Here is a 113,866-nt window from a genome sequence, read left to right as displayed (position 1 = left end):
CGAGCTGACCGCCAGGGCGTTGACCGCCATGGCCGCGGTGCAGACGCCCATCCACAGCGCGGTGACGGCGACGGCGGTCGCGCCCAGCAGCTGCTTGTTGGTGGAAAAGACGTAGCCGCGCATCTCGCCGCCAGAGCGGATATAGATGTGCCGTTCAGGGAAAAGGGCTTCGAGAGATTGTCGCAGTCGCTTAAAGCGCTTGATCGCCATCGCCCAAGAAACCCCCCGTTTCAGGTAGGGGCGATATGCAACGATAAAGCGGGAACGTGCAAGACTCTTCGCGCCCCAAGTGAGCGCGAGTCGCAAAATATAACATTGCGCCTCGATCCTTAACGTTTCCTGACCGCGAACGTCACCCGTTAAGGCTGCGCTTTCGCGGAAAGGTCACAGGTTGAGGCGCGGATACAACACCTCCGCGACGAGGTGGTTCCCCTCAGAGACGAAAAAAGCGAGGCGAATTTTATTTGATGGCCTTGGCGGCGTTCATCACGGCCTTGATGTGGCCGGGGACCTTGACCTTGCGCCAGACCTCGCGGACGACGCCTTCGCGGTCGATCAGGAAGGTCGAGCGGTCGATGCCCATGTACTTGCGCCCGTACATGCTCTTCTCGACCCAGGCGCCATAGGCCTCGACGATGTCGCCCAGCGGGTCGGCGGCAAGCTCGATGGTCAGGTCGTGCTTCTTGCGGAACTTGGCGTGCGAGGCGGCGCTGTCCTTGGACACGCCGACGATCACCGCGCCCAGCTTCTGGAATTCCTCGACTTCCGACGAGAACTGCAGGGCCTCGGACGTGCAGCCAGCGGTGTCGTCCTTAGGATAGAAGTACAGGACGACGTTCTTGCCCTTCAGGCCGGCCAGGCTGACGCGGCCGGTGTCGGTCGGCAGGTCGAAATCGGGGGCCTTGTCGCCGGGCTGCAGCATCGAACGCGTCTCCAGGTAGAAGGGGTTACCCCGGCCCTTGGCTACGCCAGGGCCGGGAGCACAATCAACCCATAACTAAACAGGCTTCACCAAGACGATCTTCTTCTTGCCGGCCGCCAGCTTGACCACGCCTTCGACCAGGTCCGCCGAGGTGATGACGCGGTTGGCGTCGGCCTCGGCCTTGTCGTTGACCTTGACGCCGCCGCCCTGGGCGAGGCGACGGGCCTCGCCGCGCGAGGCGGCCAAGCCGGCGTCGGTGAACAGGGCCGCCAGCACGACGCCGGCTTCCAGTTCGGCGGCCGGGACCTCGTAGGTCGGCAGGTCGGCCGACAGCGCGCCTTGCTCGAAGGCCTTCTCGGCGGCGTCGCGCGCCTTGCGGGCCTCGTCCTCGCCGTGGGCCATGCGGGTGGCTTCGTCCGCCAGCACCTTCTTGGCGTCGTTGATCTGGGCGCCTTCCAGGGCTTCCAGTTCGGCGATCTTGTCCAGCGGCAGGTCGGTGAAGAGTTTCAGGAAGCGGCCAACGTCGGCGTCCTCGGTGTTGCGCCAGAACTGCCAGTAGTCGTACGGCGACAGTTGTTCGGCGTTCAGCCACACCGCGCCGGCCATGGTCTTGCCCATCTTGGCGCCAGAGGCGGTGGCCAGCAGCGGCGTCGTCAGGCCGAAGGCGGCCTTATGGTCGACGCGGCGCGTCAGCTCCACCCCGTTCAGGATGTTGCCCCACTGGTCCGAGCCGCCCATCTGCAGAACGCAATTGTACTTGCGGTTCAGCTCCAGGAAGTCGGTGGCCTGCATCAGCATGTAGTTGAATTCGAGGAAGGTCATCGGCTGCTCGCGCTCGAGCCGCAGCTTGACCGAGTCGAAGGCCAGCATCCGGTTGACCGTGAAGTGCACGCCGTAGTCGCGCAGGAACTGGACGTAGCCGAACTTCGAGAGCCACTCGTCATTGTCGACCATGATCGCGTCGGTGGGCCCATCGCCGAAGGTCAGGAAGCGGGCGAAGACCTGCTTGATGCCGGCGATATTGGCGGCGATGTCGGCGTCCGACAGCAGTTTGCGGCTCTCGTCCTTGCCGGTCGGGTCGCCGACCTTGGTCGTGCCGCCCCCCATCAGGACGATCGGCTTGTGACCGGCCTGCTGCAGGCGGCGCAGCATCATGATCTGGATCAGGCTGCCGACGTGCAGGGACGGCGCGGTGGCGTCGAAGCCGATGTAGGCCGTGACGATTCCGTTGGCCGCGGCGTTGTCCAGCTCCTCGGGGTGAGTGATCTGATGGATGTAGCCGCGCGCCTCCAGGGTTCGCAGGAACTCCGACTTGAAGGCAGACGCGGCGGACATGGTTCGACTCTCTGAATGGCTTGGCGGGCCGTCTAGCACGGCGAGGTCCGCCAAATCGAGGGAATGTGAGGGTTTCATTTCAAGCTCCAGGGCAAGCGGCCGGAGCGCATGATCGACTTGGAATGGAGCGACCCCGGCGAGGCGGGGTGGCGACGTGGCTGATCGTCCTCCCGCTATGGCAGCGGGCGGTAGTAGGGACGGGCCAGGACGAAAGCGTCGATCATGGGTCTAGCTACCCGTTCGCGACCGTGGCAGTCAACGTGCCATGCGTATCCTTGGATTCATGACCGGCACCTCGCTCGACGCGGTCGACATGGCGGTGCTGGAAACGGACGGCGAAGAGATCCAGAGCTTCGGGCCCGCCGGCGAAAGAAAACTCCGCGAGGAGACCCGCGACCTCTTGCTGGTCGCCACCGAGGTCGCGCGCGGCTGGCCGCGCGACAAGCCGGCGCCGGACATCTTCGGCGAGGCCGCCCGCGCCGTCGCCGACGAGCATTTTCATGCCGCCGAGAGTTTCCTGGCAGAGCATGGCCTGGCCTGGACCGACTTCGACCTGCTGGGCGTGCATGGCCAGACGGTGCTGCACGAGCGTCCGACGCCAGAGAGGATCGGCCGCACGGTGCAGCTGCTGGACGCGGGGCGTCTGGCCAAGGCGACGGGCCGCCCGGTGGCCTTCGACTTCCGCACCGCCGACGTGGCGGCCGGCGGGCAGGGGGCGCCGCTGGCCCCGATCTATCACGCGGCCCGCGCCCGCGCCTCGGGCCTGGCCGCGCCGGTGGCGGCGCTGAACATCGGCGGGGTGGCCAACATCACCCTGATCGGTGAGGACAATCTGCTGGCCTTCGACACTGGGCCCGGCAACGGCATGATCGACCTGATGCTGCAGGAGCGGGGCCTCGGTCGTTTCGACGAGAATGGTCGTCTGGCCGCGTCGGGCCGGGTGGACCAGGCGATCCTCGACACCTTCCTGGCCAGCGCCTACTTCGCCGGTCCCGCGCCCAAGTCGCTGGACCGGTACGACTTCCCGCTGGACCTGGTCGAGCCGCTGTCGGCCGAGGACGCCGCCGCCACGCTGGTCGCCTTCACGGCCGAGGCGGTGATCAAGGCCTTTGACCATGGCGCGCGGCCCAGCGCCCTGATCGTTTGCGGTGGCGGGCGCCACAATCCGCAGATCATGAAGGTGCTGACCGAACGCGCCCCGGTGCCGGTCAAGACCGCGGAGGACTACGGCTGGCGCGGCGACAGCATCGAGGCCGAAGCCTTCGCCTACCTGGCCGCGCGCACGGCCAAGGGCTTGCCAATCAGCTTCCCCGGAACCACAGGGGTGAAGGCGCCAATGACCGGTGGGCGGATCGTCCAGCCCTAGTCAATGCAGCTTCAGCCGTCCCGACACCCGCTGCTGTAGCAACCGCGCCAGGGCCAGGGTCACCGTTCGTCCCACGCCCAGGATCGCCCGATGGTGATCCAGGTGCAGAGACATGTAGGCCCACTTGGCGATCAGGCCCTCGACGAAGAAGTTCGGGCCGCCCAGTCCGCCCATCAGCGCGCCGACGCCCTTGTCATTGCCCAGCGACACCAGCGAGCCGAAGTCGCGATAGACGAATGGCGCGGCGATCCGGCCCTGGTGCAGCCGGGCGATCAGGGCGCGTTCCAGGTAGCTAGCCTGCTGGTGCGCGGCCTGGGCGCGGGCGGGGATGGTCTTGCCGTCCTTCCACGGCGCGGCGGCGCAGTCGCCCAGGGCCCACACGTCCGGCGCGGAGGTTTCCAGATGGTCGTTGACCACGAATTGGTTGCCGCGATTGGTCTCCAGACCGAAATCCGCATTGGCCTCGGCCGCCTTGACGCCGGCGGCCCAGACGATCAAGTCGGCCGGGATGTCGCCCTGGCTGGTCTCCAGCCGATCGGCGTGGACGGCCAGGACCTTGGCGTCGGTCTTCACGGCCACGCCCTTGCGCTCCAGGGCCAGCGTGGCCTTGTCGGCGATCTTCCGCGGCAGACCGCCCAGGATGCGCGGCGCGGCCTCGACAACGCTGATGTCCAGGCGGAAGCGCTGCTCATCGCCCAGGCTGCCCAGCAGCTCGCGATGGGCCTCGATCAGTTCGGCCGACAACTCGACGCCCGTCGCGCCGCCGCCGACGATGGCCACGCGCATGATCTTCTCGGCCGAGAACGAAGCCTTGGTGAAGGCCGCCAGCAGCCGCGCGTGGAAGGCCTCGGCGTCCTCGGTGCGCTCCAGCAGGTGGGCCCGCTCGGCGCCGGGCGTGCCGAAGAGGTTCGAACCCGAGCCGATCGCCAGTACGCCATGAGTGAAGGTGATGGCGCGCTCGGGCGCCAGGACCTGACCGTCCTCGGCCACGATCGCCTTCAGGGTCAGTCGCTTGGCGACGGGATCAAAGGTCTCCAGCTCGCCGAGCAGAAAGTTGAAGCCGTTCGAGCGCCCCAGGATCGAATAGGAGATGCCTTCCTGGTGGACGTCCAGCGTGCCGGCCGCCACCTCGTGCAGAGTCGGCTTCCAGATGTGGAAGCTGGAGCGGTCGATCAGCAGGACCCGGCGCTTGCCGTGTCGGCCGCCGAGCCTGCGGCCCAGCCGCGACGCCAGCTCCAGTCCGCCGGCGCCCCCGCCGACGATGACGATGTCGTAGTGCATCACCGCTTCCCTTGATATTCATCAAACGATGAAAATATAGGCGCGAGACCCACGTTACGCCAGCGACGCCGCACCGCACAAAACGAAAAAGGCCTCCCCGGAGGGAGGCCTTCTGAAATCGTCTAGATCGGGTTTTCCGCCAGACGCTTGTCGAGATAGTCGCTGACGCTCTTTTCGACGCTGGGCAGGTGCTCGGCCCAGAAGTGGGTGGCCTTGTCGATGACCTCGTAGTCGATCGTGATGCCCTTCTGGGTCCGCAGCTTGGTGACCACGCGCTCCACCTCGACCGGCGGGGTGATGGTGTCGGCCGAGCCCGTCAGGAACAGGCCCGAGGCCGGGCAGGGGGCCAGGAAGCTGAAGTCGTACATGTTGGTCGGCGGCGACACCGAGATGAAGCCGTCCGTCTCGGGGCGACGCATCAACAGCTGCATGCCGATATAGGCGCCGAAGTCGAAGCCGGCGACCCAGGTCTGGCTGGCGGCCGGGTTGCTGGTCTGCAGCCAGTCCAGCGCCGTGGCCGCGTCGGCCAGTTCGCCGATGCCGGCGTCGAACTCGCCCTGGCTGCGGCCCACGCCGCGGAAATTGAAGCGCAGAGTCGCGAAACCGCGCTTCATGAACAGGTGATACAGCTGCACCGACACCGGGTGGTTCATGTGACCGCCGGCCTTCGGGTGCGGATGCAGGATCAGCGCGATCGGCGCTGTCTCGGTCTTGCCCGGAGAATAGCGACCTTCGATCCGCCCGGACGCGCCGGTCAAAATCACATCAGGCATGTCGTTCCCTTGAGCTCGCCAGCGGTCCGTCCTCCAACGATTTGGCTCGTCGGAATACTTGACTACTGCGCTTGGTCTTCCTAGATCGCAACCAGTTCGCGGGCTGGAGGGCCCGCGCGCGAAGTCGCGGCTTGTAGCACACGCAAAAGCCGATGCGCGCGGAATCTGCAAGGGGTAAGGCGATGCGCCTGAGCACCAAAGGTCGATACGCGGTCATGGCGATGACCGACCTGGCCAAGCGCCAGGACGAAAGCGAGGGCCGCGCCGTGGCCCTGGCCGAAATCGCCTCGCGCCAGCAGATCTCGCTGTCGTATCTGGAGCAGCTCTTCGCGCGCCTGCGCCGCAAGGGCCTGGTGATCAGCGCCCGAGGCCCCGGCGGCGGCTATCGCCTGGCCAAGGCGTCGGCCGAGACCTTCATCTCCGACATCGTGCTGGCGGTCGACGAGCCGCTGCGCGCCACGCGCTGCAACTTCACCAAGGGTCAGGCCAAGGGCTGCATGGCCGGCGGCGAGCGCTGCATGACCCACGGCCTGTGGGAAGAAATGGGCCGCCAGATCCATGGCTACCTCGCCAGCGTCTCGGTGGCCGACGTCCTCGCGGGCAAACTCCGTCCGGCGGGGCCCATGGAGATCGCGGCCGAGTGAGCATCCCCCGCACATCGGTCTATCTCGACTACAACGCCACGGCCCCTCTGCGGCCGGAGGCGAGGGAAGCGCTGCTGCGCGCCCTGGAGAGCCCGGCCAATCCCTCGTCGGTCCACGCCGCCGGCCGCGCCGCGCGCGACGTGGTCGAGCGGGCCCGCGCCGAGGTCGGGGCCCTGGTTGACGTACCGGCCGGCTCGGTGACCTTCGTCAGTGGTGGCACCGAGTCCAACGCCCTGGCTATCGAGAGCGCCAAGGTGACGGGCGTTCACCGCATCATCATCAGCGCCATCGAGCACGACGCCGTGGTCGAGACGGCCAGGGCGTCTGGCCTGCCGGTCGAGCTCATGCCTGTCGACGGCAATGGCGTCGCCGACCTGGCCTGGCTGGCGCAAGCGCTTGAAGTTCCGGGCAAGACCCTGGTCTGCCTGATGCTGGCCAACAACGAGACGGGCGTCATTCAGCCGGTGGCCGAGGCCTCCAGGCTGGTCCGCGCCGCCGATGGCTGGCTGCACGTCGACGCCGTCCAGGCCGCCGGCAAGATCCCCGTCGACTTCTCCGCCCTCGGCGCCGACACCATGGCCTTGTCGGCTCACAAGCTGGGCGGCCCGCAGGGCGTCGGCGCCCTGGTCGCGGGAACTCGCGCCACCGTCGCCCGTCGCCAGCACGGCGGCGGCCAGGAGCGTGGCCGGCGGGCCGGCACCGAGAACGTAGCGGGCATCGCCGCCTTCGGCGCGGCCGCCCGCGTGGCGCGGGAAAGCCTTGCGTCGATGGTCGAACTGTCCCATTGGCGCGACGCCTTGGCCGAACGGCTCAAGGCCCAAGGCGCGATCGTGCTCGGGGAGGGCGCTGATCGCCTGCCCCAGACGTTGTGCTTCGCGGGCGAGGGCTTCGGCTCCGAGGTCCAGGTCATGAACATGGACCTGGCCGGGGTCATGGTCAGCGCCGGCAGCGCCTGCTCGTCGGGCAAGGTCAAGGCCAGCCGCGTGGTGGAAGCCATGGGTCGGCCTGACCTGGCTCCGTTCGCCCTGCGTGTCAGTGGCGGCTGGGCCAGCACGGAAGAAGATTGGATCAAGTGCGGCGACGCCTGGCTCGCCGCCTGGAAGCGTATCGGCGCCCGGCGCCGGGAGGTGGCGTAATGGCCGCGGTCAAAGAGACTGTCGAAACCGTCGCCGCGCTCGAGAAATACGAGCACGGCTTCACCACGGACATCGATCAGGAGTTCGCCCCCAAGGGCCTCTCCGAGGACATCGTGCGCTTCATCTCGGCGAAGAAGGATGAGCCCCAGTGGATGCTGGACTGGCGTCTGGAGGCCTATCGCCGTTGGCTCGAGCTGGAAGAACCGACCTGGGCGAAGGTCAACTTCCCCAAGATCGACTACCAAGATTCCTATTATTACGCCGCGCCCAAGACCAAGGAGGGGCCGAAGAGCCTCGACGAGGTCGATCCCGACATCCTGGCCGTCTACACTAAGCTGGGCATCCCGCTGAAGGAGCAGGAGGTCCTGGCCGGCGTCGAGGGCGCGCCGCGCTACGCCGTCGACGCGGTGTTCGATAGCGTCAGCGTCGTCACGACCTTCAAGAAGGAACTGGCGGCTGTCGGCGTCATCTTCTGCTCGATGAGCGAGGCGATCCGCGAACATCCGGAGCTGGTGCGCCAGTACCTCGGCTCGGTCGTGCCGACCTCGGACAACTATTTCGCCTGCCTCAATAGCGCGGTCTTCTCCGACGGCTCGTTCGTCTACATCCCGCCGGGCGTGCGCTGCCCGATGGAGCTGTCGACCTATTTCCGGATCAACGCCAAGGATTCCGGCCAGTTCGAGCGCACCCTGATCATCGCCGACAAGGGCGCCTATTGTTCGTACCTCGAGGGCTGCACGGCCCCGATGCGCGACGAGAACCAGCTACACGCGGCCGTGGTCGAGCTCGTCCTGCTGGACGACGCGGAGATCAAATATTCGACGGTCCAGAACTGGTACCCGGGCGATCCCGAGACCGGCAAGGGCGGCATCTACAACTTCGTCACCAAGCGCGCCGACTGCCGAGGCGACCGCTCCAAGGTGTCGTGGACCCAAGTCGAGACCGGCTCGGCCATCACCTGGAAGTATCCGTCCTGCGTTTTGCGTGGGGAAGGGTCCTCCGGCGAGTTCTACTCGATCGCCGTGACCAACGGTCATCAACAGGCCGACACCGGCACCAAGATGATCCACCTGGGCGCCAACACCCGCTCGCGGATCGTCGCCAAGGGCATCAGCGCCGGCAAGTCGACCAGCACCTATCGCGGTCTGGTTTCGGCTCACCCCAAGGCCAAGGGCGCGCGCAACTTCACACAGTGCGACTCCTTGCTCATCGGCAAGGAGTGCGCGGCCCACACCGTGCCCTATATCGAAGCCCGCAACGGCCAGTCGGTGTTCGAGCACGAGGCCACGACCACGCGCCTGTCGGACGACCAGCTGTTCTACTGCCAGCAGCGCGGCCTTTCCCAGGAGGAGGCCGTGGCCCTGCTGGTCAACGGCTTCGTCAAGGACGTGCTGCAGCAACTGCCCATGGAATTCGCCGTCGAGGCCCAGAAGCTGGTGGCGATTAGCCTGGAGGGCAGCGTCGGATGACCGCCGTCACGCTCTACCAGCCGGTCGGCATGGAGGAGCTGCAGGATATCAAGGCGTCGGGCTGGAAGGCCTTTCCGCCGCACGACATCGAGCAGCCGATCTTCCGTCCCGTCACCAGCGAGGCCTTCGCGGCCCAGCTGGCGCAGAACTGGAACGCCGCCCACACGACCTATCGACGCGGCTATGTCGTCCGGTTCGCGGTCTCCAAGGTCTTCCTGGACGCCTACGAGAACAAGGTCTCGGGCACGCCTGGGCACGAGGAATACTGGATCCCGCCCGAGGATCTTTCGCTGTTAAACGCCGCCATCCAAGGCCAGATCGCCGTCGCCGGAACCTTCGCGGGCCACGACGCGGAATACAGAAAACTCAACGAGACCCATGCTTAAGATCCAGAACCTTCACGCCCGTGTCGAGGACAAGCCGATCCTGAAGGGTGTCACGCTGGACGTGCCGGCCGGCGAGGTCCACGCGATCATGGGGCCCAATGGCGCCGGCAAGTCGACCCTGTCCTACGTGCTGAGCGGCCGTGGCGGCTACGAGGTGACCGAGGGCTCGGCCAGCCTGAACGGCGACGACCTGCTGGCGCTGGAGCCCAATGAGCGGGCGGCCAAGGGTTTGTTCCTGTCGTTCCAGTATCCACTTGAAATCCCTGGCGTTCCAGCCCTGACCTTCATCCGCACCGCGCTGAACGCCCAGCGTCGCGCGCGCGGCGAGGACGAGATCGCCGCCCCGGCCTTCCTGAAGCTGGCCAAGGAAAAGGCCGCCTCGCTGAAGATCGACTTCGAGATGCTCAAGCGCGGCCTGAACGTCGGCTTCTCGGGCGGCGAGAAGAAGCGGATGGAAATCCTTCAAATGGCGATGCTTTCGCCGAAGTTCCTGATCCTGGACGAGACCGACAGCGGCCTGGACATCGACGCCCTGAAGATCGTCTCCGAAGGCGTCAACGCCCTGCGCGGTCCCGATCGCGGCATGCTGGTGATCACCCACTACCAGCGCCTGCTGGACTACATCAAACCCGACAAGGTCCACGTGCTGGCCGCCGGCCGCATCGTGGCCTCGGGCGGTCCGGAACTGGCCCTGCAGCTGGAAGCCGAGGGCTACGACCGCTACGTCGGAGCGGCGGCTTGACCCTTTCGACCGCCCTTGAGACTGGCGACCTGACCGCGCTGCCCTCGCGGCGCGACGAGGATTGGCGCTGGACCGACCTGCGGGGCCTGCTGCGGGCCCTGCCGCCGGCCGCGCCGGCGCATGACGGCGAGGTTCCGGCTGGGCCGTTCGCCGACCTGACGTCGACCGAGACTGTGTTCGTCAACGGCCGCCGCGCCGCGGGCGCCGAGACCGTCTCGGGCGTCTCGGCCCTGCGCTTCATCGCCCTGGCCGACAAGGCCTCGCAAACCGCCAGCCACAGCTTGGTCGTGAAGGCCGGCGAGACCCTGGTCCTGCTGGAAAGCCACGAAGGCCGAGCCTCGGCTTACGTCTCCGACGTCACGCTCGACATCGCCGTGGGCGAGGGCGCTTCGATTGAGCGCATCGTGCTGGTCGAGGACGACGCCGAGGCGATCAATGTCGTCACCGCCGAGGTCGCCCTGGCCCCCGGCGCGACCTACGCCCAGACCGTCCTGACCTCGGGCGCGCGCCGCCAGCGGATCGAGACCCGTGTCAGCCATCCCGGCGCGCACGCCCAGGCCCGCCTGGACGGCGTCTATCTATTGGACGGCCAACGCCACGCCGACCAGACCACCGTCGTCACCCACGCCGGCGTCGACGGCGTCACCAGCCAGCTCACCAAGGGCATGGTCAACGATCAGGCGCGCGGGGTCTTCCAGGGCCGCATCGTGGTTTCGCCCGGCGCCGACCAGACCGACGCGCGGATGGGCCACCACGCCCTGATCCTGTCGGACAAAGCCGAGATCGACGCCAAGCCGGAACTGCTGATCTTCGCCGATGACGTCTCGTGCGCTCACGGCAACACGATCGGCGCGCTGGACGAGCAGGCCATCTTCTACGCCCGCCAGCGCGGCATCCCGGAAGCCGAGGCCAAGGCCATGCTGACCGTCGCCTTCGTCGGCGAGGTGGTCGAGCGCATCGAGCACGACGGCGCCCGCGCCATCGCCGCCGCCTGGGTCGCCAAGAAGCTGGGGAGCCCGGAGTAATGGCTCTCGACGCTCCCTTCGACATTGGGGCGATCCGCGCCCAGTTCCCGATCCTGCGGCGCACCGTGCATGGCAAGCCGCTGATCTATCTGGACAGCGCCGCCAGCGCCCAGAAGCCCGACGCGGTGCTGGACGCCATGACCGGCCTGGCCCGCACCTCGTACGCCAACGTCCATCGCGGCCTGCACACCCTCGCGAACGAAACGACGGAAGCCTATGAAAAGGCCCGCGAAACGGTCGCCAAGTTCATCAACGCCGAGCGCGACGAAGTCGTCTGGACCAAGAGCGCCACCGAAGCGGTGAACCTGGTCGCGGCCTCGTTCGGCCTGAGCCTGAACGCCGGCGACGAGATCGTGATCTCCGAGATGGAGCACCACGCCAACATCGTGCCGTGGCACTTCCTGCGCGAGCGCAAGGGCGTCGTGCTGAAGTTCATCCCGGTGCTGGACGACGGCCGCTTGGACATGGAGGCCTTCAAGGGTCTGCTGTCGGAAAAGACCAAGATGGTCGCCGTCACCCACATGTCGAACGTGCTGGGCACGGTCAACGACGTCGCCGAGATTGTCCGCCTGGCCCACGCCTCCGGCGCGCCAGTGCTGCTGGACGGCTGCCAGGCCATCGTCCACGCCAAGGTCGACGTCAAAGCCCTGGATGTCGATTTCTACGTCTTCTCCGGCCACAAGCTGTACGGCCCGACGGGCATCGGCGTGCTCTACGGCAAGGCCGAGAGCCTGGCGGCCCTGCCGCCGTACCAGGGCGGCGGCGAGATGATCGGCTCGGTCTCGATGGACCGCATCACCTACGCCGACCCGCCGCACCGCTTCGAGGCCGGCACCCCGGCCATCCTGGAGGCCGTCGGCCTGGGCGCGGCGATCGAATGGCTGAACGGCCTGGATCGCGACGCGATCTTCGCCCACGAGCATGCCCTGTACGAACGCGTCGCCGAGCAGCTGCGCGGCGTCAACGGCGTGCGGATCCTGGGCGAGGCGCCCGGCAAGGGCGCGGTGCTGTCGTTCACGGTCGAGGGCGCCCACGCCCACGACATCGCCCAGGTGCTGGACCGGTACGGCGTCGCCGTCCGCGCCGGCACCCATTGCGCCGAGCCCTTGATGCGCCGTTTTGGCGTCACCTCGAGCGCGCGCGCTTCGTTCGCCCTATATAACACCGAGGCCGAAGCCGACGCGTTCGTGGACGCGCTGGCCAAGGCCCGCAGTTTCTTCAGTTGAGCCGCCCATGACCGACGCCGCCGCCACGCCCGAGCCCATTTCCGCTGAAGCGCCCACGGCGCTTTCGAAGGACGAGCTGAACAAGCTCACGGACCTGCTGATCGAGAAGCTGAAGTCCGTCTACGACCCGGAAATTCCGGTCGACATCTATGAGCTGGGCCTGATCTACAAGGTCGATGTCAGCGACTCCAAGGACGTCGCCATCGACATGACCCTGACCGCTCCAGGCTGCCCGGTGGCTGGCGAGATGCCGGGCTGGGTGCGTGACGCGGTCATGGAGATCCCGGGCCTGAAGTCGTGCAATGTCGAGCTGGTCTTCGAGCCGCCGTGGGACGCCTCGCGGATGAGTGACGAGGCCAAGCTGCAACTGAACATGTTCTGATCGGTTCGAAACTCATGGAAACCGCGATCACCGCACGTCCCCGCCGCCCGCGCCCCAAGGTCGTCACCCTGACCGACGCCGCGGCCGCGCGCGTGAAGGAGATCATGGCTCGCGCCGACAAACCTTACGCCGGCCTGCGCGTGGGCGTGAAGAACGGCGGCTGCGCGGGTTCGGAATACGTCTTCGAATATGCCGCCGAGCGCGGCCCGATGGACGAAGTGGTCGAGGACAAGGACGTCACGATCCTGATCGAACCCAAGGCGGTGCTATTCCTGATCGGGACCGAGATCGACTACGAGATCACCAAGCTGTCGTCGAAGTTCGTGTTCCACAATCCGAACGAAACCGACGCCTGTGGCTGCGGCGAAAGCGTCACGATCCAGCCGGCGCCCGAGGTCCTGGACTGATGCTGGCCAAGACCCCGTCCTGCGTCGAATGCGGCCTGGCCTGGGGCGCGCCGGGCTTCAAGCATGAGGACGAGGCGCCGCTGTACTGGTCGGACACCGGCCTGCTCTGCTCCAGCGGCTGCGCCCAGACTCATTTCGCCAGGCGCCGGGCCGAGGGCACGTTCGCTGGCGTGCCCGCCGAGTGCCCGGTCGAGGTCTAGGCGGACGCCCGCGCCGCCTTAGGCGCTGACGGCGCCGTCGCTTCCACCAACGCCGACGGCTTCACCGGCTCGCCGCGCGCTTCCGCGATCAGCTCATTTGTGCGGCCTTCGATGGTCGTTTCCAGGCGCTGCATGAACTCGGCCTTCTCCAGGCCTTGGGGCAGGGGCGGCAGGAACTGGACGGTCGCCACGCCGGGGGTCTTCTTCTTGTCCTTCTGCCGCCAGAAACAGCCCAGGTTCGTCGCCACCGGCACGACCGGCAGGCCGAAGTCCTTGCTCATGTAGTAGACGCCCGTCCGGTAGCGGAAATGCTCGCCCGGCTTGGCCAGGTGGCCCTCGGGGAAGATCAGGATGCGACGCCCCTCGGCGGCGACCTGGGCGGCGCTTTCCGACAGGGCCTTGCGCGCTTCCGGACCGCCGCAGCTGTCGACGACGATGGCGCCGAACTTCTTCAGGATCGCCCCGACCAGCGGGAACTTCTCCAGGTGGTCGCCGGTGACGAAGCTGAGGTTGTCGACATTGGCGAACATCACGAAGCCGTCGCCCCAGCTGTGGTGCTTGGCGGCGATGATGAAGGGGCCGGCCGGCAGGTTCTCCTGGCCGTTCAGTCGCACCTGCACGCCGGCGAACACGTCCAGCGCCCACAGCATCCGCTGGCTGTAGAGTCGCAGGGCGAAGGCCACGGGCTCGCGGCCGGGCGCCAGGGCGGCGAAGGCGGCCGACAGGCCGTAGAAGATCGACAGGACCCAGTAATAGGCGTTGAACAGCGCGCTGCGCATATCGGTGTCGTCCTTCAGCGGGCGAAGAGCACGGCCTGGACGGCCGCGGTCATGAGGGGGGCGTGGGCCGACAGGGCGTCGGCGCCCAGGCGGCCATAGGCCTTGTTCTGGGCGGTCTGGGTGATGACGCCGATGGCCATGGCCGCCAGCACGCGCGGGTCGCCCGGCGGCAGCTCGGCGTTGATCATCGCCCGCTTGATCAGGCTCTCGACCAGGGTGACCGGGTCGCGGCCATCCTCCTGATAGTAGGGCAGGAAGTGGTGCAGCTGCAGCAGGTGGAACGAGAACAGCAGCCAGTCCTCGTCGGCCACGGCGCAATAGGCGTGCACGAGGGCGGCGGCCTTGGCCTTGATGCCGTCGGCGGCGGTGGCTTCGTCCTCGATCAGGGTCGAGAGGCGGCGGTGGCAGTCCATGAACAGGCCGACCGCCAGTGCGTCCTTGCTCTTCCAGTGGCGATAGATCGCGCCTTCGGAGACGCCGGCGCGGGCGGCTATGGTCTTGGTGGTGGTCGCGTCGACGCCTTCGACGACGAAGGCCTCGAGGGCGGCGCGTTCGATGCGGGGCTTGGCGCTCATCAGGAGAGCATCGCACGGCGACATTGAAATGCAAGTGAGTGTTCACTTACATTGTCGTGATCGTGATTGACCCGGCGTCGCGACGCGGCGACACACGCCCATGGTCCAGACGGTTCTGATCTATTCGATGGGCGAGGTGATCGGCGACGGCCTGATCAAGCTGCCCTTCATTGCCGGCCTGCGGGCGGCGTTCCCGGACGCGCGCGTCAGCTGGTGCGCGGCCAAGGTCGAGACGGTCTATGCCGGCCCGCTGAAGGGCGTGGTGGCCGGCTATATCGATGAGCTGATCCTAGAGGGCTCGAACGGTGGGCGTCCGCTGGACGCCATGCCGTGGTGCAAGCCGTTCGGCGGCCGCAAGTTCGACCTGGTCATCGACACCCAGGAGCATATCGGCCGCAGCGGCGTCGCCCGGCGTGGCGCTTCAGGCCGGTTCGTGTCTGCCGCCCGACATGCGAGGGACAAGGACTGGCCGGTGGCGGTCACCGATCGTCTGGCGCGGCTGCTGAGCTTGGCCACGGACGGGCAGGGCGCGCCGCGTCCTCTGGCCCTGGCCAACCCCGACGCCCTGAAGGCCGCCGAGGCCCTGCTGCCGGCCGGTCCAACCTATGTCGGCCTGGCGCCCGGCGCGGGCGGTCAGGACAAGCGCTGGCCGCTGGAGAACTATCTGGAGCTGGCCCGCCGCGTCGCCGCCAAGGGCTGGACCCCGGTGTTCTTCTTCGGCCCCGACGAGGCCGAGGACGCCGCAATGGCCGCGCTGAAGGTCCCGCGGGCCCTGCAGCCCGAGCGCAACCGCACGGACGGCTTCACGACCGTGAAGGGACCGCTGCTGGTCATCGCGCTGGCTGGACGCCTGGCGGCGGGTGTCGCCAACGACGCCGGTCCCGGCCACATGCTGGCCGCCGGCGGCGCGCCGCTGCTGTCGCTGCAGCAGGACCGCCGCAAGTCGGTGAAGTTCCGCCCCGCCGCCCAGCGACTTGAGATGCTGGTCGCGGAGGACTACGGAAGCGGCATGGGCGCCCTGCCGGTCAATGCGGCCTGGGACGCCCTCCAGAAGCTGGTCTCCGGAGCCTCCTGAATGTCCATCCTCGCGCCGATCTCGGCGGGCGAACTGGTCGACAAGATCACCATCCTGCGGGTCAAGGCCCAGCGCATCGGCGACCCGGCCAAGGAAGCCAATGTCCGCAAGGAGCTGGCCCTGCTGGAGGCCACGGCGGCCGAGCACCTGCCCGACAGCGCCGAGATCGCCCGCCTGACCGAGGCTCTGACCACGGTCAACGCCGCCCTGTGGGACATCGAGGACGGCAAGCGCGACTGCGAGCGCCGCCAGGACTTCGGCCCGGACTTCGTCGCCCTGGCCCGCCGCGTCTATATCGACAACGACCAGCGCGCCGCCATCAAGCGCGCCATCAACGAAGCCGCCGGTTCGGAGATCGTCGAAGAGAAGAGCTACAAGCCCTATCTCACGACCTCGAAAGAATGACGCAAGTCGTTCGCGATGCTCAGGAAATGGTCTCTGGCATGACGCCCATGCTGAAGAGCGGCCAGTACGTCTTCTGCGCCGCCGGCGACCGCGATTGGGCCGCGCTGGACCCGCTGGCCATGTTCCGCGAGGCCGAAGGCGTCAGCCTGATCCTCGAGCTGGGCGCGGCCCAGGCGGCGGGCTTTGCGGTCGAGGCGCCGATGGCCCTGATCACCCTCAACGTCTACTCGGCCCTCGACGGCGTCGGCCTGACCGCCGCCGTGGCCACGGCGCTTGCTCAGGCTGGGATCGCCTGCAACATGGTCGCTGCCCTGAACCACGACCATGTCTTCGTGCCCGCCGACCGCGCCGACGAGGCCGTGGCCGTTCTGCTGGCGCTACAGGCGGATGCTACCGCCCCTTGAACGCGGCCGCGCGTTTCTGGAGGAAGGCGCTGACGCCTTCGAGGAAGTCCTCCGTCTTGCCGGCGAGCTTCTGGGCCTTGCGCTCGGCGTGCAACTGGCCGGTCCAGTCGCTGTCGAGGCTGTCCCAGACCAGCTTGCGGATCGCGCCCAGCGCCGCCGGGCCCTTGGCCAGTTCGAGGGCCAGCGCGTGGGCGGTCGGGACCAGCTGGTCGTCCGGGACGCAGCGGTTGACCAGGCCCCACTGGAGCGCGGTGGCGGCCGGGATCTTGTCGCCCAGCAGCATCATCTCCATGGCCCGCGCCTTGCCGATCAGGCGCGGCAGCAGGTAGGTCGAGCCGCCGTCTGGCACCAGGCCGATGCGACGGAAGGCCTGAAGGAAATAGGCGCTTTCGCCCGCCACGATGATGTCGCCCATCAGCGCGATCGAGCAGCCGACCCCGGCCGCCGGACCGTTCACCGCCGTGACGATCGGCAGCGGGAAGTCGCGCAGCAGGGTCATCAGCGGATTGTAGGTATTCTCCAGCGCCGAGCCAGCGTCGGGCTTGCCATCGACGTCCAGCTCACGCCCCGCCGCGCCGCCGCCTGACAGGTTGGCCCCCGAGCAGAAGCCGCGGCCTTCGCCGGTCAGGATCACCGCGCGGGCCTCGACCTTGCCGGCCGCTATGGACGAGAAGGCGTGGATCAGCTCGCGCGCGATCTCCAGGCTGGCCGCGTTCAAGGTCGCGGGATCGGCCAGGGTGACGGTGGCGACGCCGTCCTGCGTCGAGACACGGATCTTCTGATAGTCCACGGCGAAACCTCCCTTGGTCTTTGGGAGAGTCTAGGCGCCTTTGCCCCTTGGGAAGGCCAGTGGAATCTTCCAAGGAAAGCGGAATCTTCACAAGGAAACGCCGCCGATCCTCACGGAACGGCGGCGCCAGGTAGGTCTTCTGCTGAAGCTGATTAGGCCGCGTTGGCCGAGGCCGGCATCGATTCCGCCGCCGTGACGCGATTGCGGCCGCCGCGCTTGGAGGCGTAGAGCGCCGCGTCGGCGCGTTCCATGATCGAGTGGCCGGTCTCGCCCGGCGCACGCTCGGCGAAACCCGACGAAATGGTGATGGCGCCCAGGTCCTCATTGGTCGAGCGGCGCTTGAGCATGCGCGAGGAGACCTCGACGCGGATCTCTTCCAGGGTCATGGCGACGACCGAGGCGGCTTCGCGCGGGAAGATCATGGCGAATTCCTCGCCGCCGTAGCGGGCGGCGAAGCGCGGCGGGGCGGCGACGCGGCCGATCACCGAGGCGACATAGCGGATGACCTGGTCGCCGGTCTGGTGGCCCCAGGTGTCGTTGAAGCCCTTGAAATGGTCGATGTCGAGCACGGCCAGGCAGATCGTCGTGCCGCTGTCGTCGGCGTCCTGGCAGGCGCGGTCCAGCTCTTCGTCGAAGGCCTTGCGGTTGGCCAGGTTGGTCAGGCCGTCGGTGGTGGCGTCGCGGCGGACCTGTTCCAGGTGCTCGCGCAGGCGCTCGACCTCGGCGGTGGAGTCGGCCAGACGCGTTTCCAGCGACTGGTTTTCCTTGTGCACGCGGCGGGTGGCCTCGGCCAGGTTGCCGACCACGGCCTTGATGGCCTCGACGTCGGTCGACTTGTCGAGGTTCTTGGTCGCGCCGGCCAGTTCCTTGCCGAAGGCGGCGTTCGACTTCTGGGCGTTCTGGATGGCCTTGGAGACGGCTTCCAGTTCCTTGGACAGGATGTCGCCCGCGTCGCGGATCTGTTCGTTCAGGCGGGCCTTGGGCAGATAGGTCGCGGCCAGCTCTTCGCTGACCAGCTCGGTCATCGGCTCGCCAAGGGAAATCAGACGGGTCAGCTCACGGGCCAGGGCGCCGTCCGGGTCGGCGACATAGTGGGTCCACAGCTCGAAGTTCAGCGCGGTCGGCCACACCTGGTGGCGTTCCATGAGCTCCAAGGCGCGCGAGGCGATCTTGTAAGCCTCGGGACCGCGCAGCGTGGTTTCGACGTCCGACATCTTTTCTTCCCCCATCGGTGGTTTCCCTTGCGGAAACCCCGATCGCTTGGAGCCTGACCTTAGACTGAAGAGTTCTTACGAGGCGTTAAGAACGAACAACGTTCACTTGCGCGCGCTCGTCCACACGCTCATGGTGATCGCTGATAATCTAGACTTCGCCTGCGAGGCGGGGCCGTGGGGAGGAGCGACAAGATCATGAATGCACCGGTGAATCTGTCTTTCGACGCCCACAAGGCGGCGATGAACGACGTGTTGCAGCGCCAAAAAGCCGCGCATCTGAAAGAGGGTCCGCCCAGCATCGAAAGGCGGATCGACTGGCTGAACCGCTCCATTGATCTGCTGGTCGGCCACCAGGCCGAGATCGCCAGGGCGGTGAACGCCGACTTCGGCTCGCGCTCGCCCGAGGCGACGGCCCTGACCGACGTCGCCGGCTCGATCGGCCCGCTGAAGTTCGCTCGCGAGAACGTCGCCAAGTGGGCGCGTCCCGAGAAGCGCAAGACCACCCCGGCGATCCTGGGTCTGTTCGGCGCCAAGGCCACCGTGCAGCACCAGCCCAAGGGAGTCGTGGGGGTGATCAGCCCCTGGAACTTTCCGGTGAACCTGACCTTCGCGCCGCTGGCCGGGATCTTCGCGGCCGGCAACCGGGCGATGATCAAGCCGTCGGAATATACGCCAGCCACCTCCGACCTGTTGAAGGCGATGTTCGCCAAGGCGTTCTCGCAGGAAGAGGTCGCGGTCTTTGTCGGCGGACCCGAAGTGGGTCAGGCGTTCGCGGGACTGGCCTTCGACCACCTGGTCTTCACCGGCGCGACCTCGGTGGCCAAGCACGTGATGCGGGCCGCGGCCGAGAACCTGGTGCCGGTGACCCTGGAGCTGGGCGGCAAGAGCCCGGTGATCCTGTCGCGCGGGGCCGACATGGCCACGGCCGCGGCGCGGATCATGAACGGCAAGACCCTGAACGCCGGTCAGATCTGCCTGGCGCCGGACTATGTCTTCGCGCCGCAGGACCAGGTCGAGACCTTCGTCGAGGAGGCCAAGGCCGCCGTCGGCCGCTACTTCCCGACCCTGAAGGATAATCCCGATTACACGGCCGTCGTCGCCCAGCGCCACTACGACCGGGTGAAGGGTTATGTCGACGACGCCCGGGCCAAGGGCGCGCGGATCGTCGAGATTAATCCGGCTGGCGAGGACCTGTCCCAGCAGGAGCACCGCAAGATCGCCCCGACCCTGATCCTGGATCCCACCGACGACATGAAGGTCATGCAGGAGGAGATCTTCGGTCCGGTGCTGCCGGTGAAGACCTACAAGAGCGTCGACGAGGCGGTGGACTATGTGAACGCCCACGACCGGCCGCTGGCCCTGTACTGGTTCGGGACCGACGAGGCCGAAAAGGAGCGGGTGCTGGAGCGAACGACCAGCGGCGGCGTCACGGTCAATGACGTGATCTTCCACGTCGCCCAGGAAGACCTGCCGTTCGGCGGGGTCGGCCCGGCCGGCATGGGCGCCTATCACGGCCACGACGGCTTCCGCGAGTTCAGCCACCGCAAGGCGGTGTTCCAGCAGTTGAAGAAGGACATCGCCCCGATGCTGGGCCTGCGCCCGCCGTACGGGGAGGGGATCCGCAAGTACCTGGCGGGACAGATCAAACGGTAGGCCTACCCCTTTGATCTCCGGAGCGCGGCATGCTTCAAGCGCGCATGCCGCTGACTCTGCGACTCGTCGAAGCTCAGGACCTGCCGCAAATGCTCGCGCCGGAACTGCGCGAGCGCTTCGGGCGCGGCGAGACGGGCGTGGTCTGGTCGCCGCCGCACGACCTCTCGGCCGGCGCGCTGGAGGGGCTGCTGGGCGGCCCGGAAGCCGCCGCCTGGCCCTATGACATCGCCACGCCGCCCCATGTGGACGTGCCGGTCTTCGCCGCGATCGGCGAGAGCTGGTGGTTTCCGAGCTTCGGCGCGCTGATCGGCGTCGACGGCGCTCTCTACAGCCCCACCATCGGCGGCGTGCGGCCAAGTTCGCCCGACCTATCGGTGATCCCAGGCGTGGAGGAGAACGCGACCCGCTTCACGCCGCCGGCCGTCGCGCCCGATCTGGAGCACGGCGCGGTGTTCATGCCGTGGGGCGGGACCTTCAACTATGGCCACTTCGTCATCGACGCCTTGCCTTCGCTGCTGCTGCTGGAACAGGCGGGCCTGCTGGACGACGCGCCGGTGCTGGCCCCGGAGCTGTCGGCCTGGCAGCGCGACCTGATCGCCATGGCCTTTCCTGGCCGCCAGGTTCGCGAGGTCGAGGCGCCCGTCGTCCGGCTGAAGCGGGCGGCCTTCGCCAGCAGCATGGATCACTTTCTGCATCGCCCGAACGGTCTGGTGGCCGATGTCGCCGCACGGATCCTGGAGCGGGCGCCGGCGGGGAAGGGCGTCAAGCGCGTCTATCTTTCGCGTCGGGGCCAGTCGATGCGGGTGATGGTCGGCGAGGCGGCGTTCGAGAAGGCCCTGGCCGCGCGCGGCTTCACCATCGTCCGGCCCGAGACCCTCAGCGCCGGTGAGCAGGTGGCCTTGATGCGCGAGGCCGAGGTGCTGGTCGGCGCCAGCGGCGCGGCCCTGGCCAACGCCCTGTTCCTGCCGCGCGGCGCGCGGGTCGTGGAGATCCAACCCTTGAACTTCACCAGCCAGTGGGTGCGCGCTGCTTGTCGGCAAGTCGGGGTCGACTGGCGTGGCTATGTCTGCGCGTCGCCGTGCCCGCCGCGCATGGCCCCGCTGCTGGCCCGGCTGCGCCGAGGCTTCAAGTTCGCCTACAGGCCGCCGTTGGACGACCTGTTGGCCTTCGTGGATGCGGCGCTCTAAAGCATTTTCAGACGAAGTGGATACCCGTCCGTCGTCCGAAAATGCGTCAAGAATAGACTAGAGGATGCCCTTGCGGCCGGGGACCCACGGGTCCAGCGGTTGCTGCTCCTCGCGCTTGACCATGCCGTAGTAGCCGGCGGCCCAGACCAGGGCGAAGGTGATCAGGCCGCCCCAGAAGCCGCCCGGCGTGGCGAACCACACCGTCAGGCCACTGATCGAGGCCGCCAAGCCCAGCATGGACCAGCGCAGCAGCACCGAGAAGGCGTGATATGTCTTCTCGTGCGCGATCAGGATCGCTTCCTTGTCGAGTTCGGGTTCGATAGCGGCCACGTTGCAGTCCTCCCATTCTTGTTGGGCGAGACCGGCCGGGCTCCGGCGCGATCAAGCCGAAAACGTGTGCAACGATAACAGCGTTCCGCGAGCCTGGCCATTGGGCGAGAGACGCTGGTCCGGCTAGGCTCGGATTCCACTCGCCGATTCTGGAGGGACCCGTGCGCAGCCCCCTGAAGCTGCTTCTGCCCGCGCTGATCCCATCCTGGAATTTCTTCGACGTGATCGCGCCCGCGCCGCGCGTCGAATACGCTCGGTTGCGCTCGATCGGCGATGCGCAAGGCCAGTGGCGAGAGTTCCGGCCCAGGCCCCAGCGCCTGTCGCCGCTGGCCATGCTGACGCGCCTGTTCTGGAACCCGCGCTGGAACGAGACCCTGTTCCTGGCCGGCTGCGCCGATCGCCTGACCGACGACGACCCGGGCCACGGCGAGGCTCAGATCTTCAAGCGTATCGCCGCCGACCTGGCGCGCGAGCCGCGGGACGCCGAGCGACCCTGGTTGTGCTTCCGCCTGGTCTTCGTCAGCCGCGTGGGCGAGGCGCTGGTCGAAGAGGTGCTGTTCCAGCCCGCGCCGCGCCTTCTCGCGGAGATCGCGGTCCGATGAGCCTGTCCTTCGCTGCCCGCCTGACCGAGATCCTGCTGGTCCTGGCCCTGATCCAGCAGAGCCTGGAGCACTTGACGCGGTTCCGGAACGAGCAGCTGCTGTTCGGCGTCCGGATCGTCCTGTGCCTGCTGGTGCTGGCCGGCATCGCCGCGCCCTGGCCGCTGGTCGGGCTGGCGGGGCTGTCGGTGCTGATCCTCTACCGGTTCGAGGGGCCGTATAACGGCGGCAGCGACCGGATGGGCTTGCTGGCCCTATGGTGCCTGACCGCCGCGCGCCTGCTGCCGACGCCCGCCTTGCAGGAGCTGGCCTTCGGCTATCTGGGCGCGCAGCTGACCCTGTCCTATTTCATCTCCGGCGGGGTGAAGATCATCAACCCCGACTGGCGCTCGGGCCGGGCCCTGGCCGATGTCTTCCGGTTCTCGGCCTATCCGGTCAGCCAGGCCCTGCGCGCCTGGGCCGACCGGCCGCGCGTGCTTTTGGCCATGTCGTGGGCGGTGATGGGGTTCGAGCTGCTCTTCCCGCTGACCCTGTTGTGGAAGCCGGCCCTGATCGCGGGGCTGGTCGTGGCGGCGACCTTCCACCTGGCCAATGCCTGCCTGTTTGGCCTGAACCGGTTCTTCTGGACCTGGCTGGCGGTCTATCCGGCCATCCTGTGGCTGCAGGGGCGACTGTTCCACTAGGCAAACGAAAGGCGCCGAACTTTCGTCCGGCGCCTTCGTCATTCGATAGAGGTCTTGAGCCTTACTTGCCGCGCGGCGGGCGGGCCAGGAAGGCCGGAACGTCGTTGCCGAAGCCGACCACGCGACGATCGTCGTCGTCACGGTCGCGGACGGGCTGGACGCCACGGACCGGACGCTCAGGGCGTTCCGGACGTTCGCTACGCTCAGGACGTTCGCTACGCTCAGGCCGTTCGCTGCGGTCCGGACGCTCGGCGCGTTCAGCACGCTCCGGACGTTCGGCGCGGGCCGGGCGCTCAGTGCGTTCAGGACGCTCCGCACGCTCAGGACGTTCCGTGCGTTCGGGACGCTCGGCTTCGACCGCCGGGGCGGCTTCGGCGCGAGGGGCGCGATCACGTTCGCGGCGCGGGCGGCGCTCGCGGGCGGGACGTTCTTCGGCGACGGCGGCTTCAGGAGCCTCGGCAGCGGCGACGACGGCTTCGGCCGGCGCGTCGGCTGCGGCTTCCTCGGTGCGACGGCCACGGCTGCGCGGCGAGGGACGTTCGCCGCGTTCGGGGCGATCACCACCGCGATCACGACCACCGCGCTTGCGGTCACGGTCGCCGTCGCGCTTGACGGTCACGGCGTTGGAGTAGTCGAGCTCGAGCTTCTCCTCGTCCGGGGTCGAGCCGATCAGCTTGATGACCTTGTCGAAGCCCTTGTCGTCGGCCGGGGTGACCAGCATGTAGGTCACGCCCGTGCGGCCGGCGCGGCCGGTGCGGCCGATGCGGTGGACGTAGTCGTCGGCGTGGTGCGGGACGTCGTAGTTGAAGACGTGGCTGACGGCCGGGATGTCCAGGCCGCGCGCGGCGACGTCCGAGGCCACCAGGATCTTCAGCGCGCCCGAGCGGAAGTCCGCCAGGGTCTTCATGCGCTGGCTCTGGTCGAGGTCACCGTGGATCGCGGCGGCGTCGAAGCCGTGCACGCGCAGCGACTTGGCGACGATGTCGACTTCGGTCTTGCGGTTGCAGAATACTATGCCGGTCTCGATCTGGGCCTTCTCGACCAGCGCGCGCAGCGCCAGGCGCTTGGCCTTGGGATCGGAGGAGGGGACCTTGACCATCAGCTGGGTGATGTTGGCGTTGGTCGTGGCGGGCTTGGCCACCTCGATCCGCACCGGGTCCTTCAGGAACTGCTTGGTCAGGCGCGTGATTTCCGGCGGCATGGTCGCCGAGAAGAACAGCGTCTGCTTCTTGGGTGGCGTCATCTTGAAGATGCGCTCGATGTCGGGGATGAAGCCCATGTCCAGCATGCGGTCGGCTTCGTCGACGACGAGGAACTGCACGCCGGTCATCAGCAGCTTGCCGCGCTCGAAGTGGTCGAGCAGGCGGCCGGGCGTGGCGATCAGCACGTCGACGCCGCGGTCCAGCTTCTTTTCCTGGTCGCCGAACGAGACGCCGCCGATCAGCAGGGCCCACGAGAGCTTGGTGCCCTTGGCGTACTTCTCGAAGCTGGCGGCCACCTGGTCGGCCAGTTCGCGGGTCGGGGCGATGACCAGGGCGCGCGGCATGCGGGCCTTGGCGCGGCCCGACTGCAAGCGGTCGATCAGCGGAAGGGTGAAGGCGGCGGTCTTGCCGGTGCCCGTCTGGGCGATGCCAAGCACGTCCTGGCCCGCGAGGGCGACAGGAATGGCCTGGGCTTGAATGGGGGTCGCGGTGGTATAGCCGGTGTCGGCGACCGCCTGCAGGGTCGTGGGCGAGAGCCCGAGATCGGAAAATTCTGTCATTACACGCTGGTCTGCTCGGAGCCGCCCGTGCTTGGGCGAGCGGGCGGCGCGGATTCGCCAGACCTGCTCCGAAGCTGGGGATAAATAGGCGTAAAGTCGGCAAAGTCAATGCTGACAAGGCGATAGGAAGTGTTCGGAAGATGAGCGACGGCGGCTGGAACAGTTCCGCGAAAGCCTGGATCGCCGACATGGGCGAGCGGGGCGACTATGGCCGCCAGTATGTGCTCGACGCGCCCATGATCGCGCGCCTGCGCCTGCTGAATGGCGGCCGGGCGCTCGATGTCGGCTGTGGGGAAGGGCGGTTCTGCCGGGTCCTGGGCGCCGAGGGCTTCGATCCGGTGGGCCTGGATCCGACCGCTGAACTGCTGACGGCGGCGCGGGCCAAGGATCCGCGAGGGTCCTATGTCGAGGGCCGCGCCGAAGCGCTCGATTTCGCCGACGACAGCTTCGACCTCGTGGTCAGCTGTCTGTCGCTGATCGACATCGAACCCGCCGGCCAGGCGATCGCCGAGATGTTTCGGGTGCTGAAGCCGGGCGGGACGCTGCTGGTCGCCAACCTCACCAGTTTCTCGACGGCCCGGGCCCACGGCGGCTGGCGCAAGAAGCTGCTGGGGCGCGGGGCCGGCTTCGCCATCGACCGCTATCTGGAGCCTCGCGCCGAGTGGCAGCGTTGGCGCGGCATCGAGATCCTCAACTGGCACCGTCCGCTCAAGGATTACATGCAGTGGTTCCTGGGCCAGGGCCTGGTCCTCACCCACTTCGACGAGCCCGAACCGGTTGGCGGCCCCAGCGACCGCGCTGACAGATACCGACGCGTGCCCTGGTATCTCATCATGGAGTGGCGCAAGCCGTAGTCTAGCGTCCGGTCCGGGGCCGCTCTATATCCGCGAGCACATGACCATCGACCACGACTCCCGCCTAAGGCGCCTTCGTTTTCGCGCCTGGCATCGCGGCTTCCGGGAAGCGGACCTCATTCTGGGCCCGTTCGCGGACGTCCATGGCCCGAACCTGACCCCAGAGCAGATCGACACGCTGGAAACCCTGCTCGAAGAGTCGGACCGCGAGATCTATGCCTGGATCGTCGGACAGGAGCCGACGCCGGAAAAGTTCGAGACGGACGTCCTGGCGATGATCCGTGCGTTCAGGTTCGAGGCGCACGCATCGCGCCCGACTGGGGACGGCGCTTAAGAGCATGAGCTACGACGCCAAACAGATCGCCAAGGCCGCCGGAGGCTTGACCCTGGCCGGCGCGCCGGAGGGCTTCGACGCGCTGGTGATGGCCGACATCGCCCGCGCGCGCGGCGGCCTGACCGCCTTCGTGGCCCGCGACACCGCCCGGGCCGGCGCCTTCATCGACGCCCTGAAGTTCTTCTCGCCCGAGATCGAGGCGGTGCTGTTCCCGTCGTGGGACTGCCTGCCTTATGACCGCATCGGTCCGTCCTCGGGCGTCTCGGCCACACGGATGTCGACCCTGTCGCGCCTGGCCCGAGGCCTGGGGGAAAAGAAGCCGGCCATCCTGGTCATCGCCGCGCCGGCCCTGCTGCAGCGCGTGCCGACCAAGGACGTCCTGCTGCGGGCCAGCTACAGCGCCAAGGTCGGGAACAGCGTCGATCTCAAGGACCTGGAGCGCTATTTCGCGGTCAACGGCTACACCCGCGCCTCGACGGTGTCGGAGCGTGGCGAGTTCGCGATCCGGGGCGGCGTCATCGACGTCTATCCGCCGGCCGCCGAGGAGCCGGTGCGCCTCGATCTGTTCGGCGACACGCTGGAAAGCATCCGCGCCTTCGATCCCGAGACCCAGCGCTCCACCAAGCAGCTCAAGGAAATCGACCTGCTGCCGGTTAGCGAAGCGCTGCTGGACGCCGACGGCATCTCGCGGTTCCGCAAGGGTTATGTCGCGCAGTTCGGCGCGCCGGGGGACGACGCGCTGTACGCCGCCGTCAGCGAGGGCGGGCGCCGCGCCGGCCTCGAGCACTGGCTGCCGCTGTTCTATGAGCGGATGGCGACGCTGTTCGACTACCTCCCGGCCGGATCGCTGATCGGCGTCGACCACCAGGCCGCCGAGGCTCGCGACGAGCGCCTGGCCATGATCCAGGACGCCTACGAGGCCCGCGCCAGCGCCGACCGCAAGTCTGCCTATCGCCCGTTGGCGCCGCAGGCCCTGTACCTGACCGCCGCGGAGTGGGACCGCGAGCTCACCGACCGCGCGCACCGCCAGTTCACGCCGTTCCAGCCCCAGGGCCTGGACGTCGTCGACATGGGCGCCAAGCTGGGCCGCGTTTTCGCCGCCGAGCGCGCCCAGGACAGCGTCAACCTGTTCGAGGCCACCGCCGACCACGCCAAGAAATTGGCCGCCGACGGCAAGCGCGTGCTGTTCGCCTCGTGGTCCGAGGGCTCGTCCGAGCGCCTGGGGACCATGCTGGCCGACCATGGCCTTAAGAAGATCCCCTATGCCGGCTACTGGCAGGCGGCCAAGGCTAATGACCCGAAGACCCCGCAGCGGGTCGTGCTGCCGCTGGACCATGGTTTCGAGACCGACAGCCTGGCGGTCATTTCCGAGACCGACATCCTGGGCGACCGCCTGGCGCGCCCGCGCAAGAAGCGCCGCGCCGCCAACTTCCTGGCCGAGGCCAGCGCCCTGACCCCGGGCGATCTGGTCGTCCACATCGACCACGGCATCGGCCGTTACGAGGGCCTGAAGACCCTGGACGTCCAGGGGGCGCCGCACGACTGCCTGGACCTGCTATATGGCGGCGAGGCCAAGCTCTACCTGCCGGTCGAGAACATCGACCTCTTGACCCGCTACGGCGCCTCGGATCCCGAGACCGTGCAGCTGGACAAGCTGGGCGGCGCCGCCTGGCAGGGCCGCAAGGCCAAGGCCAAGGAACGCCTGCGGGTCATGGCCGAGGGCCTGATCCAGATCGCCGCCGCCCGCCAGCTGAAGTCCGTGGAAGAGACCGACGCGCCCCAGGGCGTGTTCGACGAGTTCTGCGCCCGCTTCCCTTACGAGGAGACGGACGACCAGCTCAGCGCCATCCACGACGTGCTGGAAGACCTGGCGTCCGGCAAGCCGATGGACCGCCTGATCTGCGGCGACGTCGGCTTCGGCAAGACGGAAGTCGCCCTACGCGCGGCGTTCGTGGTGGCGATGAGCGGCAAGCAGGTGGCCATCGTCTGCCCGACCACGCTGCTGGCCCGCCAGCACTACAAGACCTTCAAGGACCGCTTCCAGGGCTGGCCGATCAAGGTCACGCGCCTGTCGCGCCTGGTCACCGGCAAGGAGGCCGCCGAGGCCCGCGAAGGACTGGCCGACGGGACGATCGAAATCGTCGTGGGCACCCACGCGGTGCTGTCCAAGCAGGTCTCGTTCAAGGACCTGGGCATGGTCATCGTCGACGAGGAGCAGCACTTCGGGGTCAAGCACAAGGAGAAGCTCAAGGAGCTTCGCGCCGACGTGCACATGCTGACCCTGACCGCGACGCCGATCCCGCGCACGCTGCAGATGGCGCTGTCGGGCATCCGCGAGATGTCGATCATCGCCACCCCGCCGGTCGATCGCCTGGCGGTACGCACCTATATCAGCCCGTTCGACCCCGTGACTCTGCGCGAGGCCCTGCTGCGCGAGAAGTACCGTGGCGGCCAGTCCTACTACGTCGTGCCGCGCATCAAGGACCTGGAGGATATCGAGAAGTTCCTCCGCGCCCAGGTCCCCGAGATCAAGTACGTCGTCGGCCACGGCCAGATGGCGGCCACCCAGCTGGAAGACGTGATGACGGCCTTCTACGAGGGCCAGTACGACGTACTGCTTGCCACGACGATCGTCGAGAGCGGCCTGGATATCCCGTCCGCCAACACCCTGATCGTCCACCGCGCCGACATGTTCGGCCTGGCCCAACTCTACCAGATCCGGGGCCGCGTCGGCCGCTCCAAGGCTCGCGCCTACGCCTATCTGACGACGCCGGTCGAGAAGTCGTTGACCCTGTCGGCCGAGAAGCGTCTGCAGGTGCTGCAGTCGCTGGACAGCTTGGGGGCCGGCTTCCAGCTGGCCAGCCACGACCTGGACCAGCGCGGCGGCGGCAACCTGCTGGGCGACGAGCAGAGCGGCCACATCAAGGAGATCGGCGTCGAGCTCTACCAGCAGATGCTGGAGGACGCCGTCGCCGAGCTACGCCAGCGCCAGGGCCAGGAAGCCCTGCTGGAGGATCGTGGCTGGTCGCCGCAGATCAACACCGGCGCGGCCGTGATGATCCCGGACGAATACGTACCGGACCTGAACGTGCGCCTGTCGCTCTATCGCCGCCTGTCCGACGCCGAACAGGCCGCCGACCGCGAAGCCCTGGCCGCCGAGATGATCGACCGCTTCGGCCCGCTGCCGCCCGAGACCGGCAGCTTGCTCAAGGTCGTCGCCATCAAGGGTCTGTGCCGCGAGGCCAATGTCGCCAAGATCGACGTGGGGCCTAAGGGCGCCGTGGCCAGCTTCCGCAACGATACCTACGCCAACCCGCTGGGGCTGATGCAGTATGTCGGCAAGAACAGCGTGATTTGGAAGGTCCGTCCGGACCAGAAGGTCGTGGTCAAGGGCGAGTGGGACACGCCGGCCCAACGTCTCGACGCCGCCGAGAAGATCCTGACGGTCCTGGCCAAGCTGGCCAAGGAGTAGGGGCCTCAAGCCGCCGGCGGCTTCGCCCCGGCGGCGCGGATCTTCTGCAGCACGGTCTTCAGTTCCTCGTCCGACAGCGCGCCGCGAATGAGGTAGCCGTTGATCACCAGGCCCGGCGTACCCCGCAGAGACAGGAGCCCGGCCTCGCGTGCGTTGCGCGCCAGAATGGCGTCGATGTCGCCGCTATGGGCCTTCAGGTCGCGGGTCAGACGGGGCCAATCCACGCCGGCTTGCTTGGCGACGGCGTCGACCATCGGCTTGTCGCTAAGGCGCGTGGGCGAGAGCATGAAGACTCGGTGGACGGCTTCGTACCGGCCCTGATAGGTCGCCGCCAGCGCCACCCGCGCGGCGTGCTCGGACACGTCGCCGAAGATCGGCCAGTCCTTGTGGATGACGGCCAGCTTGCGATCGGTCTTCACCGCCTCCGCCAGGACCGGCTCCATGCGCTTGCAGAAGCCGCAATTATAGTCGCCGTACATGACGATGGTGACGTCGGGGTCAGCGGCGCCGAGGCGCGGGACGCCCGGGTCTTTGAGCAGATCCTTGAAGCCGTACTCGGCGGCGAAGGCGGCCCCGCAGACGGCCAGCGCGAACACGGACAGGGCGAGCGCCACGAACTGACGGAAAGGCATGGCGTTACTCCGGGAACGAGAGGCGCAGGCATAGCGGATTCGGGCAGCGCACGGGCGAACGCCGCCTTGCTCGCTCGCATCTAACCCTCATCGTCATCCCGCGCTTTATGCGCGGGACCCATTTATCCGCCGCAAGTGAGGAGCGGGTTTTCGTTCTTACGCGGAAGCTGAACCATGGGTCCCGCGCATAAAGCGCGGGATGACGGGAGTTTTTGACTAAGGCGGAGCGTGACGCTCATGGGGCTTGGACGAGCGTTCACGCCAACTTATCCCCGGCCTTAAAACCCGCCGTACAGTCTACTCACCTCGTCGCGAGGAAAGGGCGCATGGCCAGCGACCGTTGCGGCGACGGGGGGCGATCGAGCGGGCGCGCTCGTCGGCGCGGAACTCAAGGCGATTTGGGTCCGCGACCGCACCATCCCCGAGGTAGTCGACCCTGGAACACAGAAACGACGGTGGATGCGGGCCGAGGAGAGCGACAGGGGAGTCGAAAGGCTCCTGACCGGGACCAGGCTTCGCGGCCAGGCCCGCCCGTCGGAGGCTTCAAGGGCGGCAAGGCGCGAACAGCGTCGGGACGTCACGCTTCCGGATAACGATCGCGCGGAGCGTCTGGCTTCGTCGAAACGGTACCAAACTACTTAAACTCCGGGCGTGGCCCGGCGCTCCGCGTCCCTTTCCGTCCCCATCCCTTCAGCGACAATGGCGCGTGAAGCGGCGAGCCTGTGAGCGTCACTCAGCCCAGTAGGCCACGTGGACGTGCATGTGACCGATGTCCTTGCCTTGGAAGACCAGGCCGTTGGGGCCGATGTGGACGTGCTTGTCCAGGTCGTCCTTGTGCAGCTCGACCGTCTCGCCGTGGCGGGTGTCGGTCAGGCGGATGACGTCGGGAACGGTGGTGGCCGAAGCGTCCAGCGAGGTGAAGCCATTGGTGGTCAGGATGCCGAACTGGCGCCATTTCTTGGGCTTGGCCTGCTTGCCGTTCCAGTTCTCGCCCAGGCGGGCGCTGGCGATGTGCTTGACCGGGATGTCGCTGATGCCGAACAGGTTGTCGCGGCGCCATTGCTGATAGAACCAGCTGTCGACACTGCCGGCCGAGCAGAAGTTCTCGCTGACGATGTTGGGCCAGCTGTCGCGGATGGCCGTGGCCTTGGCGTTGAACAGCTGGAAGTAGCCGTTTGGCTCGAAGTTTGTCTGCTCGCCCTTGCCCTCGACCTTCTGGCTGTCGACGCGGCTGGTGAAATAGAGACAGCCGGGATTCCACGAGTGCGACATGAAAAGCTCGTAGAAGCCTTCGTGCATGACGATATCGGCGTCGGTGAAGACGATCCAGTCGGCGTCCTTCAACGCCTTCAGACCGTCGTTCAGCATCTTGCCCTTGTTGAAGGCGTGGTCTTCCTCGAAGCAGCGGTCGGAGATCACCAGGGTCGCGCCGTTTTCCTTGACGACCTCCTGGGTGCGGGCGTCGTCGGTCGAGGTGACGACGATGATCTCGTCGAACTCGCGCATGTTGGTGGGCAGGGTCAGGGCCAGGTCGTCGCCGTAGCCGACCGAGGTCAGGACGCAGGCCAGCTTGCGCGGCTTGGTCGAGTTGTGGCCGATGCCAACGCGGCGGCCCGAGCTGGCGTCACCCACATAATTGTCGCGCGTTTCGACTTGGCGCTTCTGCATGTGCAGGGCGGGGTCGAACATCTCGTAGGCGCGCTTGCGGATCGCCGGGCTGCCCAGCTTCTTGAGGATCGCCTTGTGCTCGGCCGAGATGATGTCGCGGTCCAGCAGGTCCAACTGCGACGGACCGGGCTGGGCCAGGCCGCAATAGTTGCAGAGGTCCAGCTGGTCCTTGAAGTCGTCCGGCGTGCGTTGCCACCAGCCTTGCTCGACCGGCCAGGCGCGCTGTCCGTCGAAGTACAGGCGGTCGATGGCGCCGGCCACTTCGCAGAAATAGGCGCCCTTATCGTTGATGGTCGCCGACCACAGCTTCTGCACCCAGCAGTTGTCGCGGTTGTACTCCCACTCGGCGTCCGACATGCCGGTCGCCTGGGTGTAGTCCTTGCGGCTGATCAGCAGCGCCTGGTGCTGGCCCGCGGTCTCGTGGGTGTTGGTGTTGAAGTGGCTGTAGACCTCCATGATGGTCTCGTAGTTCTTGTAGAACCCGTTCCCGAGGCTGGTCCAAAGCCCGCGGCCGTTCGAGCGATCGAACAGGCGCTGCGTGGCGAAGTCGTTGAAATCCTTGATCGGCGCCTTACCGTTCGAGGTGTTGGGGCCGCCCCACAGCTCGGCGAAGCGGCGCGAGATCTGCTCGAAATTGCCATGCAGGGTGGGCTCGCCGGCGATGACGCCGATGACCTTGTTGGGGGCGTTCCAGCCCTCCATGCTTTTCACCGAGCGCTCGAAGGTCTCCAGCTCCATGTCACGACGCTGGGTCTGGTGCGGGATCAGCCGCGTGCAGTTCGAGCAGGCCAGGTGGCACTTGGTGCTGATGTCGATCTGGACGATGTCCATGTCGGCGGGCGAGCGCATCGGGATCTCCGTTCCGGGCGCACCCGATTCGGGGCGCGGCGGTTAACGCAGACCATGCCTGCGTTAACCATCCGGGTCGATAATACTGATCGCCGCACCCGGACTCTACGAATTCTTCTACAAATCCAGGGCGTAGAGACGGCGGTCCCGGCGCTCGCCGTCACGGTGCACGGCGCCCTTCAGATAACCCTCGGCCTTGAAACCCAGCTTCTTCAGCAGGTGCTCGGCCCGATTGTCGCCGACGTGGGTGCTGGCCACCAGGCTCTTGAGGCCGCTGCTGGCGCCATGGGCGAGCAGGGCGCCGACCGCCTCGGCGCCGAAGCCCTGACCCCAGCCCTTGCGGTCGACCACGAAGCGGATCTCGGCCCGATCGTGGCGCTTGTCGATGTCGATGAACTCGCAATAGCCCAGGAACGCGCCGCTCGTCGTATGGCGGATGCACCAATAGGCGGCGTCGCCGGCGCCCATCTGGTCGACCTGGGCGGCCACGCGGCTGGCCACCTCGTCAGGATCCTCGATCGGTTCCTGGTCGAGATTGGACATCACTTCCGCGTCGCTCAGGAACGGATAGATCAGGGGCGCGTCGTCGACCGTCAGGGGGGCGAGGGTCAGGCGTTCGGTCTCGAGGATCATGCGGTCCGGAGATTTGGCTTTGGGGCTTGCGTGGGGGAGCACGCTTCCCAGCTATGGCGCGTAGCCGCCTCTAGTGGTAGAGGGGCCGCTTCGTTTTTCACGCGGCATTTCGCCCGCGCCCGGATCGAGAACAACTTCGTCATGCTCATCGGCGTCCTGCTGGCCATCAATATCGTCGTTTGCCTCGGTTTGATCGGGGTGGTCCTGCTGCAGCGCTCCGAAGGCGGCGCGCTGGGCATGGGCGGCGGCAATACCGGCTTCATGACCGCGCGCGGCGCCGGCGACCTGCTCACCCGCATCACCTGGATCCTGTTCTCGCTGTTCCTCCTGATCAGCCTGACGCTGACGATTCTGACGGGCCGCGCCAACACCGGCGGCTCGGTCACCGACCGTCTGAACATCAAGAGCCTGGACGCCAACAGCCTGAACGCGGCGCCGGCTCCTCAGGCTCCCGCCACGGACATTTCGCCATCGACCGCCCAGCCGGGCGCCATCCAGGCCCCGACTCCGCAGATCAACGCGCCGGCCCCGACCGCGCCGCAGCCTTCGCTGCTGGCTCCGACCCCGACCGAACCGGCCAAGAAGCCGGCCGCTCCGAAGGCGGCCGCAAAGCCGGCCGAAGTGGCTCCGGCTCCGGCTCCGACCGTCGCGGCCCCGGCGGCCGAACAACCGAAACAATAACCGTCTCAAGGACGGCCTTCCACTGACCCCCGAGGGCGACCTCGGGGGTTTAATCTTGTTGATGAACGCAGGTCTTTTTCCGGCGTCGTCGAATCACGGGTAAGCTGATCGCCCATGACGCGGTACATTTTCATCACCGGCGGCGTGGTTTCCTCGCTTGGCAAGGGTTTGGCCTCGGCGGCGCTCGGCGCGCTGCTGCAAGCGCGTGGCTACTCGGTCCGCCTTCGTAAGCTCGACCCCTACCTCAACGTCGATCCGGGCACGATGAGCCCGTACCAGCATGGCGAGGTTTTCGTGACCGACGACGGGGCGGAAACCGACCTCGACCTCGGTCACTACGAGCGCTTCACCGGCGTGTCGGCCAAGAAGGCCGACAACATCACGACGGGCCAGATCTACAAGACGATCATCGAGAAGGAGCGCCGCGGCGACTACCTCGGCGCGACCGTTCAGGTGATTCCGCACGTCACCAACGAGATCAAGGACTTCGTCCTATCGCCCGCCATGGACGAGACGGGCCAGAAGCCGGTCGATTTCGTGCTGGTCGAGATCGGCGGCACCGTGGGCGATATCGAAGGTCTGCCGTTCTTCGAAGCCATCCGCCAACTGCGCCAGGACCTGCCGCGCGGCCAGAGCTGCTACGTGCACTTGACGCTGCTGCCGTTCATCAAGACGGCCGGCGAGATGAAGACCAAGCCGACCCAGCACTCGGTCAAGGAGCTGCGTTCGATCGGCATCCAGCCGGACATCCTGCTCTGCCGCTGCGAGCAGGAGATCCCGCCCGAGGAAAAGCGCAAGATCGCCCAGTTCTGCAACGTGCGGCCCAGCGCGGTCATCCAGGCGATGGATAGCTCGTCCATCTACGCCGTGCCGATCGACTATCACGAGCAGGGCCTGGACGCCGAAGTCCTCGATGTCTTTGGCATGCAGGACGCGCCGGCGCCGGACCTGACGCGCTGGAAGACGATCGACAATACCGTCCAGCACCCCGATGGCGAGGTCACCATCGCGGTCGTCGGCAAGTACACGGTGCTGAAGGACGCCTACAAATCCCTCATCGAGGCCCTGCACCACGGCGGCCTGGCCAACAAGGTCAAGGTCAACCTGGACTGGGTCGAGAGCGAGACCTTCGAGGGCGACGAAGGCGCGGCCGCGGCCCGGCTGGAGAACGCCCACGCCATCATGGTGCCCGGCGGCTTTGGCGAGCGGGGCGCGGAAGGCAAGATCCGAGCGGCTCAGTTCGCCCGCGAACGTAAGGTGCCGTACTTCGGCATCTGCTTCGGCATGCAGATGGCCGTGATCGAGACCCTCCGGAACGTCGCTGGGATCAAGGACGCCAGCTCGTCCGAGTTCGGTCCGACCGAGCGTCCCGTGGTCGGCATCATGACCGAGTGGATCAAGGGCAACGAGACGGTCCAGCGGCGCGCCAACGACGACCTGGGCGGCACCATGCGCCTTGGCGCCTACGAGGCCGTGCTGACGGCCGGCTCCAAGGTCGCGCAGATCTATGGCGCGACCGAGATCAGCGAACGCCACAGGCATCGCTACGAGGTCAATATCGGCTACGCCCACCTGATGGAGGAGGCTGGCCTGAAACTGACCGGCCGCTCGCCGAACGGCGTGCTGCCCGAGATCGTCGAGCGGGACGACCATCCGTGGTTCATCGGCGTCCAGTATCACCCGGAACTGAAGAGCCGTCCGTTCGCCCCGCACCCGCTGTTCGCCAGCTTCATCGCGGCGGCCAAGGAGCACGGTCGACTGGTTTAAAGCTCGGTGTTGCATCCCCGAAGAGATTCGGGCATAAGCGCGCCCTCACGCGGCGACCTGGGCTTTCCCGAGTCGCCGCTCTCGATTTTCACGCTCAGCGAGCAGAGTCACTTCGATGGCCGTTCCCAAAAGAAAAACTTCGCCTTCTCGCCGGAACATGCGCCGGTCGCACCACGCCCTGGGCGCCAACTCGTTCATCGAGGACAAGGACACCGGTGAGCTGCGCCGTCCGCACCATGTCGATCTGAAGACCGGCATGTACAACGGCAAGCAGATCCTGACGCCGAAGGAAGACTAAGGTCTCCTTCCGTCACTGACGGTTTCGAAAACGCCGCCCGGTCCTCCGGGCGGCGTTTTTCGTCGTATTTCTGTCGCGCGCTCAAAGAACGGTGTTACCTTCCGTGACGGGAGGTACGCCCATGCTCACACGCCGCGACATAGCGGCGGGACTGGGTCTTTCGCTGGCCGCGTCACCGGCGCTGGCTGACGCGATCACGCCGGTTTCGCTGTCTCAGACACCGCCCGTACCGGTCCCGCCCGCGGAACAGCCGATGCTGATCCTGGACGCTTCCCTGGACCAGGACGCCCGCATGACCGTGCCGGTCATGATCAACGGCCAGGGGCCTTTTCAATTCGTCGTCGACACCGGCGCGGACCGCAGCGTCCTGACGCCGGCCATTGCGGAACGCCTGGCCCTGCCGCGGGGGCCGGACGTGATGGTGCACGGTGTCTCCGGTTCTGTCCTGAGCTCGACGGCCCGCGTGACGCTGCTGCGCAGCGGTGATTCCCGGTTGACGGACGTGACCTTGCCGGTCCTGCCCTATGAGCGCATCGGCGCGGAGGGGCTGCTGGGAGTCGACATCCTGGAAGACCGCAACATCGTCATCGACTTCCGCAAGAAGCAGTTGGAGATCCGCCGCAGTCAGCCGATCAACGGCTCGTTCCGCCTGCCGCGCGAGGTCTCGGTGATCGCCGACGAGAAGTTCGGACGGCTAACCCTGGCCGACTCGCGGATCGCCGGCGCCAGGGCGCTGGCTTTCATCGACTCCGGTGGCGGGATCAGCATTGGCAACATGGCCCTCGCGCACGCCATCGCCGCCCGTCGCCGCCGCGCGCCCGAAAATGTTCAGCAGGTCCGGCTGCTGACCGCCGGTGGCGAGATGATGCTCGGCGAGTTCCGCGTCGTGCCCTCGATCGTGATGGGCGAGCTGCGGATCACCAACATCCCTATGGCCTTCGCCGATCTGCACATCTTCGACATCTGGGGACTGAATGACCGACCGGCGGCGCTGCTGGGCGTGGATGTGCTGCGCCTGTTCGCCCGGGTCGAGCTGGATTTCGGCCTTGGGCGGGTGCTGTTCCGACTGGGGCAGGGCGGTTTGATCGCCCCGACCCTGAACGCCTAGAGCTTACTGGGAGCGCCCTCGCGCCATGACCTGGCGACGGCGTTCCTCGACCTTCTCCGGCGTGACCTCGCGATTGTGGGTGGTGGAGCGGCTGTTCTCGGTCTTCAGGCTGTCACCGAACGTTTGGGCATAACCCTCGTCGATCAGAGACTTGTAGAACGACAGCGTTTCAACCGGGATCGAAGCCATGTCCTGCGCAAGCCGCATGGCGGTCGGCAACAGTTCCGCGGCTGGGACGACACGGTTGACCATGCCCCAGTCGGCGGCCGTGCGTGCGTCCAGGAAGTTGCCGGTCAGGGACAGCTCCTTGGCGCGGTAGATCCCGATCAGGCGCGAGAGCTTCTGCGACAGCCCCCAGCCCGGCATGATGCCGACGCGAGCGTGGGTGTCGGCGAAGCGGGCGCCTTCCGAGGCGATCAGGACGTCACAGGCCAGGGCCAGCTCGAAGCCGCCGGTGATGGCCACGCCGTTGATCGCGCCGATCACCGGCTTGCGGCAGGTCTCGACCGCCCGGACCGGGTTGGAGCGCGCGTCCTGATCGTTGGCCGCGCTCATCGCGTCCGGATCGCCGCCCAGTTCCTTGAGGTCGAGACCGGCGGTGAAGGCCTTCTCGCCGGCGCCGGTCAGGATCACGACGCTGACCTCCGGATCGGCGTCCAGCCCGACCATGGCGTCGTACAAAGCCCGTCGAAGCGCCTTGGAGAGCGCGTTCATCGCCTCGGGCCGATTGAGGGTGACGATGGCCACCGGGCCGCGCCGTTCGACGTCCAGCATGAGATCCTCCCGTTTGTGACCGATGTTCAGTCGGCCTCCCGAGGGGAAGTCAAGTTGCGCAGCCGGCGCATGGCGGCTAAAGGCTGCCGCGCCTTTTGGCCTCTAGGAGCAGTCCATGACCGAGATCGTCGACATCATCGCCCGCGAAATTCTCGACAGCCGGGGCAACCCGACCGTCGAAGTCGACGTCGTTCTGGAAGACGGCGCGTTCGGTCGCGCCGCGGTGCCGTCGGGCGCCTCGACCGGCGCTCACGAAGCGGTCGAGAAGCGTGACGGCGACAAGGCCCGCTATCTGGGCAAGGGCGTGCAGCAAGCCGTGGACGCGGTCAACGGCGAGATCTTCGACGCCCTGTCGGGCGTGGACGCCGAGGACCAGCGCCGCCTGGACAATCTGCTGATCGAGCTGGACGGCACGCCGAACAAGGCCCGCCTGGGCGCCAACGCTATCCTGGGCGTCTCTCTGGCCGCCGCCAAGGCCGCCGCCGAGTCGGCCGGCCTGCCGCTCTACAAGTACGTCGGCGGCGTGAACGCCCGCGTGCTGCCGACCCCGATGATGAACATCATCAACGGCGGCGCCCACGCCGATAATCCGATCGACATCCAGGAGTTCATGATCCTGCCGACCGGCGCGAAGGAATTCCGCGAAGGCCTGCGCATGGGCGCCGAGATCTTCCACGCCCTGAAGAAGGCGCTGAAGGACGCTGGCCATAACACCAACGTCGGCGACGAGGGCGGTTTCGCCCCGAATCTGGCGTCGGCCGAAGCCGCGCTCGACTTCATCGTCAAGGCTGGCGAGAAGGCCGGCTACAAGGCTGGCGAGGACTTCGTCCTGGGCCTGGACGTGGCCTCGACGGAGTTCTTCAAGAACGGCAAGTACGAGCTGGAAGGTGAGGGCAAGTCGCTCGATCCGGCCCAGATGGTCGACTACCTGGCCGATCTGGCCGGCAAGTTCCCGATCCTGTCGATCGAGGACGGCATGGCCGAGGACGACTTCGACGGCTGGAAGCTGCTGACCGACACCCTGGGCAAGAAGGTCCAGCTGGTCGGCGACGATCTGTTCGTGACCAACCCGGCGCGCCTGCAGATGGGCCTGGACAAGGGCCTGGCCAACTCGATCCTGGTCAAGGTCAACCAGATCGGCACTCTGTCGGAAACCATCGACGCCGTCGAACTGGCCCACCGTCACGGCTACACCAGCGTCATGAGCCACCGCTCGGGCGAGACCGAGGACTCAACGATCGCCGACCTGGCTGTCGCCCTGAACTGCGGTCAGATCAAGACAGGCTCGCTGGCCCGCTCGGACCGTACGGCCAAGTACAACCAGTTGCTGCGCATCGAAGAGATGCTGGACGACCAAGGCGTCTACGCCGCCCGCGCGGCGCTGAAGGGGCGCTAAGCGCCCTCCAGATCGCTGGATCTAACGAGGCGCGGCTCCCGAAAGGGGCCGCGCCTTTTGCTTTGCGCGCTCGAGGCGCCATGATTCTGACGCGCAGCGCGCGGTTCTGTCGATCAACGGAATGGTTGCCGGCGCGGTTAACCCACAAATTTTCTAAAAGCTGAGCAGTGGTTTCAAACGAGACCATTTCCCCACTCTTCGCGGTCGCGAAATGGCTTCGGCGATGCGGCATCTAGATGCTGGTGAAACCATCTCATCTGAAAGCATCATTCGCCTAATTCGCGATTTGGCGATAACCCTTCTCAATGCCTGGATTTAGAAGGCGTTAAGCACGGTCTGCGACTCTATGAGTCCCTCTCTGGGACACCGAGATGTTCGCCCGACTGCAACCCTTCCTGCCGACCGCGGCGATCTTTTTCCTGATTTTCTACTTCGCCTTTCACGCTCTGACGGGTGATCGAGGGCTGCTGTCGATATCGCAGCGCAATGCGGACCTCGCAGCAAAAACAAAGGAACTCAGGAAGATACGCGCGGAGAGGATGGACCTGGAGGCCCGCGCTCGTCTATTACGCAGCGGCAGTCTGTCGGCTGATCTCTTGGAGGAACGTGCGCGTTCCCTTCTAGGATATGCCGACCCGAGGGACTATGTGATCCGGGTCAAGCGTCCGAGCTGACCGATCCCGTAACCTCGGAATCGACTGCGGGCCGGCCTGCGGATCATCCGATCCTGGACCGGTCTTGAAAGTGCACCAGGGCATTTCCTTCGCGGAACCGACGACTTTTCGGCGGGAGATGCTCTCAGGACGAAGGCCGCGATGAAGATTGGCCAGGGAGATTTGAATGGCGCGTACGCGCAAGGCTGAGGCCTCAGAGGGGAAGGCGGTAGACACCGGTGTCAACGCCTTCGTCGGGAAAGACGAACTCCTGAAATTCTATCAGGACATGCTGCTGATCCGCCGCTTCGAGGAGCGCGCCGGCCAGCTGTACGGCATGGGCCTGATCGGCGGTTTCTGCCACCTGTACATCGGTCAGGAAGCCATCGCGGTCGGCATGCAGTCGATCTCGCAGAAGGGCGACCAGATCATCACGGGCTACCGTGACCACGGCCACATGCTGGCCGCCGGCATGGATCCCCGCGAAGTGATGGCCGAGCTGACCGGCCGCGCCGGTGGTTCGTCGCGCGGCAAGGGCGGCTCGATGCACATGTTCGACATCGAGACCGGCTTCTACGGCGGCCACGGCATCGTCGGCGCGCAAGTCGCGCTCGGCACCGGCTTGGCGCTGGCCAACCACTACAAGGGCAATGGCAACGTCTCGTACGCCTATATGGGCGACGGCGCGGCCAACCAGGGCCAGGTCTACGAGAGCTTCAACATGGCCCAGCTTTGGAAGCTGCCGGTCGTGTACGTGATCGAGAACAACCAGTACGCCATGGGCACCAGCGTCGAGCGCGCGGCCTCCGAGACGGCGTTCCACAAGCGCGGCGTCTCGTTCCGGATCCCGGGCGAGGAGGTCGACGGCATGGATATCGTCGCCGTGCGTGAAGCCGGCGCCCGCGCCACCGAGCACGCCCGCAGCGGCGCGGGTCCGTACATCCTCGAGATGAAGACCTATCGCTATCGCGGCCACTCGATGTCGGATCCGGCCAAGTATCGCACCAAGGAAGAGGTCGACGAGGTCAAGACGACCCGCGACCCAATCGACCACATCAAGGAACGCCTGGCCCAGGCCGGCGTGACCGAGGACGACCTGAAGGGCGTCGACGCGGAAGTGAAGCGCATCGTCGCCGAGGCCGCCGAATTCGCTCGCACGAGCCCCGAGCCTGATCCCTCGGAACTGTATACCGACGTCTACCTGGAGGCCGCCGAGTGACGGACATCCTGATGCCCGCGCTTTCCCCCACGATGGAGGAAGGCACCCTGGCCAAGTGGCTCGTCAAGGAAGGCGACACCATCAAGGCCGGCGACGTGATCGCCGAGATCGAAACCGACAAGGCCACGATGGAAGTGGAAGCTGTCGACGAAGGCGTGGTGGAAGCCATCCTGGTCCCGGCCGGCAGCGAGAACGTCAAGGTCAACACCCTGATCGCGCGCCTGAAGGGCGAGGGCGAAACGGCCGCTCCGGCTGCTGCGGCTCCCGTGGCTGCTGCTCCGGCGGCTGCCACTCCTTCTGTCGGCGGCCCGATCTCGGCCGCCTCGACCTTCGCCGACCCGGAAATCCCGGCCGGCACGCCGATGAAGAAGATCACGGTCCGCGACGCCTTGCGCGACGCCATGGCCGAGGAAATGCGCAAGGATAACCGCGTCTTCCTGATGGGCGAGGAAGTCGCCCAGTACCAGGGCGCCTACAAGGTCAGCCGCGAGCTGCTGCAAGAGTTTGGCGACAAGCGCGTCATCGACACCCCGATCACCGAGCACGGCTTCGCTGGCATGGGCGTCGGCGCGGCGATGGCCGGCCTGAAGCCGATCGTCGAGTTCATGACCTGGAACTTCGCCATGCAGGCGATCGACCACATCATCAACTCGGCCGCCAAGACGCTGTACATGTCGGGCGGTCAGATCAAGTCGTCGATCGTGTTCCGTGGCCCGAACGGCGCGGCCTCGCGCGTCGGCGCCCAGCACAGCCAGGACTATGCCGCCTGGTACGGCAACGTTCCGGGTCTGAAGGTCATCGCGCCGTACGACGCGGCCGACGCCAAGGGCCTGTTGAAAGCCGCGATCCGCGATCCGAACCCGGTCGTCTTCCTCGAACACGAGATGATGTACGGCCACGAGTTCGACATTCCGGACGTCGAGGACTGGGTCGTGCCGATCGGCAAGGCCAAGGTCCGCCGCGAAGGTTCGGACGTCACGCTGGTCGCCTACAGCCGCATGGTGGGCTTCGCCCTGAAGGCGGCCGAGGAGCTGGAGAAGGAAGGCATTTCGGCGGAGGTCGTCGACCTGCGCACGATCCGTCCGATGGACCACGCCACCGTCCTGGAAAGCGTCAAGAAGACCAACCGTCTGGTCACGGTCGAGGAAGGCTGGGGCCCGATGGGCATCGGCGCCGAGGTCGTCGCCCGCATCACCGAGTTCGGCTTCGACTACCTGGACGCCCCGCCGCTGCGGGTTCACCAGGAAGACGTGCCGCTCCCGTACGCGGCCAACCTGGAAGCCCTGTCGCTGCCTTCGGTCGACAAGATCGTGAAAGCGGCCAAGGCGGTCAGCTACAAGTGATCCCGATGCCCGCTCACCTAGGTCTGGACCTGCGTGAGCGGGCGAGGGCGCTCTGATGAAGGTCCTAAACGGCTCCTGCCATTGCGGCGCGGTCCACGTGCAGCTCGACCCGGGCAAGCCCCTGGACGAGCTGCCGGTCCGCGCCTGCCAGTGCGGGTTCTGCCGTCGCCAGGGCGCGCGGACCACCAGCTCTCCGGACAGCCGGTTGCATATCACGGCCGCGCCGGGATCGCTGCATCGCTACCGGTTCGGCCGACGCGCCGTCGACTTCCTGATCTGCCGCGAGTGCGCTTGTTACGTCGCGGCGATGATCGAGGATGACGGGCGGGCCTATGCGACGCTCAACGTCGTGGGGACCGACCTGCCGGGCTTCGAGGATCGAATGCCCGAACGGCTGGACAGCCACGACGAAACGGACGAACAACGCCTTGCTCGTCGCAAGGCCAAATGGACGCCGACCACCTTGGTCGAAGCCGTCCCGAACGCTTGAGGAAGAAGCTCAATGTCGATCGACATCCTGATGCCCGCCCTGTCGCCCACCATGGAGGAGGGAACCCTCGCCAAGTGGCACGTCAAGGTCGGCGACACCGTCAAGGCCGGCGACGTGATCGCCGAGATCGAGACCGACAAGGCCACGATGGAAGTCGAAGCCGTCGATGAAGGCGTGATCGAAGCCATCCTGGTCGACGCCGGAACCGAGAACGTCAAGGTCAACGCCCTGATCGCCAAGTTGGCGGGCGAGGGCGATAGCCCCGCGCCGGCCCCGAACGCTGAAGCGCCCAAGGCCGCCGCCGCTGCGCCTGCCGCTGCTCCGGCTCCCGCCGCTGCTGCCCCGGCCGAGCCCGCGCCGGCCGCTCCGGTGGCCGCTGACGGTTCGCGCGTCTTCGCCTCGCCGCTGGCCCGCCGTCTGGCCTCGGCCGCCGGCCTGGACCTGAAGGGTATCAAGGGCACCGGCCCTCACGGCCGCGTGGTCAAGACCGACGTCGAAGCCGCCAAGTTGGGCGCTCCGGCCGCCAAGCCCGCTCCGAGCGCTTCGCCCGCCGCTGGCGCTCAGGCCGCCGCCGAGCCGCGCAAGGTGCAGTCGCTGGAGCAGATGGGCATCCCCGCCGGTTCCTACGACCTGATCCCGCTGGATGGCATGCGGAAGACGATCGCGCGCCGCCTGACGGAAAGCTTCCGCGACGTGCCGCACTTCCCGCTGACGATCGATCTCGAGATCGACGCCCTGCTGGCCGCGCGCGCCAAGATCAACAGCCTGCTGGGCGACCAGGGCGTGAAGGTGTCGGTCAACGACATCATCATCAAGGCCGTGGCCGTGGCCCTCAAGCGCGTGCCGGAGGCCAACGCCTCCTACACGCCGGAAGGCATCGCCATGCACAAGCATGCCGATATCGCCGTGGCCGTGGCCATCGACGGTGGCCTGATCACCCCGATCGTCCGCGCCGCCGAGACCAAGGGCCTGGCCCAGATCTCGGCCGAGGTGAAGGATCTGGCCGCCCGCGCCAAGTCCAAGAAGCTGAAGCCCGAGGAATTCCAGGGCGGCACCTTCTCGGTCTCCAACCTGGGCATGTTCGGCATCAAGGCGTTCGCCTCGATCATCAACGAGCCGCAGGGCGCGATCATGAGCGTCGGGGCCGGCGAGCAGCGTCCGGTGGTCAAGGACGGCCAGCTGGCCGTGGCCACCGTGATGACCGTGACCCTGACCTGCGACCACCGCGTGGTCGACGGGGCCATCGGCGCCAAGTTCCTGGCGGCCTTCAAGCCGCTGATCGAAGAGCCGCTGACCCTGATCGTCTAAGTCAGGACGCGGGGAGAGCACGATGTCGATCTACGACTATTCGGCCAAGACGCTGGACGGCCAGGACGTGAGCCTGGCCGACTATCGCGGCCAGGTGCTGCTGATCGTCAACACCGCCAGCAAGTGCGGGTTCACGCCTCAGTACGAAGGCCTCGAGGCGCTCTACAAGGCTCACAAGGATCGTGGCTTCACGGTCCTGGCCTTCCCCTGCAACCAGTTCGGCGCTCAGGAGCCGGGAAACGCCGAGGAGATCGCGAACTTCTGCTCGCTGACCTACGACGTGACCTTCCCGGTGATGAGCAAGATCGACGTCAATGGCGCCGACGCCCACCCGCTCTACAAGTTCCTCAAGAGGGAACAGAGGGGCCTGCTGGGCACCGAGGCGATCAAGTGGAACTTCACGAAGTTCCTGATCGGCAAGGATGGCGAGGTCGTCGAACGGTTCGCGCCCACGGTTAAGCCCGAGGACCTCAAGGTCGCGGTCGAGGCGCTGCTTTAGTTTCCCTGATCGGCTCGCGGGCCGATCGATCTAGGCCGTCCGGCTCCCTCCGGACGACGTCCAAGCTAGGGTTAGATGAACATGTCCACGGAATTCGATGTCGTCGTCATCGGCGCCGGTCCTGGCGGCTATGTGGCCGCGATCCGCGCCAGCCAGCTGGGTCTGAAGACGGCCATCGTCGAGCGCGAGAACCTGGGCGGCATCTGCCTGAACTGGGGCTGTATCCCCACCAAGGCCCTGCTGAAGTCGGGCGAGATCTTCGAGCAGCTGTCGCACCTGGACAGCTACGGCCTGTCGGTCGAGAAGCCGTCGTACGACTTCACCAAGATCATCGAGCGCTCGCGCGGCGTGGCCAAGCAGATGTCCTCGGGCATCGCGTTCCTGATGAAGAAGCACAAGATCGAGGTCATCGAGGGCGAAGCCAAGCTGGAGAAGGGCAATCCGGCTCCGAAGCTCGTCATCGCCCTGAAGGCCGGCGGCAGCCGCACGGTCCAGGCCAAGAATGTGATCCTGGCCAGCGGCGCGCGGGCCCGCGAGATCCCCGCCATCGGCGCGGTGTCGGACGGCGACAAGATCTGGACCTACCGGGACGCCCTGGCGCCCAAGACCATGCCAAAGTCGCTGGTCGTGATCGGCTCGGGCGCCATCGGCATCGAGTTCGCCAGCTTCTACCGCGCCCTGGGCGCCGAGGTGACCGTCGTCGAGGCCATCGACCGCATCATGCCGGTCGAGGACGCCGAGGTCTCCAAGGCCGCCCAGAAGGCGTTCGAGAAACGCGGCATCAAGTTCCGCATCGGCGCCAAGGTCAGCAAGGTCGAGAAGACCAAGGACGGCGTGTCTGTCACCGTCGACGTCGGCGGCAAGATCGAGCAGCTGACCGCCGAGAAGTGCATCGTCGCCGTCGGCATCGCGCCGAACAGCGAAGGCCTGGACGTCGTTGGCCTGAACCTGGATCGCGGCCACGCTGTGACCGACAAGCACTGCAAGACCAACGTCCCGGGCCTGTACGCCATCGGCGACATCGCCGGCGGCCCCTGGCTCGCCCACAAGGCCAGCCACGAGGGCATCCACGCCGCCGAAGCCATCGCCGGCTACAAGACCCCGAACGTCAATTCGCCGATCCCGGGCTGCACCTACGCCAACCCGCAGGTGGCTTCCGTGGGTCACACCGAAGCTGGCGCCAAGGCGGCGGGCATCGAGGTCAAGGCGGGCCGCTTCCCGTTCAAGGTCAACGGCAAGGCCGTGGCTGCGGGCGAGACCGAAGGCTTCGTCAAGACGGTGTTCGACGCCAAGACCGGCGCCCTGATCGGCGCCCACATGATCGGCCACGAAGTGACCGAGATGATCCAGGGCTTCGTCACGGCCATCACCCTGGAAGCCACCGAGGAAGACCTGCACGGCATCGTCTACGCTCACCCGACCATGTCGGAAGCCATGCACGAAGCCGCGCTGGACGCCTACGGCCGCGTCCTGCACATCTAGGGCGACCTAGGAGACTGGATGGCGCGCAAGGCCGCTGCGACGACGGGGGAGAAGCCGGCCAAGGCTCGGAAGGGATCGAAGACGACCCTTTCCGAGACCAATCTGATTGACCTGGGTCCCGAGCGCCTGGCCGCCATCCTGCTCGACCTCTCCAGCGACAGCCACGTCAAGCGTGTGCTGCGGCTGGAACTGTTCGCCGAGTCGAGCGGCGAGGGGCTGGCGCTGGAGATCTCCAAACGCCTCGCCACCATCGGCAAGTCGTCATCCCGCATCCACTGGCGCAAGCGGGTCGCCTTCGCTCGTGATCTCGACCTCCATCGCAAGATGATCGAGCGGCTGGCCGAGGACGACGCCACCGCCGCGCTCGACCTGATGCTGGACCTGCTGGACTTGGCGACCCCGGTCCTGGATCGCTTGAGCCAGGCCGAAGGACCGATCGGCGACGTCTTTCTGGCGGCCCGCGACAGCGTCGGCGTGATCGCCGTTGGGGCTTTGCCCGATCCGATCGCCTTGGCCGACCGCATCGCCAAGCTGCTGCGTCAAGATGACTACGCCCAGTTCGGACCGCTGGTGAACGCCTTGGTCCCGGCGCTGGGACCAAAGGGGCAGGCGCATCTGAAGAAGACGCTTGAGGCCGCGCTGGCCGCGCGCTCGACCCGCTCGGCGACGATCTATAAGGACGCCCTGCGCCGTTTGGCCGACGCCAGCGGCGACGTCGACGCCTTCGAGGCGACCTTCGCGCCGGAGCTGCGTCGCACCCCTCTGGTCGCGGCCGAGATCGCCCGCCGTCTACTGGAGGCCGGTCGCGCCGAGGACGCCCTCGCCACGCTCCATGCCGGCGCGCCCAGCGACAAGGGCGGCCGCCATCAGAGTTCGCTGGAGGAGCGCTCCGCCTGGGAAGAGGCGATGCTGGACGCCCTGGAGGCCACCGGTCACCATGACGAGGCTCAGAAGCGCCGCTGGGCGGAGTTTGAGCGCACGCTGTCGATCCCGCGCCTGCGCGCCTACTTGAAGGGCCTACCGGACTTCGACGACGTCGAGGCGGAGGATCAGGCCAAGGCCGCCGCCAAGCGCTTTCCGCAGTTCGACAGGGCGCTGGCGTTCCTGGTCTCCTGGCCCGATCTGCCGGCGGCGTCGCGCCTGGTGCTGTCCCGCGCCGGCGAGATCAACGGCGCCGACGACACCCTGATGATGGAAGCGGCCCGCCGGCTGGAAGGGGCCTATCCGCTGGCCGCGACCCTGCTGTTGCGGGCCTCCATCCAGTACGTGCTGACCTATGGCGTCGCCACCCGCTACGCCGAGGCCGCGCGGCAACTGCTGGAGGCGGAGTCGCTGGCGGCCGTGATCACCGACTACGGCGAATATCCCGACCATGCAGCCTTCGCCGCCGATCTGCGCGCCATACACGGTCGCAAGCAGGGCTTCCGCGCTGAGCTGGAAGCCCTTGGCGGCGTCTTCTAGGGTCGCTTGCGGATCTGGGCGTCAATGCTCCACTCACCGCCGCCCTGGAAGGCCAGGTACAGGAAGATGAAGCAGTAGAGGATCGCCGGCTCGCCGCCGTTCAGCGCGGGCCAGAAGCCCTGGCTGGCATGGGCCATGAAGTAGGCCACGGCCATCATGCCCGACAGGATGAAGGCGAAGGGCCGGGTGAACAACCCCAGAAGGATGTGGGCGCCGCCGAAGATCTCCAGCGCGCCGGCCGCCACCAGCAGCGGCGGCAGCGGGCTAGGGACGCCGGGCTGGGCGGCCGGAAAGTGGAAAAGCTTCATGAGGCCATGCTCCATGAAGAGCAGGGCGGTGATGATCCGCAGCAGGCTGAGGACGCGCGGCGACCAGACGACGAGACGTTCCATGCTTCTTCCCCTCTGAAGTATTAGGCCGCTCGGCTGTCGGTCTCGGCCATGCGCTGGATAGCGACATAGTCGGTCTTGCCGCTGCCCAGCACCGGCACTTCCTGCACCTTGAGGATCTTGCGCGGCACGGCCAGTTCGGGCGCGCCGATGCTTTGGGCGTGGGCGACCAGCGAGGTGACGGCGGCGGTCTGACAGTCGGTGATCAGGACGAGCTTCTCGCCCTTCTTCTTGTCGGGCATCGAGATCACGGCGTGGCGGCCATTGGGCCAGACGGCCGAGGCCAGGTCCTCGGCGGCGGTCAGGGAGACCATCTCGCCGCCGATCTTGGCGAAGCGCTTCACCCGGCCTTTGATGGTGATCCACAGGTCATCAGTGACGGTGACCACGTCGCCTGTATCGTGCCAGCCGCCCTCGGGCGCGTCGACGCCGCCGTCCTCGCGCAGGTAGCCCGACATGATGTTGGGACCGCGCACCAGCAGGCGACCGCCCTCGGCGATGCCCTCGACGGGCTCGATCTTCCACTCCTGGCCGGGCAGCAGGCCGCCGACGGTGCCTCGGCGATTGTCGTTGGGCTTGTTCACCGCGATCACCGGCGAGGCTTCGGTCGCGCCATAGCCTTCCAGCACCGGCACGCCGCCGAACTTCTCGTCGATGAGGTTATGCGTCTCATCGCGCACCTTTTCGGCGCCGCACACGATGAACCTCAGGGCCGACAGCTCATCGCTCTCGGCAGAGCGAGCGTACTGGTTGACGAAGGTGTCGGTCGCTAGCAGCACCGAGGCGCCGGCGTCCTTGATCAGCGGCGGGATCTGCTTGGTGTGCAGCGGCGAAGGATACTGGAAGGCCTTCATGCCGCTCAATATGGGCAGGATCACACCGGCGGTCAGGCCAAAGCAGTGGAAGACCGGCAGCGGGTTGAAGAACACCCAGGCCGGATCCAGCGCGATGTGGGCGGCGATCTGCTGGGCGTTCGACACCAGGTTCGATTGGCTCAGCACCACGCCACGCGGCGCGCCGAAGCTGCCGGAGGTGAACAGGACCACGCCCTTGTCCGACGGCTTGGCGGGGGCGCGGAACTGGCGTGGGAACAGGCCGGCGGCGGCCGCGAACAGCTTGTCGGCCAGACCGATCGTGCCGCGCACATCTTCCAAATAGGTGATCTCGGCCTGCTCGCCGATCGCGTCGACGATGTCGTGCAGCTTGCCCAGCTCGATGAACTTGTGGGCGGTCAGCACGCGCTTGACCCTGGCCAGCTTGCAGGCGGCCTTGATGTTCCGCAGGCCCGCCGTGAAGTTCAGCATGGTTGGTACGCGGCCAAAGGCGTGCAGGGCGAAGAAGGTCACGACCGAGCCAGAGCCGGACGGCAGCAGCACGCCGACGTTCTCGCCAGGCTTGGTCATGGCCGCGATCTTGCGGCCGAGGGCGAAGCTGGCGCGGATCAGATCCGTATAGGACAGCGGGTTGCGATCCTGGTCCTCCAGGATCGGCTTCTTGGCGCCGTACTTGTCGCGAGCGTCGATAAGGGCGTCGAAGATGGCCTTTTGGCCAGCTTGCGCATCGTAAGCTACCGGCATCCCGGCGAAACCTCCCCGAAGGGCAAAAGGTTGCCCTCGTTCGTTAAACGACGAGTCTGCCGAGGAAGGTCCAGCTTTGCAAGAAAGAGTCACGAAGCGTGAGGTTCATCCCTTGCGCGGCAGGGCCTTGGCGGCCATCCGGGCGCGGGTGAAGTCCACGATCGCGGCCAACCAAGGTCCGCGAACGGCGTCCGATTCCATGTGCAAGTCGTGGCCCGCGTCGCGATAGCGGGTCTCCTTGCAGTCGATCATCGCCGCGCACAGGCGGCTTTGCGGCGTGGCGGTGACGATCCTGTCGCCGCCGGCGTCCAGCATCAGTGTCGGGACGGCGGTGTCGCGGATGTCGCGCGCGGCGGCCTCCGAAGCGTCGAAGAAGGCGGCGAACCAGCCCAGGCTGCGGCCGCCCATGCGCAGGTCGGGATTGGCCAGCATCCAGGCCGCCTGGACCTTGCCGCGCTCGGCGTCGTGGGTCAGGCCCGTCTGGACGCCGTCCGGCCCCTCGCGTTTCCAGCCGGGCTGGTCGGGCGTGCGGATCCAACCCAGGCGCAAGGTTCGCATGGCCGGCGTGAAGCTTGTGAAGTCGGCGCGAGATCGGGGCAGGGCGCGAAGGCCGAACGCCGGCGAGGAGAGCACCAGGCCATCGATCCCCAGGCCCTGCTCGGCGGCGCGCAGGGCGACCAAGCCCCCCTCGGAGTGACCGATGATCACGAAAGGGATGTCGCCGGCGGGCCGGATGACACCCCGCACCAGGGCGCGGACGACGGCGACGTCGGGATCGAAGCTGTCGACATGGCCGACGTCACGCCAGGGCGTCCCGCGCTCGGAGCCGCCCTGGCCCTGGCGCTCCAGCACCCAGACGGTGAAGCCCAGGGCGTTGAGTTCGGACACCGTCTCGAACCACTTCTCGGCGCTCTCGCCATAGCCGGTCAGGATCAGCAGGGCAGCGCGCGGCGTTACCGCCGGCGCGGAGACGCCGTAGCGCTGGATTTTCCCTTCGCCGCTACGGACGTAACCCCAGCTCCAGCCCCGCGGCGGATAGAAGCGGGATCCAAGCGATGGCGGCGTCCGACTGTCGGCGAAAGGCGCGCGCGATGACCCGTCGCCACAGGCGGAGACGGTCAAGGCCAGGGCGACAGCGAGAAGGCGGCGACGCATACCTGGACAGTCATTTCGTGCATCGTCGCCTTAAGCAAGATCGAGTGCTTGATCCGGAGGCCAAGAAGACCGATTTAGGCGCCATGGCCACGGTGATCGACACGCTGAAGGCTCGCGGCTCGGAAGACCGGGCGGCGCGCCATCCCGAAAAGCAGAACCGCCCCGATACCCCGGTGCTCCGCAAACCTGATTGGCTGCGCGTCCGGGCGCCGGGTTCGGGCCAGTACAACGAGACCAAGGGCATCGTGCGCGAGCACAAGCTGACCACGGTCTGCGAGGAAGCGGCCTGCCCGAACATCGGCGAGTGCTGGAGCCAGAAACACGCGACCATGATGATCATGGGCGAGATCTGCACGCGCGCCTGCGCCTTCTGCAACGTCACCACCGGCCTACCGACTCAGCTGGATCCCGACGAGCCGCGTCGCGTGGCCGAGGCCGTCGCCAAGATGGGCCTCAAGCATGTGGTCATCACCTCGGTTGACCGAGACGACCTGTTGGACGGCGGCGCCCGTCACTTCGCCGAGGTCGTCACCTCGATCCGCGCCGCCGCGCCGGGCACGACCATCGAGATCCTGACGCCCGACTTCCTGCGCAAGGACAATGCCGAAAACGTGGTGATCGACGCCCGTCCCGACGTCTTCAACCACAATCTCGAGACCGTGCCGCGGCTCTATCTGAAGATCCGGCCCGGCGCCCGCTACTATCACTCGCTGCGCCTGCTGGACCGCGTGAAGCAGCGCGATCCCTCCCAGTTCACCAAGTCCGGCCTGATGGTCGGCCTCGGCGAGACCAAGGAGGAGGTCATGCAGGTCATGGACGACATGCGTTCGGCCGGCGTCGACTTCATCACCATCGGCCAGTACCTGCAGCCGACCCGCAAGCACGCCGCCATCGACCGGTTCGTGACGCCGGAAGAGTTCAAGGCCTATGAGGCGATCGCCCGGGCCAAGGGCTTCCTGATGGTCTCGTCCAGCCCGCTGACCCGCTCGTCGCACCACGCGGGCGAGGATTTCGCCAAGCTGCAGGCCGCCCGCCGCGCCCTCGACGCCCGCACGGCGTAAAAAGCCGTGCATCGCCATGTCGTCACGCGCGTGCTTCCGTACGCGCCGGAGCAGCTGTTCGAACTGGTCGGGGACGTCGAGACCTACCCGAAGTTCGTGCCGTGGATCGTCGCCATGCGCACCTGGAACGGTCGCGTCGACGGCGCCGTCAGCACGGTCGACGCCGAGGCCCAGGTCGGCTTCTCGTTCCTCCGCGAGAAGTTCGCCACCCGCGTCCGCCGCGACCGCGAGGCGCTGAGCATCGACGTCAGCTTGCTCTACGGCCCGTTCAAGCGCCTCTCGAACGGCTGGCGTTTCATCCCTGAGGGCGAGGTGACCCGCGTCGAGTTCGTGATCGACTTCGCGTTCAAGGCCAAGCTGCTGGACGCCATGCTGGCCGCCAATATCGACAAGGCCGCCAACAAGCTGATCGCCTGTTTCGAGGACCGGGCCCGGCAGGTCTACGGAGAGATAGGCTAATCTTTCTTTCCAGCCGCTTCCTCGATCCGCTCCTCGAAGTCGCCGAGGTTGCCGAACAGGTTCTCGATAGCGAACACCAAGCCGAACACCCGCGCGGCGTCGTCGAACTCCAGGTCGCGAGTGACGCCCTTCTTGCGTAGGCCTTCGACGCAGGTCTGGAACGCTTGATGCGCCGCGGCGAACGCTAGTCGGTCGGGACGCGCGCCGCCGGACAGAAGATCGGCGGTGGCGCGCAGGAAACGGGCGCTGGCCTCCAGCATGTCGGCGGCGGCCGGGGCCAGATCGGCGGCGGGCAGGGGCTCGTGAAGGGTACGGCCGACCATCACCGTGTCGTTGCGCAGGCGCCAGAGCGTGCGGGGGATCGCCTCCGAGACGGAGCGCTCGCTGAGCTTGCTGGCGTTCTCGCGATCCGCTTCGGTCATGCCGGTCTGCAGCTTGGCCAGCGCCGCGCGCAGATCGTCTTGGGCTTTCAGGTAGTCGGTGGGGCCGGGCGTCCCGCGCAGCGTCAGAACGTGGCTGTCGAGAATGTGGGCCTGCAGGCCGGCGATCTTCTGGACGCTGCTCACCACCGAGGCGTGGGCGCGGGCCGGGAAGATCAGCAGGGTGGCGGCGATGCCGACGACGCTGCCGACCGTGATCTCGGCCACGCGCCAGCCGGCGGCGAGCAGTGGGTCCATGTGCGTGGTCGTGCCGATCAGCATGATCACGGCGGTGACCGGCGCCACCTTCAGAGCCGGCCGCATCGAAGCCAGGAACGCTAGTAAAGCCACGGTCACGCACAGGATGATCCCGCCAAACTCTGGCCAGCGGGCATGGCAATAGGCCGCGCCGGCGCCGGCCAGGGCGCCGACCACCGTGCCCATGAAGCGTTCGAGCGAAGCGGTGATGGTCGCGCCCAGGCTGGACTGCACCACGATCACGGCGGTGAACACGGCCCAATAGCCTTGCGGCAGGCGCAGCAGGGTCGCCAGGGCGAAGGCCGCGCCGACGGCGGCCGAGACGCGGATGGCGTGGCGGATCTCGGTCTTGCGGGCCGCCGCGGCCTTCAGCGCCTTCTGCGAGAGACCCGCGCCGGCGAAGCGTCTCCAGTCGCTGGGCGCGGTCTCGGGCACTAGGCCACCGCCTCGCGGAGCATCTCCAGGGCGGTCCGCACCGCCGCCAGTTGCACGGCCTCGCGGGTCTCGCCGGCGAAATGCTCGTGCCGATGGACGACCGAGCGGTTGGCGCGGGCGACGGCGAAGTGGACGGTGCCGACCGGTTTCATTGGTGTGCCGCCGCCGGGGCCGGCGATACCGGTGATGGAGACGGCGACGTGGCCGTTGCTGGCCTCCAGCGCGCCCTCGGCCATCATCCGCGCCACCGGCTCGGAGACAGCGCCGTGGTCGGCGATCAGGTCGCCCGGCACGCCCAGCATCTCGGACTTGGCGCGGTTGGTGTAGGTGACGAAGCCGCGCTCGAAGACGTCGGACGCGCCGGAAATCGAGCAGATGGCGCCGGCCACCAGGCCGCCCGTGCAGCTCTCGGCGGCGACCAGGCGCAAGGACCTGGACCGCGCCTCGTCGATCAGCAGCCGGGCCAGGGTCTGGATTTCCAACGGGAACATGCGGCTCTCCGGATTCGAACCCTACCTTAGCCTGTTCAGGCCGGTGTCTCGACCGCCACGACCGCCGAGGCCGCCAAGCCTTCGCCGCGGCCGGTGAAGCCCATCTTCTCGGTCGTTGTCGCCTTGACACTGACTCGGTCGAGGGGGAGCGCCAGGATCTCCGCCAGCTTTTCGCGCATGGCCAGGCGGTGCGGTTTGATCTTGGGGCGCTCACAGATCAGGGTCACGTCGACATTGATGATCGATCCCCCCTTCGCGGCGACCAGCTCGGCGGCGTGCTTGAGGAACTGGTCCGAGGCCGCGCCCTTCCACTTCGGGTCCGTGGGCGGGAAGTGATCGCCGATGTCGCCTTCGCCGATCGCGCCCAGGATGGCGTCGGTCAGGGCGTGCAGGCCGGCGTCGGCGTCCGAATGGCCGATCAGGGTCTCGTCGTGCTTGATCGCCACGCCGCACAGCCAGACCTCTTCGCCCGGGCCCCAGCGGTGGGCGTCGAAGCCCTGGCCGACTCGGGTGATGCGCGCGGCGCCGGCGAGCCGTTCGGCCATGGCGAAGTCCTCGGGATAGGTGAGTTTCAATAAAAGCGGATCGCCCGGCGCGATGGCGACGCGGCCGCCGGTGGCTTCCACCACCTGGGCGTCGTCGGTCGGCTCGCCGCCGGACCAGGCGGCATAGGCGGCCAGCAGGGTGTCGCGGCGTGCTGCCTGGGGGGTCTGGGCGCGCCAAAGATGTTCACGGGACGTGGTCGTCGGGTTCTGTCCAGGCTCGGCGCGTTTCAAAGTGTCGGCGACGGGCAGGGCGGGAAGAACGGCGTCGGCGGTCTCGAGCGCCTTCAGCAGGCCGTTTATGGTCGCGCTATTCAGGAAGGGGCGGGCGGCGTCGTGGATCAGCACCGGCTCGTGCTCGGGGCGATGGGCGAGGGCGGCCAGGCCCGACTGAACCGACTCGGCCCGAGTCGCACCGCCGCGTGCGGTGCTCCACCCAGGCAGGCCCGCCAGCACATCGGCCAGCGTCTTTTCGCCGTCTTCGGTCGTTACGATGACGACCTCCGATGCGCCGGCCGCCAGGAAGGCCTCGACCGACCAGCGCAACACCGGCTTTCCCGCTATAAGCCGCCACTGCTTGGCCTGGCCGGGTCCGGCGCGGGTTCCCGAGCCGGCGGCGACGATCACGGCGGAAAAGGTCATGGCGGCTGTTTAGTCCGGTAGCCACCGATGTCCAGTCGATCCGGGCTTTACTGCGCCGCACAATGTGCCTAAAAAGGTGGCTACGGGGATGATCACAAAATGAGCAACAAGCTCGAGGTCGGCGGGATCGAGGTCCCCGGTCGGGTGTGGATTGCGCCCATGACCGGGATCTCGGATCTGCCCTTCAGAGAAACGGCCACGGCGCTCGGCGCGCCTTATGTGGCGACGGAAATGGTGGCTTGCGCCGAATTCGCGCGAGGGCGCCCTGATGTTGTGCGCCGCGCGGCGGTGGGCGAGGGGCTCCCGCTGATGGTGGTCCAGCTGGTCGGGCGCGATCCGGGCCTGATGGCCAAGGGCGCGCGCATGGCTGCAGACGCCGGCGCCCAGATCGTCGACCTGAACTTCGGTTGCCCCGCCAAGGAAGTGTCCGCTGGCCAGCAATCGGGCTCGGCGATCATGCGCGAGCCTGACCTGGCCGAAGCTCTGGTGAGCGCGGCGGTCGAGGCCATCGATATTCCCGTCACCGTCAAGATGCGGCTAGGCTGGGACGACAACCTACGCAATGCCCCCGACATCGCGCGCCGCGCCGAGGCGGTCGGCGCCAAGGCGATCACGGTGCACGGCCGCACGCGCAGCCAATTCTACAAGGGCGTCGCCGACTGGACCGCCGTCGCGGCGGTGAAGAAGGCCGTCTCGATCCCGGTGCTGGTCAATGGCGACATCGTCGACGGCGACAGCGCCCGCCAGGCTTTGGAACAGTCCGGCGCTGACGGCGTGATGATCGGCCGAGGCGTCTACGGCCGTCCCTGGATCGCCGGCGCTATCGAGGCCGCCCTCGAAGGCCGTGGCTTCGCCGAGCCAGAGGCCGAAGAGCGCCTGGCCATCGCGCTCACCCATTTCCGCCGCAGCCTCGAATTCTATGGCGAGCCGCTGGGCCTGAAGATGTTCCGCAAGCACCTGGCCTCGTACATCGAGGCCGCGCCCTGGCCCGAAACGGCCGAAGCGCGACGGGCAGCTCGCGCGACCCTGTGCCGACTTGAGGATCCCGCCGCCGTAGAGGCCGCCCTGCGCGACCTGTGGCTGGTGGGGGGGAGATTAGCCGCATGACCGATCGGGCCCGTGTCCTGGGTGGTGTCACCTCTGAAGCTCTGAAGGCCGCCGCCTTCGATCTGAGCCCCGAGCCGGCCCTGGTGGTCGACCGCGACGGCGGCCTGGTGGCGGTCAACGAGGCCGCCGAGGCCCTGTTCGGCCACGGCCTTTCGTTACTGGCGCGCGGCCGTTTCCGGGCGGCTCTGCCGCACGGTTCAGTGCTGGTCTCGCTGCTTGACCGCGCCATCTTCGAAGGCGCTCTGGTCCGCGAGCACGGCGTCGAGGTCAATCTGTTCGGTCAACCGCCGTTCGAGGCGGACGGCGCCGCCGCGCCGCTGGGCGACGGTTCGGTGCTGCTGACCCTGCACGTCAAGGGCGTGCTGGGCGTCGACAAGGCCGCCGACGCCGCCGGCCTGCGCTCGGTCGTGGGTCTAGGCAAGATGCTGGCTCACGAGATCAAGAACCCGCTGGCGGGTATCCGCGGCGCGGCTCAACTGCTGAAGACCGGCGCCAGCGCCGTCGATCAGCCGCTGGCCCAGCTGATCGTCGACGAGACCGACCGCATCCGTCGACTCGTCGACCGCATGGAGGCTTTCTCTGACGAGGTCCCGACCCCGCGCGAGCCGGTCAATATCCACCAGGTGCTGGACCGCGTGCGAGCCTTGACCGCCAATGGCGTCGCTGACGGTTTGCAGATGAAGGAAAGCTACGATCCTTCGCTGCCGCCAGTCTGGGGCGACGAGGATCACCTGATCCAGATCTTCCTGAACCTGACCAAGAATGCCGCCGAGGCCGCCCACATGCGAGGCGACGATCGGGGGCAGATCTCGATCCAGACCGCTTGGCGCCCCGGCGTGCGGGTGCGCGGCGCCGACGGCAAGACCGCTAGCGGCGCGCCGATCGAGGTCAAGGTGATCGACAACGGTCCGGGCGTACCGGCCAGCCTGCGCGATCATCTGTTCCAGCCCTTCGTGACCACCAAGGCCAACGGCACCGGCCTGGGTCTGGCCCTGGTCACAAAGCTCATCACCGCCCACGGCGGCTTGATCGACTTCGAATCCGAGCCCGGCCGCACCGTCTTCCGCGTGCTGTTGCCGGTTGCCCCCGATACCCTTTCCGGAGACGCCTGAGCATGAACGCCGCGAGCAAGAAGATCCTGATCGCCGACGACGACAGCTCGGTGCGTCTGGTGCTCAGCCAGGCCTTCACCCGCTTGGGCTATCAGGTCCGCGCCACGGGCAACGCCACCACGCTGCTGAAGTGGGTCACGGACGGCGAGGGCGACCTGGTCGTCACCGACGTGATGATGCCCGACGAAAACGTGTTCGACGTGCTGCCACGCATCCGCAAGGAACGGCCCAAGCTGCCGATTATCGTGATGAGCGCCCAGAACACCCTGCTGACGGCGGTCAACGCCGCTGACGCTGGCGCGTTCGAATATGTCTCCAAGCCCTTCGATCTGGACGACGTCACCGCCGCCGCGCGCCGGGCTTTGTCGCGTCCCGCCGACGCCGAGGCCTCGAAGGCCCAGGCCCGCGCCATGCGAGACGAGCGCCTGCCGCTGATCGGCCGCTCGGCGCCGATGCAGGAGGTCTATCGCACCATCGCCCGCTTGGTCGGCGCCGACCTGACCGTCCTGATCCTGGGCGAGAGCGGCACCGGCAAGGAGTTGGTCGCCCGCGCCCTGCACGAGCTCGGTCGCCGTCGCGACGGAAAGTTCGTGGTGCTGAACCTGGCCGCCGTGCCGCGTGAGCGGGTCGAGGTCGAGCTATTCGGCCGCGGCGAGGGCGACAATGGCCGCCTGGTCGAGGCCGACGGCGGCACCCTGTTCCTGGACGAGATCGGCGACATGCCGCTGGACGCCCAGACCCGCCTGCTACGCGTGATCGACGGCACGGAGCCCGTGATCAACCCCAAGACCGGCCGCCGTCCGAACGTGCGGATCATCGCCGCCACTAACCGGGACCTGCGCGGTCTGATCCAGCAGGGCCTGTTCCGCGAGGATCTGTTCTTCCGTCTGAACGTCGCGCCGGTGCGTCTGCCGCCGCTGCGCGATCGCGCCGAGGACATTCCGGATCTGGCCCGCACCTTCCTGCTGCGCGCCGCTCGGGAAGGCCTGCCGGCCAAGACCATCGACCAGAGCGCTCTCGACCGCCTGAAGACCCATCCGTGGCCCGGCAATGTCCGCGAGCTCGAAAATCTGATGCGCCGGATGTGCGCCCTGTATGCCGAGGAGCTGATCACCGCTCGCATCGTCGATCGCGAGCTGCAGGACCACACCCCGGCGATGCGCTCGGAAGAGGGGCCCGTGACCCTTGCGACCCTGGTCGAGCGGCACCTGGCCTCGCACTTCGCCGACCAGCCCGATGGCGTGCCGCCGGCCGGCCTGTACGACCGCGTCCTGCAAGAGGTCGAGCGTCCGCTGATCCAGCTGACCCTGTCGGCGACGCGGGGCAACCAGGTGCGGGCCGCCGAGATCCTGGGCCTGAACCGCAACACCCTGCGGAAGAAGATCCAGGACCTGGGCGTGGAGATGACGCGCGGTCGTCGGTAGAGCCTGCCTTGGCAGGGCTCTGTTGGAAAAAAGCGGAGCGCGCCAGGCGCGCTCCCTGACCGCTGAAGCTTTATCAGCACATAGCTGTTGAATTTAGGACACACGCTCCTAAACTCCCCTGCGATGTCTTCAGTGGCTTACGCGACGGGATCGGAAGACCCGCCGACCCGGTTCAGCCGGGCCTGGTGGCGGGAGCTTCTGCGGTCGCGCTACCTGATCGGCGGCGGTTACGCGCTGGCGGTGATCCTGACCGTGGCGGGTGTCGCCCTGGCCTCGTCGCCGCCGCGCACCGATTCGATCAGCACGGCCAGCACCGTCATCCTGGTGGTGCTGAGCTTCAATCTGGTGCTGATCCTGGGCGTGGCCACCGTGGTGGGCCTGCGCCTCTATGACCTGATCGACGCCCGGGCCAGCGACGCCGGCGCCCGCCTGCACCTTCGCTTCGTCGGCCTGTTCTCGTTGGCGGCCGTGGCCCCGGCGGTGATCGTGGCGCTGTTCTTCGGCGTGCTGGTCAATCGCGGCGTGGACGGCTGGTTCAGCGAGCGAGTGCAGACCGTGGTCGGCAACTCGGCCAAGGTCGCCAACTCGTACGTCGAGCAGCAGACCAAATACATCTCCGAGCACATCGGGCCGATGGCCTCGATTCTCAATCAGGCCGCGCCGACCCTCGCTCAGTCGCCCGTGGCTTTCGGTCACTTTTTGGCCGAGCAGACCAAGGATGCCGGGTTCGCCGCCGCCTACGTCCTGGACCGCGACGGCCGGATCATGGCGCGGGCCGAACTCAGCGAGACGCCGCCGTTCCTAGCGCCCCCGCCCTCCAGCTTCGCGGCCACCGATAGCGGCGAAGTCACGGCCCAGCGTTTCGTATCCGCGGACCTCTTCCGGGCGCTCTACAAGCTGAACGCCTATCCCGACGCCTATCTTTATGTTGTCCGCCCGATCGAGAAGGGCATTCTGAACCACTTGATCGAGACCCAGGACGCCCTGATCTCGTATCGCGACGCCGAGCGCAGCCGGGGACGGATCCAGGCGATCTTCGGCCTCAGCTATCTGGAGACGGCGCTGCTCGTGCTGGTGGCGGCCATCTGGGTCGGCATCGCCGCGGCCAACTCGATCGCCGGTCCGGTGGCTGGTCTCGTCGAGGCCGCCGGACGGGTGTCCGGCGGCGACCTGGACGCCCGCGTGGAGTCCAACACGGGTCCGGAAGAGATCCGGGCGCTGTCCAACGCCTTCAACATGATGACCAGCGAGCTGCAGCTGCAGCAGGCCGCGCTGAAGGCCGCCAGCCTCGACGCGGAGAGTCGCCGCCAGTTCATCGAGACCGTGCTGTCTGGCGTCAGCGCCGGTGTCGTCAGCCTGGACGAGCACGGCAAGGTCTCGGCCGTAAACCGGCGGGCGGTGACACTGCTGGGACTGACCGACGACGCTTTGGGCGTCGACCTGATTGAGCTGGCGCCCGAGTTCGAGACGGTCATGGAGGCGCTGCAGGAAAGTCGCCCCGACACGGATGTCGAGGTCGACATCCAGCGCGAGGGCGAGACCCGTCGTTTGCGGGTGCGCGCCGCCGGCCACGTGGCCGAAGGCCTCGTTCTGACCTTCGATGACATCACCCGCCTGATGGCCGCCCAGCGCAACGCCGCCTGGAAGGATGTCGCGCGACGCATCGCCCACGAGATCAAGAATCCGCTGACCCCGATCCAGTTGTCGGCCGAGCGCCTGCGCCGCAAGTACCGCAAGGAAATCGCCAGCGACCTGGAGACCTTCGACCGCTGCACGGAAACGATCATCCGCCAGGTTGGCGATATCGGCCGGATGGTCGACGAGTTCTCGGCCTTCGCCCGGATGCCCGCGCCGCGCTTCGAGCCCGCGAACCTGACCGAGATGCTGCGCCAGGCCGTGTTCGCCCAGCGCTTCCAGGACGCCGAGATCGAGGTGAAACTGGAGGAGGCGGGCGAGGGCGACGTCTGGATCACCTGCGACCAGCGGATGATCGGCCAGGCCCTGACAAACATTCTGAAGAACGCTGGCGAGGCGGTCGGCGGTCGGCGGGCATCCGAGTCCGAGCTGCCGGGGAGGATCACCGCGATCCTGGTCTCGGACAGCGACGACCTGTGCGTCACGATCGAGGATAATGGCGTCGGCTTGCCGGCGAAGGACCGCGATCGCCTTACCGAACCCTATGTGACCACCCGCGAGAAGGGCACGGGCCTTGGCTTGGCCATCGTCAAGCGGATCATGGAGGACCATGGCGGCAGCCTGGCCCTCACCGACGCGCGCACGCTCCCAGGAGCCCGCGTGATCCTGAAGTTCCCGACGACCGTACGACTGCACGCTACTGCTCAAAGTGGCGTTGAGGAGATGATATGAGCGCCGATGTTCTTGTGGTGGATGACGAGGCCGACATCCGCGAGCTGGTGGCCGGCATCCTGGAGGATGAAGGCTACGCGGTCCGCACGGCCGCCGATTCCGACCAGGCGCTTGCCGCGATCCGAGCGCGCAAGCCCGCCTTGTTGGTCCTGGATATCTGGATGCAGGGCGGCGGCATGGACGGCCTGGAGTTGCTGGACATGGTCAAGGGGCTGGACGCTGACCTACCGGTGATCATGATCTCGGGCCACGGCAACATCGAGACCGCCGTCAGCGCGATCAAGCGCGGCGCCTACGAGTTCCTGGAAAAGCCCTTCAAGTCCGACCGCCTGCTGCTGATCGTCGAACGGGCGCTGGAGGCGGCCGGTCTGCGTCGCGAGAACCGTCGCCTGCGGACCCAGACCCTGGCGCCGGATGGCCTGATCGGCAAATCGGCCCCGGCCCAGGCGCTGCGCCAACTGATTTTGAAGGTCGCGCCGGCGAACAGTCGGGTGCTGGTCTCTGGACCGCCTGGCTCGGGCAAGGAGTTGGTGGCGCGCCTGATCCATGGCTCCAGCACCCGCACCAAGCAGGAATTTGTCGCGGTCAGCGCCGCCGGCATGGCCCCCGAACGCCTGGACGTCGAGCTGTTTGGCGAGGAAGGCGAGGGTGGGCGTCCGCGCAAGATCGGCGTGTTCGAGCGCGCCCATGGCGGCACACTCTATCTGGACGAAGTCGCCGACATGCCGCGCGAGACGCAAGGGCGCATCCTGCGGGTGCTGGTCGAGCAGCGCTTTCGCCGCGTCGGCGGCGACAATGATGTCCAGGTCGACGTGCGAGTGATTTCGTCCAGCTCCCGCGACCTGCGCGAGGAGATCGCTGGCGGGCGGTTCCGTGAAGATCTGTTCCACCGCCTGAACGTCGTGCCAGTGCGTGTGCCGGGCCTGGCCGAACGGCGAGAGGACATTCCGGAACTGATCAACTTCTTCGTCGAGAAGATCAGTGAGGCCACCGGCCTCCAACGCCGCAAGCTGGGCGAGGACGCCCTGGCCACGCTGCAGGTCCAGACTTGGCCGGGCAACGTCCGCCAGCTGCGCAACAATGTCGAGCGGATGCTGATCCTGGCCTCGGGCGAGCCGGGCGACTTGATCACGGCCGAGATGCTGGCCGGGGCCGACCAGCCCAGCGCCGGCAATGCGGGCGCGATCGGCGCCGAGCGGATCATCGCCCTGCCACTGCGCGAAGCTCGTGAGCTGTTCGAGCGTGAGTACCTCAACGCCCAGATCCTGCGCTTTGGAGGCAACATCTCGCGGACGGCCAACTTCATCGGCATGGAGCGCTCGGCGCTGCACCGCAAGCTGAAATCCCTGGGAGTGGCCGGCGCCCGGGCGGAAGAGGAAGAGTAGATGTCGCGTTTCGCCTATGTGAACGGCCGTTTCGTGCGTCACGGCGAGGCCGCCGTCCATATCGAGGATCGCGGCTATCAACTGGCCGATGGCGTCTACGAGGTCTGGGCCGTGTTCGACGGCAAGCTGGCCGACGCCGAGGGGCACTTCGCCCGCCTGTGGCGCAGCCTGGACGAATTGCGGATCGCCCATCCGATGAGCGAGGCGTCGCTGCTGCTGGTGCTGCGCGAGGCCGTGCGCCGCAACAAGGTCAGGAACGGCCTCTGCTATCTGCAAGTGACCCGCGGCGTCGCCAAGCGCGACCACGCCTTTCCGAACCCGGCCGTGCCGCCGGCGGTCGTGATCACCGCCAAGTCGGTCGACCGCGTCGCCGCCGACAAGAAGGCCGCCGCCGGCGCCTCGGTCGTGTCCGTGCCCGAGAACCGCTGGGGGCGTTGCGACATCAAGTCGATCGGCTTGCTGCCGAATGCCCTGGCCAAGCAGGCGGCCCGCGAGCGCGGCGCCATCGAGGCCTGGTTCGTCGACGACATGGGCCTGGTCACCGAAGGCGCCTCGTCCAATGCCTGGATCCTCGACGGCGAGGGCGTTCTCCGCACCCGTGACACCAACGCCAACATCCTGCGCGGCGTGACCCGCTCGACCCTGCTGGATGTCATTCGCGAAAGCGGCATTCCAATCAGCGAGAAGCCCTTCACGATCGCCGAGGCGCAAGGAGCCAAGGAGGCGTTCATCACCGGAGCGGGCTCACTTTTGACGCCGATCGTGCAGATCGACGGCGTGAAGTTGGGCGATGGAAAGCCCGGCGAGGTGGCGACGCGGCTGCGGCGTCTCTATATTGAGCGAGCGCGTCAAAAAGCCGTCTGAGATCGGATCAATATTCGACGGGGACGGCTTACGGTAGCGCGATCTCGCGGAAATTTTCACTGAGGGCTTGTCGCTTTCGGCGAAAAATCATCTAGCATGGACTTGTTTGTGTGGGGGGCGTGTTGCCCTCCGAGAACAATGAGAGGGGAACCCCCGAATGTCCGCCGAAAAGAAGCAGAACCTTCAGGACACCTTCCTGAACAGCGTGCGCAAGTCGAAGACGCCGCTCACCATCTTCCTGGTCAATGGCGTGAAGCTGCAGGGCGTGGTCAGCTGGTTCGACAATTTCTGCGTCCTCCTGCGTCGTGATGGCCAGTCGCAACTGGTCTACAAGCACGCCATCTCCACCATCATGCCGGCTCAGCCTGTCCAGCTCTATGAGCCCAGCGCCGACTCCGACGACTGAATTTAGAGACGCTTGTCCAAATCTACATCCAGGTCGATTGACCACGCCGCGCCGATCCTGAAGGCGCTTGTCATCCATCCGGCGCGGCAGCTGCGCGGCCAGGCGGCCCTCGAAGCCCGGGATCCCAATGCCCGGCTCGAGGAAGCCGTCGGCCTCGCCATCGCGCTTGATCTCGAAGTTGTCGAGACGATGATCGCGCCGCTGCGCGCGGTGACGCCCGCGACCCTGTTCGGCAAGGGCAAGGTCGAGGAGTTCGCGGCGATCTGCGAGGTCGAGCACATCGACGTCGCCGTCTTCGATGACCAGCTCACGCCCATCCAGCAGCGCAACCTCGAGAAGGCGCTGAAGGTGAAGGTCGTGGACCGCACCGGCCTGATCCTCGAGATCTTCGCCCGGCGGGCCCGGACCCGTGAAGGCAAGCTTCAAGTCGAGCTGGCCAGGCTCGACTACGAGCGTTCGCGCCTCGTCCGAACCTGGACCCACCTGGAACGCCAGCGCGGCGGCACGGGCAACACCGGTGGTCCCGGCGAAACCCAGATCGAACTCGACCGCCGCCTGATCCGCGACAACATCCTCAAGCTCAAGAAAGAGCTCGACGAGGTGCGCCGCACGCGGACCCTGCACCGCAGCGCCCGCAAGAAGGTCCCGTACCCGACGGTCGCCCTGGTCGGTTACACGAACGCCGGCAAGTCCACGCTGTTCAACCGCCTGACCGAGGCGGAAGTCCTGGCCAAGGACATGCTGTTCGCGACGTTGGATCCGACCTTGCGCACCGTGAAGCTGCCCGACGGGCGGCCGGCGATCATGTCCGACACCGTCGGCTTCATCTCCGACCTGCCGCACGAACTGGTCGAGGCCTTCCGCGCCACCCTCGAAGAGGTGCAGGAGGCCGACGTGGTCCTGCACGTCCGCGATGTGGCCAATCCCGACAGCGAGGCCCAGGCCCGCGACGTCGAGACGGTGCTGGCCGAGCTGGGCGTGACCTTCGACGAGGGCAAGACCGTCGTCGAGGTCTGGAACAAGATCGACCTGCTGCCAGAGGACGACCGCGAGGTCGTCGAGGGGCATGCGCGCCGCAAGGAGGCCTTGGCGGTCTCGGCCGTGACGGGCGAAGGCTGCGAAGCCCTGCTGCGTCGCGTCGGCGCCCTGATCGACGACTCTCCGCCGGTCGAGGTGCGGCTGGGCGCCCACGACGGTCAGGCCCTGGCCTGGATCTATCGTAATGGTCGGGTGCTGAGCCGTTACGACGGCCCGGATGGCGAGGTCACCATCGTGGCGCGCCTCGACGGCCAGGCCCTGGGCCGCTTCGAACGCCAGTTCCCGGACGCCAAGGTTTCGGCGGCCGTCGACTAAGCGAGCGATTAGGTCTTCTTTTCCGCCGCCTTGGCGTCGTTCCATAGGGCGTCCATTTCCGCGAGATCGGACTGGTCCGGTGTCTTGCCACGCTGGGCCAGCCCCGCCTCGACGAAGGCGAAGCGGCGGGTGAACTTGGCGTTGGTGGCGCGCAGGGCGTCCTCCGGATCGACGTCCAGCTTGCGGGCCAGGTTGGCGCAGACGAACAGGATGTCGCCCAGCTCCTCGCGGGCCTTGGCCATGTCGCCGGCCTCGATCTCGACCGCGATTTCCTCGGTCTCCTCGCGCAGCTTGGCCAGCACCTCGGCGGCCGTCGGCCAGTCGAAACCGACGCGGGCGGCGCGCTTGGTCAGCTTCACGGCGCGGGTCATGGCGGGCAGGCCCGTGGGCACGTCGTCCAGCACCCCGGTCTTGGCCTTGGCCTTGCGCTCTTCGGCCTTCAGCTGCTCCCAGCCGGCCACCTGGGCCGACAGGTCGTCATAGGCGTGGTCGCCGAACACGTGCGGATGGCGGCGGATCATCTTGTCATTGATGGCCGCGGCGACGTCCTTGAGGTCGAACGCGCCCTGTTCCTCGGCCATGCGTGAGTGGAAGACGACCTGCAGCAACAGGTCGCCCAGCTCTTCCTTCAGCTCCGGCAGGTCATTGCGCTCGATGGCGTCGGCGACCTCGTAGGCCTCCTCGACCGTGTAGGGCGCGATCGTCGCGAAGGTCTGCTCCAGATCCCACGGACAGCCGCCGTTGGGATCGCGCAGCTTGGCCATGATCTCCACGAGGCGGGAGATAGGGTGCTGGTCTTCACTCGGCGGGGCCAGGGGCGGGGACTTGCTTTGGGAGGTCATTCGGTTCCGGCTCCGCTGCGGGGGCGTCACCCCGCGCCGCGTCCCGCGCCGTGAGCTGGCGCTGAATCTCGGCGACACGAGTCACATCCAGCGGATAACGCAACATGACGGCGGCGACCACCAGGCCCAGCACTGCCGGCGCGAAAGCGTAAAGTCCGACCAGCGCCGCGTCGCCCGCGGGCGTGGGCGTCTTTGGATCAAAGCCCAGCCAGCCCAGGATGATGAACACACCGACGGCGAGCGCGTAGCCCAGCTTGATGGTGCCCGTCACGATCGCATAGAGCAGGCCGGTCTTGTCGACGCCACTCTCCAGGCGCTCCTCGTCGCCGATGTCGGCCATCATGGCCCTCACCAGCAACGGCGCGGCGGAGTAGGGCAGGCCGGCTAGGACCAGCACGATCATGCCCAGCACCAGCTCGCCGGGCGGGGTGATGACGGCGGTCAGCTGTACGACCGCGTAGACGACCGACGCCACCGCCAGAGCCCGATGCTTGCCGATCCGTTTGGCCAGCATCGGCCACAGTGGCGCGCCGGCCAGGGCGGCGATGAAGTAGATTAGCAGCAGGATGCCCGCCTGCGTCTTGTCGAAGCCCTTCATGCGCTCGAAGAAGAACAGGAACAGGGTGCCAGCGATGCCCGGCGCCAGACCCATCAAAAGGTCGGCGATTAGCAGGCGCTGAACGGAGGGGCGCGTCAGCAGCTTCAGATATTGCTTAAGGCCGGTCTTGCCGTGCTTGGGGGGCGCGACGGGCTCACCGACAGTGGTCACGGCCAGGAGCACGGTGATCGGCGCCAGCAGGACGATAAACCAGCCCATCGCCCTGATGCTGTCGAGGTGGTCGCCCTTGAAGACGCCGGTCACGATCGGCGGCAAGCACAGCACCAGGATCATGCCGACCACATTGGCGCCCTGCCACCAGGCGTAGACTCGCGAACGCTGCTGGTAGTCGCTGGACAGCACCGCGCCCCAGGCGGTCTGGGACAGCACCACCATCGAGTAGCCGACATAAAGCACGGCAAGCCAGAACCACAGATAGATCGGGCCGACGCCGGGCCGCGCCATGAAGAGGGCGAAGGTGCCGATGGCGATGATCGGCGTGCCGGCGACCAGCCAGGGGCGAAAGCGGCCGAAGCGCGAGCGCGTGCCGTCCATGATCCCGCCAAGCACCGGGTCGAGCAGCATATCGACCAGCTTCACGATCAGGAAAGCCGCGCCCACCATGGTCAGGGAAAGGCCAAGCGAATTGATGTAGTATTCCGGCAGGTACACGACGAGCGGCAAGCCCATCGCCGAGATCGGGATAGCCGGCCCGGCGAATCTGGCCAAAGCCCAGGATGATCGTCGGTCGGTCATCATCACACTCCCCGCGCTGTTGGTCGCGCTCGAAACGCCAAGGCCGCTGAACGGCCGTTTGAACGAGTGTGCGAGCATTGTTCGCCAAGCGCCAGCCTCTTCCTGATGACAACGCACGCCGGCGCCGCTTCACGCGCCGTTGTCGCTGAAGGGATGGGGACGGAAAGGGACGCGGAGCGCCGGACAGCGTCCGGAGTTTGACAATTGAATACCGTTTCGACGAAGCCCAACGCTCCGCGCGATCATTTTCCGGAAGCGTGACGTCCCGACGCTGTTCGCGCCTGTTCGCCCTTGAAGCCTCCGACGGGCGGGCCTGGCCGCGAAGCCTGGTCCCGGTCAGGAGCCTTTCGACTCCCCTGTCGCTCTCCTCGGCCCGCATCCACCGTCGTTTCTGTGTTCCAGGGTCGACTACCTCGGGGATGGTGCGGTCGCGGACCCAAGTCGCCTTGGGTTCCGCGCCGACGAGCGCGCCCGCTCGATCGCCCCCCGTCGCCGCAACGGTCGCTGGCCATGCGCCCTTTCCTCGCGACGAGGTAAGTAGACTGTAAGGCGGGTTTTAAGGCCGGGGACGGAGGGCGGTGAATGCTCGTGCCTCACCCTTCTCCCCTCGCGGGAGAAGGCGGTCGGATGAGGGGCCGCGGAAGCCTAACCGCCCACGCCACAACGCTAATCCGACAGGCCTATCGAACCCTCATCCGGCCCCGCGGGCCTCCTTCTCCCGCGAGGGGGAGAAGGAGAAGTCCCCGCGCTCCGACGGGATTTCGCCGCCTACTTCAGACCATCCTCGGCCAGGGTGTGGGCGACGATGGCGTTGGCGTGCCCATGGCCCATCTGGTGCTCGTCCTTGAGCATGGCCACCAGTTCCATGTGCTTGGCCGGATAGCGCGCCCGGACCTTTTCCCGCCACGCCGAGATCGGCTGCCCGTACTTCTTCTCGATCGAGGGGAAATAGGATGCTGGTCCCTTGGTCGGCTGGTCGGTCATCGGCGACTCTCTTTCTGGCTTCAGTTCCGCGGCTTTAATCTCAACGGCAGTCCCGCGGCTATGAAATAGACCTCGTCGACCGTCTGGGCGAGGCGCTGGTGCAGACGGCCGGCTTCGTCGCGGAAGCGGCGGCCCAGAGGCGTTTCCGGGACGAGGCCCAGGCCGACCTCGTTGCTGACCAGCCAGAGCCGGCCTGAGCGGGCAGCGACCGCTTTGATCAGCTCGCCGGCGGCCGCCTCGACGTCATGCCCGTTCAGCATCAGGTTCGAGAGCCATAGCGTCAGGCAGTCGACCACCGCGATGGCGTCGGCGGGCAGGGCGGCGATCGCTTCCGGCAGCGCCAGCGGCGCCTCGATCGTGGTCCACGATTCGCCCCGGTCGGCCTGGTGGCGCGCGATGCGTTCGGCCATCTCGTCGTCGAAGGCCTGGCCGGTGGCGATCAGCACCGGACGCGCCGCAACAGCAGCGCTTTCGGCCGCTTTCTGGGCGAAGGCGCTCTTGCCGGAACGGGCTCCGCCCAGCACGAGGATTGACGTCATAAGAGCTCCACATTGACCGTGTGCGGCGCAGCCTATAGGGCTGGCGGCGCGTCAGGCTCCTCGAAAGAGGATTAAAAGGGAACGAGGTTCAACACCTCGGCTGCCCCCGCAACTGTAAGCGGCGAGTTCTAGCGTCACATGCCACTGGGCCCTCACGGCCTGGGAAGGCGACGCCAAGAGCATTGACCCGTGAGCCAGGAGACCTGCCCGGCGCGGTCGTTCATCGCTTGGCCGGGGTGCGCCAAACGAACGGGATCTCCCGAGAAACGACAGTCAAAGGACCGCGCGACGGTCCAGCGTACGCGTGTTCGCGGGTGCGTTGGCCGGCGCGTGGATCGTTTCAACTGGGGAAGTAGAACATGATCCGAGCGTTTCTAAGCTCAACCGCTCTCGCTACCGTCCTGGTCGCCGGCTCCGCCATGGCCGAAGACCAGAAGGCGCCTGAAGCCGACGTGGCCGGCAAGGCGGGCGCCAGCGGCGTCGCCGAACTGGTCGTCACCGCCACCCGCACGGCCACGCCGATCGAGAAGGTCGGCGCGTCGGTCACCGTCCTGACCCAAGGCGCCATCGAGGCCAGCCAGGCGATCTCGGTCAGCGAACTGCTGGCCCAGCAGCCAGGCGTCAGCTTCACCCGCAACGGCGGGCCGGGCGCGACCACCGGCCTGAACATTCGCGGCGCCGAGACCCAGCACACCGTCGTGCTGATCGACGGCGTCAAGCTAAACGACCCGTCCTCGACGCAGGGCGGGTTCAACAGCGGCAACCTGCTGGTCGGCGACATCTCGCGCGTCGAGGTCCTGCGCGGCGCCCAGTCGACCCTGTGGGGCAGCCAGGCCATCGGCGGCGTGGTCAACATCGTCACCGCCGACCCGACCAAGCCGTTCCAGACCTCGGTCGATGTCGAGGGCGGCGCCCGTCAGACGGGCTACCTGCGGGCCGGCATCGGCGGCGCGGGCGACAAGGTCGTCTGGCGCCTGGCCGGCGGCTACTATTCGACCGACGGTTTCTCATCATGGAAGGCCGGGAAGGAGACGGACGGCTACCTGAACAAGGGTCTGTCGGGCCGCTTGCGCTACAAGCTCAGCGACGCCGTCTCGGCCGAGGTTCGCTCGGTCTATTCTAAGGGCAGGAACGACTTCGACGCCTTCAACGGCGACAGCACCGAGTACGGCCGCACCGAAGAACTGGTCGTCTATACGGGCCTGAACTTCGCCCTGCTGGACGGTCGCTGGAACAACCGCCTGGGCTACGCCTACACCGACACCGATCGCGAGAACATCAACCCGGCCCGTCCGGCGGCGCCGCTAACCTTCGACGCCGCCGGCAAGAACAAGCGCATCGAATACCAGGGCGTGTTCGCCGTCTCGGACGCGGTGACCGCCACCTTCGGCGGCGAGCACGAGACGTCGCGCATGCGCACGCGCTCGCCGACGACCACGGCGGCCAACCCGCCGTTCCGCACCGGCCGTGTCGGCGTCGACAGCGTCTATGGCCAGGTGCAGGCCGAGGTCGCGCAAGGCCTGACCCTGACCGCCGGCGTTCGCTACGAGGACCACGACACCTATGGCTCGCACACCCTGGGCCAGGCCTCGGCCGCCTGGGCGCTGAACCAGGGCAATACGGTCCTGCGCGCCAGCTTCGGCCAGGGCTTCCGCGCCCCGGGCCTCTACGAGCTCTATAGCGAGTACGGCAACCTGACCCTGTCGCCCGAAGCGTTCGATAGCTGGGACGCCGGCGTCGAGCAGCGCTTCTTCGGCGGCAAGGCCCGCGCCTCGGCCACCTGGTTCCAGCGTGAGGCCGACAACGAGATCCGCTTCTTCTCGTGCACCGGCGCGCCTGATCCGCTGTGCTCGGTCAATGGCCAGGCCCGCTTCGGCTATTACAACAACGTCCAGAAGACCAAGGCGCAAGGCGTCGAGCTGACCGGCGAGATCAAGCCGGTGACCGGCCTGACCATCGCGGGCAACTACACCTACACCGACGCCGAATCCAATTCCGGCGCCAGCAAGGGCAGGCAGCTGACCCGTCGTCCGAAGAACATGGCCAACCTGTCGGTCGGCTACCGTTGGCCGGTCGGCCTGACCACCACGGTGGCGGCGCGTTACGTGGGCAAGACCTTCAACAACGACGCCAACACCCAGGTGGTGAAGGGCTACACCCTGGTCGATCTGCGGGCCGCCTACACGATCAACGAGACCTACGAGGTCTTCGGTCGCGTCGAGAATGCCTTCGACAAGGACTACCAGACCATCCTGAACTACGGCACGCCCGGTCGTGGGGCCTTCGTGGGCCTGCGGGCGCGCTTCTAGGCCCACGATGGCGTCGATACCCCCCATCGGCGCCTTCCGGCACGGCGGCCGTCTCCTCGAGGCGACGGCCGCCCATCCGGACGCGCCCCGGCCCTGGCTGGACCTGTCCACCGGCATCAATCCGCTGCCGTGGTCGGGGCCTCGCGCCACGATCGACGACCTGCGACGGTTGCCGGATCCGCGAGGCTTGGCGCGGCTGGAGGCCGTAGCGGCGCGCGCGTTCGGCGTCGCCGACCCCGGACGTGTGGCGGCCGTCTCCGGCGCCGAGGCGGCGCTGCGGCTGCTGCCGGGCCTGATCGGTGGCGGAACCGTCGCGCTGCTGGCGCCGATCTATGGCGGCCATGCCGAAGCCTGGGCGGCGTCGGCGCCGAACCTGCTCGCGTCGCTGGACGATCCGCGCGCCAGGGCGGCGGACATTCTGGTGCTGGCCAATCCGAACAATCCCGACGGCCGCCGGATCGACCGCGAGGCCTTGGCCGCGCTGGCCGCCGAACGGTCCGACGCGGGCCGTTGGACGATCGTCGATGAGTCCTTCGTCGAGGTCGCGCCGCGGCTCAGCGTCGGCGACCTGGAGATCGACCGGCTGATCACCCTGCGCTCGTTCGGCAAGTTCTACGGTCTGCCGGGGGCGCGGCTAGGTTTCCTGATTGAAAACAATATCTTCTCGCGGGAATTTCGTGCGCTGCTCGGCGACTGGCCGATCGGCGCGGACGCGCTGGCGTTGGGGCTCGGCGCCTATGCCGACGAGGCCTGGCGGGCGGCGACGAGGAGCTGGCTGACCATGCAGGCCGCCGAGGTCGACGCGGCCTTGGCCGAGGTCGGCTTTACGACGCTCGGCGGCTGCGACCTGTTCCGCTGGGCTGAGGTTCCCGACGCCCATGCCGTGTTCAAGCGGCTATGCGACCAGGGCGTGCTGACCCGTCCGTTCGCCGATCAGCCGGATCGACTTCGGGTAGGCCTGCCATCTCGCAATGAATTCAGTCGCTTCCAGAAAGCACTTAAAGTGGTGCGCGCATGAACCGACGAGAGGTCGTGGCCGGCGCCTTGGCGATGACGGCGGGCGCGCCCCCACCGCCCAGGCGGGTTGTCTCGCTGAACAGCTGCCTGGACACCATGCTGGTCCACTTGGCCGATCGCGGCCAGATCGCGGCGCTGAGCCACTATGCCCGCGAGGACCACAGCTCCACCGTCGCGGCCCAGGCCAGGACCCTGCCGTTCACCTGGGAGAGCGCCGAGGAGGTTATCGCCCTGCGACCCGACCTCGTCCTGGCCAGCCAGCACTCGGCCCTGGCGACCCGCAATGCGCTCAAGCGCCTCGATGTGCCGGTGCAGCGCTTCAAGGTCCCCAAGTCGATCGACGAGAGCCTGGGACAAGTGCGCAAGCTGGCCCGCCTGATCGGCCATCCCGAGCGCGGTGAAGTCCTGGTCAAGCGGATCGAGGCGGCGATCAAGGCCGCCACGCCCGAGCCCGGCGCGCGGCGGCTCAGCGCCTTGATCTACCAGCCCAACGGCTTCGCGGCCGGGCCGGGCACGCTGGTCGACGAGATGATGGAGCATGCCGGCTTCGACAATGTCGCCCGGCGCTTCGGCCTGAAGACCTGGGGCAATGTCTCGCTGGAGCGCCTGCTGGCCGATCCGCCGCGGGTGCTGCTGGTTGGCGAGCCCGCGCCCGGCGCGCGCGGCTGGGCCGACCGGGTCATGACCCATCCCGCCCTGAAGGCCGTCTCGCATCGCATGCGGCAGGTGCGGTTCCCCGAGAAGCTTCTGTACTGCGGCGGCCCTGTCCTGATCGAGACCGCCGCGGCCATGGCCAGGGCCCGCGCCCAGGCGCTGAAGGAGGGCGCATGAAACCCAAATCGCCCCTGCTGATCCGTGGCGTCCTCGTGGCGCTGCTGATCGTGCTGTTCGGCGCCAGCCTGTGCGCCGGACGCGTCTGGACGCCCTGGAGCGCCTGGATCTCGCACGGCGAGGACCCGCGATGGGCCATCGTCTTCGGGCTGCGCCTGCCGCGCACCATCCTGGCGATCATCGTCGGCGGGGCCCTGGGTCTCTCCGGGGCGGCGCTGCAGGGCTATACCCGCAACCCGCTGGCCGATCCGGCCGCCCTGGGCGTGTCGACGGCGGCGGCGCTGGGCGCGGTGCTTACGCTGTATCTCGGCGCGGCGGGCGAGGCGACCTGGATCCTGCCGCTGGCCGCCATGGTCGGGGCCGGGATCGGCGTCACCATCCTGCTGAGCCTGGCCGGCATCTCGTCCAGCATCGTCACCTTCCTGCTGGCCGGCTTCGTCATCCAGACCGTCTGCGGGGCCATGATCGCCCTGGCCTTGAACCTCGCGCCCAATCCGTGGGCCGTGAACGAGATCGTCAACTGGCTGATGGGCTCGCTGGCCGATCGGAGTATCGAGGAGGTCAAGCTGGCCACGCCGGGCGTCGTGCTGGGCGGGATCCTGTTGCTGACCCTGGGCCGCTCGCTGGACGCCCTGACCCTGGGCGAACAGGGCGCCAGGTCGCTGGGCGTCGAGCTCTCCCGCACCCGCCTGCTGATGGCCATCGGCGTGGCGCTGGCGGTCGGCGCCAGCGTCGCGGTGACCGGCGTCATCAGCTTCGTCGGCCTGATCGTCCCGCACCTGCTGCGGCCGGTGCTGGGCTCGAAGCCGAGCGTCGTGCTGTTCCCGTCGTTCCTGGGCGGCGCCGCCCTGACCTTGGGCGCCGATATTCTCGTCCGCATGACCCCGGCGGCCAGCGAGGTGAAGCTCAGCGTCGCCATGGCCGTCCTGGGCGGGCCGTTCTTCCTGGCCATGTTGATCTCGATGCGACGGAGGCTGGCATGAGTCTGCGAGCGCAAGACATCACCGTCCGCTTCGGCGACCGCCCGGTCCTGGCCGGGATCACCGCCGACTTCGCCAAGGGCGGGGTGATCGCCATCGTCGGCCCCAACGGCGCGGGCAAGTCGACCTTGCTGGCCTGCCTTGCGGGTCTCTTGAAGCCCGGCGTCGGCGCGGCGCTGCTGGACGGCGTCTCGGTCGCGACCATGCTCGGCCGCCAGCGCGCCAAGCGGATCGCCTTCCTGGCCCAGACGCCCGAGATCGCCTGGGACATCGACGTCAGGGCCTTTATCGGCCTGGGCCGAACCCCGCACCTGGGCGCCTTCGGTCCCAGCGGCGAGGATCATGCGGCCGTCGACGCCGCCATCGCCGCGGCCAATCTCGAGACCTTCGCCGATCGTCCGGTCACCCGGATGTCCGGCGGCGAGCGGGCCCGCGCCCTGATCGCCCGCGCCCTGGCCGGCGAGACCGACTGGTTGCTGGCCGACGAGCCGCTGACGGGCCTCGACCCCGGCCACGCCCTGGACGCCCTGGCCCTGTTCCGCGGGATGGCCCACGACCAAGGTAGGGGCGTCGTCGTCACCCTGCACGATCTGAACCTGGCCGCGCGCTTCGCCGATCGGGTGCTGGTGATGAACGAGGGCCGGCTGGTCGCCGACGCCGCGCCGGATGTCGCGCTGACGCCGCAGCTGCTGTCGGACGTCTATGGCGTCGTCGTCCGTCGCCATGTCGGCGAAACTGGTCCGCTGATCGAAGTGCTGGGCCGTGCCGGCTAGCACCCATCCCTGGATTGTCCTGGCGGCGGCGGGTGTCGAGGCCCTCATCGGCTATCCCGACGCCCTGCATCGGCGTGTCCCGCATCCCGTGGTCTGGGTCGGCGCGCTGATCGGACACCTGGAGCGGATGCTGAACCAGGCGGTGTTCGGCGAGCCGTTGCGGCGGCTGTTTGGCGTCTTGACCCTCGCGGCCATCGTCGCGGTCAGTGTGGGCGCGGGATTGCTGATCACCCGGTTTGGCGGTCCGTGGGCCGTCATCGCCCTGGGCTGGCTGGGCTTGGCGCAGCGCGGCCTGTGGGATCACGTGCGGGCGGTGGCCAAGCCGCTGACCGCCGGTGACCTGGAGTCGGCCCGCGCCGCCGTCGGCATGATCGTGGGCCGCGACGTCGCGCGGCTTGGCGAGAGCGACATAGCCGCCGCCGCGATCGAGAGCTTGGCCGAAAGCTTCTGCGACGGCGTCGTGGCGCCGCTGTTCTGGTTCGTGATCGGCGGCCTGCCGGGCCTGTTCGTCTACAAGGCCGTCAACACCGCCGACAGCATGATCGGGCACCGTGAGCCGCGCTGGCGGTCGTTCGGCTGGGCCTCGGCTCGGTGCGACGACGTGCTGAACCTGATCCCCGCGCGCCTGGCCGGCATGCTGGTGGCCCTGGCTGGGCGCGGCGGCTGGCGGGTGATGCTGCGCGACGCCGGCAAGCACGCCTCGCCCAACGCCGGCTGGCCCGAGGCGGCCATGGCTGGCGCCTTGGGCGTGCGGCTCGGCGGACCGGCCTGGTACGACGGCGCGCTGTCGCAACGTCCGGTGCTGGGTGAGGGCCGGGCGCCCGTCGCGACCGATCTGGCCCGCGCCCTCAGGGTCTATCTGGTCGCTGGCGCGATCGTCTGGTTGATGCTCGCCCTTGCAGGGGTGGTTGGGGGAGGACTCATATGGCCGCGCTGATGATCCAGGGATGCGGGTCCGATGTCGGCAAGTCGGTGCTGGTGGCGGGCCTCTGCCGCCTGTTCGCCAATCGGGGCCTGACCGTCCGGCCGTTCAAACCGCAGAACATGTCCAACAACGCGGCCGTCACCGCTGATGGCGGCGAGATCGGCCGCGCCCAGGCGCTGCAGGCTGTCGCCTGCCGCACGCCGCCGACCGTCGACATGAACCCGGTGCTGCTGAAGCCGCAGAGCGATGTCGGCGCCCAGCTGATCGTGCGGGGGCAGATGGCCGGGACCTGGAAGGCGCGCGGCTATCAGGAGCGCAAGGCGGCGTTGCTGGACACCGTGCTGGAGAGCTTCCGCACGCTGGAGGCGCGGAGCGACCTGGTCATCGTCGAGGGCGCCGGCAGTCCGGCCGAGATCAACCTGCGGACCGGCGACATCGCCAATATGGGTTTTGCCCGCGCCGCCGACGTGCCGGTGGTGCTGGTCGGCGACATCGACCGCGGCCATGTCATCGCCGCCTTGATCGGCGCCCACGTCGTGCTGGACGAGGCTGACCGGGCGATGATCCGGGGATTCCTGATCAACAAGTTTCGCGGCGATCCCAGCCTGTTCCAGGACGGCCGCGCCGAGATCGTGCGCCGCACCGGCTGGGCGGATCTGGGCATGGCCCCGTGGCTGGCGGCCGCGCGACGCCTGCCGGCCGAGGACGCCGTGGTGCTGGACCGCGCCGTCGCCGCCGACGGTCGCAAGGTGCGGATCGTCGTGCCGATGCTGTCGCGGATCGCCAATTTCGACGAGTTCGACGCCCTGCGCGCCGAGCCCGAGGTCGACTTCGCCTTCGCGCCTCCAGGCACGGCTCTGCCGGGCGACGCCGACCTGGTGATCCTGCCGGGGACCAAGGCGACCCTGGCGGATCTGGCCTTCTTGCGCGCCCAGGGTTGGGACATCGACCTCGCCGCTCACGTCCGGCGCGGCGGCCGGGTGCTGGGCGTCTGCGGCGGCTATCAGATGCTGGGCCGACGGGTCTCGGACCCCGACGGGATCGAGGGCGCTCCGGAGAGCGCCGAGGGGCTGGGCCTGCTCGACGTCGAGACCGTCATGAGCGGAGACAAGACCCTGCGCCCGGTCACCGGTCGGTTGGCCGGCGGCGCGCGATTCGAGGGTTACGAGATGCATGTCGGCCGCACGACAGGCGCTGTCTCGCCGATGTTGTCGTTCGAAGACGGAAAGACCGACGGCGCCGTTTCGGCCGATGGCCGGGTGCGCGGCTGCTACGTCCACGGGCTGTTCGAGCAGGCCGAGGCGCGGAGGGCGCTGCTGGCCGAGCTGGGAGCGGCGTCCGACGGGCTGGACCAGGCGATCCGTGTCGACCAGGCCCTGGACGAGATCGCGGCCATGCTGGAGCAGGCCTTCGACATTCCCGCCCTCGCGGCCCTGGCCGGCCTGGAGAATTTCCGATGAATTTGCCGACTGTCACGCCCATCGACCACGGGCTCATCCCGGCGCTAAAAAAGGAGATCGCCGGCAAGGCCAAGCCGATCGGTGCGCTCGGCCGCATCGAGGCGTTGGCGATCCAGCTTGCTTTGATCGCCAACGGCGCCCCGCCAAATTTCGAAAGGGCTTTGCTTCTGGTGTTCGCCGGCGACCACGGACTGACTGTCGAAGGGGTGTCGTCCTATCCGTCCAGCGTCACGCAAGCCATGGTGGCCACCTTCCTAGCGGGCAAGGCCAGCGCCAACGCCTTCGCCAGTGCGGTCCGCGCCGAGCTCCAGGTGGTGGACGCCGGGGTCGATGCTGAGCTGGCGACGCATCCTCGCCTGCTCGCCGAGAAAATCCGGCGTGGAACACGTAACGCCGCGATCGAGCCGGCCTTGACGCCGGATGAGGTGGCCCTGGCTTTGGAAACCGGTGCTCGTTTGGCCCGGAAGGCCGCCGAGGACGGTTTTGAGATTCTGGCGCTGGGCGAGATGGGCATTGGCAATACAGCCGCCGCGGCGCTGATCATGCACCGTCTGGCGCCCGCGCCTCTGGATGATTGTGTTGGGCGCGGCGCCGGTCAGGACGACGCGGGCCTAGCCCCCAAGTTAGGCGTGCTGAAACGCGCTGCCGTACGCGCCGCGGAACGCTCTGACTCGATGGAACCCACTACGGTTCTGGCGGAGTTTGGAGGGCTCGAGATCGCCATGATGGCCGGGGCGATAATTGGCGCGGCTTCGGCGCGGATCCCGGTTTTGGTCGACGGTTTCATCGCCTCGGCGGCGGCCTTGGCGGCAATCCGCATGACGCCGCAGGTTCAACCCTACTGTGTTTTCTGCCATCGCTCGGACGAGCACGGTCACCAGCGGATGCTGGACGTGCTGGCCAGTCCGCCGCTGCTGGACCTGGGCCTGCGCCTGGGTGAGGGGACCGGCGCCCTGCTGGCCCTGCCGATCGTCCGCGCCGCCTCGCGGCTGCTGAGCGACGTCGCCAGCCTGGACGACGTGCTGAACGGGCGGCTCTGACCGTGGATTGGGCGCGGCATCAGGTTCGGCTGCTGGTCTGCGCGATACAGTTCCTGACGCGTGTGCCCGTGCCCAGCCTGAAGACGTTCGAGCCCGAATGGATCACCCGTTCGGCGCGTTATTTCCCGCTAGTCGGGCAGGGCGTCGGGGCGGTCAGCGCCTTGGTGCTGCTGGCCGGAGAGCGGGTCTGGGGCGGCGGCGTGGGCGCGGTGCTGGCCATCGCGGTCGGGCTGCTGATCACCGGCGCCTTCCACGAAGACGGGCTGGCCGACACCGCCGACGGCCTGGGCGGCGGACAGACGCCAGGGCGACGGCTGGAGATCATGAAGGACAGCCGTGTCGGGACCTATGGCGTCTGCGCCCTGGTCCTGGTGCTGGGCCTGAAGATCGCGGTGCTGGGCGGGGCGCCGGCGGCGGCGCTGATGCTGCTGGCCGCCCACGGCTTGGGCCGCGCCGCCGCCGTGGTGGTGATGCGCGTCACGCCCTATGCGCCCAGCGGCGAAGCCGGCAAGTGGAAGCCCATGCCGCGGGGCGTGCGGAGCCGCGAAGTGGTTGTCGCGCTGTTGCTGGCCGCATGGCCTTTGGCGTTCCTGCCGCTCGACGCCGCCTTGGTGGGCCTCGCCGGCGGCGCGGTGCTGGCCGTCGCCATGGCGCTGCTGGCCCGGCGGTTGATCGGCGGCCACACCGGTGACGTCCTGGGCGCGGTCGAGCAGCTGTTCGAGGTCGGCTTCCTGCTGGGCGTGGCGGCGCTGCTATGAGGTTGCTGGTTGGTCCGATCACGGCGGTCCAGCGGTTGGTCGGGGAAGCCGATCACGTGCTGTCGCTGATCTCGCCCGACGCCGGGGCGCCAGTCGTCACGCGGCCCCGAACCCTGTTGCGATTCAACGACATCGCCGAAGAACGTGAAGGCCTCGTCGCGCCCTCGTCGGCGATGGTCGAGACGATCCTGGGGCTGGCCCGGACGCCCACGCTGCTGATCCACTGCTTCGCCGGCGTGAGCCGCTCGACGGCGGCGGCTTATGTCCTGGCCTGCGCGAACGGCGGCGACGAGCGGGTCCTGGCCGCTCAGCTAAGGGCGCTATGCCCGGAAGCCACGCCCAATCCCCTGATGGTCGCCCTGGCCGATACGATCCTGGACCGCGGCGGCGCGATGAGCCGCGCCATCGCCGGCATCGGACGCGGCGCCGACGCTTTCGAGAGCGCGGTGATCGACTGGCGGCTAGGTTAGTCCTTCTCCAGGCCCGGCAGCTCGATCCGCACCAGTCGCCAGCCGAAGATTCCATGCCGCTGCAAAACGAGCCCGAACGGCTCGTCGCCGGCGTGCTCGCGGTCGCGATAGGTCGCCCGGAAGTGGTTCAGGTCCTTGACGTAACCGTAGCCGATCTTGGTCTCGGACTTGGCTTTCGGCTTGGCTGGCGCGACGACCGGCGCGCCGCCCGGCGCGGTCGAGATGTTCTTCGGCGGTTCGTTGGTGGCCACCATGTTGGCGATGGCGTCGGGCGTGGCGTAGGCGTCGACGGCCTTGTCGACCACGCCGCTCAGCAGCAGGTGGCCGAATGCCGCGAACGGATTGTCGCGCAGCTCGGGATCCTCCTCGAACTTGCGGGTCATGGTCGCCTTGAGCTGGGCCTTCAGGCTTTCGCGGACGGCGGGGAAGTCGACCTTCTGCTCCAGCTTGGCGCGATCGCCAGCCTTGGCCGCCGCCGTCAGGCTCTGCAAGGCCAGGATCGGCGAGGCGAAATACAGCGCGACCAGCAGCACCACGGCCACGCCGCCGGCGCCGATCAGAATACGGTTTGTACGAGTCATCGAGTTCTCCCCCGCCGATTGGGGCAGACGGGGGAGGCGGGGTCAACCTGACCTTGGGCTAGCAGGGTGAGCTAGCTGTCGAAGCTATGAAGGTTGTTCACCCGGGGTCGGGCTGAGAAGCTGGGGTTGCGACGCTCCAACCTCCAAGCCGGGAGACCCCGGATGAACATGCACAAGAATGCTCGGCTGACGCCTGTTGGTCGAGCCCTGATGATTTTCCGCATCGAACACCAGGGCTGGTCGGTGGCGCGGGCCGCCGAGGCCTCGGGTGTTTCCCGGCGCACGGCCAGCAAGTGGCTGCAGCGGCATCGGCGGGGCGGCGAGCGAAGGCATCACGACCGCAGCTCGGCGCCGCGCCGATGTCCGCGCAAGACGCCGGCCGGGGTGGTCGAGCAGATCGGGGTGCTGCGCCGCCAGCGGATGACTGGTCCGGCCATCGCCCAGGCCCTGGGCCTGGCCCGCTCGACGGTAGGCTTGATCCTGCGGCGACTGGGCCTGGGCAAGCTGACGGCCCTGGATCCGAAGGTCCCGATCGTCCGCTACGAACGCGCCGCGCCCGGCGAGATGATCCACCTGGACATCAAGAAGCTGGGCAAGTTCAACACCCAGGGCCACCGCGTCACCGGCGACCCTCGCCTGGGCCGCTCGCGCAAGGCCGGCTGGGACTTCCTGCACGTCTGCGTCGATGACGCCTCGCGCCTGGCCTATACCGAGGTCCTGCCGTCCGAAGGCCAGCACGATACGACCGCCTTCCTCCAACGCGCCCTGGCCTGGCTCGCCCGCCACGGCGTCACCGTCCAGCGGGTGATGACCGACAACGGCTCGGCCTATCGCTCCAAGCTGTTCGCCAAGGCCCTCCAGGCCGCCGGCGCCAGGCACGTGCGAACCCGGCCCTACACCCCTCGCACCAACGGCAAGGCCGAGCGCTTCATCCAAACCAGCCTGCGCGAGTGGGCCTATGGCCGGCCCTACGCCTGCTCGGACGACCGCGCCAAGGCCATCAAGCCCTGGACGGACGCCTACAACCTCAAGCGTCCACACGCCGGCATCAAAGGCCTCACCCCCTGGCAGCGTGTGAACAACCTTCTTGGAAACGACACCTAGCGGGCGGGCGGTTGCGAGGCGCGCAGGATCTCGGCCCACACCGGCGGGCGCTTGCCGGTTTTCTTCACCAGATCGTCGCGCAGGGCCAGGAACTTGGGATCGACCAGGCTGGCCAGGCTGTAGGTCGAGACGCCGTTGCCCACGTCCCACGGGTGCGGGGCGTATTCCTTTTGGCCGGCGGCGGCCCGGTCGCGGTCGAACTGGATCTTGGAGTTGGCGAATTCGATGTGAGTCCTCTCGCCCTTGGCGAAGGCGGCCAGCCAGTCCAGCGAATGGGGCAGGCTGGCGCCGGACGGGCTCTTCCAACCGTACCAATCCTCGCCATGGGCGCGGGCCGACAGCGCGGCCATCATCAGCGGGTCGAGGTTGTAGGTGACGTAGTGCAGGGCGTCGCGCTCGTGGAAGTCGAACATCGAGCCGTCGGCGTACAGGTTGACGCTGACCTGCTTTCGATAGGCCTCGCGGGCGCGGTCGATGACCTTGGCGTCGCCGGTCTGGAAGGCGGCCATGGTCGCCAGCTTGACCCGGTGGCTCTGCCAGTTGGTCTCGGCGTTCCTGGGACCGGCGTCCATGGCGTCCAGATAGCCGACGGCCATCTGGCGCCAGAAGGCGTCGACCTTGGCGCGGATCGGGGCGGGGAGGTCGGCCTCGGTGAGGTCGGTGGCCATCAGCAGCGTGTCGAAGCCCGTCTCGTCGATCGGGTTGAACGAGATCTGGTAGATGTCGGCCCAGTTCTCCAGATAGCGGCCGGCCGCGTCCAGGAACCTTCGGTCGCCGGTCAGGCGCCAGGCGATGGCGAAGTTCAGCACGATCGGCTGGTCTTCTCGCGCCTTGATGCTGATCTCGCGGATGCCCTTGCCGGGCAGGGTGCCCTCGGTGTGGGCGTGGGGAATGGCGCCGGGCGGGCGGTCCAGGTTCGCGGTGGCCCGCGAGATCACCATCTCGGACAGGGCGGGGGCGACGGCGCCCTTGCCGAAGCTCGGCCCCAGCAGGGCGTGATCGGCGGCGTGGGCCGCGGGCGCGACGATGGTCAGGGCGCAGGCGGCGAACCAGGCGGTCTTCAAGGCGATCTCCCCATAAGCTTGTCGCCCGGCTACAGCGCGAGCTTCGCGGCAAGATATCTGACCAATATGCAAGCTTGTCAATTATTGGTCATGCCAATATGACGAACTGGTCCGACCGATGAGAGCGGTACGCGGCGATGACTTGGCTGAAACGCTTGTCTTGCGCTGTTTTCCTGATCATCTTCCGGCCCTTCCTCGGGGAGTGCGTTTTGACGAGCAAGAGACCGACCATCGACGACGTCGCCCGCGTTTCGGGCGTGGCGCGCGTGACGGTGTCTCGGGTGCTCAACGGCGGCCCCAATGTCCGCGACGAGGTGCGCGCCCGCGTCATGCAGGCGGTCGAGCAGCTGGACTACAAGGTCAATCCGCAGGCCCGCAGCCTGGCGGGCGGAGCGAGCCGCCTCCTGGCCTTCGTCTTCGCCTCGGACCCCGAGAACGATCCCAACTCGTACTACGAGTCCGCCCTGGAGCTGGGCGCGCTGCGGGCCTGCCTGGCCCTTGGCTACCAGGTGCTGGTCCAGAATGTCCCCGACCAGACGCCCGACTGTCACAAGCGGGTGCTGGACCTGATCACCAGTCAGCGCTGCCAGGGCCTGATCCTGTCGCCGCCCTACAGCGACGACGTGGCCCTGATCGAGGCGGTGCTGGCCCAGGGCTGCAAGGTCGTCACGGTGTCGCCGGGCGGTCCGGGCAAGGGTAAGGCCGACGGCGTCGGCGTCGACGACGAGGGCGGCGGCTACGACATGACCCGCGAGCTGCTGCGCCTGGGCCATCGCCGATTCGGCTTCATCGCCGGCCTCGAGGGCCACTTGTCGGCCGATCGCCGCCTGAAGGGCTTCCGCCGCGCGCTGGAGGAACATGGGCTGGGGGAGGGTGACTGCGTCGTGCTGCGCGGCGACTTCACCTTCCGCTCCGGGACCCACCTGGCGCCGCGACTGATGGACCATCCGCTGAAGCCCACGGCCCTGGTCTGCGCCAATGACGACATGGCCGCCGGCGTGCTGTCGGCCGCCCATGCGCGGGGCCTCAGCATCCCGAAAGATCTGTCGATCACCGGATTCGACGACGCTCCCGTCGCCGCCATCGTCTGGCCGCCGCTGACCACCGTGCACCAGCCGGTGAAGGTGCTTGGCCAGCGTGCGGTCGAGCTTCTGGTCGCGCGCCTGACCGGGGTCAATTCCAGCGCCGAACCCGTGTTCGAACAGCTGGAACACGCGGTCGTGTCACGCCAGACGACCGCGTCGGCGTAATCTCTCCTCCATTCCGGTTTGCTTCCATCTTGACAACGTTGTCGCAATTGATGCAGTTGGAAGCGCTTCCATGGAAGCGCTTCCACGGCTAAGGTTCGGCCGTACAAACAAAAACGATATCTCGCCCGCGCAGGGGCGGGTTCAGAGGGGAGAGATTATGCGAAACCGCACTCGGAGCGGCGCGCGTCCGTCCGTCCAGAAATTCCCATTCCATGCCTTCTTTGGCACCGCCTCGGCCGCCGCGATCACGCTGGCGCTCGCCGGTTCGGCCTCGGCCCAGACGGCCCCGGCGGCGCAGGACGCCGACACCGTCGACGCCATCGTGGTGACCGGCATCCGCGCCGGCATCCAGAACTCGATCAACATCAAGAAGAACGAGACCTCGATCGTCGAGGCCGTTTCCGCCGAAGACATCGGCAAGCTGCCGGACGTTTCGATCGCCGAGTCGATCGCGCGCCTACCGGGTTTGGCCGCGCAGCGGGTCAACGGCCGCGCCCAGGTCATCTCGATCCGTGGTCTCGCGCCCGACTTCACCACCACGCTGCTGAACGGCCGCCAGCAGGCCAGCTCCGGCGACAACCGCGCCGTCGAGTTCGACCAGTATCCGTCGGAACTGCTGTCCAGCGTCGTGATCTACAAGACGCCGGACGCCCAGGTCTCGGGCATGGGCCTGTCGGGCACCGCCGACCTGCGCACCGTGCGTCCGCTGGCCTATGGCAAGCGCGCCGTAGCCGTGAACATCCGCGGCGAGAAGACGGCCGGCAAGTCGCTGAACGACGACGCCAGCAACTGGGGCGGCCGCTACAGCGCCAGCTACATCAACCAGTTCGCCGACGGCACGATCGGCCTGGCCCTCGGCTACGCCCACCTGGATTCGCCGTCGCAGGTGAAGCACTACAAGGCCTATGGCTACGAGGCCTTCCCGGCCGACTCGACCACGCCGGACAGCGCCGACGGCGCGCTGATGCTGAACGGCCAGGAGATCTTCGCCACCTCGCGCAACAACAAGCGCGACGCCTTCATCGGCATCCTCGAATACGCGCCGAACGACCGGTTCCACTCGACGCTCGACATGTACTACTCGACCTTCAAGCAGAAGGAGACGACGCGCGGCGCCCAGTGGTTCTCGAACCCGTTCGCCGACGGCGCTTTCTTCACCGACGTCACGAGCGAGGACCTGGGCGGCTCGAAGTTCGCCTCGGGCGGCGTCCTGCACAACGGCGTCCTGCAGCTGCGCAACGACTACAACACCCGCATGGACCAGCTGTTCTCGGCCGGGCTGAACAACGAGTTCCAGCTGACCGAAAGGACCAAGCTGGTCGCCGACCTTTCCTATTCGTCCAACAAGCGAAAAGAACAGATCATGGAGACGTACGCGGGCTACGGCCGCGGCGTCGGCGGCGTCACGCCCGGTACGCCAGACGTGGGCCGCACCTATGACGGCATCCGGTTCAACGTCGCCGACGACGGCGGCTTCTCGCGGTATCAGGAAGGCCTGAGTTACGACGACGCTAGCCGCGTCACCCTTGGCGACCGCGCTCCCTGGGGCGGCTGGGGGCACGACGGCTCGATCCGCTTCCCGCACGTCAAGGAAGACGTCAAGGCGGTCGACATCCATCTCGAACACGAGATGGACGGCTTCATCACACAGCTGTCGGCGGGGGTGAACTACACCAAGCGCGAGAAGGGCAAGACCGTCTCGGACAACGACCTGTTCCTGAAGAACGGTCGCCAGCAGGTTTATGTCGACGCCTCGGACCTGGTCGATCCGACCCAGCTGGGCTTCGCCGGCTTCGGCGGCGTGCTGAGCGTCAAGATCGGCGACGTCTGGAAGAAGTACTACGACACCGCGCCGATCCTCGACGCCAACTACTACGACAAGAACTGGGACATCAGCGAAGAGGTCACCACCTTCTTCGGCCGCGCCAACTTCATGGTCGGCGACCTGCGCGGTAACCTGGGTGTCCAGGTGGTCCGCCAGGAGCAATCGTCCAGCGGCGTGGTGATCAACGGCCTCGCTTCCGGCCAGCCGATCGTTCCGACCAAAATCAACGCCAAGGACAGCTACACCGACGTCCTGCCCAGCCTGAACCTGATCTACGACCTGGGCGGCGGCCATCGCGTCCGCTTCGCCCTGTCGAAGACCATGGCGCGTCCGCGCATGGATGACATGCGCGCCAACGTCACGCCGGGGTTCAACTCGCTCGTCTGCTCCAGCCAGCCCTGCGGCCCGGGCACGACGGTCAATCCGTGGTCGGCCTCGGGCGGCAACCCGCACCTGCGCCCGTGGGAAGCCAAGGCCGCCGACTTGGCCTACGAGTGGTACATCAGCCCCGCGACCTATCTATCGGTGGCCGGCTTCTACAAGAAACTCGACACCTACATCTACAACCAGACGGGCACGTTCGACTTCACCGGCATCCCGATCCCGGTCGGCGCCAGCATCCCGGCGGGCACCAACATCAACCCGATGGGCCAGATCACGCTGCCGGCCAACGGCAATGGTGGCAATCTGAAGGGCCTGGAGTTCAGCGGCGCGCTGGACTTCGGCGAGATCGCCAGCCTGCTGAAGGGCCTGGGCGTGCAGGGCAGCCTGTCGCTGACCAAGTCGAACCTGAACCCGACGACCGCCGCCGATCCCGTCCGGATCCCGGGCCTGTCAAAGCGCGTGTACAACATCACGGGCTACTACGAGCGCGGCGGCTTCCAGGCGCGGATCAGCCAACGTTACCGCTCGGCCTTCAAGGGCGAGGTCGTGCAGCTGTACGCCACGCGCGGCTTCACCGAGATCCTGGCCGACAAGCAGGTGGACGCCCAGATCGGCTACACCTTCGAGGATGGGCCGCTGGAGAACCTGGGCTTCCTGCTGCAGGTCAACAACCTGACGGACTCGCCGTACCGCACGCGGCTTGGCCTGGACGGCGGCGGCACGAAGACCAGCAGCGGCGCCTCGCTGCCGGAAACCTACGAAAAGTACGGCCGTCAGATCCTGTTCGGCGTGAACTATCGGTTCTAAGCAGGAGGCTGAGCCCGCCGCGCTCCCCCGTGGCTAGGCTCGCCAGGCAAGAACCAATCGGAGGCGGGGTCGCCTGATGGCGGCCCCGACTTCCGAGCTAAACGGGAGGCGGGTGGTTGCAACCGCTCAAGAAGATACTGATCGCCGGCGGCGGGTCCGCCGGATGGATGACGGCGGCGCTGTGCTCGCGTCTCTTCCAGGGTCTCTACGAGATTGTCCTGATCGAGTCCGAGCAGATCGGCACGATCGGGGTGGGGGAGGCGACCATCCCCGCCATCAAGAAATTCAACGAACTGCTCGGCATCGAAGAAGACGATTTCCTGCGCAAGACGCAGGGCTCGTTCAAGCTGGGCATCGAGTTCCGCGACTGGTGGCGCAAGGGCGAAAGCTACATCCACGGCTTCGGCGTCATCGGCCAGGATCTGGGCTGGCTGCGCGCTCACCAGTACTGGCTGCGCATGCGCGAGCTGGGCCGCGCGGGTCCCTTCGACAACCTGGCGATCAACAACGCCATGGCGATGCAGGACAAGTTCATGCGGGCCCGGGCCGACATGGCGGACTCGCCGATCGGCCATATCGCCCACGCCTTCCATTTCGACGCCGGGCTCTACGCCAGGCATCTGTCGACCTACGCTCAGGCGCGCGGCGTCCAGCGGCGCGAGGGCAAGATCGTCGACGTGACGCTGCGGCCCGAGGACGGCTTCGTCCAGTCGGTCACCATGGACGACGGCGAGGTGATCGCCGCCGACTTCTTCGTCGACTGCTCGGGCTTCCGCGGGCTGATCATCGAGCAGGCGCTGAAGACCGGCTACGACGACTGGACCCACTGGTTGCCCTGCGACCGGGCCATCGCCGTGCCGTCCGAACGCTCGGAGCACTTCACGCCCTATACCCGCTCGACCGCGCATGACGCCGGCTGGCAATGGCGCATCCCGCTGCAGCACCGCACCGGCAATGGTCACGTCTATTCCAGCAAGTACATCGACGACGACGAGGCCGAGCGCGTCCTGCTGTCGAACCTGGACGGCGCCCAGCGCGCCGATCCGCTGCGTATTCGTTTCACCACGGGCAAGCGCAAGAAGATCTGGAACAAGAACTGCCTGGCCGTGGGCTTGGCCGCCGGCTTCATGGAGCCGCTGGAGTCGACCAGCCTGCACCTGATCCAGTCGTCGGTGATCCGCATGGTTCGCCTGCTGCCGGACGCCGGTTTCGACCAGGCCACGATCGACGAGTTCAACCGCCAGACCGACTTCGAATACGAGCGGGTCCGCGACTTCATCATCCTGCACTACAAGGCCACCCAGCGCGACGACACCGCCTTCTGGCGTTACTGCCGCGACATGGAGGTCCCCGCGACGCTGCGGCGGAAGATGGACCTGTTCAGCGCCAACGGCCGCGTGTTCCGCGAGGACGACGAGCTCTTCACCGAGGAGAGCTGGATCCAGGTGTTCCTGGGGCAGGGGATCATCCCGCGCGCATACGATCCGCTGGTCCGCGTCCATTCGGACGAGGCCATCGCCCGTCACCTCGAGAACATCGAAACGGTCATCGGCAAGTGCCTGAACCTGATGCCCAGCCACGCCGAGTTCGTGGCCCGCACCTGCCAGGCGCCGCCGCTGGCCACGCCACCGCTCGTTCCAACAGCCTAGAATGTTCACACGGAGTAACGCCATGACGACCGCCGCCCAGCCTTCGTCCGCCCAGTCCTTGTCAGGACTGCGGATCCTGTGCCGGACCACTGCCGCCGTGGCGTTGCTCGCCCTGACTCCGGTCTCGGGCGCCCTGGCCGAGACCATGCCGACCAAGGACAGCGCGCCGCTGGCCCCGCGCGCCAACGACCCGGCCTGGGCCCGCGCCGACGCCCTGGTCAAGCAGATGACCTTGGACGAGAAGATCACCTATCTGCACGGCCTGTTCCCGCCCAACACCAAGCCGGCCCCGGCCGACATGATCCCCTCCGCCGGCTACGTGCCGGGCGTGCCGCGCCTGAAGATTCCGACCCTGCGTGAGAGCGACGCCAGCCTGGGCGTGGCCAATCAGGTCGAGCAGCGCAAGGGCGACGTCGCCACGGCCCTGCCGTCGGGCCTGGCGCTGGCCTCCACCTTCGAGCCCAAGCTGGCCTATGCCGGCGGCGCGATGATCGGCGCCGAGGCTCGCGCCAAGACCTTCAACGTGCTGTTGGCCGGCGGCGTCAACCTGACCCGCGACCCGTGGGCGGGCCGAAACTTCGAATATCTGGGCGAGGACCCGTTGCTGGCCGGCGAGATGGCCGGCGAGCAGATCAAGGGCGTGCAGTCCAACCACATCGTCTCGACGATCAAGCACTTCGCCCTGAACGCCCAGGAGACCGGCCGCCACGTGATGGACGCCCAGATCGACGAGGCCGACCTGCGCGAGAGCGACCTGCTGGCCTTCCAGATCGCGATCGAGAAGAGCAACCCGGCCTCGGTCATGTGCGCCTACAACAAGGTCAATGGCGACTGGGCCTGCCAGAACGACTTCCTGCTGAACAAGGTGCTCAAGCGCGACTGGAACTATCCGGGCTTCGTGATGTCCGACTGGGGCGCGGTGCACAGCACGGTCAAGGCGGCGCTGGCCGGCCTCGACCAGCAGTCGGGCCAGGAGCTGGACACCCAGATCTTCTTCGGCGACGACCTGAAGGCCGCCATCACCAAGGGCGAGGTCAGCCAGGCCCGCGTCGACGACATGGTCCGCCGCATCCTGCACGGGGTGATCACCTCTGGGCTGATGGACAACCCGACGCCAACGACCGCCCAGCCGATCGACTACGACGCCCATGCCAAGGTCGCCCAGGCCGTGGCCGAGCGCGGGTCAGTACTCTTGAAGAACAATGGCGCCCTGCTGCCGCTGGCCAAGACCGCCAAGAAGATCGTGCTGATCGGCGCCCATGCCGATGTCGGCGTGATCTCGGGCGGCGGCTCGTCCCAGGTCCGTTCGGTCGGCGGCGCGCCGGTCGAGATCCCGCTGAACGGCGGCGAGGCCGCCTCGTTCGTCCGCGTCACCTGGCATGCGTCCTCGCCGCTGGAAGCGATCAAGGCCGCCGCGCCGGGCGCTGAAGTCGTCTATGTCGACGGCAAGGATCCGGCCGCCGCGGCCGCCGCCGCGAAGGACGCCGACGTCGCCATCGTCTTCGCCTGGCACTGGCAGACCGAAGCGCAGGACGCGCCCTCGATCGTCCTGCCCGAGAACCAGGACGCCCTGATCGCCGCCGTCGCCGCCGCCAACAAGAATTCGATCGTCGTGCTCGAGACGGGGGGGCCGGTGACCATGCCGTGGCTGGACCGCGTCGGCGCGGTGCTGCAGGCCTGGTATCCCGGCCAGCGCGGCGGCCAGGCCATCGCCCGCCTGCTGTTCGGCGAGGTCAATCCGTCGGGCCGCCTGGCCATGACCTTCCCGAAGACCGCCGACCAGGCGCCCCGCGCCAGCGCGCCGGGCTTCGAGGAGCAGGCCGCCATCGACGACGCCCGCCGCGCCGGCCAGAAGGCCGGTCCGATCAAGGGCTTCGTGGTGAAGTATCCGGAAGGCGCCGCCGTCGGCTATCGCTGGTACGCCCAGGAGAAGCGTCAGCCGCTGTATCCGTTCGGCTACGGCTTGTCGTACACGGCCTTCGCCTACAAGAACCTCAAGGTCGAGGACGCGGCGGGGCTGAAGGTCAGCTTCGACGTCACCAACACTGGCAAGGTCGCCGGCGCCGACACGCCGCAGCTGTACGTCACGGCCGGCAAGCGCAAGTCGATGGTCCGCCTGGCGGGCTTCGAGAAGGTCGACTTGGGCCCGGGCCAGACCAAGCGCGTGACCCTGACGGTCGAGCCGCGCCTGCTGGCGGACTACGATGTCGCCAAGCCCGGCTGGACCATCCCGGCAGGGACCTACCCGTTGTATGTCGGCGGCCACGCGGGCGACATGGCCCTGACCGGCACGGCCAACCTCAAGGCTTGGTCGCGGAAGCCGTGATGCGCGCTCTGTTCACCACCATCGCCGTCGCCACGCTCGTCGTCGCGGCTCCGGCCCTCGCGGCGCCCAAGCTCCGGAGCTGGGTGACCACGGGCGACAAGAGCCAGCTCATGGCCGCCCAGGCGCCTTCGGGCATGGTGGCGACCAGCGCGGTCGCCGGCCTGCCGGTCATCGCCGTCGACGCCAGGGAGCGCCACCAGTCGATCGTCGGCTTTGGCGGCGCGATCACCGACTCCTCGGCTTGGCTGATCCAGAACAAGCTGACCCCCGCCCAGCGTGACACGCTGCTGAAGGAGCTGTACGGCCGCGGGGAGGGCGGCCTGGGTTTCAGCTTCACCCGCGTCACCATCGGCGCCTCGGACTTCTCGCTGGACCACTACAGCCTGGACGACGCACCGGGTGGGGCGGCGGATCCGAAGCTGGAGCACTTCTCGCTGAAGCGGCCGCAGGAATATGTCTTCCCGACCGTCCGCGCGGCCCTGAAGATCAATCCCGACCTCAAGGTGATGGCCTCGCCGTGGAGCGCCCCGGCCTGGATGAAGACCAACGGCTCGCTGGTCCAGGGCCAGCTTAAGCCCGAGGCCTATCCGGTCTATGCAGACTTCTTCGCCCGCTACATCCGGGAAGCCCGGAAAGTCGGCGTGCCGACCGACTATCTGAGCATCCAGAACGAGCCGGACTTCGAGCCCGACAGCTATCCGGGCATGCGCTGGTCGGCCAAGGACCGCGCCAGGTTCTTCGGCGAGAACCTGGCCCAGGTCTTCAAGCGCGAGAAGATCACCACCAAGGTCCTCGACTGGGACCACAACTGGGATCAGCCGCGGCAGCCGACGACCGTGCTGGCAGACGCCAAGGCCCGGGCGTTCGTGGCGGGCGTGGCGTGGCACTGCTACGCCGGCGATGTCGCGGCCCAGCAGCCGGTGACCGACGCCAACCCGGACAAGGAAGTGTTCCTGACCGAGTGCTCGGGCGGGGAGTGGGCGCCGAAGTTCGACGACAGCTTCTCGTGGATGGTCGAGAACCTGATCATCGGCTCGGTTCGTGGCGGCTCGCGCGGCGTCTTGATGTGGAACCTGGCCCTGGACGAGAAGTTCGGCCCACACGCTGGCGGCTGCAATGACTGCCGGCCGTTCGTGACGATCGACAGCACGAGCGGCGCGATCACCCGCACCCAGGAATACTACGCCTTCGGTCACGCCAGCCGGTTCGTGAGGCCGGGCGCGGTGCGGATCGGTTCACCGGCCAAGGTCGGCGACCTGCGCACCGTGGCCTTCCAGAACCGCGACGGCGGCCGGGTGCTGATCGTGCTGAACGTCGGCGCTCAGCCGGCCGACTTCGCGATCACCGAGGGCAAGCAGACCTTCAAGGCGACCTTGCCGGCCCGAGCGGCCGGCACCTTCACCTGGTGAAGGCGCGCTGGGAGGCCCCTCAGGTCTCCCAGCCCCAGCCCAGCCGGCGGCTGATGGCGTGGGCGGCGTCGATGACGCCCTGGCTGGCCGCCTCCATCCGCTCTTCGTCCATATATTGCGGGATGCTGGACAGGCTCAGCGCCGCGACGATGGCGCCGCTCGCGTCGCGGATCGGCGCGGCGACGCAGCGGATGCAGTCGCCGGCCTCGTCGAAGTGGCGGCCCAGACCCTGGCTTTGCGCCGCGCGTTGGTCCTCACCCGGGAAATAGACCAACCAGGCCTCCTGCGTCGCGTCCAGCATCAAGGCGCGGCCCAGCGCCGTGTTGCTGACGCGGTTGCGGTCGCCGACCTGGTGGCGCACGGCCACCCGGCGGCGGCTGGGCGAACGGGCGATATAGACGACGTCGTCGCCATCGCGGATCGCCAGGTTGGTCGCGTCGTCCATCTCCTGGGCCAGGGCGTCCAGGAATGGCTGCGCGACGCTGGCCAGGCTGGTCGATTCCTGGGCCTGGAAGCCCAGGTTCATCAGTTTCGGACCCAGGCGATAACCCTTGCGCGGATCGTGGGTCAGCAGGCGACGGTCGACCAGGGCCGAGGCCAGACGATGGGCCGTGCTGCGGGTCAGGCCCAGCTTGTGCTCCAGTTCCGACAGGGCGACCGGACCGCCACGCGCGGCGTCCAGGATGTCGAGCGCGCGCAGCAGGGTCTGGCTGACCTTCTCGGTCTTGGCGGGGGCCTCGCTAGAGATGAACATGACGGGCCCACTCCGGACGCTGCTCGAGCTTGTAGGCCTTCTTAGGCAGGTTGTACGTCAGGTCGACGATGAGTTCCTCGGCTTCGACCAGGTCCATGCGGTGCTCGGCGACCATACGGGCCAGGAACGCGCTGTCGACGCGGCGGGCCACGTCGTGGCGGGCCGGGATCGACAGGAAGGCGCGGGTGTCGTCGTTGAAGCCGACGGTGTTGTAGAAGCCGGCGGTCTCGGTGACCTGCTCGCGGAAGCGCATCATGCCCTCGGGGCTGTCGTGGAACCACCAGGACGGACCCAGCTTCAGCACCGGATAATGGCCGGCCAGCGGGGCCAGCTCGCGGCTGTAGACGGTCTCGTCCAGGGTGAACAGGATCACCGACAGGCGCGGATCATTGCCCAGGCGGGTCAGCAGGGGTTTCAGCGCCGAGACGTACTCGGTGCGCATCGGGATGTCGGCGCCCTTGTCGCGACCGTGGGTCTGCAAGAGGCCGACATTGTGGTTGCGGTGCGAGCCGGGGTGGATCTGCATGACCAGGCCGTCGTCCAGGCTCATCTTGGCCATTTCGGTCAGCATCTGGGCGCGGAACAGCTCGGCCTTCTCAGGCGTGACGTCGCCCTTCACCAGGCTCTGGAACAGGGCCTGGGCCTCGACCTCAGACAGGTCGGCGGTGGCGGCGGTCGGGTGGCCGTGGTCCGAAGACGTCGCGCCGGCCTCGATGAAGGCCTGGCGGCGCAGACGGTGGGCTTCGAGGTAGGACTTCCAGCTGTAGACGTCCTGGCCGGACACCTCGGCGAAGCGTTCGAAGGCGCGCGGGCCGCGCTCGTCCTCGAAGTCGATGACGGCGTCAGGGCGATAGGCGGTGATCACGTGGCCGCCCCAGCCGCTTTCACGGATGGCCTGGTGGTGTTTGAGCACCTCGTGCGGCCCCTCGGTAGTGGCCAGGGTCTCGATGTTGAACCGGTCGAACAGGGCTCGCGGCCGGAACGCGTCGCTGGCCAGCGCCTCGTTGATGCGATCGAAATAGTCGTCGGCGTTCGCGGCTTCGAGGAATTCGGTGAAGCCGAACACCTTGGAGAACACGTGGTTCAGCCAGATCCACGACGGCGTGCCACGGAACAGGTGGAAGTTGCTGGCGAACAGCTTCCAGGCCGCGCGCGGATCGGTGTCGGGCACGCCGGCCTTGGAGCGCACCTTCAGCGCGTCCAGGCTGACGCCCTGGCTGTAGAGCATCCGGTACAGATAGTGGTCCGGGGCCAGCAGCAGGTCGGTGGCGTCCTGGAACGGCTCATTGGTCGCGAACCACGACGGATCGGTGTGGCCGTGCGGGCTGATGATCGGCAGGTCCTTGACCAGGCCGTACAGGCCCCGCGCGTACGAGCGCGTCGTCGCATCCGACGGAAACAGCCGATCTTCGTGGAAATTCAGAGGCCTGGGCATCACTCGTACTCGTAAAGGCGCGGTCGACGCTGGACGCCGATCGTCAGGAAAAGGCGGTGGAAGGCGAGTCCGATCAACCCACCTTTTGGGATGAAGTGACGCAACGTCACGGCGTGACCTCAACCCAGTCGAAATCGGCGTGGCCCTGCTTGGCCAATCCCCCTTCGGCATAAGCCGGGTCGCCATAGGTGAACAACGCCGGCCGGGCGCCCTTCCACCAGCTGAAGCGCAACGGCGCCGCCTCGCCCAGGTCGGTGAAGGTCTTGCCGCCGTCCAGGCTGTAGGCGTACCGCGCGGCCTGACCCTCGACAGCGACGCGCAGGTCGATCGTCCTGGCCTTGAGGCGCGGACCTGGGGTCTCGGTCCCGGCATAGGCCTGCACGACCTGCAACGCGCCCTGGCGACGCGCGACGCCGATCCAGCTGAGACCTTGGCCAAACATCGAGAGCCCCGCGCGCTGTCCTTCGGCAAGGCCGGCGGCATCCAGGCGCGTGGTGACGACGGCCTTCTCGCTTTGCAGGACCTGGGTCAGGGTGTTGCTGGCGCTGACCAGGTTCGGCGCGGGCGCGGCCGTCAGGCGCAGGAAGCCGGGGCGCTGAGTGAGGCTCCAGCGCTTGTCGTCGGGATTATGGTTCCACTCCCACTGAGGGCCGAGAGTCTTGGCCGCGAAGCCGTCCGAGGTCTGAGGGTTCACTGGCGGGAAACGACCGCCGACGTCGGGCATGGCATGCTCGAGCACCGGCCAACCGGCGGTTCCGACGCCGACCGGCAACGGCTGGCCGATGAACGGCCAGTCGTCCTTCCAGGTCACCGGCTGCAGGTGGACGATACGGCCATAGGCGCCGGCGCTGTTGAAGTGGATGAACCAGCCCTGGCCGGACGGGGTCTCGATCCAGCCGCCCTGGTGAGGACCCTTGAGCCCGTTGCCCGGAACCAGGACCGGGCGGTGCGCGTACGGGCCCCAGATGTCCTTGGCGCGCAGCACCGTCTGTGGCCCCGTCTCGACACCGCCGGTCGGGGCGAAGATGTAGTACCAGCCATCGCGCTTGTAGAGCTTGGGGCCTTCCAACACCGGCAGGGCCTTGGCGTCCTCGGCGATGACCGTCCCGGCGTCCAGCACCGACTTGCCGTCCGGCGCCATGCGATGCAGCACCAGCGGCCCCGCGCCGACCTTGCCGTGGACCAGATAGGCCTGACCGTCGTCATCCCAGAATGGGCAGGGGTCTTCGTAGCCGGGCCCGGCGACCACCGTCACTGGGGCGGTCCAGGGCCCCTCGGGCTTGTCCGCCGTCGACATGAAGATCCCCTCATAGGGGGTGGCGAAATAGACATAGAAGCGGCCGTCGTGATGGCGGATCGACGGCGCCCAGACGCCGCCGGCGTAACGCTGGCCGACGGTGCGCTGGTCGCGCGGCATGCGGGCGCCCGCGTCGTCGGTCGGAACCGGGCCGGGCAGGTCGTATTCCGGCGCGAACGGCAGGCGTGGCAGCACGTGGCCCAGGATCGTCCAGTGGACCAGGTCCTTGGACTTCAGCACCGGCAGGCCGGGCGAGAAATGGAAGGTCGAGGCGACCATGTAATAGCTGTCCCCGACACGGATCACGTCGGGGTCGGAATAGTCCGCGTGCAGGATCGGGTTGCGATAGGTCGCAGGCGCCTGGGCGCTGGCCACGATGGGCATAAGCGCCAGGGCGATGGCGGCGAGCAGGGCCGAAGATGATCTTCTTCGCATCACGAACTCCAGACTAGACGAAGATCCGGGCGCGCGTGGGGCAAGGGAGGTCTGCGCCACGCGCGCCGGCGCCAGGCAAGGGCGGCGGGGCATGTCGACCGATACGCGTCGAAACCCCGCACAAGCATAAGCGCCCTCATCCGACGATCCCCGAGCCTGTTTATCGAGATCGATAAACAGGCTCAGATTCAAACATTTAGAGCGCGTTTTAAGGGCGAAACCGCTCACACTTTCGCCCAACGCGCTCTTAGAACTTCAGTCGGCCACCCAGGAACATGGTCGCTCCCAGGACGTCATAGGTCGCCGCATAGGTGTTGGCCCCGGGCGAGGCGCTGCCGACGATCGGCGGATCGCGATCGAAGATGTTCTGCGCGCCGCCGTAAATCTGCACGCCGTCCTTCAGGTCGTAGCTGAACGACAGGTCGAAGTAGTTCTGGGCCGGCAGTTTGGGGTTGGTCAGGGTGGCCAGGTCCGGAACCGTGTTGCCCAGGCGCTTGGGCAGCAGGTACTTGTCGGTCGTCACCGATCCGATGAAGCGGTGCTTGACGCTGAGGCTGAGCGGGCCGTTGCGCCAGGTGATCCGCGTGCCGCCCTTCCATTCCGGGATGGGCTGGCCGCAGGCCGTGCCGAACGCGCCGACGCAGTAGTTCTTGATGTTCGGGAAGGCCTGGACGGGCGTGGAGGTGAACTCGTCGGTCCAGGTCCAGCTGGTGGCGATATCGAAGCTGCTGTCATCCGCCAGCAGGCCGAAGTTCGCCGTGAAGCGATAGTTGGCCGCGAAGTCTACGCCGGCCGTCTTCAGGCCGCCGGTATTGGCGTTGGTCACCGTCGCATAGTAGGGCGGGGCGATCTCGCCGGTGACCGGGTTGCGCTTGATGGCTTGGCAGAACTCGCTGCTGGCGCTCTGCACGATGTAGTAGCAGAGGTTCAGGGTGTTGTTCAGGCCGCCGCCCAGCTGCGAGATGGCGCCCGTCAGGTCGATGTTGAAATAGTCGACGCTGACCGCCAGGCCGGGCAGGGCGCGCGGCGTCAGCACCACGCCGAACGTATAGGTGTCCGACTCCTCGATGCCGACGTTCGGGTTGCCGCCCGACAGGTTGCCGATGATGGTGTTGGACTGCACCCCGGCCGAGAAGACTTGCGCGGCCGGCACGCCGGTAGCCTCGCAGACCGCGCGGACGGCGGCGGTCTGTTGCGCCGTCGGCGCGCGGCTGGAGCACGGGTCGGTGGCCGCGTCGAAGCTCTGGGCAAGGCCGCCATACAGTTCGCCAACATTGGGCGCGCGGATGGCGTGCTGGAACTGGCCGCGGAAGTTCAGGTCCGAGCTCACCGCCCAGGCGCCGCCGACCGAATAGGTCCAGACCCCGCCGACGCCCTTCAGATTGTAGTCCGAATAACGAAAGGCGCCGTTGGCGGTCAGGTTCTTGATCAGCGGCAGGTCGGCCAGGATCGGCGCGCGGATTTCACCGTACACTTCCTTGACGATGGTGCTGCCGCCGGTGGGCAGGCCGGGGTTGAAGCCGACCACGTCGCCGGAGCGCAGGAACTCGTCGGGGATGTACTTGGCCGAGGCGTAGCGCCACTCGACACCCGTCGAGAAGTCGACCGGGCCGGCGGGCAGGCTAAAGGCCTCGCCCGACAGGTTGGCGGCGGCGACCTGCTGCTTGGCCTCGGTGATGTTGGTGGCCCCGATGGCGATGGCCTGGACGCCGGCGGCCGAGATGTTCGGGCCAAAGACGTTCAGCACCGGCGCCGCGCCGCCGACCGACAGCAGGCCGGCCGCGAACCGGCTACGCGAGACGTTGCCGTCCTGGTGGTCGGTCTCCTGGGTGCGGGCGTAGGTGTAGTAGGCGTCGTAGCGCAGGTCGCGCAGGAAGCTCTCCGATAGGTCGCCCAGGTCGCCTCGGAAGCCGGCGGCCATGCGAAAGACGTTGCGCTCGGCGTTGTTGCGACGCAGGCCGACCTCACGCAGGCGGCGACCGACATTGATCACCGCCAAGCCATCGCCGGCCACCGTGGTGCGGGTGGCCGTGCCGGTCGTCACCGTCGTCGTGCCCACCTCCTTCAGGTCCAACTGGCGCAGGACCTCCTGCATGGGCGCTGAGAGGTAGGGGTTGTTGGTGTTGAACAGGAACGGCCCGTTGATGTTGGTCGGGGCCAGCTGCATGTCGACGATATTGTTGCTGTAGTGCGCCTCGACGTAGCCCGTGACCTTGCTGTTGAAATCGTAGTGGCCCATCGCGTTCAGCATCCAGCGCTTCTGCGGGATGATGAGGTAGTTGTCGGGACCCAGGTTGAAGTCGTCCTGCGGGGTGAGGGCGGGGCGGGCCGTGGTCCCGGAGTCGTTGAAGGTGAAGCCGCGCGCGCCCATCCCGCCCAGGCCGGCGGCGATCAAGGCCGCGTCCAGCGCCGGGTTCGAGGTCGACGAGCCGACTAGCGGCACGCCGGTGAAGCGGCCGTTGGGGATGTCGCCGCTGCCGCCCGCGATCAGGCCCTGGCGACCGCCGGCCTGGACGCAGGTCTGGCCCGCCGGCGGGCTGAACGGCGTTCCGGCCTTGCTCTTGCTGAACGAGGCGGCGGTGACGCAGCCATCCGACAGAGAGTCATAGGCCCAGTCGCCGCGCATGCCGCGCGAGACGGCGCCGCGGTCCAGATAGTTCAACGACAACACCGCGTTGCCACGGCCCTCGGCGAAGTTGCCGCCGACGGTCAGGTCGATGTTGTGGGTCGGCGTCGTGGTGTGGCTGTCCCAGCTTTCCTGCAGGTTCAGCTCCACGCCCTGGAAGTCCTGTCGCAGGACGAAGTTGACCACGCCGGTGATGGCGTCAGAGCCATAGACCGCCGACGAGCCGCCGGTCACCACCTCGGTTTGTCGGATCAGCGAGGCCGGAATAGTGTTGATGTCGGTCGTCTGGTCGGCGCCGGCGATGGCGAAGCGCCGGCCGTTGACCAGCACCAGGTTCCGCTGCGCGCCGAAGCCTCGCAGGTTCAGGGTCGCCGTACCGCCGGGGACGGTGTTGGCCGTCGGACCGTTGTTCTGCGAGCCCAGGAACTGGGGCGCGTTGTTCAGGACCTGCTCGACGTTGACGGCGCCGGACTGCTTGAACTCCTCGGAGTCGACGACGGACACCGGGGTCGGGGCGGAAAAGCCCCGCGAGGCCAAGCGCGAGCCGGTGACCACGATCGTTTCCACCTCGGCGTTATCATCCGTCGTGGGGGTGGTTTGTGCGCTTGCCAGCGCTGGCATAAGCAAATAGGCGGCCAATACCATGGATGATGCGGCGCTGAGATAGTGTTTGCTGTTCATTTGAATTCCCTCCTGCGACGGCTCTTTGCGGCCGCCCTTTGCTGATCCGCCGGCGTTAGGCCGGTCAGAACGTCTGTGTGACCGTCGTGTCGAAGCGTTTGTCCTCCAGCCAACGACCGCCAAAGCTGCGGAAGCCCGTGACCTGATCCAGGGCGAAGTTCGGACCCTTGCTGTCCCCTTGGGGAAGGCGCAGGCGGAAAAGGTCGATGTCGGTCACGTCCCGCATCCAGAAAGCCGGGCGCGCGTCGGGCGCTTCCACGGCGATCTCGACATTGCTCATCTCGATGTTGCGGGCGTGGCGGATGAAGAAGCCGTTGGCCGGCAGGTCGCCGAACATGTCCGGATCCGGATAGGCCTTGTCGGCCTCGGGCGGGTCGCGCTTGGCCAGCTCGGCCGAGCCGCCGCCCTGCTGATGGAAATAGACGTCGCTGATCTTGACGTCCTCGATCGGATGGCCGGCCACCCCGGCGATGATCGAGGGCCAGGGCTTGGCGCCGTGGCTGACGATATTCTGGATCGTAATGCGCCGCAGCTTGCCGACCTCCGCGCCGGCCGGACCGCGCATGCGGCTGCCCAGCCGCAGGAACAGGGGCGGGAAACGCAGGCCGCGCATGGTGATGTTGCTGATAGCGATGTCCTCGGTCAGGGCGCCGTCCATCGTCTCCAGCGCCAGGCCGTAGCAGTTGTCGAACACGCAGTTGGTGATCGTGACGTTCTTGAACCCGCCGTTGGACTCCGTGCCCAGCTTGATGCGGCCATAGCCGTTGTGGGTCGGTGGCATCCGCTTCCACCTGCCGTCGATCACCGAGCCCATCTCGAAGTCGCCGGTCAGGAAGCAGTCCGAGATGGTCAGGTTCTCGGTCGGCCGGGCATAGCCCAGCGCGAACGAGCTCTTCGGGCAGATCCCGTCGTCCCAGGGCGAGTTGATCGTGCAGCCCGTGACCCGCACGTTGCGGCAGCAGTCGATGTCCAGGCCGTCGCGGTTGGTGTCGATGACCAGGTTGTCGATGGTCATGTTATCGACGCCGGTGGCCAGCAGGGCGAACCAGCCGCCCCGCAGCACCTTGAAGTCGCGCAGCAGCACGTTGCGGCAGTTCTTCAGCGCGATGGCCTTGTCGCCGACGCCCGGACCGCTGACATCGGGCGGATCGGTCTCGAAGCGATGGCCGCGGCTGAGGCCCTTACCCCAGATCAGGCCCTGGCCGACGATCGCGACGTCGTGCAGGCCTTCGCCATAGATCAGGCTGTTGGCCCAGTGGCTGTGGCCATAGTCCTGGAACCTGTTGGTCGCCGCGCCTTCGTCCGGGCTGTCGTAGCCGGGGCCGCCGGGCGGCGTGTCCGCGGCCAGCAGCACCGCGCCGACGTCCAGCAGCAGCGTGACCTTGCTTTTCAGGCGTATCGTGTAACTGGCATAGGTCCCGGGCGGGAAATAGACCGTGCCGCCGCCATGCCTGGCCGCCGCGTCGATAGCCTTGTTGATCGCCGCCGTGTCGATCCTCGCCCCGTCGCCGACAGCGCCAAAGTCGCGAATATTGAACCAGTGGTCGGTCGGAGAGGTGGGTTTCGACGGCGCGGCCCGCGCCAGGTTCGGCGGCGTCATGGCGCCTGCCCCAACCAGTCCCGCCAGCACCATTCCTCTGCGGTCGAGTCTCATCTGCGCTTCCCCCGAAACCGTCTAACGCGGTTCGTTGAGCGCAGGAGAGCGCGGCGTCCTGGGTTGAGTCAATAAAAATGGTACCGGTAGCATTAAAAATGCCAGCGCTGGCGCCGCCGATGCTAACGCTAGCACTCAGACAAATACCGTTATATGCCACATCGTGGGAACAAGGAGACTCTCGTGGGGGTAGGGGCGTTTGGCGCGGCATTGTCCGTGACGATCGACGACGTGGCCATCGCGGCCGGCGTCTCGATCCGGACCGTCTCCCGCGTGCTCAACGAGTCGCCCAATGTCGGCGCCGAGACCCGCAAGATGGTGCTCGAGACCATCGAGCGCCTGGGCTACGCTCCCAGCACGCGGGCGCGGGCGCTGGCGTCCGGGCGCTCGTTCCTGATCGCCATGGTGCAGGACGACCCCAACGCCCACGTGATCGGCGCGCTGCAGCGGGGCATCGTCGAGGCCTGTTCCTCGCACGGCTACGAGTTGGTCGTACGCCCGGTGCGCTTCGGCGCTCCGGATGTCGCCGCGGATGTCGAGAACTTCGTGCGCCGCTCGCGGGTGGACGGGCTGATCGTCCTGCCGCCGGCCTCCGAGATCGCCGCGATCCCCGAGCGTCTGACGCGCCTGGGCGTACCGTCCGTTGGCATCGCTTCGGTGTTGGTGCCCGAATATCCCTGCATGCTGGTCAGCAACGAACGGGGCGCGACCCGGGCGCTTGGACAGCACTTGCTGGCCCAGGGCCACAAGCGCATCGCCATGATCGAAGGGCCGCCGCATTTCCGCTCGGCCCAGGAGCGCAAGGCCGGTTTCCTTGAGGGCATCGGCGGCTCCATGCCCCAGCCCTATCTGCGCAAGGGCGACTACGGTTTCGAGAGCGGCCTGGAAGCCGCCCAGGCGCTGCTGTCGCTGGATCAGCCGCCGACGGCGATCTTCGCCAGCAACGACATCATGGCCGCCGCCGTCGTCAAGACGGCCCGGGAGCGCGGCGTCGCCATTCCCGACCAGCTGTCGGTGGCCGGGTTCGACGACAGCGACATCGCGTCGATCATCACGCCGGCGCTGACCACGATCCGGCGTCCGCTGGTCGACATGGCCCAGGCCGCCACGGAGCGTCTGCTGGAGATGATCAACGGCGGCCGCCGCGGCTGGCCGCGGGATCCGATCGATCTGACGCTGATGCACCGACAGTCGGTCGGCCCCGCGAACGCCTAGATGGTTAGCCGACGTTTGGCGTAGTCCAGCCGCCCGGCGCCTCTGCCCAGGGCGTCGAGAACGCCGGTCGGAGCTTCGCGCGCGCCGGCGCCGTGGTCGCGCCAGCATATGATCGTTCTAGAAACGATGATTTCACCGAGTGTGAGGATCGTCACAGTCCGACCCGCACCTTGGTCCTAGACGATACCGGTCTGCTTCTCGTGGGAGTTGGCCGGTGGGGACAGTGGAGAGCCCGTACGGTGGCCTCGAGCCAATGACGGAGAGCCCTCCACGGGGGCGAACGGCGAGCGCACCGGGAACGGTCGCTCGCCGTTTCCTTGTTCGGGGCCTAGCGGAGCAGGGCGGCCGGATCGGCCCAGCGATACCGCACCGTGTCGACCTCGCGCCCGCCCGGGACGACTTCGGCATAACGCGCGACCTCGACGCCGCCCTTGCGGACATAGAAGTCCAGCGCGGCCGCGTTCGGCGCATAGACCTCCAGATGCAGCGGCGCGCCGCCGTGGTCCTCGATCAGCCAGCGCGCGGTCTCGGCGAGCAGGGCGCTGCCCAGGCCGCCGCCTTTGCGCTCGGGCGCGACGTGCAGGTTGTCGAGCAGGCAGCCGACTTCGGGGTTCAGTCGGAACGAGGCATAGGCCAGACCCACCGGCACTTCGCCGCCCATCGCCGCCAGGATCAGGTCGGTCGCCGGATCGAACGCCTCGAACCGCGCCCGCCAAGTCGCCCGCGAGACGTCGAACAGCTCGTGCTCCAGGAAGGCGTCGCCATAGAGGCCGCGATAGGCGATCTGGCGGCTGCGGGTGTGCAGATCGGCGATCGCATCCGCGTCGTTCCGGGACATTTCCAAAGCTTGGCCCAAAACATGACCGAGTCGTGCGATGCGCGGATCCATGCACATATGGAAGCGTTTCGCGGTGCGAAGACAACCCACCTCGATCGTCCGGTTCCGGCCCAAGTCGCGGGTTTGCGGCGCGGATGTTCTAAATCTGGTCAAGGCTGGCGGACGGACAACGTTGTCATTGGAATTATTTGCCGAATTCTCTTGTCGAGCCATGGAACGCGAAGCGCCAGTGGACGCGTTCTTGGCCGAGGTGCTACTGAAACGCCCGGATATTGCACTGCGGGATCACGACGAAGCAGTGCTGTTCCAGGGTGAGACGACCTCCAAAGAGAGGCGCGGCCTTCTTCACTATCGCAGGGTGAGAACAAATGCCGGTTGAGACGTTGACCAAGGCCCGTTGGGTGTATGCTTTCGGTGGAGGCGGCGCGGACGGCGACGCTTCGATGAAGAACCTGCTCGGGGGCAAGGGGGCCAATCTCGCGGAGATGTCGTCCCTGGGCCTGCCGGTGCCGCCGGGGTTCACGATCACGACCGAGGCCTGCGTCCACTACTATTCCAATGGCAAGCAATACCCGGCCGAGCTGACCGATCAGGTCAAGGCGGGCCTCGCCAAGATCGAAGAGATCACCGGCAAGAACTTCGGCGACGTCGCCAACCCGCTGCTGGTCTCGGTGCGGTCGGGCGCCAGGGCCTCGATGCCGGGCATGATGGATACGGTGCTGAACCTGGGCCTGAACGACGAGACCGTCGAAGGTCTGGCCAAGTTGTCGGGCGACCGCCGCTTCGCCTATGACAGCTACCGCCGCTTCATCCAGATGTACTCGAACGTCGTGCTCAACCTCGAGCACCACATGTTCGAGGAGATCCTGGACGACCACAAGGACCGCCTGGACGTCCACGTCGACACCGGCCTGACGGCGGACGATTGGGCCGACGTGATCAAGGACTACAAGGCCGCTGTCCGCGACCAGTTGGGCAAGCCGTTCCCGCAGGACGCCCAGGAACAGCTGTGGGGCGCCGTCGGCGCCGTGTTCGCCAGCTGGATGAACGACCGCGCCAAGTTCTATCGCCGCATGCACGACATCCCCGAGAGCTGGGGCACGGCCGTGAACATCCAGTCGATGGTGTTCGGCAACATGGGCGACACCTCGGCGACGGGCGTGGCCTTCACCCGCAACCCGTCGAATGGCGACAACCGCCTGTACGGCGAGTTCCTGATCAACGCCCAAGGCGAGGACGTGGTGGCGGGCATCCGCACGCCGCAGTCGCTGACCAAGGCCGCCCGCGAAGAAATGGGCGATGTCGCTCCCTCGATGGAAGAGGCGATGCCGGAGGTGTTCGCCCAGTTCAAGTCGGTGGTGGAGACGCTGGAGCGTCACTACCGCGACATGCAGGACATCGAGTTCACCGTCGAGCGCGGCGTGCTTTACATGCTGCAGACCCGCAACGGCAAGCGCACCGCCAAGGCCGCGCTGAAGACGGCGGTCGACATGGCCGCCGAGGGCGTGATCAGCAAGGAAGAGGCCATCGGTCGCGTCGAACCGGCCTCGCTGGACCAACTGCTGCACCCGACCATCGACCCTACGGCGCACCGCGACGTGATCGCCGTCGGCCTGCCGGCTTCGCCCGGCGCGGCGACCGGCAAGATCGTTTTCGACAGTGACGCCGCCGAAAAGGCCGCCGCCAACGGCGAGGCCGTGATCCTGGTCCGCGAGGAGACCTCGCCGGAAGATATCCACGGCATGCACGCCGCCCGCGGCATCATCACGGCCCGAGGCGGCATGACCAGCCACGCCGCCGTCGTGGCGCGCGGCATGGGCCGGGCTTGCGTCTCGGGGGCGGGCGACGTGTCGATCTTCCCCAAGGAGGGCCTGTTCCGCGTGCGTGGTCGCGAGTTCAAGCTGGGCGAGACCATCACCATCGACGGCTCGACCGGCGAGATCCTGGCGGGCTCCCCCAAGATGATCGAGCCTGAGCTGACCGGCGATTTCGCCACCTTGATGGGCTGGGCCGACGAGGTCCGCCGCCTGAAGGTGCGAGCCAACGCCGAGACACCTCTGGACGCCAAGACCGCCCGCCAATTCGGCGCGGAAGGCATCGGCCTGTGCCGCACCGAGCACATGTTCTTCGACGACACCCGGATCGCCGCCGTGCGCGAAATGATCCTGGCCGACGACGAGAAGGGGCGCCGCACGGCGCTGGCCAAGATCGCGCCGTTCCAGAAGGCCGACTTCGTCGAGCTGTTCACGATCATGGAAGGCCTGCCGGTCACGATCCGCCTGCTGGATCCGCCGCTGCACGAGTTCCTGCCGCACACCGAGGAAGACGTCCAAGCCGTGGCGACCGCCACCGGTCTCGACGCCGCCAAGCTGCTGCGCCGCGCCAAGGAGCTGCACGAGACCAACCCGATGCTGGGCCATCGCGGCTGCCGCCTGGGCGTCTCGTATCCCGAGATCTATGAGATGCAGGTGCGCGCCATCCTGGAAGCGGCCTGCGAAATCGCCAAGTCGGGCAAGGCCGCGCCCGTTCCCGAGATCATGCACCCTCTGGTCGCCAAGGGCGAGGAGATGAAGTACCTGCGCGACCTGACCGACCGCGTCGCCAAGGCGGTGCTGGAAGAGCAGGGCATCGACCTGAAGTACACCGTCGGCACCATGATCGAACTGCCCCGCGCGGCTCTGCGCGCAGCCGACCTGGCCGCCAACGCCGAGTTCTTCAGCTTCGGCACCAACGACCTGACCCAGACGACGTTCGGTATCAGCCGCGACGACGCCGGCAAGTTCCTGGGCGCCTATATCGACAAGGGCATCTTCGAAAAGGACCCCTTCGTCAGCCTCGACCAGGAAGGCGTCGGTGACCTGATCCGCTTGGCCGCCGAGCGCGGTCGCGCGGCGCGTCCGGACGTCAAGCTGGGCATCTGCGGCGAACACGGCGGCGACCCGGCCTCGATCGCCTTCTGCGAGAAGGTCGGCCTCGACTACGTGTCGTGCTCACCCTACCGCGTGCCGATCGCGCGTCTGGCGGCGGCCCAGGCGGCGCTGGCCGCCAAGGGCTAACCTTCGAGGGCCTCGGACTGGACAGTCCGGGGCCCTTTCCCTATCCGAGGTCTCGTACTTCGGGGGACCTTCATGGCCTATCTGCGCTGGCGCCGGTTCACGGAGCTGATGTCCCTGGACCGCCCGTGGCTGGGCGAGCTGTTCATGCGCAAGCGCGGCAAGCCGATCGTCGCCGCGCCCGTCGAGAAGTGGGACGCCGAGTACCTGGACGGCGTCTACGACCGTCTGGCCCGTTCAGAGCAGCGCCATCATCACCGCCTGCTGGCCGCCATGATCGCAGACCGCTGGCCCAATCCGCGCGTGCTGGAGATCGGGGCGGGCGAGGGCGTGTTTTACGAGGCTCTGCGCGCCCACCGGCCGGCGCGCTATGTCGGCGTCGACTTCTCCAAACCCGCCGTCGAGCGCGGAGAGATGCGCCTCACGCCCGAGATCGCCATCGGCGAGGTCAAGATGCTGCTGGGCGACGGCCGCACCTTCCAGACCGACGAGACCTTCGACATCGTGATCTTCTCGGAATGCATCGAGCATCTGGGCGAGGTTGAGGGTCTGGTGGCCCACTACGCGTCCAACCTGAAGCCCGGCGGTGCGGTTGGCCTGACCATGTGGCTAGCGCTCAAGCCGCTGCGCCTGTGGCATCGCCTAAAGGTCATGGGCGAGGTGCTGGACGAGGCGGTGATCAACACCCCCTGGGGCGGCGGGTGGCTGGTCGCCGTGGTGCGCCTCAAGGCCGGCTGACGCTCTGGATTATCCAATTCGACATTTTGGCTAGACCAATTTCGGGCGCGCGTTATATCGGGAGCAGAGACTTTCAGGGAGTAAGCACGATGCTGGCGATCCTGGCCTTGGCCGCGGGTGTGACGTCCAAGCCGTTGACGCTTGCTGTCGCCATCGGCCTGGCCAAGTTCCCACAATTCCAATGAGCAGAGCGTCCCCGATGATGAAGACCCTGGTCCTCGCTTCCGTCCTGGCCCTGTCGATGGGCGCGGCTCAAGCACAAGAACACGGCCCCGCCACGTCGCTGCCCAAGCCCGACGCCGAGGGTCAGAAACCCCGCGCGGCCGTCACCCTGGCCCCGTACCGCTTCAACGACATCCTGTGGGAGAACGACCGCACGGCCCACCGGATCTACAGCCGCGACCTGGAGAAGGCCGAGCCGCCATCGACCTCGGGCATCGACGCCTGGGGCAAGAGCGAGCGCTGGCCCTATATGGACCGCCAGCTGCGCACCGGCGACCAACACGCCAACCATGGCGAAGGCCTCGATTTCTACGACGTCGGCACGGGCCGAGGCGCGGGCGGGCTGGGCGTATGGGCCGACAACAAGCTTTGGACCTCGCGCAACTGGTCCGACTGGAAGGTGACCAAGAACGGGCCGGACGTGGCTTCGTTCAGCGTCGACTACGCGCCTTGGCCCGTGGACGTGGATCGCAAAGTCTGGGAGACGCGGACCTTCACCCTGCCGCTGGGCAGCAACTTCACGCGGATGGTCTCGACCATCAGCTCGGACAAGCCGGGCCCGCTGGTGGTCGGCATCGGCATCTCCAAGCGCAAACGCGCCAGCGGCGCGGGCGTGTTCAAGAAGGATCTGGCCCCGGGCCGAGTGACGTTCTGGGAACCGGCCGATCCGGAGAAGGGCTCGATGGCCATCGCCCTGATGGTCGATCCCGCTTCGGTCGTCGAGGTGCGCCAGGACTTCGAAAACTACCTCGTTCTGATCAAGGTCGAGGCTGGCAAGCCGTTCGTCTACTACATGGGCGCGGCCTGGGATAAGGGCCTGGACTTCCATACCGCCGCCGCGTGGGACGCCTACGTCACCGCCCAGAAGCCGGACTTCGATCCCAAGCACTAGCACAAACGAAAACCGCCCCGAGGCCTGGGAGGGAAAAGCCTCGGAGCGGTTCGTGGCCGTCCGCCTTGGGGGAGGGCGCGGACGGCGGTCTCGGCTGTTGGGGATCAGCCGTGCAGTTTCAGGGCTGTCTCGGCGATCTTGCGGCCTTGATAGCGGGCGCCGACCAGTTCGTTCTCGCTGGGCTGACGCGAACCGTCGCCGCCGGCGATGGTGGTGGCGCCGTAGGGGCTGCCGCCGGTGACTTCATCCAAGGTCATCTGGCCAGCGTGGCCGTAGTCCAGACCGACGATCACCATGCCGAAGTGCAGCAGGTTGGTGATGATCGAGAACAGCGTGGTCTCCTGGCCCCCGTGCTGGGTGGCGGTCGAGGTGAAGGCTCCGCCGACCTTGCCGTGCAAAGCGCCGCGGGCCCACAGGCCGCCGGCCTGGTCGAGGAACGCGGCCATCTGCGAGGTCATGCGGCCAAAACGGGTGCCGGTGCCGACGACGATGGCGTCGTAGTTGGCCAGGTCCGCGACGCTGGCGATCGGCGCTTCCTGGTCGAGTTTGAAGTGCGCGTTCTTGGCGACGTCCAGCGGCGCGGTTTCCGGCACGCGCTTGATGTCGACTTCAGCGCCGGCTTCGCGGGCGCCTTCGGCCACGGCCTTGGCCATGGTCTCGATGTGGCCGTAGGACGAGTAATATAGGACGAGAACCTTGGCCATGGCGGCCTCCTTAAGAGGAATGTCGGTGAGGAAAGTCGGACGCGAGGATTTCAGTTTCCTCGCGCCGTTTCTTGAAGGAACCGGTGACGAGCCTGCTTGTCCCGGGCGGCTAAAAGCCGACCGGGGCAGACTCTAAGCCGCGTCGACCAGCACCAGTTCGGCGTCTTCCAGGGCCGTGATGGTGATCACGTCCTCGTTCTTGATGCCGGCGCCGTCACGGGCGTTCAGCTTGACGCCGTTGACTTCGACGACCCCGACGGCCGGGACCAGGTAACCGCTGCGGTCCTTGCCCAGGGCGTAGGTGGTGGTCTCGCCAGCCTTCAGCGTCGCGCCCAGAACGCGGGCGTCGGTGCGGATCGGCAGGGCGTCGGCGTCATCGGCGAAGCCCGAGGCCAGGGTCACGAACTTGCCCGAGCGGTCGCCCTTGGGGAACGGCTTGGCGCCCCAGGAGGGAGCCGCGCCGAAGGTCTTGGGCTCGATCCAGATCTGGAAGATCCGGGTCGTTTCCGGCTCGAGATTATATTCCGAGTGACGGATGCCCGTGCCCGCGCTCATCACCTGGACGTCGCCGGCCTCGGTACGACCCTTGTTGCCCAGGTTGTCCTGGTGGGTGATCGCGCCGTCGCGGACATAGGTGATGATTTCCATGTCGCTGTGCGGGTGCGGCGGGAAGCCCGTGTTCGGAGCGATCTCGTCGTCGTTCCAGACCCGCAGGGCGCCCCAGTTCATGTTGCTGGGATCGTAGTAGCTGGCGAACGAGAAGTGGTGCTTGGCATTCAGCCAACCGTGGTCGGCGCCGCCAAGATTATCGAACGGCTTGTGGACGATCATGGCTTTAAACCTTTCTGTACCCTCTGGAGTGCGCCGCGTCGGCGCGTCCTGTTGAGGAGAAGATAGGGGATCCTATGAGATCCGAAATGGAAACTGTTGAAACTCATCGTTTCCAAAACTAAGCTATTATCATGTCCAAGCTTCCCGATCTCGAAGGCCTCGCCGTGTTCGCCAAGGTGGTGGAGCTCCGCTCGTTCGCGGCCGCCGCCGATGACCTGGCCATGTCCAAGGCCACGGTCTCCAAGGCCGTCACCCGGCTGGAGGAGCGGCTGGGCGCGCGGCTGTTCAATCGCACCTCGCGGCGCCTGGCCCTGACCGACGCCGGCCAGTCCCTGGTCGAGCGCGCCACCCGCGTGCTGGCCGAGGCTCAGGCGGCCGAGGAAGAGGCGTCCAGCCAGTCCTCGGCGCCACGCGGCCTGGTGCGGGTGGCCGCGCCGATGTCGCTGGGCATCACAAGCCTGGCGCCGGTGCTGCCCGGTTTTTTCGAGACCTACCCGGACGTCTCGGTCGACCTTCACCTGTCGGACGCCACCATCGATCTGGTCGGCATGGGTTTCGACCTGGCCCTGCGTGTGGCGACCCTGCCGGACAGCTCCCTTGTCGCCCGCCGCCTAAGGGCCGTGAAGCGCCACGTGGTCGCCGCCCCAGGCTATTGGGACAAACATGGCCGCCCGGCGCATCCGGCCAGTCTGGCCGAGCATCGCGGCCTGACCTACGGTCACCAGTCCGCGCCCGAGACCTGGCGCTTCCAGAAGGGCGCCGAAGAGGCCTCGGTGCGGCCAAAGTCGGTGATCCGCGCCAACAACGGTGACGCCCTGGTCCCGTCGCTGCTCGCCGGCGTCGGTGTGGCGGTGCTGCCCGACTTCATCGTCGGCCCGGCCGTGGCCGACGGCCGGCTGGAGGAGATCCTGGTCGACTGGACCGCGGCGCCGATCGCCCTGCACCTGGTCATGCCGCCCGGCGGTCCCCGTCCAGCGCGGGTCGAGGCCCTGGCGACCTACTTAGCGAAGGCGCTGGGGCGATAGCTACTTCACCCGCTTGAACGTCAGGCTCTGGTCCGGGGGACCGGAGACGCCGTCAACGTCCTGTTCGACCTTCAAGGTGTCGGGATCGGCCAGCCAGACCTTCATCGACTGCTTGCGACCGGTTTTGTTGCTGGTCACGGCGGTGACCCCGTGCGGGCCGTCGCGATGGACACTGATCATCACGATCTGGGTGTTGACCACGGCCTTGGTCGGCGTGCCGTCCAGCGGGGCGTCGGCGAACTGGATGGCGGCCAGGCCGTCCTCGTCCTCCTCGATCAGCGTCCAGGCCAAGCTCTTGCCGTCGTCCTTGGTGACGTCGACCTCGGCGGCCAGCGGCGCGGGTCCGGTCAGGGCCTCGTTGAAGGTCGAGGCCTTGAGGTCGATGGTCCAGCGGCCGGCCGCGCCTAATGGCGCGTTCTGGGCCAGGGCCGGCGTCGCCAAGAGGCTGGCGGCGATCAGGAAGGGAAGGGCGGAACGGGTCATGGAGCGCCTTTCTTGCGGGTTCGCCATCAGACGCCCGCCAAGCCTTGGCCGTCTAGAAGGTTTCGCGCTTTACAGGCTTTCGACCTGGGCCGGCGTGAAGGCGCCGACCTGCATCGGCGTCATGGCGTTCAGGTTCGCGGTCGACAGATAGTCCAGCTGATTGATGGTCAGGCCGGGGATCTGGGCCGGCAGGATGAAGCCGATCTGGGTCGTGGTCAGGCCCGCGATTACCGAGGTCGACAGCGAGCCCAGCTGGGTGGCGGTCATGCCCTGGACCTGGGTGGCGTTGAACTGGGCGAAGGCGGTCGAGGACAGGCTGCGCAGCTGGAAGGCCGAGAGCCCCTTCATCGCCGAGGGCGACAGCGCGCCGATCTGCTCGAACGCCATGGCGCCGAGATTGGTCACCGAGATCGCCATCACCTGCGACGCCGTCAGGGACGCGACCTGGGTCGTGGTAAACTCACCGATGTCCGTGGTCGACAGAGCGCTGAGCTGCGTGGCGCTGAGGCCTGCCACCTGGCTGCTGTTCAGGGCCTGGAAGGCGGTCGCGTCCAGAGCGCTGATATAGGTTTTCGACAGGCCGCCGATCTGGGTTCCCGACAGGGCGTAGAACTGCGAGGTCGAGAACTCGCCGTAGTCGGCGTCGGTCAGGCCGCCCATCTGGGTCGTGCTCAGCCCGGCCAGCTGGGTCGAGGTCAGGGCCGTGATCTGGTCCTGGCTCAGGCTGTTGAAGTTGGTCGTGGTCAACGCGCTCATCTGGGTGGCGGAGAAGCCGGCGACTTGGCCCGTGGTGAACTTGGCGAAGTCGTAGTCCGACAGGCCGCCGATCTGCGTCGCCGTGATCGCGGCCTGCTGGCTGGCGGTCAGGGCTTGGATCTGGTCGTTGTCGAGGCTGTTGAAATTGGTCGTGCTCAGAGCGGCGAACTGCGTAGCGCTGAGCGCCGCCACCTGGGTGCGCGTGAAGCGGGCGAAGTCACCGGGCGACAGCGAGTCGATCTGGGTCGTGGTCACGCTGGCCAGCTGGGTCGCGCTGAAGCTCTGGACGCGGTCCCAGCTGATGGCGTTGAAGGCCGTCGTCGACAGTCCGGCGATTTGGCTGGGCTTCAGCAGTTGCACCTGCTCGGCCGTGAACTCGCCCACGTCGGCGTCGGTCAGGCCGCCCACCTGGGTCGCGGTCAGCGCCGCCAGCTGGGTGGCGCTCAACGCCTGGACCTGTTCCCAGCCCAGGCTGTTGAAGTTGGCGGAGCTCAAGGCGGCCAGCTGCGTGGCGCTGAGCACCTTCATCTGCGTGGGCGAGAGCGCCGACAAACCCGTCTGCGACAGGCCGCCGATCTGGCTGGCGCTGAGGCTGGTCAGCTGCGTCGAAGCCAGGTTCTGGATCTGCACGTCGCGGAAGGCGTTGAGCTGCGTCGGAGTCAGGGCCGCCATCTGCGTGGTCTTGAGCAGCCCGATCTGCGACGTCGTCAGTTCGGCGATCTTGGTTTCGGACAGGCCGCCGATCTGCGTCGTGCTCAACGCCGCCATCTGGGTCGTGTTCAGAACCTCGATCTGGCCCTGGCGCAGCGTATTGAGTTGGTCGGAGCTCAGGGCCGCGACCTGTGTCGCGCTGAACAGCTGCACCTGATCCGGGGTCAACTGACCGAGCGTCGTCTCCGACAGGCTTCGGATCCGCGTCGTGTTCAGCGTCGCCAGCTGGGTCGGGGTCAGGCTCTCCACCTGGAACTGACTGAGGTTGTTCAGCAGATCCGTCGTCAGGGCGTTGAACTGGGTGGTGGCGAAGCCGCTCAGCTGGTCTGGCGAGAACTCGGCCAGGTCGCTATCGCGCAATTGGCTGATCTGAGTCGTGGTGATCGCCGCCTGCTGGGTCGCGTTCAAGCGACCGATCTGGAACGACGAAAGGCCGCCAAAGCCTTCGGCGCTAAGGCCGGCCAACTGGGTCGCGCTGAAGCTCTCGACCAAGGCGTCCGAGAGGCCGGCGGTCTGGGTTCCACTCAGGGCCGACAGGCGCGTGGGCGATAGCAGGCCGAGCTTGGTGTCCAGATCGGTCAGCTGTGTGGGTGACAGCGCCTGAAGCTGGGTAGTGCTCATCCCGCTGATCTGGGTGGCGTTCAGCGAGGCCAGGCGCGTGCCGGCGAAGGACTGGACCAGATCGGTCGACAAGCCCGAGAGCTGGGTCGAGGTCAGGGCTTCGAACTGCTCGCGCGACAGCTCGCCCAGGTCCGTCTCGCTGAACGCCGCCATCTGGGTGAAGGTCAGCTGCGACAGCTGGGTCAGGTCCAGGTTCGAGATCTGGTCGGCGTCCAGGCCCGTGAAGTGTGTGGCGTCCAGGGCGCCGACCTGGGTGGCGGTCAAGATGTGCAGCCGCTCGGCGTCCATCTTGGCCAGCTGGGTCGAGGTCAGGGCGTTCAGCTGATTGCCGCTGAACGCCGCCAGCTGCTCGGCGTCGAACATCAGGCTCTGGGCGAAGGCCGGTATCTGAGTGGCCTTCAGGCCCTTAACCGCCGTATTCGACAGCGCCGAGACCTGCGTGGCGTCCATGACGCCGACCGAAGCCTCCGACAGCGCCCCGACCTGGGTGCTGGTCAGCTGCTCGACCTTGGTGGACGAAAGACCTTGGACGGTCGTCGCCGACAGCGCGGCGATCTGGGCGGCTGAGAGGTACGAAATCGGCACAGGATTCGTTGCCCCACAAGGTCGCGACGCGAATCGTTCACGTTAACCATAGGGGAAAGCCGTCAGCACGACCATGCGGCGAACTGGCCGTCTTTTGGCTCGCGCCCCGTTACCCCGCGCGCATGGTCCACAGATCGAGGTCGGCCTCGCGGCCGATCAGCGCCAGGCCCGAGGCGATGGACTCGAACTCGCCGCCGCTCTCGATCTTGTTGGCCCCGAAGCGGCGCAGGAAGATCTCGCGCACGGCGGGCACGAACGAGCTGCCGCCGGTCAGGAAGACGCGGTCGACGCCGGCCTCGGTCAGGTTGGCGCGTTCGAGGGCCTCCCCGACGGCGTTTTCGATGGCGATCAGCTCGGGGCTGATCCAACCTTCGAAGTCGGCGCGGGCCACTTGCTTCTCGATCTCGACCGAGCCGGCGGCGAAGTGGAACGTCGCCTCGGTCTGGGCCGACAGCGCCTCCTTCAGCGCCGAGACCGACTTGTAGAGAGCGTAGCCGTGATTGCCGTCCAGC

104 protein-coding genes, 2 pseudogenes and 1 riboswitch (2 of these 107 cut by a window edge) are annotated in these 113,866 nt (G+C 67.4%); of the genes and pseudogenes, 67 read left to right on the top strand and 39 right to left on the bottom strand.

What is annotated here, in order from left to right:
* The 4 genes from ACW173_RS19580 to ACW173_RS19565 all read right to left on the bottom strand — a co-directional run.
* On the bottom strand, positions 1-210 hold the beginning of the coding sequence (locus ACW173_RS19580) for a M23 family metallopeptidase (protein ID WP_492081750.1). Its footprint begins 942 nt before the window's first position; 210 of the gene's 1,152 nt are visible here — the first part of the coding sequence; the start codon lies at positions 208-210; the stop codon falls past the left edge of the window.
* Between the two features lie 250 nt (positions 211-460).
* Positions 461-922, bottom strand: a complete 462-nt coding sequence (locus tag ACW173_RS19575) for a peroxiredoxin (protein ID WP_172271364.1) — start codon at positions 920-922, stop codon at positions 461-463.
* Positions 923-997: 75 nt separating this feature from the next.
* Positions 998-2,335 (bottom strand): tyrosine--tRNA ligase, encoded by a 1,338-nt coding sequence (gene tyrS, locus ACW173_RS19570; protein WP_492081749.1) that lies wholly within the window; start codon positions 2,333-2,335, stop codon positions 998-1,000.
* Positions 2,336-2,430: 95 nt separating this feature from the next.
* Positions 2,431-2,481 (bottom strand): hypothetical protein, encoded by a 51-nt coding sequence (locus ACW173_RS19565; RefSeq protein WP_024265744.1) that lies wholly within the window; start codon positions 2,479-2,481, stop codon positions 2,431-2,433.
* Positions 2,482-2,522: 41 nt separating this feature from the next.
* On the opposite strand from ACW173_RS19565, the gene ACW173_RS19560 reads away from it, so the two are divergent.
* On the top strand, positions 2,523-3,623 hold the full coding sequence (locus ACW173_RS19560; RefSeq protein ID WP_492081748.1) for an anhydro-N-acetylmuramic acid kinase: 1,101 nt from the start codon (positions 2,523-2,525) through the stop codon (positions 3,621-3,623).
* Here the strand turns inward: ACW173_RS19560 and ACW173_RS19555 are convergent, their stop codons facing one another.
* Both ACW173_RS19555 and ACW173_RS19550 read right to left on the bottom strand, forming a co-directional pair.
* Complete coding sequence (locus tag ACW173_RS19555; protein ID WP_492081747.1) at positions 3,624-4,904, bottom strand: NAD(P)/FAD-dependent oxidoreductase; 1,281 nt, start codon at positions 4,902-4,904, stop codon at positions 3,624-3,626. It abuts the gene before it with no gap.
* Positions 4,905-5,026: 122 nt separating this feature from the next.
* Positions 5,027-5,677 carry an alpha/beta hydrolase gene (locus ACW173_RS19550; RefSeq protein WP_004615265.1) on the bottom strand — a complete coding sequence of 217 codons (651 nt, stop codon included), beginning with the start codon at positions 5,675-5,677 and terminating at the stop codon, positions 5,027-5,029.
* A 182-nt stretch (positions 5,678-5,859) separates the two neighbouring features.
* Here ACW173_RS19550 and ACW173_RS19545 point away from each other — a divergent pair, with 182 nt between their 5' ends.
* Genes ACW173_RS19545 through ACW173_RS19500 form a run of 10 tightly spaced genes read left to right on the top strand, consistent with a single transcriptional unit; the run spans position 5,860 to position 13,294 of the window.
* The gene (locus ACW173_RS19545) at positions 5,860-6,321 is read left to right on the top strand and encodes an Rrf2 family transcriptional regulator (protein ID WP_492081746.1); all 462 of its coding nucleotides are present in this window, start codon (positions 5,860-5,862) and stop codon (positions 6,319-6,321) included.
* Positions 6,318-7,457: a cysteine desulfurase family protein gene (locus tag ACW173_RS19540; protein WP_492081745.1), complete on the top strand. Its 1,140-nt coding sequence runs from the start codon at positions 6,318-6,320 to the stop codon at positions 7,455-7,457. The genes ACW173_RS19545 and ACW173_RS19540 overlap by 4 nt, the downstream gene beginning before the upstream one ends.
* On the top strand, positions 7,457-8,926 hold the full coding sequence (gene sufB, locus ACW173_RS19535) for a Fe-S cluster assembly protein SufB (protein ID WP_492081744.1): 1,470 nt from the start codon (positions 7,457-7,459) through the stop codon (positions 8,924-8,926). Before ACW173_RS19540 ends, sufB begins: the two co-directional genes overlap by 1 nt.
* Entirely contained in the window at positions 8,923-9,312 is a 390-nt protein-coding gene (locus tag ACW173_RS19530; RefSeq protein ID WP_492081743.1) for a hypothetical protein, read from the top strand. Before sufB ends, ACW173_RS19530 begins: the two co-directional genes overlap by 4 nt.
* Positions 9,305-10,054, top strand: a complete 750-nt coding sequence (gene sufC / locus ACW173_RS19525) for a Fe-S cluster assembly ATPase SufC (RefSeq protein ID WP_492081742.1) — start codon at positions 9,305-9,307, stop codon at positions 10,052-10,054. Before ACW173_RS19530 ends, sufC begins: the two co-directional genes overlap by 8 nt.
* The gene (sufD, locus tag ACW173_RS19520; protein WP_492081741.1) at positions 10,051-11,079 is read left to right on the top strand and encodes a Fe-S cluster assembly protein SufD; all 1,029 of its coding nucleotides are present in this window, start codon (positions 10,051-10,053) and stop codon (positions 11,077-11,079) included. Before sufC ends, sufD begins: the two co-directional genes overlap by 4 nt.
* A complete protein-coding gene (locus tag ACW173_RS19515) occupies positions 11,079-12,305 on the top strand; it encodes an aminotransferase class V-fold PLP-dependent enzyme (protein ID WP_492081740.1) in 1,227 nt (408 codons plus the stop codon). The genes sufD and ACW173_RS19515 overlap by 1 nt, the downstream gene beginning before the upstream one ends.
* A 7-nt stretch (positions 12,306-12,312) precedes the next feature.
* Positions 12,313-12,687, top strand: a complete 375-nt coding sequence (locus tag ACW173_RS19510) for an SUF system Fe-S cluster assembly protein (RefSeq protein WP_492081739.1) — start codon at positions 12,313-12,315, stop codon at positions 12,685-12,687.
* Between the two features lie 14 nt (positions 12,688-12,701).
* Positions 12,702-13,094 (top strand): HesB/IscA family protein, encoded by a 393-nt coding sequence (locus tag ACW173_RS19505; RefSeq protein WP_492081738.1) that lies wholly within the window; start codon positions 12,702-12,704, stop codon positions 13,092-13,094.
* On the top strand, positions 13,094-13,294 hold the full coding sequence (locus tag ACW173_RS19500) for a hypothetical protein (RefSeq protein WP_492081737.1): 201 nt from the start codon (positions 13,094-13,096) through the stop codon (positions 13,292-13,294). The genes ACW173_RS19505 and ACW173_RS19500 overlap by 1 nt, the downstream gene beginning before the upstream one ends.
* Here ACW173_RS19500 and ACW173_RS19495 read toward each other — a convergent pair.
* Together ACW173_RS19495 and ACW173_RS19490 are read right to left on the bottom strand one after the other, a co-directional pair.
* Positions 13,291-14,073, bottom strand: coding sequence for a lysophospholipid acyltransferase family protein (locus ACW173_RS19495; protein WP_492081736.1), 783 nt, complete (start codon positions 14,071-14,073; stop codon positions 13,291-13,293). The genes ACW173_RS19500 and ACW173_RS19495 overlap by 4 nt on opposite strands.
* Before the next feature lie 14 nt (positions 14,074-14,087).
* Positions 14,088-14,648 (bottom strand): TetR/AcrR family transcriptional regulator, encoded by a 561-nt coding sequence (locus ACW173_RS19490; protein WP_492081735.1) that lies wholly within the window; start codon positions 14,646-14,648, stop codon positions 14,088-14,090.
* Positions 14,649-14,748: 100 nt separating this feature from the next.
* Here ACW173_RS19490 and ACW173_RS19485 point away from each other — a divergent pair, with 100 nt between their 5' ends.
* From ACW173_RS19485 to ACW173_RS19475, 3 genes are read left to right on the top strand one after another with little or no spacing between them, the layout of a single operon-like run.
* A complete protein-coding gene (locus ACW173_RS19485; RefSeq protein WP_492081734.1) occupies positions 14,749-15,723 on the top strand; it encodes a glycosyltransferase family 9 protein in 975 nt (324 codons plus the stop codon).
* The gene (locus ACW173_RS19480; protein ID WP_492081733.1) at positions 15,724-16,128 is read left to right on the top strand and encodes a DUF6165 family protein; all 405 of its coding nucleotides are present in this window, start codon (positions 15,724-15,726) and stop codon (positions 16,126-16,128) included.
* Positions 16,125-16,532: an ACT domain-containing protein gene (locus ACW173_RS19475; protein ID WP_492081732.1), complete on the top strand. Its 408-nt coding sequence runs from the start codon at positions 16,125-16,127 to the stop codon at positions 16,530-16,532. Before ACW173_RS19480 ends, ACW173_RS19475 begins: the two co-directional genes overlap by 4 nt.
* Here ACW173_RS19475 and ACW173_RS19470 read toward each other — a convergent pair.
* Together ACW173_RS19470 and ACW173_RS19465 are read right to left on the bottom strand one after the other, a co-directional pair.
* Positions 16,519-17,322: an enoyl-CoA hydratase/isomerase gene (locus ACW173_RS19470; RefSeq protein WP_492081731.1), complete on the bottom strand. Its 804-nt coding sequence runs from the start codon at positions 17,320-17,322 to the stop codon at positions 16,519-16,521. The genes ACW173_RS19475 and ACW173_RS19470 overlap by 14 nt on opposite strands.
* Before the next feature lie 152 nt (positions 17,323-17,474).
* On the bottom strand, positions 17,475-18,536 hold the full coding sequence (locus tag ACW173_RS19465; protein ID WP_492081730.1) for a GGDEF domain-containing protein: 1,062 nt from the start codon (positions 18,534-18,536) through the stop codon (positions 17,475-17,477).
* Positions 18,537-18,731: 195 nt separating this feature from the next.
* Here ACW173_RS19465 and ACW173_RS19460 point away from each other — a divergent pair, with 195 nt between their 5' ends.
* Together ACW173_RS19460 and ACW173_RS19455 are read left to right on the top strand one after the other, a co-directional pair.
* The gene (locus ACW173_RS19460; protein ID WP_492081729.1) at positions 18,732-20,189 is read left to right on the top strand and encodes a coniferyl aldehyde dehydrogenase; all 1,458 of its coding nucleotides are present in this window, start codon (positions 18,732-18,734) and stop codon (positions 20,187-20,189) included.
* 29 nt (positions 20,190-20,218) lie between these two features.
* On the top strand, positions 20,219-21,376 hold the full coding sequence (locus ACW173_RS19455; RefSeq protein ID WP_492081728.1) for a glycosyltransferase family 61 protein: 1,158 nt from the start codon (positions 20,219-20,221) through the stop codon (positions 21,374-21,376).
* 57 nt (positions 21,377-21,433) lie between these two features.
* Here ACW173_RS19455 and ACW173_RS19450 read toward each other — a convergent pair whose 3' ends face one another.
* Positions 21,434-21,706, bottom strand: coding sequence for a hypothetical protein (locus ACW173_RS19450; RefSeq protein WP_492081727.1), 273 nt, complete (start codon positions 21,704-21,706; stop codon positions 21,434-21,436).
* Positions 21,707-21,867: 161 nt separating this feature from the next.
* Here ACW173_RS19450 and ACW173_RS19445 point away from each other — a divergent pair, with 161 nt between their 5' ends.
* Positions 21,868-22,308: a hypothetical protein gene (locus tag ACW173_RS19445; protein WP_492081726.1), complete on the top strand. Its 441-nt coding sequence runs from the start codon at positions 21,868-21,870 to the stop codon at positions 22,306-22,308.
* Entirely contained in the window at positions 22,305-22,988 is a 684-nt protein-coding gene (locus tag ACW173_RS19440) for an HTTM domain-containing protein (RefSeq protein ID WP_492081725.1), read from the top strand. The genes ACW173_RS19445 and ACW173_RS19440 overlap by 4 nt, the downstream gene beginning before the upstream one ends.
* Before the next feature lie 61 nt (positions 22,989-23,049).
* On the opposite strand, the gene ACW173_RS19435 is transcribed toward ACW173_RS19440, so the two are convergent.
* Entirely contained in the window at positions 23,050-24,750 is a 1,701-nt protein-coding gene (locus ACW173_RS19435) for a DEAD/DEAH box helicase (protein ID WP_492081724.1), read from the bottom strand.
* 122 nt (positions 24,751-24,872) lie between these two features.
* Between ACW173_RS19435 and ACW173_RS19430 the strand changes: the two genes are divergently transcribed.
* From ACW173_RS19430 to mfd, 3 genes are read left to right on the top strand one after another with little or no spacing between them, the layout of a single operon-like run.
* Entirely contained in the window at positions 24,873-25,604 is a 732-nt protein-coding gene (locus tag ACW173_RS19430; protein ID WP_492086018.1) for a class I SAM-dependent methyltransferase, read from the top strand.
* Positions 25,605-25,644: 40 nt separating this feature from the next.
* Positions 25,645-25,938: an FAD assembly factor SdhE gene (locus ACW173_RS19425; protein ID WP_125158468.1), complete on the top strand. Its 294-nt coding sequence runs from the start codon at positions 25,645-25,647 to the stop codon at positions 25,936-25,938.
* A gap of 4 nt (positions 25,939-25,942) precedes the next feature.
* On the top strand, positions 25,943-29,410 hold the full coding sequence (gene mfd / locus ACW173_RS19420; RefSeq protein ID WP_492081723.1) for a transcription-repair coupling factor: 3,468 nt from the start codon (positions 25,943-25,945) through the stop codon (positions 29,408-29,410).
* Positions 29,411-29,415: 5 nt separating this feature from the next.
* Here the strand turns inward: mfd and ACW173_RS19415 are convergent, their stop codons facing one another.
* The 3 genes from ACW173_RS19415 to ACW173_RS19405 form a co-directional block, all read right to left on the bottom strand.
* Positions 29,416-30,042 (bottom strand): DsbA family protein, encoded by a 627-nt coding sequence (locus ACW173_RS19415; protein ID WP_492081722.1) that lies wholly within the window; start codon positions 30,040-30,042, stop codon positions 29,416-29,418.
* A gap of 729 nt (positions 30,043-30,771) precedes the next feature.
* Positions 30,772-32,559 (bottom strand): hypothetical protein, encoded by a 1,788-nt coding sequence (locus tag ACW173_RS19410; RefSeq protein ID WP_492081721.1) that lies wholly within the window; start codon positions 32,557-32,559, stop codon positions 30,772-30,774.
* A gap of 117 nt (positions 32,560-32,676) precedes the next feature.
* A complete protein-coding gene (locus ACW173_RS19405) occupies positions 32,677-33,192 on the bottom strand; it encodes a GNAT family N-acetyltransferase (RefSeq protein WP_492081720.1) in 516 nt (171 codons plus the stop codon).
* A gap of 141 nt (positions 33,193-33,333) precedes the next feature.
* On the opposite strand from ACW173_RS19405, the gene secG reads away from it, so the two are divergent.
* From secG to ACW173_RS19385, 4 genes are all read left to right on the top strand, one after another.
* The gene (gene secG, locus ACW173_RS19400) at positions 33,334-33,873 is read left to right on the top strand and encodes a preprotein translocase subunit SecG (protein ID WP_492081719.1); all 540 of its coding nucleotides are present in this window, start codon (positions 33,334-33,336) and stop codon (positions 33,871-33,873) included.
* Positions 33,874-33,987: 114 nt separating this feature from the next.
* Entirely contained in the window at positions 33,988-35,640 is a 1,653-nt protein-coding gene (pyrG, locus tag ACW173_RS19395; protein WP_492081718.1) for a CTP synthase, read from the top strand.
* 115 nt (positions 35,641-35,755) lie between these two features.
* Positions 35,756-35,938: a 50S ribosomal protein L32 gene (gene rpmF, locus ACW173_RS19390; protein ID WP_010919589.1), complete on the top strand. Its 183-nt coding sequence runs from the start codon at positions 35,756-35,758 to the stop codon at positions 35,936-35,938.
* Positions 35,939-36,059: 121 nt separating this feature from the next.
* On the top strand, positions 36,060-37,046 hold the full coding sequence (locus ACW173_RS19385) for a retropepsin-like aspartic protease (RefSeq protein WP_492081717.1): 987 nt from the start codon (positions 36,060-36,062) through the stop codon (positions 37,044-37,046).
* Between the two features lie 3 nt (positions 37,047-37,049).
* Here the strand turns inward: ACW173_RS19385 and ACW173_RS19380 are convergent, their stop codons facing one another.
* Positions 37,050-37,820 carry an enoyl-CoA hydratase gene (locus ACW173_RS19380; RefSeq protein ID WP_492081716.1) on the bottom strand — a complete coding sequence of 257 codons (771 nt, stop codon included), beginning with the start codon at positions 37,818-37,820 and terminating at the stop codon, positions 37,050-37,052.
* Between the two features lie 115 nt (positions 37,821-37,935).
* Between ACW173_RS19380 and eno the strand changes: the two genes are divergently transcribed.
* The 10 genes and pseudogenes from eno (at position 37,936) to ACW173_RS19330 (ending at position 47,671) form a co-directional block, all read left to right on the top strand.
* Positions 37,936-39,216: a phosphopyruvate hydratase gene (gene eno / locus ACW173_RS19375; protein ID WP_492081715.1), complete on the top strand. Its 1,281-nt coding sequence runs from the start codon at positions 37,936-37,938 to the stop codon at positions 39,214-39,216.
* Between the two features lie 371 nt (positions 39,217-39,587).
* Positions 39,588-39,890, top strand: coding sequence for an FtsB family cell division protein (locus ACW173_RS19370; protein WP_047405705.1), 303 nt, complete (start codon positions 39,588-39,590; stop codon positions 39,888-39,890).
* A 166-nt stretch (positions 39,891-40,056) separates the two neighbouring features.
* Positions 40,057-41,088 carry a pyruvate dehydrogenase (acetyl-transferring) E1 component subunit alpha gene (pdhA, locus tag ACW173_RS19365; RefSeq protein ID WP_492081714.1) on the top strand — a complete coding sequence of 344 codons (1,032 nt, stop codon included), beginning with the start codon at positions 40,057-40,059 and terminating at the stop codon, positions 41,086-41,088.
* The gene (locus ACW173_RS19360; protein WP_492081713.1) at positions 41,085-42,431 is read left to right on the top strand and encodes a pyruvate dehydrogenase complex E1 component subunit beta; all 1,347 of its coding nucleotides are present in this window, start codon (positions 41,085-41,087) and stop codon (positions 42,429-42,431) included. Before pdhA ends, ACW173_RS19360 begins: the two co-directional genes overlap by 4 nt.
* 55 nt (positions 42,432-42,486) lie before the next feature.
* Positions 42,487-42,765 (top strand): annotated as a pseudogene (locus tag ACW173_RS19355) (GFA family protein); the annotation flags it as partial.
* Between the two features lie 72 nt (positions 42,766-42,837).
* Positions 42,838-42,921: pseudogene (locus ACW173_RS19350) on the top strand (aldehyde-activating protein); the annotation flags it as partial.
* A 12-nt stretch (positions 42,922-42,933) separates the two neighbouring features.
* Positions 42,934-44,229, top strand: coding sequence for a pyruvate dehydrogenase complex dihydrolipoamide acetyltransferase (locus ACW173_RS19345; RefSeq protein ID WP_492081712.1), 1,296 nt, complete (start codon positions 42,934-42,936; stop codon positions 44,227-44,229).
* 22 nt (positions 44,230-44,251) lie between these two features.
* Positions 44,252-44,728 (top strand): glutathione peroxidase, encoded by a 477-nt coding sequence (locus tag ACW173_RS19340; RefSeq protein ID WP_492081711.1) that lies wholly within the window; start codon positions 44,252-44,254, stop codon positions 44,726-44,728.
* A gap of 81 nt (positions 44,729-44,809) precedes the next feature.
* Entirely contained in the window at positions 44,810-46,210 is a 1,401-nt protein-coding gene (gene lpdA / locus ACW173_RS19335) for a dihydrolipoyl dehydrogenase (RefSeq protein ID WP_492081710.1), read from the top strand.
* An 18-nt stretch (positions 46,211-46,228) separates the two neighbouring features.
* Positions 46,229-47,671: a DUF6880 family protein gene (locus tag ACW173_RS19330; RefSeq protein WP_492081709.1), complete on the top strand. Its 1,443-nt coding sequence runs from the start codon at positions 46,229-46,231 to the stop codon at positions 47,669-47,671.
* On the opposite strand, the gene ACW173_RS19325 is transcribed toward ACW173_RS19330, so the two are convergent.
* The 3 genes from ACW173_RS19325 to ACW173_RS19315 form a co-directional block, all read right to left on the bottom strand.
* Positions 47,668-48,063: a DoxX family protein gene (locus ACW173_RS19325; RefSeq protein ID WP_492081708.1), complete on the bottom strand. Its 396-nt coding sequence runs from the start codon at positions 48,061-48,063 to the stop codon at positions 47,668-47,670. The genes ACW173_RS19330 and ACW173_RS19325 overlap by 4 nt on opposite strands.
* 20 nt (positions 48,064-48,083) lie before the next feature.
* Positions 48,084-49,637, bottom strand: a complete 1,554-nt coding sequence (locus ACW173_RS19320) for an AMP-binding protein (RefSeq protein WP_492081707.1) — start codon at positions 49,635-49,637, stop codon at positions 48,084-48,086.
* A 105-nt stretch (positions 49,638-49,742) separates the two neighbouring features.
* The gene (locus tag ACW173_RS19315) at positions 49,743-50,792 is read right to left on the bottom strand and encodes an alpha/beta fold hydrolase (protein WP_492081706.1); all 1,050 of its coding nucleotides are present in this window, start codon (positions 50,790-50,792) and stop codon (positions 49,743-49,745) included.
* Between the two features lie 83 nt (positions 50,793-50,875).
* On the opposite strand from ACW173_RS19315, the gene lipA reads away from it, so the two are divergent.
* Entirely contained in the window at positions 50,876-51,853 is a 978-nt protein-coding gene (gene lipA, locus ACW173_RS19310; protein ID WP_492086017.1) for a lipoyl synthase, read from the top strand.
* 6 nt (positions 51,854-51,859) lie between these two features.
* Positions 51,860-52,312, top strand: a complete 453-nt coding sequence (locus ACW173_RS19305) for a type II toxin-antitoxin system RatA family toxin (protein ID WP_492081705.1) — start codon at positions 51,860-51,862, stop codon at positions 52,310-52,312.
* On the opposite strand, the gene ACW173_RS19300 is transcribed toward ACW173_RS19305, so the two are convergent.
* Genes ACW173_RS19300 through ACW173_RS19290 form a run of 3 tightly spaced genes read right to left on the bottom strand, consistent with a single transcriptional unit; the run spans position 52,309 to position 55,099 of the window.
* Positions 52,309-53,424, bottom strand: a complete 1,116-nt coding sequence (locus tag ACW173_RS19300; RefSeq protein ID WP_492081704.1) for an FUSC family protein — start codon at positions 53,422-53,424, stop codon at positions 52,309-52,311. The two genes, ACW173_RS19305 and ACW173_RS19300, sit on opposite strands and share 4 nt — an antisense overlap.
* Complete coding sequence (locus ACW173_RS19295) at positions 53,424-53,915, bottom strand: CinA family protein (RefSeq protein WP_492081703.1); 492 nt, start codon at positions 53,913-53,915, stop codon at positions 53,424-53,426. Before ACW173_RS19295 ends, ACW173_RS19300 begins: the two co-directional genes overlap by 1 nt.
* 35 nt (positions 53,916-53,950) lie before the next feature.
* Complete coding sequence (locus ACW173_RS19290) at positions 53,951-55,099, bottom strand: bifunctional 2-C-methyl-D-erythritol 4-phosphate cytidylyltransferase/2-C-methyl-D-erythritol 2,4-cyclodiphosphate synthase (protein ID WP_492081702.1); 1,149 nt, start codon at positions 55,097-55,099, stop codon at positions 53,951-53,953.
* Between the two features lie 99 nt (positions 55,100-55,198).
* On the opposite strand from ACW173_RS19290, the gene dusB reads away from it, so the two are divergent.
* The 8 genes from dusB to hflX all read left to right on the top strand — a co-directional run bounded on the left by dusB (position 55,199) and on the right by hflX (position 65,117).
* Positions 55,199-56,206, top strand: coding sequence for a tRNA dihydrouridine synthase DusB (dusB, locus tag ACW173_RS19285; protein ID WP_492081701.1), 1,008 nt, complete (start codon positions 55,199-55,201; stop codon positions 56,204-56,206).
* Positions 56,203-57,318 carry a two-component system sensor histidine kinase NtrB gene (locus ACW173_RS19280; protein ID WP_492081700.1) on the top strand — a complete coding sequence of 372 codons (1,116 nt, stop codon included), beginning with the start codon at positions 56,203-56,205 and terminating at the stop codon, positions 57,316-57,318. The genes dusB and ACW173_RS19280 overlap by 4 nt, the downstream gene beginning before the upstream one ends.
* A 2-nt stretch (positions 57,319-57,320) precedes the next feature.
* Complete coding sequence (locus ACW173_RS19275; protein ID WP_492081699.1) at positions 57,321-58,742, top strand: sigma 54-interacting transcriptional regulator; 1,422 nt, start codon at positions 57,321-57,323, stop codon at positions 58,740-58,742.
* Between the two features lie 123 nt (positions 58,743-58,865).
* Positions 58,866-61,109: a sensor histidine kinase NtrY-like gene (locus tag ACW173_RS19270; protein ID WP_492081698.1), complete on the top strand. Its 2,244-nt coding sequence runs from the start codon at positions 58,866-58,868 to the stop codon at positions 61,107-61,109.
* Positions 61,106-62,494, top strand: a complete 1,389-nt coding sequence (gene ntrX, locus ACW173_RS19265) for a nitrogen assimilation response regulator NtrX (protein WP_492081697.1) — start codon at positions 61,106-61,108, stop codon at positions 62,492-62,494. Before ACW173_RS19270 ends, ntrX begins: the two co-directional genes overlap by 4 nt.
* Complete coding sequence (locus ACW173_RS19260) at positions 62,495-63,358, top strand: D-amino-acid transaminase (protein ID WP_492081696.1); 864 nt, start codon at positions 62,495-62,497, stop codon at positions 63,356-63,358.
* Between the two features lie 157 nt (positions 63,359-63,515).
* Positions 63,516-63,764 (top strand): RNA chaperone Hfq, encoded by a 249-nt coding sequence (hfq, locus tag ACW173_RS19255; protein ID WP_013079113.1) that lies wholly within the window; start codon positions 63,516-63,518, stop codon positions 63,762-63,764.
* A 12-nt stretch (positions 63,765-63,776) separates the two neighbouring features.
* Positions 63,777-65,117, top strand: coding sequence for a GTPase HflX (gene hflX / locus ACW173_RS19250; protein WP_492081695.1), 1,341 nt, complete (start codon positions 63,777-63,779; stop codon positions 65,115-65,117).
* 8 nt (positions 65,118-65,125) lie between these two features.
* Here the strand turns inward: hflX and mazG are convergent, their stop codons facing one another.
* From mazG to cobU, 4 genes are all read right to left on the bottom strand, one after another.
* Entirely contained in the window at positions 65,126-65,959 is an 834-nt protein-coding gene (mazG, locus tag ACW173_RS19245) for a nucleoside triphosphate pyrophosphohydrolase (RefSeq protein WP_492081694.1), read from the bottom strand.
* The gene (locus ACW173_RS19240; RefSeq protein WP_492081693.1) at positions 65,916-67,313 is read right to left on the bottom strand and encodes an MFS transporter; all 1,398 of its coding nucleotides are present in this window, start codon (positions 67,311-67,313) and stop codon (positions 65,916-65,918) included. The genes mazG and ACW173_RS19240 overlap by 44 nt, the downstream gene beginning before the upstream one ends.
* A gap of 768 nt (positions 67,314-68,081) precedes the next feature.
* Entirely contained in the window at positions 68,082-68,297 is a 216-nt protein-coding gene (locus tag ACW173_RS19235; RefSeq protein WP_492081692.1) for a DUF4287 domain-containing protein, read from the bottom strand.
* A gap of 20 nt (positions 68,298-68,317) precedes the next feature.
* The gene (cobU, locus tag ACW173_RS19230; RefSeq protein ID WP_492081691.1) at positions 68,318-68,836 is read right to left on the bottom strand and encodes a bifunctional adenosylcobinamide kinase/adenosylcobinamide-phosphate guanylyltransferase; all 519 of its coding nucleotides are present in this window, start codon (positions 68,834-68,836) and stop codon (positions 68,318-68,320) included.
* A gap of 36 nt (positions 68,837-68,872) precedes the next feature.
* Positions 68,873-69,061: riboswitch (cobalamin riboswitch) on the top strand.
* Positions 69,062-69,195: 134 nt separating this feature from the next.
* Between cobU and ACW173_RS19225 the strand changes: the two genes are divergently transcribed.
* From ACW173_RS19225 to ACW173_RS19180, 10 genes are read left to right on the top strand one after another with little or no spacing between them, the layout of a single operon-like run.
* Complete coding sequence (locus tag ACW173_RS19225) at positions 69,196-71,145, top strand: TonB-dependent receptor plug domain-containing protein (protein ID WP_492081690.1); 1,950 nt, start codon at positions 69,196-69,198, stop codon at positions 71,143-71,145.
* A 7-nt stretch (positions 71,146-71,152) separates the two neighbouring features.
* Positions 71,153-72,163, top strand: coding sequence for an aminotransferase class I/II-fold pyridoxal phosphate-dependent enzyme (locus ACW173_RS19220; RefSeq protein ID WP_492081689.1), 1,011 nt, complete (start codon positions 71,153-71,155; stop codon positions 72,161-72,163).
* Complete coding sequence (locus ACW173_RS19215; protein ID WP_492081688.1) at positions 72,160-72,993, top strand: ABC transporter substrate-binding protein; 834 nt, start codon at positions 72,160-72,162, stop codon at positions 72,991-72,993. The genes ACW173_RS19220 and ACW173_RS19215 overlap by 4 nt, the downstream gene beginning before the upstream one ends.
* Positions 72,990-73,976: a FecCD family ABC transporter permease gene (locus tag ACW173_RS19210; protein ID WP_492081687.1), complete on the top strand. Its 987-nt coding sequence runs from the start codon at positions 72,990-72,992 to the stop codon at positions 73,974-73,976. Before ACW173_RS19215 ends, ACW173_RS19210 begins: the two co-directional genes overlap by 4 nt.
* Complete coding sequence (locus ACW173_RS19205; RefSeq protein ID WP_492081686.1) at positions 73,973-74,746, top strand: ABC transporter ATP-binding protein; 774 nt, start codon at positions 73,973-73,975, stop codon at positions 74,744-74,746. Before ACW173_RS19210 ends, ACW173_RS19205 begins: the two co-directional genes overlap by 4 nt.
* The gene (cbiB, locus tag ACW173_RS19200) at positions 74,736-75,683 is read left to right on the top strand and encodes an adenosylcobinamide-phosphate synthase CbiB (RefSeq protein ID WP_492081685.1); all 948 of its coding nucleotides are present in this window, start codon (positions 74,736-74,738) and stop codon (positions 75,681-75,683) included. Before ACW173_RS19205 ends, cbiB begins: the two co-directional genes overlap by 11 nt.
* The gene (locus ACW173_RS19195) at positions 75,671-77,131 is read left to right on the top strand and encodes a cobyric acid synthase (protein WP_492081684.1); all 1,461 of its coding nucleotides are present in this window, start codon (positions 75,671-75,673) and stop codon (positions 77,129-77,131) included. The genes cbiB and ACW173_RS19195 overlap by 13 nt, the downstream gene beginning before the upstream one ends.
* On the top strand, positions 77,128-78,171 hold the full coding sequence (gene cobT, locus ACW173_RS19190) for a nicotinate-nucleotide--dimethylbenzimidazole phosphoribosyltransferase (protein WP_492081683.1): 1,044 nt from the start codon (positions 77,128-77,130) through the stop codon (positions 78,169-78,171). Before ACW173_RS19195 ends, cobT begins: the two co-directional genes overlap by 4 nt.
* A gap of 2 nt (positions 78,172-78,173) precedes the next feature.
* The gene (cobS, locus tag ACW173_RS19185; protein ID WP_492081682.1) at positions 78,174-78,929 is read left to right on the top strand and encodes an adenosylcobinamide-GDP ribazoletransferase; all 756 of its coding nucleotides are present in this window, start codon (positions 78,174-78,176) and stop codon (positions 78,927-78,929) included.
* Entirely contained in the window at positions 78,926-79,399 is a 474-nt protein-coding gene (locus ACW173_RS19180; RefSeq protein WP_492081681.1) for a tyrosine phosphatase family protein, read from the top strand. The genes cobS and ACW173_RS19180 overlap by 4 nt, the downstream gene beginning before the upstream one ends.
* Here ACW173_RS19180 and ACW173_RS19175 read toward each other — a convergent pair.
* Positions 79,396-79,980: a DUF2939 domain-containing protein gene (locus ACW173_RS19175; RefSeq protein WP_492081680.1), complete on the bottom strand. Its 585-nt coding sequence runs from the start codon at positions 79,978-79,980 to the stop codon at positions 79,396-79,398. The genes ACW173_RS19180 and ACW173_RS19175 overlap by 4 nt on opposite strands.
* 162 nt (positions 79,981-80,142) lie before the next feature.
* Between ACW173_RS19175 and ACW173_RS19170 the strand changes: the two genes are divergently transcribed.
* On the top strand, positions 80,143-81,084 hold the full coding sequence (locus tag ACW173_RS19170; RefSeq protein ID WP_492081504.1) for an IS481 family transposase: 942 nt from the start codon (positions 80,143-80,145) through the stop codon (positions 81,082-81,084).
* On the opposite strand, the gene ACW173_RS19165 is transcribed toward ACW173_RS19170, so the two are convergent.
* Positions 81,081-82,148, bottom strand: a complete 1,068-nt coding sequence (locus ACW173_RS19165) for an alginate lyase family protein (protein WP_492081679.1) — start codon at positions 82,146-82,148, stop codon at positions 81,081-81,083. The two genes, ACW173_RS19170 and ACW173_RS19165, sit on opposite strands and share 4 nt — an antisense overlap.
* 209 nt (positions 82,149-82,357) lie before the next feature.
* Here ACW173_RS19165 and ACW173_RS19160 point away from each other — a divergent pair, with 209 nt between their 5' ends.
* From ACW173_RS19160 to ACW173_RS19140, 5 genes are all read left to right on the top strand, one after another.
* Positions 82,358-83,398: a LacI family DNA-binding transcriptional regulator gene (locus tag ACW173_RS19160; protein ID WP_492081678.1), complete on the top strand. Its 1,041-nt coding sequence runs from the start codon at positions 82,358-82,360 to the stop codon at positions 83,396-83,398.
* A gap of 157 nt (positions 83,399-83,555) precedes the next feature.
* On the top strand, positions 83,556-86,414 hold the full coding sequence (locus ACW173_RS19155; protein ID WP_492081677.1) for a TonB-dependent receptor: 2,859 nt from the start codon (positions 83,556-83,558) through the stop codon (positions 86,412-86,414).
* A gap of 116 nt (positions 86,415-86,530) precedes the next feature.
* Positions 86,531-88,063 (top strand): tryptophan halogenase family protein, encoded by a 1,533-nt coding sequence (locus tag ACW173_RS19150; protein ID WP_492081676.1) that lies wholly within the window; start codon positions 86,531-86,533, stop codon positions 88,061-88,063.
* A gap of 22 nt (positions 88,064-88,085) precedes the next feature.
* The gene (locus ACW173_RS19145; protein WP_492081675.1) at positions 88,086-90,389 is read left to right on the top strand and encodes a beta-glucosidase; all 2,304 of its coding nucleotides are present in this window, start codon (positions 88,086-88,088) and stop codon (positions 90,387-90,389) included.
* Entirely contained in the window at positions 90,389-91,798 is a 1,410-nt protein-coding gene (locus ACW173_RS19140; protein ID WP_492081674.1) for a glycoside hydrolase family 30 protein, read from the top strand. The genes ACW173_RS19145 and ACW173_RS19140 overlap by 1 nt, the downstream gene beginning before the upstream one ends.
* Positions 91,799-91,817: 19 nt before the next feature.
* On the opposite strand, the gene ACW173_RS19135 is transcribed toward ACW173_RS19140, so the two are convergent.
* The 5 genes from ACW173_RS19135 to ACW173_RS19115 all read right to left on the bottom strand — a co-directional run bounded on the left by ACW173_RS19135 (position 91,818) and on the right by ACW173_RS19115 (position 100,680).
* Positions 91,818-92,552: an IclR family transcriptional regulator gene (locus ACW173_RS19135; protein ID WP_492081673.1), complete on the bottom strand. Its 735-nt coding sequence runs from the start codon at positions 92,550-92,552 to the stop codon at positions 91,818-91,820.
* Entirely contained in the window at positions 92,539-93,987 is a 1,449-nt protein-coding gene (gene uxaC, locus ACW173_RS19130; RefSeq protein ID WP_492081672.1) for a glucuronate isomerase, read from the bottom strand. Before uxaC ends, ACW173_RS19135 begins: the two co-directional genes overlap by 14 nt.
* A gap of 106 nt (positions 93,988-94,093) precedes the next feature.
* Entirely contained in the window at positions 94,094-95,719 is a 1,626-nt protein-coding gene (locus tag ACW173_RS19125) for a glycoside hydrolase family 43 protein (protein WP_492081671.1), read from the bottom strand.
* 247 nt (positions 95,720-95,966) lie between these two features.
* Positions 95,967-98,912, bottom strand: a complete 2,946-nt coding sequence (locus tag ACW173_RS19120; protein WP_492081670.1) for a TonB-dependent receptor domain-containing protein — start codon at positions 98,910-98,912, stop codon at positions 95,967-95,969.
* 178 nt (positions 98,913-99,090) lie between these two features.
* Positions 99,091-100,680 carry a rhamnogalacturonidase gene (locus ACW173_RS19115; protein ID WP_492081669.1) on the bottom strand — a complete coding sequence of 530 codons (1,590 nt, stop codon included), beginning with the start codon at positions 100,678-100,680 and terminating at the stop codon, positions 99,091-99,093.
* Between the two features lie 216 nt (positions 100,681-100,896).
* Between ACW173_RS19115 and ACW173_RS19110 the strand changes: the two genes are divergently transcribed.
* A complete protein-coding gene (locus ACW173_RS19110) occupies positions 100,897-101,895 on the top strand; it encodes a LacI family DNA-binding transcriptional regulator (RefSeq protein ID WP_492081668.1) in 999 nt (332 codons plus the stop codon).
* Positions 101,896-102,223: 328 nt separating this feature from the next.
* Here the strand turns inward: ACW173_RS19110 and ACW173_RS19105 are convergent, their stop codons facing one another.
* The gene (locus ACW173_RS19105) at positions 102,224-102,733 is read right to left on the bottom strand and encodes a GNAT family N-acetyltransferase (RefSeq protein WP_492081667.1); all 510 of its coding nucleotides are present in this window, start codon (positions 102,731-102,733) and stop codon (positions 102,224-102,226) included.
* A gap of 37 nt (positions 102,734-102,770) precedes the next feature.
* Here ACW173_RS19105 and ACW173_RS19100 point away from each other — a divergent pair, with 37 nt between their 5' ends.
* The 4 genes from ACW173_RS19100 to ACW173_RS19085 all read left to right on the top strand — a co-directional run bounded on the left by ACW173_RS19100 (position 102,771) and on the right by ACW173_RS19085 (position 107,638).
* A complete protein-coding gene (locus ACW173_RS19100; protein WP_492081666.1) occupies positions 102,771-103,112 on the top strand; it encodes a hypothetical protein in 342 nt (113 codons plus the stop codon).
* Positions 103,102-105,789, top strand: coding sequence for a pyruvate, phosphate dikinase (ppdK, locus tag ACW173_RS19095; RefSeq protein ID WP_492081665.1), 2,688 nt, complete (start codon positions 103,102-103,104; stop codon positions 105,787-105,789). The genes ACW173_RS19100 and ppdK overlap by 11 nt, the downstream gene beginning before the upstream one ends.
* Positions 105,790-105,861: 72 nt before the next feature.
* Positions 105,862-106,524 carry a class I SAM-dependent methyltransferase gene (locus tag ACW173_RS19090; protein ID WP_492081664.1) on the top strand — a complete coding sequence of 221 codons (663 nt, stop codon included), beginning with the start codon at positions 105,862-105,864 and terminating at the stop codon, positions 106,522-106,524.
* 199 nt (positions 106,525-106,723) lie between these two features.
* Positions 106,724-107,638: a DUF4861 family protein gene (locus ACW173_RS19085; RefSeq protein WP_492081663.1), complete on the top strand. Its 915-nt coding sequence runs from the start codon at positions 106,724-106,726 to the stop codon at positions 107,636-107,638.
* A 104-nt stretch (positions 107,639-107,742) separates the two neighbouring features.
* Here ACW173_RS19085 and wrbA read toward each other — a convergent pair whose 3' ends face one another.
* Both wrbA and ACW173_RS19075 read right to left on the bottom strand, forming a co-directional pair.
* On the bottom strand, positions 107,743-108,342 hold the full coding sequence (wrbA, locus tag ACW173_RS19080) for an NAD(P)H:quinone oxidoreductase (RefSeq protein ID WP_492081662.1): 600 nt from the start codon (positions 108,340-108,342) through the stop codon (positions 107,743-107,745).
* A 132-nt stretch (positions 108,343-108,474) separates the two neighbouring features.
* A complete protein-coding gene (locus ACW173_RS19075; RefSeq protein WP_492081661.1) occupies positions 108,475-109,173 on the bottom strand; it encodes a pirin family protein in 699 nt (232 codons plus the stop codon).
* Positions 109,174-109,304: 131 nt separating this feature from the next.
* Between ACW173_RS19075 and ACW173_RS19070 the strand changes: the two genes are divergently transcribed.
* Positions 109,305-110,198: a LysR family transcriptional regulator gene (locus ACW173_RS19070; protein ID WP_492081660.1), complete on the top strand. Its 894-nt coding sequence runs from the start codon at positions 109,305-109,307 to the stop codon at positions 110,196-110,198.
* Here the strand turns inward: ACW173_RS19070 and ACW173_RS19065 are convergent, their stop codons facing one another.
* From ACW173_RS19065 to ACW173_RS19055, 3 genes are all read right to left on the bottom strand, one after another.
* Positions 110,199-110,681, bottom strand: coding sequence for a hypothetical protein (locus tag ACW173_RS19065; protein WP_492081659.1), 483 nt, complete (start codon positions 110,679-110,681; stop codon positions 110,199-110,201).
* A gap of 69 nt (positions 110,682-110,750) precedes the next feature.
* On the bottom strand, positions 110,751-113,354 hold the full coding sequence (locus tag ACW173_RS19060; RefSeq protein WP_492081658.1) for a hypothetical protein: 2,604 nt from the start codon (positions 113,352-113,354) through the stop codon (positions 110,751-110,753).
* Positions 113,355-113,463: 109 nt separating this feature from the next.
* Positions 113,464-113,866 carry the end of an Hsp70 family protein gene (locus ACW173_RS19055; protein WP_492081657.1) on the bottom strand. Its footprint extends 938 nt past the window's final position, so only the last 403 of its 1,341 coding nucleotides appear in the window; its start codon lies beyond the right edge, outside the window; the stop codon is at positions 113,464-113,466.

Source organism: Caulobacter sp. ALps2 (genome assembly GCF_058681635.1).
This window is presented reverse-complemented; position numbering and strand designations above follow the sequence as displayed.

Coding starts and splice junctions, on each gene's coding strand:
- ACW173_RS19575 (WP_172271364.1), bottom strand. CDS start 922: ATGCTGCAGCCCGGCGACAAGGCCCCCGATTTCGACCTGCCGACCGAC.
- tyrS (WP_492081749.1), bottom strand. CDS start 2,335: ATGAAACCCTCACATTCCCTCGATTTGGCGGACCTCGCCGTGCTAGAC.
- ACW173_RS19560 (WP_492081748.1), top strand. CDS start 2,523: ATGCGTATCCTTGGATTCATGACCGGCACCTCGCTCGACGCGGTCGAC.
- ACW173_RS19555 (WP_492081747.1), bottom strand. CDS start 4,904: ATGCACTACGACATCGTCATCGTCGGCGGGGGCGCCGGCGGACTGGAG.
- ACW173_RS19550 (WP_004615265.1), bottom strand. CDS start 5,677: ATGCCTGATGTGATTTTGACCGGCGCGTCCGGGCGGATCGAAGGTCGC.
- ACW173_RS19545 (WP_492081746.1), top strand. CDS start 5,860: ATGCGCCTGAGCACCAAAGGTCGATACGCGGTCATGGCGATGACCGAC.
- sufB (WP_492081744.1), top strand. CDS start 7,457: ATGGCCGCGGTCAAAGAGACTGTCGAAACCGTCGCCGCGCTCGAGAAA.
- ACW173_RS19530 (WP_492081743.1), top strand. CDS start 8,923: ATGACCGCCGTCACGCTCTACCAGCCGGTCGGCATGGAGGAGCTGCAG.
- sufC (WP_492081742.1), top strand. CDS start 9,305: ATGCTTAAGATCCAGAACCTTCACGCCCGTGTCGAGGACAAGCCGATC.
- ACW173_RS19515 (WP_492081740.1), top strand. CDS start 11,079: ATGGCTCTCGACGCTCCCTTCGACATTGGGGCGATCCGCGCCCAGTTC.
- ACW173_RS19510 (WP_492081739.1), top strand. CDS start 12,313: ATGACCGACGCCGCCGCCACGCCCGAGCCCATTTCCGCTGAAGCGCCC.
- ACW173_RS19505 (WP_492081738.1), top strand. CDS start 12,702: ATGGAAACCGCGATCACCGCACGTCCCCGCCGCCCGCGCCCCAAGGTC.
- ACW173_RS19500 (WP_492081737.1), top strand. CDS start 13,094: ATGCTGGCCAAGACCCCGTCCTGCGTCGAATGCGGCCTGGCCTGGGGC.
- ACW173_RS19495 (WP_492081736.1), bottom strand. CDS start 14,073: ATGCGCAGCGCGCTGTTCAACGCCTATTACTGGGTCCTGTCGATCTTC.
- ACW173_RS19490 (WP_492081735.1), bottom strand. CDS start 14,648: ATGAGCGCCAAGCCCCGCATCGAACGCGCCGCCCTCGAGGCCTTCGTC.
- ACW173_RS19485 (WP_492081734.1), top strand. CDS start 14,749: ATGGTCCAGACGGTTCTGATCTATTCGATGGGCGAGGTGATCGGCGAC.
- ACW173_RS19480 (WP_492081733.1), top strand. CDS start 15,724: ATGTCCATCCTCGCGCCGATCTCGGCGGGCGAACTGGTCGACAAGATC.
- ACW173_RS19475 (WP_492081732.1), top strand. CDS start 16,125: ATGACGCAAGTCGTTCGCGATGCTCAGGAAATGGTCTCTGGCATGACG.
- ACW173_RS19465 (WP_492081730.1), bottom strand. CDS start 18,536: ATGTCGGACGTCGAAACCACGCTGCGCGGTCCCGAGGCTTACAAGATC.
- ACW173_RS19460 (WP_492081729.1), top strand. CDS start 18,732: ATGAATGCACCGGTGAATCTGTCTTTCGACGCCCACAAGGCGGCGATG.
- ACW173_RS19455 (WP_492081728.1), top strand. CDS start 20,219: ATGCTTCAAGCGCGCATGCCGCTGACTCTGCGACTCGTCGAAGCTCAG.
- ACW173_RS19440 (WP_492081725.1), top strand. CDS start 22,305: ATGAGCCTGTCCTTCGCTGCCCGCCTGACCGAGATCCTGCTGGTCCTG.
- ACW173_RS19435 (WP_492081724.1), bottom strand. CDS start 24,750: ATGACAGAATTTTCCGATCTCGGGCTCTCGCCCACGACCCTGCAGGCG.
- ACW173_RS19425 (WP_125158468.1), top strand. CDS start 25,645: ATGACCATCGACCACGACTCCCGCCTAAGGCGCCTTCGTTTTCGCGCC.
- mfd (WP_492081723.1), top strand. CDS start 25,943: ATGAGCTACGACGCCAAACAGATCGCCAAGGCCGCCGGAGGCTTGACC.
- ACW173_RS19415 (WP_492081722.1), bottom strand. CDS start 30,042: ATGCCTTTCCGTCAGTTCGTGGCGCTCGCCCTGTCCGTGTTCGCGCTG.
- ACW173_RS19410 (WP_492081721.1), bottom strand. CDS start 32,559: ATGCGCTCGCCCGCCGACATGGACATCGTCCAGATCGACATCAGCACC.
- ACW173_RS19405 (WP_492081720.1), bottom strand. CDS start 33,192: ATGATCCTCGAGACCGAACGCCTGACCCTCGCCCCCCTGACGGTCGAC.
- secG (WP_492081719.1), top strand. CDS start 33,334: ATGCTCATCGGCGTCCTGCTGGCCATCAATATCGTCGTTTGCCTCGGT.
- pyrG (WP_492081718.1), top strand. CDS start 33,988: ATGACGCGGTACATTTTCATCACCGGCGGCGTGGTTTCCTCGCTTGGC.
- rpmF (WP_010919589.1), top strand. CDS start 35,756: ATGGCCGTTCCCAAAAGAAAAACTTCGCCTTCTCGCCGGAACATGCGC.
- ACW173_RS19385 (WP_492081717.1), top strand. CDS start 36,060: ATGCTCACACGCCGCGACATAGCGGCGGGACTGGGTCTTTCGCTGGCC.
- ACW173_RS19380 (WP_492081716.1), bottom strand. CDS start 37,820: ATGCTGGACGTCGAACGGCGCGGCCCGGTGGCCATCGTCACCCTCAAT.
- eno (WP_492081715.1), top strand. CDS start 37,936: ATGACCGAGATCGTCGACATCATCGCCCGCGAAATTCTCGACAGCCGG.
- ACW173_RS19370 (WP_047405705.1), top strand. CDS start 39,588: ATGTTCGCCCGACTGCAACCCTTCCTGCCGACCGCGGCGATCTTTTTC.
- pdhA (WP_492081714.1), top strand. CDS start 40,057: ATGGCGCGTACGCGCAAGGCTGAGGCCTCAGAGGGGAAGGCGGTAGAC.
- ACW173_RS19345 (WP_492081712.1), top strand. CDS start 42,934: ATGTCGATCGACATCCTGATGCCCGCCCTGTCGCCCACCATGGAGGAG.
- ACW173_RS19340 (WP_492081711.1), top strand. CDS start 44,252: ATGTCGATCTACGACTATTCGGCCAAGACGCTGGACGGCCAGGACGTG.
- lpdA (WP_492081710.1), top strand. CDS start 44,810: ATGTCCACGGAATTCGATGTCGTCGTCATCGGCGCCGGTCCTGGCGGC.
- ACW173_RS19330 (WP_492081709.1), top strand. CDS start 46,229: ATGGCGCGCAAGGCCGCTGCGACGACGGGGGAGAAGCCGGCCAAGGCT.
- ACW173_RS19325 (WP_492081708.1), bottom strand. CDS start 48,063: ATGGAACGTCTCGTCGTCTGGTCGCCGCGCGTCCTCAGCCTGCTGCGG.
- ACW173_RS19320 (WP_492081707.1), bottom strand. CDS start 49,637: ATGCCGGTAGCTTACGATGCGCAAGCTGGCCAAAAGGCCATCTTCGAC.
- ACW173_RS19315 (WP_492081706.1), bottom strand. CDS start 50,792: ATGCGTCGCCGCCTTCTCGCTGTCGCCCTGGCCTTGACCGTCTCCGCC.
- lipA (WP_492086017.1), top strand. CDS start 50,876: ATGGCCACGGTGATCGACACGCTGAAGGCTCGCGGCTCGGAAGACCGG.
- ACW173_RS19295 (WP_492081703.1), bottom strand. CDS start 53,915: ATGTTCCCGTTGGAAATCCAGACCCTGGCCCGGCTGCTGATCGACGAG.
- ACW173_RS19290 (WP_492081702.1), bottom strand. CDS start 55,099: ATGACCTTTTCCGCCGTGATCGTCGCCGCCGGCTCGGGAACCCGCGCC.
- dusB (WP_492081701.1), top strand. CDS start 55,199: ATGAGCAACAAGCTCGAGGTCGGCGGGATCGAGGTCCCCGGTCGGGTG.
- ACW173_RS19280 (WP_492081700.1), top strand. CDS start 56,203: ATGACCGATCGGGCCCGTGTCCTGGGTGGTGTCACCTCTGAAGCTCTG.
- ACW173_RS19275 (WP_492081699.1), top strand. CDS start 57,321: ATGAACGCCGCGAGCAAGAAGATCCTGATCGCCGACGACGACAGCTCG.
- ACW173_RS19270 (WP_492081698.1), top strand. CDS start 58,866: ATGTCTTCAGTGGCTTACGCGACGGGATCGGAAGACCCGCCGACCCGG.
- ntrX (WP_492081697.1), top strand. CDS start 61,106: ATGAGCGCCGATGTTCTTGTGGTGGATGACGAGGCCGACATCCGCGAG.
- ACW173_RS19260 (WP_492081696.1), top strand. CDS start 62,495: ATGTCGCGTTTCGCCTATGTGAACGGCCGTTTCGTGCGTCACGGCGAG.
- hfq (WP_013079113.1), top strand. CDS start 63,516: ATGTCCGCCGAAAAGAAGCAGAACCTTCAGGACACCTTCCTGAACAGC.
- mazG (WP_492081694.1), bottom strand. CDS start 65,959: ATGACCTCCCAAAGCAAGTCCCCGCCCCTGGCCCCGCCGAGTGAAGAC.
- ACW173_RS19240 (WP_492081693.1), bottom strand. CDS start 67,313: ATGACCGACCGACGATCATCCTGGGCTTTGGCCAGATTCGCCGGGCCG.
- ACW173_RS19235 (WP_492081692.1), bottom strand. CDS start 68,297: ATGACCGACCAGCCGACCAAGGGACCAGCATCCTATTTCCCCTCGATC.
- cobU (WP_492081691.1), bottom strand. CDS start 68,836: ATGACGTCAATCCTCGTGCTGGGCGGAGCCCGTTCCGGCAAGAGCGCC.
- ACW173_RS19225 (WP_492081690.1), top strand. CDS start 69,196: ATGATCCGAGCGTTTCTAAGCTCAACCGCTCTCGCTACCGTCCTGGTC.
- ACW173_RS19220 (WP_492081689.1), top strand. CDS start 71,153: ATGGCGTCGATACCCCCCATCGGCGCCTTCCGGCACGGCGGCCGTCTC.
- ACW173_RS19215 (WP_492081688.1), top strand. CDS start 72,160: ATGAACCGACGAGAGGTCGTGGCCGGCGCCTTGGCGATGACGGCGGGC.
- ACW173_RS19210 (WP_492081687.1), top strand. CDS start 72,990: ATGAAACCCAAATCGCCCCTGCTGATCCGTGGCGTCCTCGTGGCGCTG.
- ACW173_RS19205 (WP_492081686.1), top strand. CDS start 73,973: ATGAGTCTGCGAGCGCAAGACATCACCGTCCGCTTCGGCGACCGCCCG.
- ACW173_RS19195 (WP_492081684.1), top strand. CDS start 75,671: ATGGCCGCGCTGATGATCCAGGGATGCGGGTCCGATGTCGGCAAGTCG.
- cobT (WP_492081683.1), top strand. CDS start 77,128: ATGAATTTGCCGACTGTCACGCCCATCGACCACGGGCTCATCCCGGCG.
- ACW173_RS19180 (WP_492081681.1), top strand. CDS start 78,926: ATGAGGTTGCTGGTTGGTCCGATCACGGCGGTCCAGCGGTTGGTCGGG.
- ACW173_RS19175 (WP_492081680.1), bottom strand. CDS start 79,980: ATGACTCGTACAAACCGTATTCTGATCGGCGCCGGCGGCGTGGCCGTG.
- ACW173_RS19170 (WP_492081504.1), top strand. CDS start 80,143: ATGAACATGCACAAGAATGCTCGGCTGACGCCTGTTGGTCGAGCCCTG.
- ACW173_RS19155 (WP_492081677.1), top strand. CDS start 83,556: ATGCGAAACCGCACTCGGAGCGGCGCGCGTCCGTCCGTCCAGAAATTC.
- ACW173_RS19145 (WP_492081675.1), top strand. CDS start 88,086: ATGACGACCGCCGCCCAGCCTTCGTCCGCCCAGTCCTTGTCAGGACTG.
- ACW173_RS19140 (WP_492081674.1), top strand. CDS start 90,389: ATGCGCGCTCTGTTCACCACCATCGCCGTCGCCACGCTCGTCGTCGCG.
- ACW173_RS19135 (WP_492081673.1), bottom strand. CDS start 92,552: ATGTTCATCTCTAGCGAGGCCCCCGCCAAGACCGAGAAGGTCAGCCAG.
- uxaC (WP_492081672.1), bottom strand. CDS start 93,987: ATGCCCAGGCCTCTGAATTTCCACGAAGATCGGCTGTTTCCGTCGGAT.
- ACW173_RS19125 (WP_492081671.1), bottom strand. CDS start 95,719: ATGCGAAGAAGATCATCTTCGGCCCTGCTCGCCGCCATCGCCCTGGCG.
- ACW173_RS19115 (WP_492081669.1), bottom strand. CDS start 100,680: ATGAGACTCGACCGCAGAGGAATGGTGCTGGCGGGACTGGTTGGGGCA.
- ACW173_RS19105 (WP_492081667.1), bottom strand. CDS start 102,733: ATGTCCCGGAACGACGCGGATGCGATCGCCGATCTGCACACCCGCAGC.
- ACW173_RS19100 (WP_492081666.1), top strand. CDS start 102,771: ATGCGCGGATCCATGCACATATGGAAGCGTTTCGCGGTGCGAAGACAA.
- ppdK (WP_492081665.1), top strand. CDS start 103,102: ATGCCGGTTGAGACGTTGACCAAGGCCCGTTGGGTGTATGCTTTCGGT.
- ACW173_RS19090 (WP_492081664.1), top strand. CDS start 105,862: ATGGCCTATCTGCGCTGGCGCCGGTTCACGGAGCTGATGTCCCTGGAC.
- ACW173_RS19085 (WP_492081663.1), top strand. CDS start 106,724: ATGATGAAGACCCTGGTCCTCGCTTCCGTCCTGGCCCTGTCGATGGGC.
- wrbA (WP_492081662.1), bottom strand. CDS start 108,342: ATGGCCAAGGTTCTCGTCCTATATTACTCGTCCTACGGCCACATCGAG.
- ACW173_RS19075 (WP_492081661.1), bottom strand. CDS start 109,173: ATGATCGTCCACAAGCCGTTCGATAATCTTGGCGGCGCCGACCACGGT.
- ACW173_RS19070 (WP_492081660.1), top strand. CDS start 109,305: ATGTCCAAGCTTCCCGATCTCGAAGGCCTCGCCGTGTTCGCCAAGGTG.
- ACW173_RS19065 (WP_492081659.1), bottom strand. CDS start 110,681: ATGACCCGTTCCGCCCTTCCCTTCCTGATCGCCGCCAGCCTCTTGGCG.